Genomic DNA, 97,478 nt, shown 5'->3' on the forward strand with positions numbered 1-97,478 from the left:
GGTGCGGATGCCCGTGCGCCGGCCGGTCAGGATCTTGTGCGGGTAGGCCTGGTGGCCGACATCCCAGATGATGCGGTCGTCGGGCGTGTCGAACACCGCGTGCAGCGCCACGGTCAGTTCCACCACGCCCAGCGAGGCGCCCAGATGGCCGCCGGTGGTCGAGACCGCGTCAACCGTCTCGGCCCGCAATTCCTCGGCCAACTGGCGGAGCTGGTCCACCGACAGGTTGCGCAGGTCGCGCGGCGCGCTGACCCGGTCCAGCAGCGGAAAGCGGCCCTTCGTCGGTACCTGCCCCGCAGGCTCGGCACCCGTCTGGCCGGCGCCGGCGGTCCCGGCTGTGCCGGTGGAGGGGGGAGGCGGGGGTTGGTTCATGACGATGACGTCCGTTATGCTTGCCGGATCATGGGCCCGGGGCGGCCCTGTCCGGTCCATTCTGTGTTTGCGACGTGTCCGGGCGGGGCGATCGTAACGCCCCCCGGTCTGTTACAGTTCGGTTTCTACTCCCGTGGGGGAAGCAAATACAGACTCTTCCTCCCCACTGTGGTCATTTGGTCACAGTGCATGTGATGGGAATTGAGTATAAGAGTCGATCTGTCCTATACCCCCCGGAACGGGATCGTGGCGTCGCATGTCCGCAACCTCGCTATGTCTTTCATGCACGGCTATGGTCGTGCCGGGTTGTTATCTGCTGCGTGGACGTGTCCATAATACAAGTCACATGATTTGAGAGAGGCCGGCTCCATGCCGGCGCAGGAGCAGAGGGTTCATGGCCGTTCCTATTATGCAGGCTGTCCGGGTGGGCGCCTACGTCGTGAAGCAGCACGTAACGGGCCGGAAGCGTTATCCGCTCGTCCTGATGCTCGAGCCGCTGTTCAGGTGCAACCTGGCCTGCGCCGGGTGCGGCAAGATCGATTATCCCGCCGCGATCCTGAACCAGCGCATGAGCGTGCAGGAATGCCTGGACGCGGACACCGAGGCCGGTGCGCCCGTCATCGCCGTCGCGGGTGGCGAGCCGTTGCTGCACAAGGAAATGCCGGAGATCATCCGGGGCCTGATCGCGCGCAAGAAATACGTCTATCTCTGCACCAATGCGCTGCTGCTCGAAAAGAAGATGGACGATTACGAGCCGTCGCCCTTCTTCTCGTGGGATGTGCATCTGGATGGCGACCAGGCGATGCATGATGCCTCGGTCTGCCAGGACGGGGTGTACGAGCGCGCCGTGGCCGCGATCAAGAAGGCCAAGGCCCGTGGCTTCCGCCTGTCGATCAACTGCACCGTGTTCGACGGCACCGACCCCAAGCGTCTGGCCAATTTCTTCGACGAAGTGATGGCCATGGGTGTGGACGGCATCATGACCGCGCCGGGTTATGCCTACGAGCGGGCGCCGGATCAGGCGCACTTCCTGAACCGCCAGAAGACGAAACAGCTTTTCCGCGACGTTTTCCGCCTGGGCAAGGGCAAGAAGTGGCGCTTCACGCAGTCGCCGCTGTTCCTGAACTTCCTCGCCGGCAACGAGCAGTATCACTGCACGCCGTGGGGCAAGCCGCTGCGCAACGTCTTCGGCTGGCAGCGCCCGTGCTACCTGCTGGGCGAGGGCTATGCCAAGACGTTCCAGGAACTGATGGACGACACCAAGTGGGATGATTACGGCACCGGCAATTACGAGAAATGCGCCGACTGCATGGTCCATTCCGGCTATGAATCGACGGCGGTGATGGATGCGGTGCGTCGCCCCTGGCACATCGCCAAGGTCGCGCTGTTCGGACCCGAGACCGAGAAGCCGATGGCGCCGGAAATCTCGCTGGCCAACCAGCGCCCGGCCGAATACGTCTTTACCCAGCATGTGGATGCCCGCATGGCCGAAATCTCCGCCGCCAAGAAGCCGGCCAAGCCGCCGCGCGTGACGGTGGTGGATGCGCCTGCCTCCGCCCCGGTTGTCGCGGCCGATGCCGCCGACTGATCGCGGTATCCCTTTTCGGGCGATAATGAATGGCGGGGCCGGCTGGCCCCGCCATTGTCGTATTCAGGTTTTGCCGATGCCGCATTAAAGTGCGCGGCATCATGATCACGTCCATTGCCGTCATTCTTCTTCTCGTTCTCGTCAACGGCGTTTTCGCCATGGGGGAACTGGCCCTGATTTCGGCGCGCCGGGCGCGCCTGACCATCATGCAGCGTGCCGGCGTCAAGGGCAGCGAGCGGGCCTTGCGTCTGGCCGACGATCCGCAGAGCTTCCTGCCCACCGTGCAGGTCGGCATTACGCTCGTCTCGATTCTGGAGGGCACGTTCGGCGGCACGCAGATCGAGGGCGCGCTGACGCCGTGGCTGGCGCGCTTCGCGGTTCTGCGCCCCTTTGCCGGAGAGCTTTCGATCACCATCGTGGTGGTGGCGATCACCTCGCTGATGCTGGTGCTGGGCGAACTGGTGCCCAAGCAGATCGCGCTGCGCCATCCCGAGATCATTGCCGCCCGGCTGTCGCTACTGCTGGAGGGGCTGGCGCGGGTGACGCGCCCGGCCGTGTGGTTGCTGGGGTGGTCGTCGAACCTCGTGCTGCGGCTGATGGGGGTGGAGGCCGCGACGCGCGAGGCGCTGACCGAAGAAGAACTGAAAGCTTATATCGCCGAGGGCGCGCAGTCGGGCGTGCTGGAGCAGGAGGAGCGCGACATGATCGAGCGCCTGCTGCGTATGCCCGACCGCCCGGTGCGCGCGATCATGACCCCGCGCAATGAGCTGTTCTGGATCGAGCGGGGGGCCAGCCAGGAAGAACTGCGCCGCACCCTGCGCAATACCGTCTATTCGCGCATCGTGGTGTGCGAGGGCGGGGTGGACAATCCGGTGGGGGTGATCCTGGCCAAGGACATGCTGGACCGGATGCTGGACGGGCGCCCGGTCTCGATCGAATCGGTATTGCGCAAGCCGGTGGTGGTGCCGGACACGCTCTCGGCCTTCGACATGGTGGAGCGGATGCGCTCGATCCCGCTGGGGATCGCGGTGGTGCTGGACGAGTATGGGTCGTTCGAGGGCATCGTGACGGCTTCGGACCTGTTCGAGGCCATCGTGGGCGAGCATCATGAGCCCGGCAGCACGCCCAAGGAACGCTTCGCGCAGGACGATATCCTGATCCTGGACGGGTTCATGCCGGCCGACGAGGTGAAGGACCGGCTGAGCCTCGCCGACCTGCCGGACGAAGGCAGCTATCACACGCTGGCCGGGCTGATCCTGGCCCTGCTGCGCCGGGTGCCGGCGGTGGGGGACAAGATCGCGTTCTCCGGCTGGCTGTTCGAGGTGCTGGAGATGGACCAGCGCCGGGTGCTGAAGGTGCGCGCCAGCCGGCAGGTGCTGGCGGAGAATTAGGCTGTGTGCCGGGATGCGCGGACGGGTGCCTTCCCATGCCCGCCTCGGCAGGGCCGGGCGACGGTCCGGACAGTCATTCCGGTCGGCGCAGGAAGGCTGGCAGGGCGATATTCAGCAGCGCCTCCGTGAGCGAGGGCGAGATCTCTTCGCCGGACACCAGCGCGCGAAAATAAAATGGCGCGATCAGCATTTCGATCGCAAGACCAACATTCAGGTCCGGCGCCACCTCGCCACGCGACTGCCCCCGGCTTAACAGAACCGAGGCGGCCTCCAGGCGCTTGCGCCAGAATTCCCGGCGGGCATCCTCGGGAATCTGGACGCCCAGGCGCGTCACAAGCTTGCCGAAATCGGAGCGATGAAAGGCGATGCTGGCGGCGAGATAGATCTTGAGGTCCTCGTGGCACGATCCCGTGTCCGGCAAGGGAAGGGCCATGCGCGCGCGTGCGCCCACCGCCTCGAAGACCAGCGACTCGAGCGTGCCCCAGCGGCGATAGATCGACGTTTTCTGCACGCCCGCGCGGCGGGCGACTTCCTCGACCCTCGGGGTCTCCCCCGCCTCCATCATGGAAAGCGTCGCCTCGATCACGGCCGCATGAACGCGCGCGCTGCGCCCGCCCCGGCGACGCCGGATATCCGGGGGTGCCTGTTCGGTATCCCCGTTAACGCAACTTGGTTGCTTTATCCCGTTCATTGCGTCATGCTAACACTACACAGTAGCAATAGGAACGTGCATGACCGATACCGCCCTTCCCATGACGGCCCGGCCCGTCGCGTCCTTCGGGCGCACCGCGGCATTGTGCGCGATCGTCGCCGCACTCGCCCTTGCCGGGTTCCTGACGCGCCATCAGGGCACGGGCGCGGCGTCTCCCAGCCAGCATCCCCAGCAGCAGGTCGGGATTTTCGTGTCTCTGATCGGCGGCCAATATCTGATGTTCCAGTTCGTCCGTGCCACTCTGCGTGGCGTCGGGCTGTCGCTTGGCGCGCTTGTCAGCGTGCGGCCGCTCGATCGGCGCACGCTGCTGCGAGATCTGGTGCTGGGCGTGCTGCTTCTGGCCTTCTGGCAGGCGATCGCGTTCGGGCTGACGCGTCTTCTGGGGCCGGGCGATCTGGCGGCTGTCGGGCGACTGAGCCTCTCCGAAGCCTGGGAGGTGCCGGTCTGGCTGGTGGTGTCCGCCTGTGCGGGGGTGGTCGAGGAACTGGCCTTTCGGGGCCTCCTGCAACGTCAGATCGCGTATCTCTCCGGCGCGACCTGGATCGGCGTTGTGGCGCAGGCTGTCCTCTTCGGTGCTGCCCATCTCTATCAGGGGCCGGTACTGGCGGCCCAGATCGCCGTCTTTGGATTGCTGTTCGGAATCGTCGCTGCCCTGCGTGGCAGCCTCGTGCCGGGGATGGTGGCCCATGGGCTCGAGGACGCGCTGGCCGCCTTCGTCGACCTTGGCTAGGGGGCGGGCGGGACTATGAGGGGGACGCAGGCGGCGGGAGAGACCATTCGCCGCCGGTGTGCCCGTGCCTTAGTGGACTGCGTGGACGGGGTGGCTGGCGAGGTCGCGTTCGGCGGCGAAGGCGGGCCATTCGTTGCGGGCCAGGGTTTCCAGCGACGGGGTGGGCAGGCCCATCCGGTCGGCATAGAGCCATAGATAGGTCAGCGAGCGGCGGACATAGTCCCGGGTTTCGGTACTGGGCAGGCACTCGATGAACAGCAGCGGGTCGTCGTTATACTCGTCCGGGTCGTCCTGACGGGCGATGGCGGTGGGGCCGGCATTGTAGCTGGCCAGCATGCGCAGCAGGTCGCCGCCCGGCGTGCGGTGGCGTTCGTCATGCTGCTCGGACAGGTGGGCCAGATAGAGAATGTAGAGCTGGCCGATTTCCAGATTCACCGCCGGGTTGTGCAGCAGGGCGGGGGAGGCGACGAAGCGGCCGGTCTGGCCGGTCACGAAGCTGGCGGTGACCGGCATGAGCTGCATCAGCCCGTGGGCGCCGGCGCCCGAGACGGCTCCGCTGTCGAAATTCGATTCCAGCCGGGTCAGGGCATAGACCAGCGCCGGGTCGATGCGGAAGCCGTGGCCCGGTGTCAGGCGCGGCAGCGGCAGGCGGCCGGTCGGGCTGGCCTGCCCGCCGGCCTGGGTGGCCAGCAGCGAGGCGAGCTGGGTCGAGAGGGCCTTGAGGCCGGCGGCGTCGGCCACGAGCTGGACCGAGCGGCACAGGGCGGCGTCGCCCTGGATATCGGGCCAGAGTCGCCGCAGGGCGGCTTCGGCGCGGGCGGTCTCGCCGACCTGGAGCAGCGCGAAGGCGCGGCGGCCGGCCGGCGTTGCCGCCACGGCTTCCACGTCGATTTCGCCCATGACCAGCGCGCCGGCATGCAGCATCGCCCGGTCGTCGGCCAGGTGGGCGCCGCTGGGCTGGGAACTGTCGGGCTGGGAACCGTCGGTGGCTGCCGAGCCGGCGCCCCGTGTGGGGCGCAGGCCCAGGAGCTGGGCGGCGAGCAGGCCGTAGAACGTGTGCGGGGTGGCGGCGGCGCGGTGCAGCCAGGGCCGCCATGCCGCCAGGTCGCCGGTGTTGCGGTGCGCGCGGGCCGCCCAGAAGGCGGCGCCGGCGCGGACGCTGGCGGCGGTCAGCTCGGCGCGGGAAGCGCCTTCGAACAGCGGGGCGGCGATATCGGCGCGGCCGCGCCGCCACGCCGCCAGGCCGGCGACATAGCCGGCGAGGCCGATCCGGCCCGAGGATTCGAGAAAGGCATCCTGCCCCGTTTTCATGGCCAGGGCGGTATCGCCGGCGCTGAACAGGGCCATGGCGACCTCGGCACGCAGTTGCGCGCCGTAGAGGGGGCTGAGGCCGGGGGTGATGCGGATCAGGTGCAGGGCGCTGCGGGCGCCCTTGGCGCCCTGTTCCGACCGCTCGCGCACCGTGCGGTCGAGCAGCGGGTTGCGGGTGAAGGCCCGGCTGGCGGGGTCGTCTTCCTCCGGCAGGCGCACGGGGGCGGCGCCGGTGCCGGCCGCCAGCGCCGTGGACGCGGGGGCGGGCGGCAGGGCGGCGCCGCGCGGCGACAGGCCGGCCAGCAGCGCATGGATCGCCGGCGCGTCGGCCAGCGCGGAATAGGTGTGCAGCCACAGGCGCAACTGGCCGGCGGCGGCGTGATAGCCGGGGTTCAGGTAGCGGTCGGCCAGGATGTCGCCCAGCAGCGTGTCGTCGCGCAGATTGGCGGTTTCCTGGATCGCGGCGTCGAACGACCCGGCATGTTGCAGGCTGAAGATGCGGCGGACGCGCGCGGCGTCGTCGGGGGCGAGGGGACGGGCGAGCCCGACCGCGCCGCCGCCGGGGGGCGCGATCCGTGGCAGCGCCATGGCGGTTTCCTCGTTCCGCTCGTCGCTGCCCGACGGATGGCCGTCACCGGGCTGCACCGTGGCGCCGGACGCACGAAGCGGACCGAGCGCACCGGCCAGAAAAGCGGCTCCGGCCAGGAAGGCACGGACCGCACGCTGTGGGGGTGTATGGGTTATCCCTCGCATGGCCGACGGGCCTCTAAAGGCTATGGTGGCAGAAAGCAACCATATTCGAACGTGGGCCTATAGTAAGCGTTCCGCTCAGGTAGGTTAAACAGCCGTTAAAACGGCCTTTTATGGTGTGAATTCGTAGGTGAATAAAACGTGTATTGCGGTGCAGTCATCCGGCTGTCTGCCACAATCCGGACAAAGTTCCACCGGACTGGATTTACTTACTGTTTCAGTCTGTGACCTTGTCGTGGTCCAGCGTTGTGCGCAGCAACAAAAGGTCTTTCCAGGCATCGCGTCGGGCGGTGGGGCTGGCGCCGATCTGCGAGGGATGGCGCATCGGCAGCAGGGCGATCGGGGCCGCCTGGCCGGGGATCGTGATGTCGCGCCAGCGACCGCGCAGGCGGGCGATGCCGGTGGTATCGCCGGTCAGCAGCCGGGCGGGCATGTTGCCCATCGCGATGATTTTTCGGGGCGCGGCCAGCACGATCAGCCGGTGCAGGAACGGGGCGCAGATGCGCAGTTCGGTGGCGGAAGGCGGGCGCTCGCCCGGCGGCCGCCACGGAATGACCGGGGCCAGCAGCATGTCGGCGCGCGCGAGGCCGATGCTGGCCAGCATACGGTCCAGCAGGTCGCCCATCGGGCCGGCGAAGGGGGTGCCGCTGCGGTCCTCGGCGGCGTCGGGGGGCTCGCCGATCAGCAGCAGGCGGCCCGGCGCCTCGCCGAGCGTGGCGACGGTGTGGGTTGCGGTATCGCGCAGCGAGCAGGCGGTGAAACCGGCCATGGCCGCGTGCAGGGCCGCCAGCGTGTGCGCGGCGGCGGCGGCTTCGGTGGCCTGCTGCACCGCGCGGTCGATCAGGGGGACGCCGTCTTCGCCGGCAGCGGCGGGCCGGGGAGGGGCGCGGCGCGGTTCCGGCGTGGCGGGGGCGGGTGTGGCGGCCCCCGGCTGGGCGCGCGCGGCGGGGTGGCGCGGCGCGGCATCGTAGGGTCTGGACGGAGAGGGAGCGGCCGGTGGGGGCGCGGCGGGGGCGGGGCGCGCCAGCCAGTCGATGGGCGTGTCGTCCAGCGCCGTGTCGGCGCCCCATTCGGCATAAAGCCGCAGCAGGGCGAGTGCGTCCATCATGCTCTCCGGGCCTTCCGCGCGGTGGTCGATCCGCCGGAGAGAGGACCGGCGAACTGGGGTTTGGCAGTTTTACCCCACGCGCGGTAGGGTCCGCCATCATGCAGCGTTTCCGCTCCTTTTGCGCGTTTCTTCTGGCGCTGGCGGCGCCGGCCGGTCCCCTCCTTGCGCGGGAGGGGGTGGGCCAGCCCGTGTCGGCCGTGAAACCCGCGCCCGCGCCCTGGCCGGAGGGCATTGACGGGCCGTACCTGGTGGGCACCGTCGCGGCGCTGGAAGGCGACGATGACGTGGCGGCGCGCGCGTTTCGTCAGGCGGCGCAGCTTGCGCCCGGCGAACCGGCCCTGCTGCGGCGGGCCTTTCTGTATAGTGCCCTCGCGGGCGACGATTCGGCTGTCGCGCTGGCCGGGCGCCTGCCGGGCCAGGCGCTGGCCGAACTGGTGATGGGCAATGCGGCGGTGCGGACCGCGCACTGGGCCGATGCGCAGGCGCATTACGACCGGGTGCGCAAGGACCCGCTGCTGGCGACCATCCGCCCGCTGCTGACGGCCTGGACCCTGCTGGGAGCCGGCCAGGGCGAGCGCGCGCTGGCCGAACTCGACCCGCTGGTGGCCGACCGCGACCTTGGGGGGTATTACGCCGTTCATGCCGCGCTGATCGCCCAGGCCGCCGGCAGGCCCGAGCAGGCTGCCCGGTATGCGCGCGCGGCGCTGGCCACCCCGGCGGCGGGCCATGACCTGTTCACCGTGCTGGCGCTGGGGCACTGGCTGGTGGGCCAGGGGCAGCGCGCGCAGGCGGAGCGGCTGGTCGACGGGCTGCTCGCCGGGGCGCCCGGCCTGGCGCTGTCTCGGCAGGGGATCCTGACCGCGATGGACCGCGCCGCGCCGGCCGCGCCGTGCCAGGGGATCGCGCAGGCCTATGCCTTCCTCTCCGGGCTGGTGGGGCAGGAGGTGGCGCGGATGGCCGATCCGTCGGGGCGGCTGGCCCATGATGGCGGGTTGCGGGACATGCGCATGATGATGCTGCGTTTCGCGCTGGGGCTGGACCCGGCGGTGGGACAGGCGCGGCTGATGCTCTCGGCGCTGCAATACGAGGCCGGCCAGGCGGTGGCGGCGCGCGACACGCTGGCGGGCGCCGTGCCGGACGATCCGCTGGGTTCGGTCATCCAGCTTCAGCGCGCGCGGCTCGATGCCGCCACCGGGCGGTGGGACGAGGCGAACGCGGCGCTGCTTCGCCTGACGGCCGCCCAGCCCGGCCAGCCGCGGATCTGGCAGACGCTGGGCGACCTGCAATCGGACCGGCAGGACTGGCAGGGGGCCGAAGCGTCCTACAGCCGCGCGATCGCGGCGACGGGGCACCTGACAGGCGCGGACTGGCCGCTGCTGTTCGGCCGCGCCGCCGCCTATGACCGGCTGGACCGCTGGCCGCAGGCGCAGGCCGACCTGGAGCACGCGCTGACCCTGGCGCCCGATGAGGTGCTGCTGCTGAATTATCTGGGCTATTCGCTGGTGCAGCAGGGGCGGGACCTGCCCCGCGCCGAGTCTCTGCTGCGTCGGGCCGTGGCGCTGGAGCCGCAGAACGCCGCGATCCGCGACAGTCTGGGCTGGGCGCTGGTCCGGCGGGGGCATGTGGCCGAGGGCGTGGTGATGCTGGAACGCGCGGCGGAACAGACGCCCGAGGATCAGGCGGTCAATTACCATCTGGGCGTGGCCTATCAGGAGTCCGGCCGGCTGCGCGAGGCGATCAACCAGTGGCATTTCGCCCAGGGGCTGCCGGCCAGCGATCCGGCCGATGCCGGGCGGATCAGCGCCGCCCTTGCGGACGCTGCGCGTTCGGTCCATCAGGTCGAGCCGCCCGTTCAGGCACCGTCGGGCCAGAAGAAGGACTGAAATGCCCGTGACAGGGACCCTGTACGAATCCGCGCACGCGAAGATCAACCTCTACCTGCACGTAACGGGCCGTCGGCCGGACGGCTATCACCTGCTGGACAGTCTGGCCGTGTTTACCGGCGCGGGCGACAGGCTGGCCCTGCATCCCGGCCACGGCGGGGCCGGGGCGGTCTCGCTGGATATTGCCGGCCCGTTCGGGGCCGGACTGGTGGCCGATGCGGACAGCAACCTGATCCTGCGCGCGGCGCGGCTGCTGCGGGCGGAAATCGGCGGCACCGACGGGCTGGAGCCGGTGCGTGTGGTCCTGGACAAGATGCTGCCGGTCGCCTCGGGCATCGGTGGCGGATCGGCCGATGCGGCGGCGGCGCTGCGCCTGCTGCTGCGTGCCTGGCCCGGCAATGTGCCGCGCGAGCGGCTGATGGCGCTGGCGACCGAGCTGGGGGCGGACGTGCCTGTCTGCATCGACCAGCGCGCCGCCCGGATGGGGGGAATCGGCGAGCGGCTGGACCCCGCGCCCGCCCTGCCGGCCTGCGGGATCATGCTGGTGAATTGCGGCGAGGCGGTTTCCACGCCCGCCGTGTTCCGCGCGCGGGCGCCGGTCTTCACGCCGGCGGCAAGCCTGCCTTCCGCCTGGCCCGACGTGGCGGCGATGGTGCGGGATCTTTCAGGTTTGACCAACGATCTTCAGGACGCGGCCTGTGCCATCTGCCCGACGATCCGCACGGTGCTGGATGTGCTGGAGGCCGTGCCCGGCTGTCGGCTGGCGCGCATGAGCGGCTCGGGCGCGACCTGTTTTGCGTTGTTCGACTCGCCGCAGGCGGCCCAGGACGCGCAGGCGGCGGTGGAACGGCCCGGCTGGTGGGTGTGGGCGGGGCCGCTTCACGCCTGACTGTGTCCGGACAGGCGGGCGGGCCGGGTGGAATCGGTCGGTCTGCTTCGTCCGTGTGCCGGGATCGCCGCGCGATGTGGTATCCTGCCCGGTGACGAGGTGGGGAGGTCGAAATGAGCGCGCGCATGCAGGTCAGCTTGTCCGATGATCGCGGGACGGCCACGCTGGCGTTTCTCGATGGCAGCGGGGTGGAGGGCACGATTGCCTTTACGCTGGAGCAGTTGAGCGAACTGATCGCCTCTCTGGGCACGGTTCGCAGCGCGATGGTCGAGACCTTGCCGCCGCCGCCGATCGAGGGGGTGCCGGTGGTGCCGGTGTTGCGCACCAACTGGGCGGTGCAGCCCGAGGCGCTGAGCGAGGGATCGCTGATTGCTTTCCAGCATCCGGCCTATGGCCCGGTCGGGCTGGCGCTGGCGCCCGAGGATTCGCGGCGGGTGGCTCAGGCCCTGACGCGGCATCAGGCGATGATGCACCCCAGCACGGGTGGGACGGGGCGGCCGAGCTAGCGCGTATCCTGTTTGAATGCGTGCGTTCAAACGGGGGACGTGGCGCGTGCAAGCAGTAAACCAGGGTATTTCCATCGTGCCGGTTTTCGGTGAGCGTGCTCCTGGGTCGATGGTCTGGATCGTTCCCTTTCCCCGCGCGGGGCAGGCGGGATGCCGGCTGAAACAGCCGCGTCAACGGCAACTGCCCAGCACGCATCCTCTGGCAGCCTGACCGAAAATGCGCGGCTGGCGGCGTGTCCTCCGCGCGTTTTCTGGGCTTCGGTGCGCATGGCCAGCAAGGCCACGCCGTTCCGAGCCACTCCGTACCGATGCTCGGAAACACATGTCGGGCGCGGCCCGGAACGGGCTGCTCTCGCTTGCCAGCGCGCATTTTCGGTCAGGCTCTCGGGGATAAGAGCATTTCGACTATACCTTGCAATCGTTAGGAAAAGGTTAATTCTCTCCGGCACGTGATGTGCGAAAGGCTTATATATTTTCATCGCTTTTCCAGAATATATTGAGATGAAATAAATATAATGGTATCTGTATTTCAATTCATAAATAATACGTAATGAATGGGGGTGGGTCGGTACAGCCTGGATTTTATTATCACGCCTTACGAAAATAATAACGCATTAGGGATTTCCTTTCCATGCTGAGATTTGGACTTGTTGGCAAGAATATTGCCATGGTTTGCTTTTCCCTTATTATTTGTTCCGTTGCTATCGTCATGACCGTTACGCATCTTGTGCGTGATGAGATGCAGCAATCCGTGCAGGATTCACTCCATGCCAGTATGCGTGCGGCGGCCAGCCTCTTTGAACGCGATATGCCTGGGGTCCATGTTGCATGGGACGCCAGCGGAGCGGTTCAACGGATCACGGCTGAAAATCTGCCCTCGCACTATGACGATCATCGTATGACGGATGCCATGGTCCGTATTCTGGGGGGGCGGGCCGTCCTGTTCGTCGTCGACGACAATGGCCGTAGCTTCATCAGGCGCATGATCAGCGACGCAGACGACAAAAATGGAGAAAGTCAGCGCGTCCTCGGCACGCCCCTCGACCCCGACAGCGCGGTTTACAAAACTTTGGTGCAGGGGCAACCCGCGGAGGGTGAAATCCTCTTGGCGGGAGAGAGGTTGAGGGTTGTTTATTATCCGATCTTCTCGCCAACGGGGAAAATTCTCGGAAGCCTCGATGTCGCGCTCAGGCAAGAGAAGATCGCCGCCACGATCAACAGCTTTCTTCGGACGCTGATCGTGATGGCGGGTTTCGTCATTCTGATCTGCGTGATTGCGACCGGCGTCATCGTCAAACGGATGCTGCGACCGCTTCCTGTGATTGCCCAGTCCATGCGCGGTCTGGCCGGCGGCGATACGGCAACGCAGGTTCCGTATACGGGCAGACACGATGAAATCGGCGCCATGGCGGATGCCGTGGAGGTGTTCCGCCTGGCCGCGATCGACAAGACCCGATTGGAGAAGGAAGCCGACGCATTGCGCCGGCAACAGGAGGCCGAGCGGCAGGCCGCGCAGGAGCGCGCGGAGGAAGCCGCCCGCCAGTTGCAGACGGCAATCGACAGCCTTGCCGACGGGCTGCAAAAAGTGTCTCGCGGCGACCTTTCGGTGCAGATCGCGACCCGTTTCGCCGCGAGTCTGGAGCCGTTGCGCGAAAACTTCAACGAGTCCATCGCTCAACTGTCGGAGGCTTTCGGGTCTGTGTCAGGCTCGGCCTACAGCATCGGCAACAGCACGCATGAACTGTCCACGGCCGCCGATGACCTGTCGCGGCGCACCGAACAGCAGGCCGCCACTCTGGAGGAAACGTCGGCGGCACTGACGCAGATCACCCAGCGCGTCCAGAAGACGACGGAAGAGACCACGCACGCGCATACGGTTGTCAACACGTCGCGGAACGATGCCAAACAGGCTGGTATTGTCGTTGGTCAGGCGATTGACGCCATGTCTCGGATCGACGCGTCATCGCGCGAAATCTCGGGTATCGTCGAGATGATCAACGCGGTTGCCTTCCAGACCAATATTCTGGCGCTCAATGCCAGCGTGGAGGCGGCGCGGGCTGGGGATGCGGGGCGTGGCTTTGCGGTTGTTGCGACGGAAGTCCGTAATCTGGCACATCGCGCGGCCGAAGCGGTCAAGGAGATTTCGGCGCTGATCGCCAGTTCCGCGCTACAGGTCAAAGACGGGGTGGGCGCGGTGCGGGAAACCGGTGAAGCGTTGCACCGGATTGTCAGCCAGGTGGAGGAAATCAGCGGCCTGGTCTCCAACATCGCGACGGCGGCCCGGGATCAGGCAACAAGTATCAGCGAGTTGAATCTCGCGATGACCAGCATGGAGCAGACCACCCAGCAGAACGCCGCCGTGGCGGAACAGAGCGCCGCCGCCAGCCATAATCTGGCAATGATGAGCGGCGAACTTCAGAAGCTCGTCGGCCGTTTCGAATTGGGCCGTGCGCGTGAACGGCCCGGTCAGCCCGCGTCTCGCCCGAAGAGGGCACCTGCGCTTCAGGCTTTCTGACGCGCGCGCACGATCGGGACTGTGTTTTCCGGTATTGGGTTTTCCGGTATTGGGTCTTCCGGGTCTTCATTGAATGGCGGGCATGATCGTCCGCCATTCTTTGTGAAAACCTGCCGCATCCTGAGATGGGGTACTGTTCTTCCTGAATACACGGCCATATTGAGCTGGAATTTTCTACTTGAGCGGTATTGAGGCTAAGGTAGATGCACCGCACTCAGGTTTTTCTCTCCAGACATCCGCTGCCGACGCATTTCTGATCCGGTTGCGAACCATGCCGATTTGTGGCATCGACTTGAGAAGTAGTCGCAACTTTGAGCATCATCCGACCGGATGGACTCATCTGGTCGGATGAGGATGCTCGAAAAATCAATAATCTAGCGCCATATCCGTGAACCGGTGTGAACGGATATGGCTCTGGCATCGGACGGACGAGGATCTGAGCCTCTGGAGGGGGCCTTGCGTTGAACCGTGCGCGCACATCGCTGGAACTTTATCAGACCCATCGGGCCAGTCTTCTGTCCTATGCGACCCGGCTGTCGGGCGACCAGGCGGTCGCCGAGGATATCGTGCAGGACGTGTGGCTCCTGTTCAGCCGACAGCGGATCGAGACGATCGCCGCTCCGCTGAATTATCTCCGCACCATGGTGCGCAATCTGGTGATCACCCGTGGGCGCAGGCAGGTGCTGGAAGCCACCGCCGGCACGGATTTCGAGGCCGCGACGGCCGGACTGGCCGACGGGCAGGTTTCGCCGGAAGAAACCGCCGCGTCCCGAGAGACGATGCAACGCATTCTCGACACGATCGCCGCGTTGCCCGACGAACGCCAGAGGCAGGCAATCCACATGTATCATTTCAAGGGGATGAAGCTGCGGGAAATCGGCATCCGTCTGGGGCTTTCCCTGACACGTGTCCATGGCCTTATCGAGGAAGGCATGGTGATCTGCGACCGTGTCCGCAAGGAAGGACAATAACGTCGCGTGTGGTTTGGAATCCGACGGAAAAACATCTCTCGCCGCGCATCTGTTGGAGGAGACGGCTTTTCGATTCCTGCTTCGGGTGTGAGATCAGGATGGCTGTCGTCGTGCGTTCCGGGAGGCTTTGCTCGTCATGACTGAACGGAAGACGCCGGCGCAGGCTGCGGCAGGCTGGTATCTTTTTCTTCGAGAAGATCCGAATGACGAGGATTTGAAACGTCGGTTCACCGAATGGCTGGCGAGTGACCCGGCGCATGTCCGGGCGTGGGAAGACATGAATGTGACGGCCTCCGTCATGGCGGCGGTTCCACGCAGTCTTCACACGCCGGCTTCCACCTCCGTCACGCCTGTCCGGCGCAGGGACGCGCGACGCGTTGCCCGTCGGCTCCTGCCGGGTTGCGCGCTGGCTCTCGCGGCGGCGTGTGCTGCGTTCGCTTTCGTGCCCCCCGATATGCTCGTGCGACTGAGTGCCGACCATTATGCGCCGGTGGCCCAGACGCGCGATATCCGCCTGGCGGATGGCAGTGAGATCGTACTCGCCCCGCGTGCGGCCGTATCCCTTACGATCAACGGTTCGGAGCGGCGGGTCCGTCTGCTTCAGGGCGAGGCTCTGTTCGATGTTCGTCATGACCCCACGCGGCCGTTTCGCGTGACGGCCGGTACGGTCACAGCCACCGATGTCGGAACGGTATTCGATGTTCGGATGGACGGTGACGCGACGACGGTCGCCGTGCGGGAAGGCGAGGTGCATGTGGCCTCCACTCGGTCCGGCATCGTCGAACGGAATCTGCACGCGGGCGAATGGGAGCAGGTAGCGGGTGGGACTGCCACTGCGGGCACCGCACCTGCCGCGACCATCGGTGCCTGGCGCGACGGGACGCTGATCGCCCGTGATCAGACTGTTGCGGCTCTGATCGATGCCTTGCGTCCGTGGATGGCGACAAGGATCGTTCTTGCTGACAGGGAACTGGCGAAAAAGCGGGTTACCGGGACATACGATCTGCGGCAGCCGGAAGCGTCATTGCGCCTGATCGTCGAAGCTTATGGTGGTCATGTGTCTTCACTGTCGTCCTGGATCGATATCGTCAGGGCACGCTGAAGAACGCCCGCTCGCCTATGTGCTCGGTGTGATCAGACCACGGAGCGGTAAGGATGATCGTCTCCGGGAATTTATTGTCCTGACGCGGAGAGCGTTCGGTCTGATGTCATCCATGTCAAAAAAGAAAGAAAAAAATATAATAGTTCCATGGGGATGTCGCGATATTCCATCCCATGCGCAAAAAAAATCCGCCGTTGGAGGGAAAAATCGCACCGCCCCCGCATCTGTCTAGTCGAGAACCAAGAATGCGAATGAATTGCATTTTTGGGCAGCCTGACGATTGGACAAGACGGAGAGCGCAGCGACGATGGAGCCTTTTACAGATTTTTCGACCTCTTGCCGGGGGCGTCTGCTTCCGGACGCGGCTTCGCTGATTGTCGTGCGATGAGACAGACGCCGCCAGGGAAGGGGCATCAGTCTCAAAAAGAACGATCGGACGCGCATGTTCCGTCGCCATGTTCTTCTGGAAAACCGCTGCGGAGGGCGGCGGTATCGTTCCTTCTTCTGGCGGGAACGACAGCCTTCACGCCACTGTTCATGAAAAAAGCCAGTGCGCAGACTGCTAACTACCAGAATAGTACGTCTCGTCCCGGGTCCGGGGCACCATCGCCGTTTCATCCTGATGGTCCAGGCGTCAATTTCGACATCCCGGCCGGATCGCTCTCCGACGCGCTCGTGACCTTCAGTACCCAGGCCCATGCGCCGCTGACCTCGCAGGCACCGATGCTCGCGGGCAAAACGACCGCTGGCCTCCGGGGCACTTTTACGCCTCCTGCGGCTTTGTCGCGACTTTTGCAGGGAACGGGGCTGAGCTACCTTCCGACGGGATCGCACGCTTATAAGGTTGTTGTCGCGTCCTCGGCGATCACTCTCGGCCCCGTCCGTGTCTCGGGCCAGTTGCAGCAGTCTCTTGCCGGTCTGCTGGATTCCGCCGATACGCTTCATGATGGCCGCTATTCGGCCGATCGCGTGACGGTCGCGGGCAAGCTGCCGCTTTCGGTTCGTCAGATACCCAATTCGGTATCGGTCGTTACGCAGCAGCGTATTCTCGACCAGAACATGGTGTCGGTCGAAGATGTGCTGCGCTTCACGACAGGGGTTACGGCGTCGCCCTATGGTGATGGTACCGCTTATTTCATGTCGCGCGGCTATACTCTTGACGTGCAGTATGATGGGATGCCGGTTGTCTCCGGCATTCAGTATTTACCGCAATTTGATATGATGATGTATGATCGCGTTGAGGTGATGCGCGGTCCGACCGGGCTGTTGCAGGGAACGGGTTCCGGTGCGGGCTCCGTCAATTTGGTGCGCAAGCATACACAGGACGCATTTGCTACCCATGTTGGCGTCCAGGCCGGTTCGTGGAATAATGTGCGCCCCTATATCGACATCAATGCTCCGCTCAATGCAAGTCATACATTGCGTGCTCGAATTGTTGCGTCCGGTCAGAGCGCAGATTCATTCGTTCACGAAGTGCATCAGTCGGAAGCAATGCTCTATGCGATCGTCGATTATGATATCGACGCACAGACCAGGCTGACAGTCTCGGGTTCTTATCAATATTCCGATCGCGGGCCATTTGATTACGGTCAATCTCGATATACAAACAACAAATTTCTGAATTTTCCCAGGAGTGCATTTTTTGGCTCTTCCTGGAACGATAGTCCGAATTCCATGGGTGAAGGCTATGTCAATATCACGCATTCTTTCGGTAAAAATCTGATATGGTCAACAAGTGTCATTGATAGATATCTGGATTCATCCGGAATATATAGTTATATGGGTGGTGGCGTTAATTTCAATACAAAATTGTCAAAATATTTCGAACAAAGCAATCTGAACCGTCAAAATATGATTGGTGCGGACTCGAATCTCAACTATAGAATGAATATTATGGGTCGTCCGATCGATTTTCTGGTCGGGACGAATATGTACCAAGTTTATAAACGGAGCCTGTACGGATCTGGCCCCACATCCGCATTGAATATATTCGATGCCGTCCTGCCAAAGCCCAATTTTCCCTATTCCGGCGGTAACGATACGACCACAGAGCAATGGGGCGCTTATGCGCAGGCTCGGCTTCACCCGATCAAGAATCTGACCCTGGTTCTCGGTGGGCGTGTCAGTTCCTACTGGGCCGACAGCCGCACCATTCTCCCTGAGCGATTGACCCGTTCGGGCCAGCCGGGAGTGGAAGGCAAGCTGACGCCAAATGCGGGCATGCTGTACGATCTGACGCGCGAGTTGACGGCCTATTTCAGTTTCTCGTCGATTTTCACGCCACAGACGGAGTTGACAGCCTCTGGTGGGGGATTGAAACCTGCTACGGGACGTCAGTATGAGGCTGGATTGAAGGGAGCCTTTCTTTCTGGAAACCTCCTGGCGTCTTTGGCAGCTTTCCAACTGGAGACAAACAATCGGGCTGTCGGCGATCCCACGGATATACGCTATTACGTTTCATCCGGTCGTGCGCGAAGCCGGGGCGTCGAGGTTGAGATCAACGGACGTCCGTTGCCGGGGTGGAATATCTATGCTGGTTATACCTGGCTGGAGACACAGTATCTTTCCGACCCGGTATATGGCAATCTGAGCCTTCAGCCCGAAGAACCGAAGCATAATTTCAAACTGTGGTCCACTTACACGATTCAGCGGGGTATGTTGAAAGACCTGTCGTTCGGTACCGGTCTTCTGGTTTCCTCCCGGACCTCGCGTGACTACGTTGTCTGGCAGGGTGGCTATACTGTCCTGGATTTGCAGGTGGGGTACAAGGTCACGCCCCACCTTTCTACCACGCTGACGGTGAACAATGTCGCGGACAAAGTGTACTGGGCGCGTCTGCCTACAAGCTATTATGGAAGTTACGGTGCGCCACGGAGTGTTATGGCAGCTATACGATCCGAGTTCTGAAAGGCGAGAACGAGGCGGCGGAGTTCTTTACGGGTTTGGATCACAACGCACCGCTGGTCGGGCATGGGCTGAAATTCTATGCTCGCACGGGTGCCCTGCTTCGGGACGATGAAACAGTCTCGCAGGTTGGAGCATCATCCGACTAAATGGACTCATCTGGTCGGATGAAGATGCTCGAAAAATCAATAATCCAGAGCCCTGTCCGTGAACCGGTGTGAACGGACAGGGCATCTAGATGCGTCGGACCAGCCTGACCAGGGGTACCGAACAGACGAACATGTCCGAAGGGCTTGCGCGCCAGGGCAGGACCAGTCGCTCGTAACGGCACCAGAACCGGGTGCCGTCGGCGCTTGTCATGCGGGCCTCGATCAGGTCCAGGCGGGGTTCCTGGCTGGATGCCGCCGTGAAAAAGGCGCGGGTCGTCGGCAGCATGTAGGCGGCATCGGGGAGGTCCCGGATGTCGCGGCCGACCCGATCTTCGTGGGACTGGCCGCTATATGTCTCGTAGGTGCGTGGCCATGCCGCGATCTGGCAGCGGTCCCGGCCCGGCAGCCAGGCCAGGCCGCCGCCGCCGAATACGGGGCTGGTGGCGATTTCGGCCACGTTGCGTGTCGTCGTATGGCGACGGGCTTCGCGCCAGGCGGCCAGGGCCGTTTGCAGGCTGGCGCGCTTTGCATCGTCGAGGCGATCCAGGGACAGGGGAATGATGGTGGGCGCCGCCGGGATGTCATGGTCGTCCCGCGCTGCGCTCTGGAGGATGCGCAGGCGGGCAATGGCGTCGTTGCGGTTGTGCAGGACCTCCAGTGGCGCAGGGTATGATCCGGAACGCTCCAGGATGATGCGTGAATGCGGTTGTGTCAGGAGGATCTCGATGATCCGTTGCAGGCAGGCCGTTGCGAATGACGCGGGCTGGAAGCGGATGTGTGTATAGGTTGCAAATGTCTCTACGGTGGCAAAGCCGAGATTTTGGACGGAATGGGAGATGAAGTCGGTGTTTTTTTCAAAGAATCCGAAATATTGAAAAAAATCCCTGCTGTTCTGATTCCACGTTCTTCCGTTGGGCGCGACCAGTATTTTCATATGGTGCCGTTTTCCGGTGTCGCTGTTTTATGGGGTGAGCATAACTTATCTCATAGAGGGAACACCTTAAATTTCTATGAGTTTTGGGAGGGGATGGGGCCTGGTCGTCAGAGGGCCGGTGGCTCGATGGGCCAGTCGGCGCGGGCCAGGGCGCGGGGGGCCAGGCGGGCCATCACCAGTGCGAAGGCGATGGCCATGACGGGGAGTGCCCAGGCCAATGGCGGCACCGGGGACATGACGAACAGGAGTGTGGTGTAGATCTGGATGCCCGCCAGGCTGCCCAGCATCGACAGAACCAGGATGAACCCCGGACGATTGGTCAGGGGCGAGAATACCGCCAGGCTGGGCAGGTAGCTGCCGCCGACGATGACAGCGGCCAGCGCGAGACCTGCCGCCAGCGCGCGCAACGGTGGCATCGTGCCGAGGAGCGTGACGGTGATGGCGGCGAACAGGCCCAGGATCGTGCCGGCCATCACGGCGCGACCGGCATGGGCGCGATAGAGGGCGCGCGTGAAATCCGACCGCGCGCCGAACGGGCCGAGCGACAGCAGGAACGGCCAGTCGCGCCGCGACAGCATCCAGTTGGGGAGGGGCATGGCGCCGAGCATCGCGACCTGGCCCAGCGTGGCGGTGGCGGCGGTGCGCACCAGAAGAAGCGTGGGGGCGTGAAGGCTGCTGATCGCGTTGACCAGCACGACGAAGGTCGTGAACACGATCAGGGTGACGGCCGACTGCGCCAGCATTCCCAGTGGACTGCCCGAGGCCAGGCCGTTGGGCAGGGGAATCCGGCGCAGAGGGGGCGGTTGCCACATCAGCGCGTGCTTCAGGCTACGGAACACGGCATTCGGCGGCTTGTGGTCCGGTCGGGGGATGGCGGGTGCCGGGGTGTCGGGATGGGCGAAGGGGCTGTGATGGAGTTCGATCAGCGTTGCCGACAGGGTCGTGGCCAGCAGGCCCAGGGCCAGGAACCATGGCGCCCGCATCAGCGTATCCTGCATCGTGGGGCTCATGAACATGAAGAACAGACCGAACACGATGACGACGCGGATTTTGCGCAGGCGGGGGCGCAGGATTTTCGGTCCGGTCAGATCGCTGCCGGTGCTGATGGCGAGATTGACGGATTCCAGCGCCAGCACGTTGAGCAGGGGCAGGCCCAGGATGAGCGCGGGCACGGCCAGCAGCAGCAGGCCCAGCACGAGCATGACGTGGATCGCCCGGTATTCCGCCGCGATCAGGCGCGGATACATGGCCGCCAGCGGCGAACGTACCTGGCGCCAGTACTGGCAGGACAGGCCGGTGAACACCCCCTGCTGCGCCATCCACCAGAACAGGCCGATATCGTGGATGCCGGCGGGATGGGTGCGCGACGGATGGGCCAGGTTGAAGGCGGTGATGGCGAGATAGACCGCCGCCGAGATCAGGGTGGGGTTTTCCCGGAAGAAGACCGGCGAGGCGTAGAGCCGGAGCGCGCGCAGCGTGTCGTTCATCGGGCGGTTATCGGGTCAGGGCCAGGAACAGCCGTTCGACATCGCCCGGCAGCAGGATGTTGCCCGCGCCGGCCGCCGCGTCGTCCAGCGCCGGATGCCAGCCGCGCACCCACACACCGTCCGCGCCCTGGTCGGCGATGGTCTCGACGCCCCATTCCGTCTCGGGCGGTGTGGAGAGGCGGCGGACGGTGGCGGCGATCTCCGCTGCCGTCATGTCCAGCATGATCCGGCCGTGGCGCATCATGATGACGCGGTCGCTGATGTCCTGAAGGTCGGAGATGATGTGCGAGGAAATCAGCACGCTGGCACCCGTGCGCCGCGCATAGGCCGGCAGCAGGCGCATGAAATCGTAGCGGGCCTGCGGGTCGAGGCTGGCGACGGGCTCGTCCAGCACGATCAGGTCGGGGCGGAAGCGCAAGGCGAGCACGATCGCCAGCCGCTGACGCTCGCCGCCCGAGAGCGTCTTGATCCGCGCGGTGGGGTCGAGGGCGGCCCATTCCTCCCATGTCCGGTCTTCGGTGTCGGTGGGGCGGGCGCGGTAGTCGGCCAGATAGGCCATCAGTTCCCCGACCCGGAACCAGGTGAAACCGGTCATGGTCTGGGGAACGAAGCCGATGCGTGCCCTGGTTTCGGCACGCAGGGCGGAGGCGTCCTCGCCCCACAGCCGCACCGTGCCGGCATCGGCCGAGAGCAGGCCGAGCAGGCAGCCGATCAGGGTGGTCTTGCCGGCACCGTTGGGGCCGAGAAGGGCCGCGATCTCGCCGGGGCGCAGCGTCAGGCTGAGATCGTCGAGAACGGTTCGGCCGCCGAGCACCTTGCGCAGATGGGCGATCTGTACCGGGGGCTCCCGATCGGGGATGGCCTGTGGTGAGGTGTCCTGATCTGTCATCGCCCGCGCTTCGGAAAACATTGCAGGACGTTGGAGCGGCGGGGGATTTTCTGTCAAGCGGGCCGATGGCCGGGTGGCGGCGTGGTTTCGGGCGGGAGTGACCGGCGCTGGAGTGGCCGGCGCAGGAGTGACCAGGGCAGAAGTGATCGGGGCAGGAGAGATCGTCCTTGTGCCGGAATAACGCTTTGTGTCGTGGGCCGGTGGATGGTTGCAATTCCTGATTTCTGGTCCTGCGCTTTCCTGCCGCATGTTGCTCGGATGTTACAGCCTGGATGCCTGCCCATGCGCATGATTCTGCCCCTGCAGAGAGAGGGCCGGCCTGTCCGGTCGCTCCATGGCGTGGCGAAGGGAGAATGGCCGTTCTTTCGCATCGGGGTCGTCGTCGCGATGGCGTCGGCGGGGCGTCCTGCATCCGGTGCGCCGGCCGCATCCTATTTCATGCCGCCGACGCCGACAATGACGGCGCCGCAGCCTGCCGTGCCGCAGCCTGCCGCGCCCCAGCCTGCCGCGCCCCAGCCTGCCGTGCCTGGAGCTTTCGGGGCAGGGCATGCCGGAGCGGCGGCGGGGGGCGGAATGGGGGCCGGAGGATCGGGGTATTCTGTGACCGCCCCGACATATTCGCTGGCGCCGCCGGCATCGGGCAGGACAGGGCATGTGGGGCCGTTCGATATTGAGCAGAGCAATGCCAGCCCCGTGCCGATGGAGACGGGACGGACCGTGACCGCTGCCTATCCCGTCAAGGGCGTGCCCGGCATGGACCTGACGATCAACATGTTCGGCGGCCATCGGGAGACCAATACCGGTAGCGCGGTCGGGACCGCCGCGCTGACCGCCGGCATGCGGCTCAAATGGTGACGCAGGTCAGAGGGTGATGCGGGGGCGAGGCCGTTCCTGCGCCGATTTTTCAGAGGCAGTGCGATGAAGTTGGCTGCGTCGGCAGGGTGATTTTGCAAACGGCGCTTTCAGAACCTCAAGCGATCGCGCCAGAAGGTCTTGGCGATTTCCAGCACGACCAGCACGGTGGCCGCCGCGCCGATGCTCAGGCCCAGATCGTGCCAATGCAGGGGGGCGAAGCGGAAGAGGTTCCGGACGGCCGGCACCAGCACGCTGGATGCGAGGACGGTGGTCATCGTCCCGAGAATCCAGAGCAGGGTGGCGTTGGGCCGCCTTATGGCCGTGACCAGGGAGGTGCTGAACGACCGGTTCACCAGGATCAGGCTGACGATCGAGAGCACCAGCGAGACGAAGGTGAGGGCGCGCGCTTCTTCGGCCGGCATGGCGCGCTGGGTGGCGACCAGGAAGAGCCCGCCGACGAGGAGGAAGACCAGCAGGCCCTGGAGCAGGCTCCAGATGATCAGCGGCCGCGAGAACAGGGGTTCGGCGGGCGGGCGGGGGGGACGGCGCATGATGTCGTCTTCTTCGGTCTCGGCCTCGAAGGCCATGGTGCAGACCGGGTCGATGATCATCTCGAGGAAGGCGATGTGGATCGGCGAGAAGATGAGGGGATAGTCCAGGACCAGCGGCAGCAGCGCCAGGCCGGCGATGGGCACATGCACGGCGAAGACGAAGCCCATCGCCTTGCGCAGATTGTCGTAGATGCGCCGCCCCAGGCGGATGGCGGTGACGATGGAGCTGAAATCGTCATCCAGCAGGACGATCGCGGCGGCCTCGCGCGCCACGTCGGTGCCGCGTCCGCCCATGGCGATGCCGATATGCGCGGCTTTCAGCGCCGGCGCGTCGTTGACGCCGTCGCCCGTCATGGCGACGGTCTCGTCGCCGGCTTTCAGGGCCTGCACGATCCGCAGCTTCTGTTCCGGCATGATGCGGGCGCAGATGGTTGCGGTGCGGAGATGCTCCCGCAGGGCGGGTTCGGCCAGCGTTTCGATGGCGGCGCCGGTCAGGATGGTTGCGCCATTGTCGATCCCGGCCGCGCCTGCGATGGCACGGGCGGTTTCCGGGTAATCGCCGGTGATCATCATGACGCGGATGCCGGCCGACCGGCAGTCGCGCACCGCATCCGGCACGCTGGGCCGCAGGGGATCGGCAATGCCGACGAGGCCGAGGAACTGGAACGTGAAGCCGTGTGGGGTTTCGGGAAAATCCGTTCCTTCGAAGGAGGCTTTGGCGACGCCGAGGACGCGGAGACCTCTGGCCGCCATGGCGTCGAGGGTCTGGCCGATGGCGGCGCGGCGTGTGTCGTCCAGATGGCAGAGTGCGGCGATGGCTTCCGGCGCGCCTTTCGCGGCGACCACGCAGGAGGGCTGTGCGGCGTCGGGCCGCCAGACCTGTGTGACGGCCAGCAGGTCGGGGCGCAGGCCGTAGGTGCGTGCGAGGGTCCAGCCCGACTGTGTCGGGAGCGGGCGTTCGGGCAGGGCGGTGCGGGCGAAATCGTGGAAGGCGGTTTCCATCGGGTCGAACGGCTGGGGGGCGCTGGCCAGCAGGCCGTGGAAGGCCAGGGCCTGTGCCTGCGGAGAGAGGGCCGTCAGGGACGCGGGTGGGGCCATGGTTTCGCCGTCGCTGACCCGCAGTTCGGCAATTGACATGCGGTTCTCGGTCAGGGTTCCGGTCTTGTCGGTGCAGAGGACGGTGGCCGAGCCGAGGGTTTCGATGGCCGCCGCGCGGCGGGTCAGCACGCGGGCGCGCGAGATGCGCCATGCCCCCATCGCCATGAACACGGTGAGCACGACCGGAAATTCCTCCGGCAGCATGCTCATGCCGATCGTGATGGCGGCCAGTACCGCGTCGAGCCAGCCGCCGCGCAATGTGCCGTACAGCACCAGGGCGAGGGCGCTGACCAGGCCGCCGCCGATCGCGCAGAGGCGGGTCAGGCGGGCCGTCTGGGCGCGCAGGCGTGGTGGTTCGGTCTCCAGCATGCGGAGCGACTGGCCGATCCGGCCGATCTCGCTGCCCGAGCCGGTGGCGCGCACTTCGGCGATGCCGCTGCCGCGCACGATCAGCGAGCCGGAATAGACGAAGGGCTGGTCGTCGCCGCCCGGCCGGGCCGTGGGGGGCGTCGCGGTCGCGACGGATTTGCGCACGGCGACGGCTTCGCCCGTCAGCAGGGATTCGTCGGCGAGCAGATCCTGCGCGCGCATCAGCAGCGCATCGGCCGGGACCCGGTCGCCTTCGGCGAGCACGATGAGGTCGCCCCGGACCACTTCGCGGCCGGGAATGCGCTTTCGCGTGCCGTCACGGATGACCAGGGCGCGGGGGCTCGTCAGGTCGCGCAGGGCGTCCAGCACCCGTTCGGTCCGGGTTTCCTGAATCACGGTGATGGCGATGGAGACGCAGGCGAAGGCCAGCAGGATCAGCGCCTCGTGCAGGTCGCCCAGCAGGAGATAGATGCCGCCGCCGACCAGCAGCAGGGCGAGCATGGGCTCGCGCAGGACCTCGCGCATGATGGCCAGCGGGGTGCGGCGTTCCTGGCGCGGAAGTTCGTTGAAGCCGTCGGTCTGCAACCGGGCCTGGGCTTCGTGCCCGGTCAGGCCGGCAAGCGCGTCGGAGGGAGGAAGGGGAGCGTCTGCCGGCTGGTCCACGGAAGCGGTCTCCTGTCGACGGGACGCGACGCGGCGCCTGGGCCTGGCGGTCGTTCAGCCGCGATCGGCTGCACCCGCGAAGAGCCAAGCGCGCGATCCCGTGCCGGGGATGCCGTGGAGGGAAAAAAAACCGTCGCGGGGCAGCCCCATCGAGGAAATGGGGATCTCGCGGGTTGGAAGAGAAGAGGCGGAGGCTGTTTGAACGCGCGGTCTGGTCCTCAGCGCTTCCGACGCAGGGTGACGAGGAGTGCGCCCATGCCGGCGGCCAGCGCGGTGCCGGTGAGGATCGTGCGCAGGGTGGTGGTCAGCAGTACCGGCATGGTGCGACGGCTGAGATGGTCGAAGGGGCCGTGCGCCCCGTGGGCGCCGGAGACCGGGGTGAACAGATTGTCCGGTGTGTTGTCCGGGGCAGGGTATTTTTCCAGTTGCTGGTGGTAGGCGTGGTCGGCCTGGCGGCGGTCCAGCAGTGCGGGGGCTAGGAATGCCGCCATGCGATGGCCGATGCCCGACAGACCTACCCGGACGTCGCGGTGGCGGCCGAAGGCGGCGCGGCTGATCGCCTCGGCCGCGATTTCGGGCTCGAAGACCGGGCCGGCGGGGCGCAGGCGCTTGCCGGTATGGTTGCGCGTCCAGACGAAGCGCGGGGTGTTGATGGCCGGCAGCCTGACCAGCGAGAGCAGGATGCGGTCGCCGTCATGCAGGATTTCGGGGCGCAGGCTTTCGGTGAAGGCGCGGATCGCTGCCCGTGCGCCGCTTTCGATGCTGCGCAGCGGGCGCGGCAGGGAAATGGCGTCGAGATTGACGATGGTGCCGTAGCCGCGTCGCCGCATGCGGATCAGCGCCGTGCGGGTGCCGAAGACGGTGCCCAGGTAGGTGACCTCGGTCGCGCGGCGGATTTCCTCGGGTGGCAGTTCCACGAACTGGCCGCTGACGCCGGCGCCGGCGCAGTTTACCCACAGGGTGATCGGGCCGAGTGTCGCTTCGATCTGGTCGGCGGCGCGCTCCAGCGCCTCGGCGTCGGTGACATCGGCGGGGATGGTGAGGGTGCGGATGTGGAGTTCGGCCAGTTCCGCCGCCGCGTCTTCCAGGCGGGCCGCGTCGCGGCCGATCAGCGCGACGTCGCAGCCGGCGCGGGCCAGGGTCCGCGCGGTCGCGCGGCCGATTCCGGCACCGGCTCCGGTAATGACGGCGATCTGGTGAGGCATGGGGCGGGCTCCGCTGGGCAGGTCTGTCTGCCGCCCTGTTTGCTCTTGGATCGGGCGCGCCGCAAGTCGGGGCGGTTATGCCCGGTTATGCGTTCTACAGGTATTTGAGGGCCGCGAAGCCGCCGACCAGCACGACGCCGAACAGGGCGGCCACCAGGGTCAGGCGGCGTTCGATGAAGGACTGGATCGGCGCGCCATAGCGGCGGAGCAGGGCGGCGAGCAGGAAGAAGCGGGCGCCGCGCGTGGCGATGCAGGCCAGGACGAAGGGCAGCAGCGGAAAATGCGCGGCGCCGCTGGCGATGGTGACGATCTTGAAGGGGATCGGCGTGAGGCCCTTGAAGAGGATGATCGCCACGCCCCACTGGCGGAACTGCTCCTGCAACGCGATCAGCCGGGCTTCCGCATGGTAGAAATGGATGATCGGCATGGCGACGTGTTGCAGCAGGACGGCGCCGATATACCAGCCCAGGAGGCCGCCGCAGACGCTGGCCAGCGTGCACAGCGCCGCCAGCGCCCAGGCGCGGTCGCGGTGGGCCAGCACCATCGGCACCAGCAGGATGTCGGGCGGCAGGGGGAAGACGCTGGCCTCGGCGAACGCGATCACGGCCAGCCAGAGCGGGGCGTGGCGGCTGGCGGCCAGGGAAAGGGTGCGGGCGTAGAGGCGGTCGAGCATGATCGGTTCGCCATGTCGGATGTCAGGGGCGGGATGCCACGCGTTACAACGCCCGACAAGCGCCGCGTGAGCAAGCGGCGCAGGTTTAATGAAAGGGACGATCGTGCCGTTTGCCGACATGTCGGTTTCCGCCGTTTCCGGAGCGTCGTGACGTTTCATGGTCTGGCGTGGAAAGGTGCGGGGGCGTTGGCGTGGGCGAAAGACCGGATCGGGGTACGAAAATCCCGTTTTGGGGAAGAGGGCGCGCATTGGGCGCGGCTATGCATGTGGCCATGATGTCTTCTCATGCCGTTCACGTTATCTCCGGCCTCCCGCGTTCGGGATCGACGCTGCTTGCCGCGCTCTTGAACCAGCATCCCGGCGTTCATGCCGCGGGGCATAATACCCCCGTCGCCCCTATGCTGGTGCGTCTGATGTCGCTGATGAGCGAGGGGGAATATGAGACGGCGTTTCGCGACGGCCAATGGCAGCGGCTTCTGCGGGGAGTGGTCGAGGGATACCATGCCGGTGCGCACGGCAAACCGGTGCTTGTGGATATCGGCCGCGACTGGTGCGCGCATGTTCCATTGCTGGCCGCGCTGTATCCGGATGCGAAAATGATCTGCTGCGTCAGGGACCCGGTCTGGATCTTGAACTCGTTCGAGCGTCTCGTCGCCGGTGATCCGCTTCTGCGCTCGCGGCTGGTCCCCATCGCGCATCGCGCCACGCAACATGACCGGATCGACTACCTGATGTCTCGGGAGGGGGCATTCGGGTACGCATGGCGGCTTGTGAACGAGGCGTTTTTCGGCCCGCATGCGGATAGGCTGATGATCGTGGAGTACGATCGTCTGGTCCGCGACCCGCGTGGCGTGCTCGCTGAACTGGAAAAGAGCCTCGGGTTGCCCGCATTCTCCTACGATACGGAGAATGTGAAGGGGCCGGATGCCTCGATTTTCGACAGCGCGCTTGGTACGCCCGGTCTGCATGCGGTCCGGCCCCGTGTCGCGCCGGTGAATCGCGCCCTGACCCTTCCGCCGCATATGGTGGAACGGCTCGCGCACCAGATGTTCTGGCGCGAGCCCAAGCTCAACAGGGGGGCGGTCGTCATCGCCTGAATCGGGCCGTGCGCCGCAGTTCGGACGGGTTGAGTCCGAACTGCCTGCGAAAGGCGGCGGAGAAATGGCCGGGGTTGCTGTACCCTAACGCGGCCGCGACGCTGAGGATGGAGTCATCGTCGGCGAGCAACAGGCGACGTGCTTCATCCATCCGTTCTTTCTGGAACAATGCGTAAACGCTGCTGCCATACAGGAGCCGAAAGCTGCGTTGCAGGCGCGAGACGCTCATGCCCGCCTGCCGGGCAAGGCGGTCGAGACGCGGTGGCGCGGCAAGGTCGGCCAACAGACAATCGCGGACGGTCTGCATTTGCCGGACCTCGGCGCGGGAAAGGCGTGTCGGGGTTTCGTCCTGCCCGAAAACCTGTTCGACCAGGAGCCCCATGAAAGAGAGACTTCCGCCCAGCATCTGCAACTGGCTGCCCGGTACCGTGCGGTTTCGTGCCGCCCGCAGGCCGGTGGCCAGTCCCATAAGCTCACGGCCGCCCCGGATCTGGCTGAAACAATGCCCCGAGCGCAGCCGCCGATCCAGCACGGTCGCATCCTCGGCCGACAGTTCGGCCAGCACCGAGGGGCTGATGGCGATGGTGACGCCGGACCCTGCCCCGGCCGTCTTGGTGAAGTCGATCAGGCAGCCGGGGCGGTAGGCGACGTAGGCATCGTTGCAGCCGCCTTCGGTGTTGTAGGATGCGAGCCCGTCATGGCAGTGGGCTTCGAGCCGCGCGGCACCATCGGTATAAGCCCCGAAATAGATCAGATCGTCGTCGTGGCGGACAGAATAACGAAACGCCTTTTCGGTCGTGGACTGCCAATACAGAATCCGGATGCCGGTATTCAGGGCGATGAGCTGGGTGTAGGCGTTGAGCGTGACGATGGGGGGAAGCGCATCGGCCGCGCCAGGGCGGTTATAAACGCTCTCCGCCGAGATCGTGCCGGGGGAATCGTCCGGGCGCTTCGCCTCCGATGGGGTGGTTTTGGGGTTCTGTTCCGCCATTTTAGCGTGTTCCCGCTGTCAGGGCACATCGTCCGACATTGCTGTCGGTGCGCGTCCGCCGGTGGCCGGCGGGCATGGTGAGATCGGGACCGGGCAGCCTCTTTACGGGAGAGGCGGCGGGAAGGGTACGGCCTGGCTCCATCGGGATTGCGCTGGTGGCATTTTTTCTCGCCTGACCGGGCGTTGTCCGCGTCATGTGCCCGTTGCCGGCCTCTGGGGTCCGGACCACAATACGACGTGGTGGGATCTGGTCCGCGAGCGGTCGCGGGGGCGGCGACAGGGATGGAATGGCCCGTCAGGGAAGTCGCCCGGTATCCGGCATATCCCTGCGCGGGTGGTCATTCGTCTGGTATCGAACGCGGAGACAGTCATGAACTCGTCCTTGTGGCCGTCGCGCCACAAAGAAAGATAAATCACTGCCCGGCAAATCAAGAAAAATGACGGCTGGCGCTGCGTGGATACATTGCGTTACTTTTGGGTTTGTATCGAGCGCCTTGTCCGCTTTTGCTTCTTTGTGGCCATTTCTGCATGGCCAGACATCTTGATTGCGTCAGGCGCGGCGGCCATCAGGGCTCTAGCAGACCAGGGTCACTGTGGCGCGCAGGCCGTGCGGCATGCGGTTGCCCAGGCGGATGTCACCGCCGAGGCCCCAGATGATGTTGCGGGCGATGGCCAGGCCGAGGCCGGTGCCGCCGGTTTCGCGGTTGCGGCTGACCTCGGCGCGGACGAACGGCTCGAACATACGGTTCAGGTCTTCGGGCGGCAGGCCGGGACCGTCATCCTCGATCAGGACCGTGACCAGGCGTTCGCCCTCGTTGCCCGGTTGCGGGGCTTCCAGCGTGACCTGTGCGCCGCCACCGTAGAGGATGGCGTTCTGGACCAGGTTGTTGAGCGCGCGCTTCAGCGCCACCGGGCGGGCCGCGATCGTGACCGCCGGCGGCGGTTCGGCGAAGCCGATCGCCTCGGCGTGGTCGGGGTGGGTTTCGGCGGCTTCGTCCAGGATGGTCTGGAGCAGGGCCGTCAGGTCCAGCCGGCCCATCGGTTCGCGCCGCGACGTGTCGCGGCCGAAGGCGAGGGTGGCGGAGACCATGGCTTCCAGTTCGTCGAGATCGGCCAGGAATTTGTTGCGCAGTTCGTCGTCCTCGACGAATTCGGCGCGCAGTTTCAGCCGGGTGATCGGGGTGCGCAGGTCGTGGCCGATCGCCGTGAGCATCAAGGTGCGGTCGGTCAGGAAACGCCGGATGCGGCTGGCCATGGTGTTGAAGGCCTGCGCCGCGCGGGCGATTTCCAGCGGTCCGTCCTCGGACATTGGCGGGGCGTTGACATCGCGGCCGAGGGCCTCGGCCGCCGCCGCCAGGGTGCCGACGGGAGCGACCAGCCGCCGCACGCCCCAGACGATGAGTACGCTGCCGGCCACCGTCATCAGCGCGAAGGCGGTGGGGAAGGTGGGGGAGCGGAACGGGTTGGGTGAGGGCAGGGTGTAGCGGATGGTCAGCCATCGCGTTTCGTCGGGCAGCAGGAAGGACACCGCCCGGCCGCGCGCACCGTGGGGCAGCGTGCCGAACAGGATCTGCCGGGGCCGCATGTGGGCCGGCAGCGGCGGCAGTCCCTGGGCGCCCCGGGAGAAGGGGGGCTGCTCGAAGGGCTGGTGCCCGAAGGGGGGGCGGCCCATGTGCATGTGGGCCATCGGGTCGTCGGCCGTCTGGTCGACCATGGCGGGATCGGGGCCGGGGGTGAGGGTGATGTGGAACGTCGCGGGCGGGTGCAGCGCCGCCAGTTCGGCCGCGCGATTCTCCGGCTGGGTCTCGACGATCGAGCGGTAGATCATGCCGACATGATTCTGGCTTTCCTGCTGGATCATGCGGCGGTCGAAATCGATGCGGTCGAGCGCGTGGACGCCGAGGCCGATGGCCTCGATGATGCCCAGGCCCACGATCAGCAGCAGGCTGGTGCGGGCGGCCAGCGAGCGGGGCAGGAACCAGCGGAGCATGCGGCGGGGAAGGGCACGCGCTTCGGCGGCCGGCCCCGGATCGGCGGCGTTCATTCAGTTCGGGTCATGGGGTCGGGGCATGCGCGTGGGGCATAGAGCGCATTTAGCGGCGTTCAACGTCGGATGCCAGCACGTAGCCGCCGCCGCGGACGGTCTTGATCAACTGTGCGTTGCGGCCGTTATCTTCCAGCTTGCGGCGCAGGCGGCTGATGGCGACGTCGATCGCGCGGTCGAAGGGGCCGGCCTGGCGGCCGCGCAGCAGGTCGAACAGCATGTCGCGGGTCAGCACCCGGTTGGCACGGTCGAGCAGGGCAATCAGCAGGTCGTATTCGCCGCCGGTCAGCGCGACCTCGGTGCCGTCGGGGTTGAGCAGACGCCGGCGTGTGGCGTCCAGCATCCAGCCCGAGAAATGGAGGCATTGCGTGTGGCCGTCGGGGCCGCGCGTGATGGGGGCTTCGCTCGTGCGGCGCAGGATGGCGCGGATTCGCGCCAGCAATTCGCGCGGGTTGAAGGGTTTGGCCAGGTAATCGTCGGCGCCCATTTCCAGCCCGATGATGCGATCGGTCTCGTCGCCCATCGCCGTGAGCATGATGATGGGGACATTCGCCTGCTCGCGCAGCCAGCGGGCGAGCTCCAGCCCGGATTCGCCGGGCAGCATCAGGTCCAGCACCACGATCTGGTAATGGCCGGCCTGCCATGCCTTGCGGGTTTCACGCCCGTCACGCGCCGTGGTGACGCGGAACATGTTGCGTTCGAGGAAACGGGCGAGAAGATCGCGGATTTCGCGGTCGTCATCGACGACCAGAATGTGAGGCATGGGCTCCATGCCTCTACTTTACCGCTCTTTTTCGGCCCGTGCAGTCGATGTTTCATTCGGTTGCAATTGGAGGGGAGCGGGCCTGTGGAAAAAAAAACGGTCCGGACCCCCTCGAAGCCTGTGACAGGAGCGCCCGGTTCATGCACAGGATTGGGGATGGAACATTCCACCCTGTCCCCGGTCGCGCGTACGCCCGGCCGTTTCGTGCGTCCGGCGGTTCTGGTCGGTGCGCTGTCGGTTCTTCTCGTCCTGTCGTCCGGGGCCGTGCGCGCGGCGGAGCAGGTGGGGCCGATACCGGCTGGCGCGCCGGGGGGAGGCTTTGTCGGCAATCCCGCGCGGGACATGCCGACGGGTGACCTGCCCGAGTTGACGGCCCCGCCGCCGCCGGCCCTGCTGGTGCCGCCGTCGCCCCGACCGGAGCAGGCGCATGGCGCGGCGGCCACGGCCACGCACCGGCTGGGCAGCCTGATCGACCGTGACGTGGTGGCGCCGGATGGCAACCATGTGGGGCAGGTGATCGACGTGCTGCTGGACCAGGAAGGGCATCCGGCCGCCGCCGTGGTGGATGTCGGCGGCTTTCTGGGGGTGGGCAACCGGCGTGTGGCCATTGCCTGGGATGCGTTCGTGATGAGCGGGCTGACGGAAAAAAGCCCGGTCAAACTGCGCATCGATGCCGCCAGTGTGCGCTCGGCGCCGGCTTATGACGCGACGTCGATGGATGTGAAGGTGATTCAGGCGCCACCGCCCGCGCCCACGCCCGCAGGGCCGGCCGCGCCGGTGGCGGCCCCGGTAGCCCCGGTCGTGGCACCGGCGGAAGCCGAGCCGGGGCCGGTTTCGGTCGAGCCCCAGCCTGCGCCGCCGCCGCTGGTGCCCGGTGCCGTGGGGGGCGGTGGGGACGGACCGCCGGACGGGCATGCGTCTTCGGGACGGTCGGGGTTCATGGCGCGATGATCCTGCATGATGAACGGTGTGCGGCGATTCACCGCACCCTGAGGCGGCACGGGGACGGCCCTGCGTGAAACTGCCCAGGAACAGCCAGCGCGGGCTGGATTTGCTCAATTTCTTCGTCGGAAACCTACAGGCTTCTTTCGGCTCGTTCATCGCGGTGTATCTGACCGGTGCCCACTGGACGCAGGGGCAGATCGGCTATGTGCTCAGTATCGGGTCGGTCACCGCCATGGTCAGCCAGGTTCCGGCGGGCATGCTGGTCGACCGGCTGCGCGACAAGCATCGCGTTGCGGCGTTCTCGATCCTGGCCGTGATCTTCTGCTGCTTGCTGCTGGCCATCTTTCCGCAGCAATTGCCGGTGGCGCTGGCCGAGGTGCTGCACGGGCTGGCGAGCTGTACGCTGACGCCCGCGATCGGCGCGATCACGCTGGCGGTGGTGGCGGCGCAGGTGCTGCGTCTGCCCGATGACGGCAAGGGGCTGCTGGGCGCGCGGTTCGGCCGCAATGCCAGTTTTGCCTCGATCGGCAATGCCATCGGCTCCGGCCTGATGGGCGCAGTGGGATACTGGGTTTCGCCGCAGGCCACGTTCTTTCTCGGTGCCGCGCTGGCGATGCCCGGGTTGCTGGCGCTGATGATGATCGAGCCGGTCGAAGCCGCGGCCTCGATCAACACCTCCGCCGTGGCCGAGGGCGAGCGGCCGCCGCGCACCAAGGGCGCGATGTGGGAATTGCTGCGCGACCGGCGGTTGTTCGCCTTTGCGATCTGCGTTGCCTTCTTCCATCTGTCGGCGGCGGGCATCCTGTCGCTGGCGGCCGGGCAGGTGACCAAGGACGCGGGCAATATCGCCGAGATCGTGATCGCGGCCTGCATCCTGCTGCCGCAGCTTGTCGGCGCGGCGCTGTCGCCGATCATCGGCCGGCTGGCGGAAACGGTCGGGCGGCGCCCCGTGATGCTGGTGACGTTCGCCACCCTGCCGCTGCGTGCCGCCCTGCTGGCGACGACCTCCAACCCCTATCTGATCATCGCGATCCAGTTGCTGGACGGGGTCAGTTCGTCGTCGTTCGGGGTGATGATGCCGCTGGTGGCCGCCGACCTGACGCGCATCAGCGGCCGGTTTAACATGTGCATGGGGATTCTGGGGCTGGCCATGGGGGCTGGGGCCAGTTTCTCGACCTCGCTGGCCGGCACGGTGGCCGATCGCTCGGTCTCGCTGGCGTTCCTGATCCTGGCGGGGGCGGGGCTGGTCTGCGTGATTCTGGTCGCGCTGCTGATGGGCGATACGGCGCGCGGGAATACGGCGCCGGCCGTCGCCGGGAGGAAGGATACGGCCGAAAGGGTGTCGTAAGGGCGTCGCTCTTTCGGCCTCCGGGCTGAGGCTGTTTGATCGGGTCACCCTGCCGGATCGGCCGGCAGGGTGACCTTGCTGACGGCCTTTCAGGCGAGCCAGGACGGGACGGGCAGGTTCTTCTCGCGCAGGAAGGCGGGGTTGAACAGCTTGGACTGGTAGCGGCTGCCGCCGTCGCACAGGATGGTGACGATGGTGTGACCGGGGCCCATCTGGCGTGCCACGCGGATGGCCGCCGCGACGTTGATGCCCGATGAGCCGCCGATCGACAGGCCCTCGTGGATCAGCAGGTCGTAGATCAGGTCCAGCGCCTCGGCATCCGGGATGCGTTCGGCGTCGTCGATGGCGATGCCTTCCAGGTTGCCGGTGACGCGCGACTGGCCGATGCCCTCGGTGATCGAGCCGCCGCTGATGCTCATGTCGCCGGACTTCACCCAGCCATACAGGGCCGAGCCTTCCGGATCGGCCAGCACGATGCGGGGACGGGCGCGGCCCGCAGCGCGGGCGGAATCCTCCAGCCCCAGCGTGATGCCGGCCAGCGTGCCGCCGGTGCCGCAGGAGCAGGTGAAGGCGTCGATTTTCCCTTCGGTCTGGGTCCAGATCTCGGGGCCGGTGGTCGTGCGGTGACCCTCGCGGTTGGCGAGGTTGTCGAACTGATTGGCCCAGACCGCGCCCGTTTCTTCCGCCAGGCGGCGGGAGACGTGGACGTAGTTGCCCGGATCGCGGAACGGCTTGGCCGGCACCAGGCGCAGGTCGGCGCCGATCATGCGCAGGAAGTCGATCTTCTCCTGGCTCTGGGTCTCCGGCATGACGATCACCGAGCGGTAGCCGCGTGCGTTGGCGACCAGCGTGAGGCCGATTCCGGTATTGCCCGCCGTGCCCTCGACCACCGTGCCGCCGGGCTTGAGCACGCCCCGACGCTCGGCGTCGTCGATGATGGCCAGGGCGGCGCGGTCCTTGACCGAGCCGCCGGGATTCATGAATTCCGCCTTGCCCAGGATCTCGCAGCCCGTCAGTTCCGACGCGCGCCGCAGGCGGATCAGCGGCGTGTGGCCGATCGCGGCAGTCATGTCGGGGGACGAGGTCGTCCAGCCGATCGGGGCGGGATTTGCACTTTGGCCCATAACGCAGCACCTTCTCCGCAACGTGCGTGGCAACCTGTGGCTGCCGGAATGCGCCCGGCCAGGGCCGGGCGACCGTCATGCGCACAATGTGCATTCTTGCGATGGGACACAAGATGATCGAGGACGTAGCCCCCACCCGGACCTGGGACGAACTGGGCAGCCGCCCGCAGGCGCAACTGGTCGACGTGCGTACCGACGCGGAATGGATGTTCGTGGGCCTGCCCGACCTGTCGTCGGTCGGCAAGCAGGTGATCCCGGTTTCCTGGCAGGGTCTCAGCGGCCAGCCGAACCCGCGTTTCCTGGAGCAGCTTCAGGCGGCGGGACTGACGCCGGAGCATGAGATCCATTTCATCTGCCGTTCCGGTGCGCGCAGCCATTCCGCCGCGATGGCGGCACGGATGGCGGGGTTCGCGCATGTGTTCAACGTGGCTGGTGGATTCGAGGGGCCGCTGGATGCGGAGGGCCATCGGGGCGCCAAGGCCGGATGGAAGGCTGATGGCCTGCCCTGGCGCCAGAACTGAGTGCAGGGAGGGGAAGGCGCCGGCGTTCCTGACATCGTTCGCGACGGTGAGGGTGTGCGCCATGCCTCTGGCCTGTGTCGGCCTTTCATTGTGGCGCGCGATGCGGGCGGATGGGGGTGGCGGAGGGGCGGAGGCCGTTTTGCAGAAGGCGGAGCCGTTCGCGGGCGGTGCAGAGATCCTGGTCGGCGGCATAGCCGCTTCCATCGGGGCTGAAGTCAGAAGTCGCCTTGCAGCTTGCGGCGATTTTTTTGTCCCAGCGTCGGTACGCGTGGCCGTCGAGGAGGGCGTGGCCGCCGGTATCGAGGCGCTGGGCGATGACCTGTTCCAGGTATGAACTCAGGTTCAGGGCGCACATCGTCATGTTGCGCTGGTCGGCGCGGCAGGTGTGCAATGTGCTGTCGAGACAGCGGACGGTCGTTGCGTCGGAGACGTAGGGTTTCGTGATGCAGGCGTTCAGCAGCGTTCGGTCCGGCGTATGTTCGCAGCCCTGGTCGGGGAAATGCGGTTTTCCCGAGACGATCGAGGACGGGTAGAAAATGCAGTCTTCCAGGTGGTCGCGGCTGAGGACGAACCGGATGGAGACGGGCTGGCGATCGGACCCGTGATGCCAGGTTCCCTGCAATCCGGTCGCGGTATCGAAATCCAGGATCGCGGGGGCTGGGTGGGCCGACGAGACGAAATGCAGGTCGAAAACACCGCCATCGGGGGCGGACAACGTGACCGTCTGCCGCGCGATCGTGGCCGTGAGCGGAATCGTCCTGCCCTGCGACGCATAGGAATAGTGGATATCGACGACGCGGGTACCGTTTTCGAGGGTGGCGACCATCGCGATGGGGCGATCGCCGATCGTGCCGCTCATGCCGAATTGATGGATGTGGCGCGCGGTATCGGCGGCATAGGCGCCGATATGATGCCCCATGAGGGCCGCCGACGACAGGACGAGAATGGCGCGTCGCAGGAAACGGGCTGGATGCGACATGGTGTTTGTCTGCCGTGCGCGGGTGTGTAGCCGGAGCGTGCCGAGCGCACCTATCGGACTTTCGACCGTCGAGCAAGCGGTCGTCAGGGACTCTCGCAGGTTTTCGTCATCTGATCGAAGAACCGGCCGGTGGGACAGGCCGTGTCGGGTGATGGTGCCTGCGTGGGGGCTGCTGCTACAGGTGCCGGCGGGGGCGTTGGTGCCGGCTGGGTGGGGAGGGTTGGCTCGGGATAGGGCAGTACCGGGTATTGCTGCAAGGGCGGGTAGGCGTACGGATATTGGCCGGGAGGGAACGGCTTGCCCCGTTCGGTCGTCGGCGGCGCGTAGGCGGGAGCGGTGCCGCCGGGCGGGGCGTCATAGGGGCCATATGTCGTGACGCGGTTGCCGGTGTCGTCCTGCGCCTGGGCGGGGAGGAGCGTTGCGGCCTGCACGAGCAAGAGGGCGCCGATCATCGGATATCGCCGCATGTCCTGCATTCCTTCCATATCCTGTGACGGGGTGCATATCTGTGGTCGCTGCCATGGGATCAGGATCCCTGGCGGAGGGCGGCGCCGGCGGTGCGGTCGAGGCGCAGATAGCCTGGGATCGAGAGGATCAGGGGGATCGCGACGATCAGGAACGCCCAGTGGAAATCGGTGGGCGTGAAGGCGTCGGTGGAAGGGTGTTCGCCGCGCAGGGTCGCGATCAGCCGCAGGGTGAGGGCGGCGAAGGCGACGGCCATGCCGATGCACATCTGCTGGCTGACGCTGAGCAACGTGCTGGCGGGGCCTTTTTCCTGCGCGCCGATATCGGCATAGCCCAGGGTGGCCAGTAGCGTGTACTGCATCGAGCGCGTGACGCCGCAGCCCAGCAGCACCAGCAGCAGGAGCGTGACCGGGGTGGCCGGGACCATGGTGCCCGCCAGCAAGACGAACAGTGCCCCCAGGGCCGCGTTGACGGCGGCGGTGGTGCGGAAGCCGAAATGCTGGAGGAGGCGGGTGGTGAACATCTTCATGCCCAGATTGCCCAGCGCGAAGGCCAGCATCAGCGAACCGGCATGGAAGGCGGTGAGGCCGAAGCCGATCTGGAGCAGCAACGGCACCAGGTAGGGGATGGCGTCGATCGTCAGGCGCGAGAGCGTGCCCGCCAGCACCGTGATGGCGAAGGTGGGGTGGCGCATCAGCCGGAAATCGAGCAGCGGATGCGCGCGGCCGGCCGCGTGGCGCAGGGTGGCGGTGCCCAGCAGCAGGCCGGCGCCGAACAGCAGGGTGGCCAGCAGGGGGCTGGCCTGCGTGTTGCTGGCCAGTTCGGTGCCCAGCAGGAGGGCGGTGAGCGAGACGCCGCCCAGCACGAAGCCGCCCCAGTCCAGCGGGCGGCGTTCGCCGAACTGCTGCGGCACCACGGCGAAGATGACGCCCAGAACCGCCAGGCCCAGCGGCAGGTTGATGAAGAAGATCCAGTGCCAGCTTGCGAAGGTGACGATCATGCCGCCGACCGTGGGGCCGACCACAGGGGCTGCGACCGCCGGCCAGGTGATGGTGGAGATGGCCTGGATCATGCGGCTGGTTTCGGTATTGCGCACCACGATGAAGCGCCCGACCGGCACCATCATGGCGCCGCCCAGCCCCTGGAGCACCCGTGCCGCGACGAACATGGACACGCTGCCGGCGAAGCCGCAGAGCACCGAGGCGGCGGTGAAGACCGTGACCGCCGTGGCGAAGATGGTGCGCGAGCCGAAGCGGTCGGCCATCCAGCCGCTGATCGGGATGAAGACCGCCAGCGTGAGCATATACGCCGTCATGCCCAGGCTGAGTTCGTTGGGGCCGACATGGAAGCTGCGCGCCATCGCGGGCAGCGCCGTGGCGATGATGGTGGAGTCCAGATACTCCATGAAAAAGGTGGCGGCGACGATGTAGGGCAGGATCGGCATGGGCGGACCATACCGCGCCATGCGCCGGACTTCCATGCCGTCGGGGCCGATCGGGCGGGGTGGGTTGTCACGAGTTTATCACATTTCCCGCACGGGCGGCGTGTTATCGACGCGCCGTCCTTTTGCGACTGGATATGGTCCATTGCTTCCCGAAGAGCGAAATCATTGGCTGGCGACCCATGTTCTTCCGCATGAGGGGGATGTGCGGAGATGGTTGCGGCGTTTTTCGGGGATCGAAATCGACGACATCATCCAGCAGGCCTGGGTCGAGCTTGCCGAAGCGGATCCTGTTTCCATCAGATTTCCGCGTGCATGGTTTTTTGGTGTGGCGCGTCATCTGGTTCTTCAACACTATCGCAAGGCACGGATCGTTTCGTTCGATTCCCTGACGGATTTTTCCGGCGCGGAGATTCCCGACCTGGGGCAGGCGGTCGAACGGTCGGTGACTGCGCGACAGGAACTGCGTTTTCTCGATCAGGTCGCGCGCGACCTGCCGGATCGGTGCCGGGACGTGTTCGTGTTGCGTCGCTTTTATGGATATTCACAACGCGAATGTGCGCTTCACCTGAATGTTTCGGAGAATGTGGTCGAAAAGCAGCTTGCCAGGGCGCTCAGGATCATCGGCACGGCCTATGCCGGCAGAGACCTGCCCGCGCAGGGCGGCGGGTCGGCGCCCGGTGATCTCCGGAGTGGAAAATCCAACGCCTGACACGGTCGCCGCGGACTGGGTGACGCGGATGGATCGCGCCGCGCTGAGCGCGGGCGAGCAGGCCGAACTGGACCGGTGGCTGGGGGCCGATATCCGCCACCGTGGGGCGATGATCCGCGCGCAGGTGGTCTGGCAGGCGACGGAGCGCGCGGCGGCGCTGAAGCCCGGTGCGGGCGCGCCTGCCCCCGAAGCCTGCCGGCCGCCCGAGGCGTTCGCGTTCCGGCATGCCCGGCCGGCCCCGGTGCGACGGCTTTCGCGCCGGGCCATGGTGGCGGCTTCGGCGGCGCTGATGGTCGGCGCCCGGCCGGCGCCCTCGCGCGAGATGGGGCGCTTTTTCAGCGTGCGGGATGCGGCGCCGCGCTCGGTGGCGATTGCGGGGGGGACGGTTCGGCTGGACTGTTTCTCCGGCCTGCTGGTCGGCGGGGCGGATGCGCGGCTGCTGGACGGGCGGTGCGTGGTGTCGAGCCGGCGGGAGGCGCGGCTGGATGCCGGTGGCCTGATCTTTCGCTCCGTGGGGCGGATGCAGGTCTCGATCGCGGGGGAGAAGACGGTCGGCCTGCTGCTCTCCGGCAGTGCCGTGGCGATTCGGCGGGGAACCGGGGAGCGCTTTATGCTGCATGCCGGGGATTGCCTGACCATGGTGGCGGACGCCGCCCCCCGGCTGCACGCCCTGACGGCGGAGGAACTGGCGCGTGCCACCAACTGGGAGCGCGGCGTGGTGGAATTGCAGGGCGAGACGCTTGGCGATGCCGCCGCGATCTTCAACCGCTATAACAGCAGGAAACTGGTGGTGCATGGGCAGGCCGGCGGGCGCGTGCTGATGGGATCGTTCGCGCTTGACGACCCCGATGCATTCGCGCGGGTGGCGCGCAGCGTGCTGCATGTCGATTACGTGGGATCGCCGGGGCGGCTGGATATTTTCTGATCCCTGTCGGTCGTCATTCAGGCCGTTCGTCATTTAACTTTCACAAAAACGGGAGGCGGAAATCCGGGGCGCGGGGCAACTCACTGCTGTTCTCCACCCTATGAAAAGCCCGGATAGATCCTGTGAAAAGAAAGACCCTGCGTCGTCGCCTCTCGTTCTGTGCCGCTTTTCCGTCCGTTCATCTCTTTGGCCTGGCCATGGCATCGGTGAGCATGCTGCCGCTGGTGATGCCGCGTGCCGCCGTTGCACAGTCCGCCGCCGAGAAGGATTTTTCCATCCCGGCGCAACCGCTTTCCTCCGCCCTGACGCAGTTCAGCCGCCAGTCTGGCGTGCATGTGGCGGTGGATGGGCATGATGTGGAAAATGTCCGCTCCAGCACCGTGCAGGGGAAGAAGACGCCCGAGCAGGCGCTGGACGAGATGCTCAAGGATACCGGCGTTTCGGTGCAGTCGAAGGCCGATGGCGTGTGGCTGCTTCGGCGCGCCTCGCGGGCCGCGATGACGCCGGCCGTACTGCCGGAAGGCGAAGCCGTGATCGTGACCGGCCGTGCCTCCAGCAAGCAGCAGCGGAAGATCGACGCCAGCTATGCGATCACCACCATTTCGCAGGAGGATCTGCGGGTGCGTGGGACCTCTTCGGTGTCCGAGGCGCTGAAGAACACGCCGGGTTTCTGGGTCGAAGCCTCGGGGGGTGAAGTGGGGGCCAATATCCGGGCGCGCGGTATTCCGGTGGACGGGTATGGATCGGTCCAGCTTGAGGAAGACGGGCTGCCGGTGCAGTCGGACCCGGCGCTGGGATATCTGAACGCCGATGACTCGTTTCGGATCGACGAGACGATGAAGCAGATCCAGGTGGTGCGGGGCGGGCCGAGTTCCATCGTGGCGCAGAACGCGCCGGGCGGGCTGGTCAATTTCCTGTCGCGGCGGGGCACCAGGAAACTTTCGGGGCTGGCCAAGCAGACATTCGGCGATGACGGGCTGTACCGCACCGATGCGTGGCTGGGCGGGCCGGCCGGCGCGTGGCGCTGGAGCCTGGGCGGGTTCTACCGGGTGGAAAACGGTGTGCGCGACCCCGGCTTCCGCGCCAATTCGGGCGGGCAGATTCGGGCCAATGTCAGCCGCGATTTCAGCCATGGCGGCAGTATCTTCGTCGATTACAAGCATCTGGACGACCGGACGACGCTCTTTACCGATATTCCCGTAACCCGCGACACGTCGGGCAATATCGTGTCGCTGCCCGGCTTCAATGCCAATACCGGCGAGTATTCGTCTTCCGTGCTGGAGAATGCGTATCTGCCCGGCCCCGGTGGCAGCACGAAGCATATCGACCTGCAAAGCGGCATTCATATCAACCTGCATCAGGTGACGGCCGGATTCCGGCATGATCTGGCCGACGGGTGGCACCTGACCGACACGTTCCGCTATCGCGCGATGAACGCCACCTGGACCGTGCTGTCGCCAAGCGCCGTGACGGATGCCGGCAAGCGGCTGGCCGGCCTGGGGGATGCCGGGTCGATGTTCGCCGGGGCGAGTGCCTGGCAGTTGCGGTATGTGAACGATCCCGGTCAGCAATTCTCCCCGGCCATGACGGGCAACAATTACGTCACCGATGCCTCGCTGCGCGCGGTGTGGATGAACGAGCATGAGGTCATGAACGACTTCAAGCTGGAAAAATCCTTCTCGTTCCTTGGCCATCATGACGTGGCGATCGGGGCGTTCGTGACCTATTTCAAGGAGGATTTCACGCGCTATTCGGCCAACCTGCTGCTGGATACGATGCCGCACGCGCAGCTTCTGAACATCGACGCGGTGAATGCGGCGGGGCAGGTCGTGGGATCGACCACGCAGAACGGCTATACCCGCTATGGCACCGAATTCGCCAACGGGCGGGGCGACGACACCGATGTGGCCGGTTATGCGACCGACGAATGGGCCATTACGAAGAAGCTGCGCGTGGATGCCGGCGTGCGCTACGAGGCGCAGCGGACCGGCGGGCTGGTCGAGGGCAGCCACAGCGTGGTGGCGGGTGCCGCGCCCTATCTGTCGAACATGCTGTCGGGCAAAGGGATTTACACGCCTTATAACGCCAGCTTCTCCGGGTTTGGCGGCACGATCGGCGTGAATTACCAGCTTCAGCCCAATCTCGGCTTCTTCGCCCGGTTTACCCGTGCCTATCGCCTGCCCAGCCTGGCCTCGTTCATCACCAATCCGGTGGCGGCGCCGATTACGCAGAAGATCTTCATGTATGAAGGCGGCGTGAAATATCAGTCGCGCTATGCGGATCTTTTCCTGACCGGGTTCAATACCGACTATCCGAGCTACGGCATCAACAACCTGGTCTTCGACGTGAAGACGGGGTCGTACAACCAGCAGACGATCACGGCGACCACCCATACCTACGGGCTGGAATTCGAAGGGACGCTGCGCCCCAGCCAGTATTTCGACGTGGTGTTTTCCGGCACCGCGCAGAATGGGCGCTTCGGCAGGATGCGGTATCTGGTGCTGAGCAACGGGTCGCCCAATCTGCTCGATTATACCGGCAACCATCTGCTGCGCACGCCGCCGGTGATGTTTCGCGTGACGCCGCGCCTGCATCTGCTGGACGGCAGGCTGCTGTTGCAGGCCGATATCGAGCATTACGGCCTGCGCTATGCCGACGTGGCCAATACCCAGCGCCTGCCGGCCTATACGGTGATCAATTTCGGGGCGACCTATGCGATCACGCCTTATCTGACCTTCAACCTCTCGGGCCAGAACCTGAACAATTCGCTGGGGCTGACGGAGGGCAATCCGCGTTCGGGCGAGGTGCTGAGTTCGCAGGCCGGGCAGAATGTCTTCCTGGCGCGGCCGATCCTGGGGCGGAATTTCCGCCTGTCGCTGATGGGTCAGTTCTGATGCCGGTCGCGTTTCCCCGCCGCGCCGGTCGCGCGGCGGGGGCCTGCCTGGCGGCGTTGTGTCTGCTGCGGGCGTGCCCGCCCGCCGCGCGGGCGGCGGAGGGGCCGCGACTGGACCAGATCCAGGTGATCGGGTCGCATAACAGCTATCATGCCGGGCTGGCGCCTTCGATCGCGGCGCTGCTGGCGCGGCGCGACCCGGCCGCGGCGCAGGGGCTGGACTATGCCCATGCGGACCTGCCGACGCAGTTCGATCATGGGATCCGGCAGATCGAACTGGATGTTTATGCCGATACGGCGGGGGGGCGGTTTGCGCATCCGCGATCGGCGCGCTGGCTGGCGGAGGCGGGGTTGCCGCCTGCCGATACGGGCAACGCGGCCCTGATGCGCCGGCCCGGCTTCAAGGTGATGCATATCCCCGATATCGACCAGCGGGCCACCTGCGAGCCGTTGCTGGTCTGTCTGGGGCAGGTGCGGGCGTGGTCGCGGGCGCATCCGGGGCATCTGCCGCTGTTCGTGCTGCTGGAGGTCGAACAGGGCAGGCGCGCGCCGCTGACCGAGCCCGAGCCGTTTACCGGGCGGACCTTCGATGCGCTGGAGAGGGAGATCCGCTCGGTATTCGCGCCGGGTGAGGTGCTGACGCCGGATCAGGTGCGGGGCAATGCGCCGAGCCTGCGCGCGGCCGTTATGGCGCAGGGCTGGCCGGGCGTGGATGCGGCGCGGGGGAAGGTGGTCTTTCTGCTCGACCAGCGGTCGAACCGGGCGCTGTATCTGGAGGGGCATCCGGGCCTGCGGGGGCGGGTGGCGTTTACCAACGCGCCGCCGGAGGCTGACGATGCCGCCTTTACGGAGCTGAATGACGGGCCGCCCGAGGCGATTGCGGACCTGGTGCGGCGGCACATGCTGGTGCGCACGCGCGCCGACGCCAATACGGTGGAGGGGCGCAGCGGCGACCCGACGCGGCGGGATGCGGCGCTGGCCAGCGGTGCCCAACTGGTCAGCACCGACTATCCCGATTTCGAGCCTGCGCGCTGGACGGGATATCGCGTGGGGTTCGGGACCGGGCTGGCGGCGCGGTGCAACCCGGTGAGCGCGCCGGCCGCGTGCCGGGATGGGGCGATCGAGCCGCGTGCGCCCGAGGCGCTGCACCTGCGCAAGCTGATATTGGTGGTGCGGCATGGTCTGCGGTCGCCGCTGGCGGATCAGGTGCCCTCGCGCGCGGTGATCGACCATGTGTGGACGGTGTGGAGCGGAGTGCCGGGCGACCTGACGCCCGAGGGGGTGGCGCAGATGCGCGGGCTCGGGGTGTGGGAACGCGCGCTGATGGCCGGCAATGACATGGCAGGGCTGGCGGACGGCGGGTGCCCGGCGGCGGACAGGGTGCGGCTGCGGGCCAATTCCAGCCGGCGGACGGTTGCGAGCGCGGAGGCGTTTGCCGCCGGTTTTGCGCCCGGTTGCCCGGCTGCGATCGTGCATCAGCCGATCGGGGTGCCGGACAGGGTGTTCTCGCCGCTGGAGGCCGAGCGGCCTGTGGATCTGCGGGCGCTGCTGCCGGCCCTGCGGGCGGAGGCGGCGGCCGCCGGCCTGCTGGCGGGGCCGCCGCGCGAGGGGCTGTCGGTGCTGCGGCGCCTGGCCGGTTGTCCGGGGCGGGGGGCGCTGTGCGCCGATGACGGGATGCCGGCGGTGCTGGATGTCGATGCGTCCGGGCGGCATCTGACGCTTTCCGGATCGCTGTTGCCGGCATCGTCGGTGGCGGAGGCGATCATGCTGGGGGCGTTGTCCGGCCAGCCGGCGGCCCGGATGGCTTGGGGTGTGCTGGATGACGCCACGTTTGCCCGCCTGTCCGACCTGCATGCGGCGATGCTGCATGTGATGACCGGGTTGCCGACGCTGGCGCCGGTGCTCAGCCAGCCTCTGCGTGCGGCGATCGCGGCCGAACTGACCCGTGCCGACGGGCCGGCGCTGACGGTGTGGATGGGGCATGACGGCACCATCGTGCCGCTGCTGGCGCAGCTTGGCCTGCATGTGCATGCGCCGGGTTATGCGATGGATGACGTGCCCGTGGGCAGTGCGCTGGGCTTTGCCCTGCTGACGGATGCGCAGGGTGGGCACCCGGTGGTGCGGGTGCTGTTCCAGTCGCCGATGCCCGCGCGGCTGCGGGCTGGGGATGGGGCGTATCCGCCGGATATGGCGTATCTGGCGGTGCCCGGCTGTGGCGGGGAGGCGGTGTGCCCGCTGGCGACCTTTTCCCGGCTTCTGGACAGGGGCGCGGCACCGTGAGCCGATATGCCGTTTTTGCCGCTGTCGTTCTGGGGTTTGCCAGTGGGGCGTCCAGTGGGGTGGCCAGTGGGGTGGCGCGTGCGGAGGATCTGGTCGATCTGGTGCATCCGCTGATCGGGACCGGTGGCGGGGCGATCGGGTATGGCCGCACCATGCCGGTGGTGACGCCGCCTTTCGGCATGACGGGCTGGGTGGCGCAGACGCGGCAGAGCGGGCATCCGGGATTGTCGTATTATGACAGGGACCGTTCCATTTCCGGCTTTGTCGGCACCCATCAGGCGGCGTTGTGGATGGGGGATTATGGCGATGTCGTGATCATGCCCGAAAGCGGGGCGGCGCGGAGCGGGCTGGCCGAGCGGGCATTGCCGTTCAGTCACCGGGACGAGGAGGCGCGGCCGGATTATTACCGGGTGGTGATGGGGACGGGCGGGCAGGCGATCCGCGCCGAGATGACGGCGGCGGCGCATTCGGCGCTGTTCCGCTTCGTCTTTCCGGCCGGCGCGGCGCGGCGGGTGATGGTCGAGGCCAGCCGGCCGGGGGTTGCGGGCGGCGTGTCGGTGGATGAGGCGAAGGGGGAAATTGCCGGATATAATCCCCGTCGTTCGGATGCCGATCTGGGGCCGCTGACGCTGCCGCGCTTTCGTGGTTATTTCGTCGTGCAGTTCAGCCAGCCGGCGAAAATGGCCACCTATCCGGCCACGCCGGCGCCCGACCGGAGCACGGGGGCGTTCGCGACGTTCGATGCCGGAACGGATGCCGTGGAGGTGCGTGTGGGCACGTCCTTCATCAGTGTGGAACAGGCGCGGGAGAATCTGCGGCGGGAGATTCCGGGGTGGGATTTCGAGACCCTGCGCAGGACGTTGCACGACGCCTGGCGGGAGAAGCTGGACAGGATCGCGGTGGAGGGGTTGAGCGGGGAACAGCGGCATATCTTTTATACCGCGCTGTACCATGCGCTGCTCTATCCGCGCTCGCTTTCGGAATATGGGCGCTATTACAGCGCGTTTGACGACCAGGTGCATGCGGGGGAAAGCTATACCGATTTTGCGACCTGGGATGTGTTCCGTGCCGAGTTCAGCCTGCTGACGCTGGTGGCGCCCGAGCGGATCGGCGGGATGGTGCAGGCCCTGCTCCAGGATTACCAGCAGGGGGGCTGGATGCCGAAATGGCCCAATCCGTCCTATACCAACATCATGATCGGCACCCATGCGGATTCGCTGGTGGCTGAGGCGATCGGCAAGGGGTTTGCCGGGTTCGACCGGGCGCTGGCCTGGGAGGCCGTGCGCAAGGATGCGACGGTGCCGCCCGATGGCGATGCCACCAACGACTGGCGCGACCGCAAGCCGGGCACGCCCTACGAGGCGCGGGGCGGGCTGAGTTATGCGCTACGGCTGGGCTATGTGCCGGCCGACCGGACGGCGGAATCCGCGTCCAGCACGCTGGACGATGCGTATGACGATTGGTGCGTGGCCCAGGTGGCCAGGGCTGTGGGCAGGCAGGCGGATTATGAACAGTTCCTGCGTCGGTCGGAGGATTACCGGAAATTGTTCAATCCGGCCACGCGGTTCATGCAGGCGCGCAATCTTGACGGGTCGTGGGCCGACCCCGACACCGGATGGACCGAGGGTGGAAAGTGGGTCTACACCTTCGACGTGCTGCATGATGTCGGTGGCCTGAGCGGACTGATGGGCGGGCGCGCGGCGCTGGCCGGGCGGCTGGACCGCTATTTCGACGGCAATTACAACTGGCACAGCAACGAGCCGTCGCATCATGTGCCGTATCTTTACGATTTCGTCGGGCAACCTTGGAAAACGCAGGAGCGGGTGCGCGAGATCATGCGTACGGAATATGCCGACCGTGTGTCCGGGCTGGATGGCGACGACGATTGCGGACAGATGTCGGCCTGGTACGTATTTTCGGCTTTGGGGTTTTATCCGGTGAATCCGGCCTCGGGCACGTACATGATCGGGTCGCCGCTGGTTTCGCGCGCGCGGGTGCGGATGGCGGATGGGCGGGTGTTTACCGTCGTGGCGGACCATAATACGGCGGATAATCGGTATATCCGGTCGGCGACGCTGGATGGTGCGGCGCTGTCGGCGCCCATGGTGACTTATCGGGACATGATGGATGGCCGCACCCTGCATTTCGTCATGGGGGCGAAGCCGAGCCGGTGGGGGGCGTCGTGGGTGGCGCCGGGCGTGCGGTGATGAAGGCTGTTGTGACGGTGCTGGTCGTGTTCCTGCTCGGCCTGCCGGCGCAGGGGCGGGAGGCCGGGTTTTCCGGGACGTGGTGCCTGGATGAGGCGGAGAGCGATTATCGCGACCTCCAGCAGCCGGAGGCGCGGAGGGATACGATCGTCGATCATGGCGACCGGATCACGGATGTGATCGTGGCGACGGCACGGGGACGGGCGCAGCATGTGACGCTGGACCTGCCGACCGATGGACGTGTCGTGCGTTTTCCCGCGCGGACCGTGCTGGGGACCAGCACCCTGCGCACCGTTGCCGCGCGGCGGGATGGGGCGGCGCTGGTCGTGACGCAGGAGGTGCGGACCGGCGATACCCTGCGCGTTGCCGTGATGCGCTGGACGCTGTCGGCTGATCGGGCGCGGCTGGTCATGACCGTTGCCTCGGAGGACGGGCGGCATGTGGTGGGGACGCTTGTTTTCAGGCGTGGCGTACCGTCGCGATAAAATGCGGCCGTGTGTGCCGTACGAGAGGGGCGGCGTTCTGCTGTTGGCGGGGCAGTGGGTGCCTGGGGACAGGATGTTCTTTTTGTGCAACGGAGTGTGGTGAATTTGCCACATTCTGGATGGAAGAATGGGGGATGCGGATAGGATTAATTCACATTTCGTATGGTCGCTGATACGAAGGCGGGGCGTTGTTGTGATTTTTTCAAACAACGATTTTTTGTCGTTTAATGTGGAGCCGCTATCGTGTCATCCTTCCGCTCGCTCGCCCTGGATTTCGTGCCTGTCAGCAGAAGGAGAGTTGTCGTTGGTTGCCGTCTTCATGCCCGGCGGGCGCTGCTGGCCGCGTCGATCCTGACGGCCTTCCCGGCCGTGGAGGCGTGGGCGGCTGATCCGGCGGCGGATGCCACACCGCAGCATGGCACCCGGACCGGCCGGAGTGGCGCCCAGGTGTTGAATGCCCCGCATGGTGCCGCCGTGATTCAGCCCGCCCGGCCGGCCGATGCGGGGGAAGCCATTATCGTGACCGGTACCCGCGAGACCGGGAAGAAGGCGCGGGACAGCTTGGCGCCGATCGACATCGTCTCGGCCCGGCAGCTTGCGCAGACGGGGCAGCCGACGTTGCGCGAGGCGTTGGGGCAGTTGCTGCCTTCGCTGACGCTGCCGACCGGCGGCTTCGATACCGGCGCGCTGACCTCGGCCTTCAGCCTGCGCGGGTTGAGCCCGAACGAGACGCTGGTGCTGGTGGATGGCAAGCGGCGCCATACCACGGCGAATCTCTATGCCGATGGCGGGCCGCAGCAGGGGACCACGCCGGTCGATATCGACATGATTCCGATGGCGGCGATCGATCATGTGGAGATCCTGCGCGACGGGGCTTCGGCGCAATATGGGTCGGACGCCGTGGCGGGGGTGGTGAACATCATCCTCAAGACGCAGGACCATGGGTTCAACGCCCAGTCGATTACCGGCATCACGGCGGCGAAGGACGGGTTTCAGCAGGGCGTGTATCTGGATGGCGGGGCGAAGCTGGGGGCGCGCGGGTTCGTGCATGTCAGCGGCGATTTCGTGCATGAGGACCACACGTTCCGCAGCGCGCCGGACCTGCGGACGGGGACCAAGATCAACAAGCTGCAAGGCCGGCCGGAGCAGACGCGCGAAAGCGTGGCGGTGAAGGCGGGGTATGACCTGACGGACGATATCCATGCCTATGCGCTGGCGACCTATGCGCACCGGCATGGCGAGGCGTTCCAGAACTATCGTCTGCCCAGTTCGCTGGCGACGCATCCTGAATATGCCGCCATCTATCCGAACGGCTATTCGCCGTTGGAGACGATCGATGAAAACGACTGGGAAGTCACGGCCGGCGTAAAGGGCGTGCTGCTGGGGTGGAACTGGGACCTGTCCTCGGTCTACGGGCGTGACTATGACGCGATCGGGTTGAAGGATTCGGCGAATTTCGCGGTGGCGCGGGATACCGGGCGGACGCCGACGGCGATCGCGGCGCAGGGATTCAACAATGCGCAGTGGAGCAACAGCTTCGATCTGAGCCGGGCATTCCATCTCTCGGGCTGGCCGCACAGCATCAATGTGGCCGGGGGCGCGACCTATCGCTACGAGAGCTATTCGGTGGGCACCGGATCGCCGGATTCGACCTATGGCAGTGGGTCGGACGCGCTGGCGGGGACCAATGCGGGCAATGCCGGCAATTTCAACCGCGATGTCGTCGGCGGATATGTGGATATTGCCACGCATCTGCTGAAGAACTGGCAGTTCGATCTGGCCGGGCGGTTCGAGCATTATACCGATGTGGGGGATACCGAGACCGGGAAACTGTCTACCCGCTACGATGCGTTCAAATGGCTGGCGTTTCGCGCCACCATTTCCAACGGGTTCCATGCGCCCACGCTGGCGCAGGAGCATTACAGTTCTCTGACGCTGTCGCCGACGGCGGCGCGCGGGCTGATCGCCGCCAATTCGCCCGGTGCGCTGGCCAATGGCGCGGCGGCGCTGAAGCCGGAGCGCTCCACCAACGCGACGGGCGGGGTAATTGTCGAGCCGGTGAAGAACCTGCATGTGACGGTCGATGTCTATCAGATCAACCTGCGTGACCAGATCCTGCCCGGTGGCAACATCACCGGCGACGCGGCGCGCTCTGCCCTGAAGCTGAACGGCTTTACGCTGCCTGAGGGATCGGACCAGTGGACGGCGGCCTCGCTCTCGACCAACTGGTTTGCCAATGTGGCCAGCACGCGCACGCAGGGGCTGGACCTGACGGCGACCTATCCGACGCGACTGGGCGATGTGGGGCGGATCGACTGGGATGTGGCCATCAACCTGAACCGGACCCGTCTGAGCCATCAGGCGGATTCCGCGACCGGGAAGCCGCTGCTGTCGGCGCAGAGCATCGCGTACATCACCACGGCCTATCCGCGCAGCAAGATGATCTTTGGCGGACGTTTCACGCGCGGGGCCTGGACGGTGGGCGTGCATGAGATCCGCTATGGCCAGACCACGTCGCAACTGACCTACTATACGGGGGCCGCCAATACGGGGTCGCTGTCCAGCACGATGTTCCTGCCGTTTCGGAACACGCCGAAATTCATCACGAACCTGGACATTACCTTTCGTGCCAACCGGAACTGGTCGTTCACGCTGGGGGCGAACAATCTGTTCGATGCCCGCCCCAGCCGGGTGCCGGACGGGAACCGTTATCTGGGCGTGCCGCAATATTACATGAGCACGTCGCAGCTCGACATGAATGGCGGGTATTACTACCTGCGTGCCAACCTGACCCTGTAATGCCGAAGCGTGGAGCCGCCGCGATGCGGTTCCATCGTGTGGAAAGGCCATTCCCCGTCTGCCGGGGAATGGCGGCGTCCGGCGGCGGGGCCGCTGTCATAATAAATTCGCGTGTCTGACGGTTTGTCGTCACGATAGGTTCCCGACTTCGGGCCAGCAACATGGCCTTGGAGACATCTGGAACTTGACCGTTTGCCCGCCTCATATCGTTCGATGGGTCTCGTCGCACGTGATCCCGCAGGAGCAGAAGGTCAGGGGGGCGTTGCGCCGGCTCGGCATCGCGGAGAGCGATATCGACGACCTGATCCAGGATGCCTATTGCCGTCTGGCGACGCTGCGGTCGGTGGATCACATTGACCGGCCGGGCGCCTATTTCATGCAGATCGTCAAGAATGCCTGGCGTGACAGCCGCCGGCGGGCGCGGGTCGTCCGGCTTGAGGATTTTACGGAAAACGCGACGCTGACCGTCGAGGATGAGGCAACGGATATCGAGGCCGCCGTTTCGGCGCGCCAGCAGTTGGAACTGGTCGAGACATTGCTTGCCACGCTGCCCGAGCGATGCCGGACGATCTTTACCTGGAGGCGGATGGAGGGGATATCGCAGCGGGAAATTTCGAGACGCCTTGGCGTGAGCGAGAATGTAGTCGAAAATGACATTCAGAAGGCGTTGCGCCTGATCCAGCGGGCGCTGCGAGACCCTGTCGAAGAAGAGTGGAAGATTGACGATCAGTGGCGAAAAATCGGCTAGGGAGATAGAGGCCGAAGCGGCCGCCTGGGCCGCGAAGCTGGACGCCATGCCGGATCGGGATCATCCGGGCCTGAACGAATGGGTCTCGTGCAGCCCCCGGCATGTCGGCGCCCTGCTGCGCGCGCAGGCCGCGCTGGCGCTGTTCGAGCCGGTGTCCGCCCGCGCGGGGCGGACGGACGTGGGCACGCCGGGCGAGAGAAGGGCGGATGGCCGCGTGCCTGACGAGAGTGCGCCTGACGAGGGCGCGCCGGCCAGGGATGCGCGGGGCGGGGGCGCGCAGGCCGGGAGCGGGCATGCTCCGGCCTGGAAGCGACTGACCTTTATCGGCGGGGGGATGGCCGCGCTGGTGGCGTCGCTTGTCGCCGTCCTGCTTCTCGACCCGTCGGGAGAGCGGTATGTGACCCAGACCGGCGAGGTCCGGTCGGTGGCGCTCAGCGATGGGTCGTCGGTGCTGATCGACGCGGGAAGCCGGATCGACATCGCCTTCGACGCGGGGCACCGCGATGTGCGCATGCAAGCCGGCAAGGTGCTGTTTCGCGCGACGCACGATGCGCGGCGCCCTTTTCGCGTGACCGTGGCGCAGGTCGTCATCACCGATATCGGCACGGCGTTCCAGGTGACGGATGACGACCCTGTGGGCGATGTCGAAGTCCTGGTCACCGAAGGGGCGGTCAGGGTCGATTCTCCGGCGGGTCGGATCAGCCTGACGGCGGGCCAGCGCGCCCGGTTTCCGAAACACGCGATGGACGGACCCCGGCCGGAAGCGGTGCGCCTCGCCCCCACGGACATCGAGCGGATGCTGGCGTGGCAGGAAGGGCGGCTTGAACTGGACGGTGAAACGCTGGACAGCGCGGTGGCCGAGATCAACCGGCATAACCGGCTGCATCTGCGCGTCGGCAGCCCCGCGCTGGGTCGGGAAAGCCTCTACGGATCGTTTCACATGGATGACGTGACGGGCTTCGCGCGTGCCGCCGCGGCGAGCCTGGGGGCCGAGGCGCGCGTCGAACAGGACGATATCGTGATCGATCCGCGAAAAAATCACGAGAACCGATAAGGAAACCGTTTCCGGGGACGTCGAGAAGACAAAACATCCTTGGGAATGCTTCATGCACGCTCTGTTTCACCGGCTGGCCGTGGGTTCGACCGTGTCCGCCGTCCTGATCGCCGCCCCGGCGCTGGCGCAAGTCGCGACCTTCGACGTGCCCGCGCAGGATGTCGCCAGTGCCGTAAGGCAATTCGCCCAGCAGGCGAAGATTCAGATCGTGATTTCCGGCCGGGTCGCGGAAGGGCGCCATACGCGCGCCATCAGCGGGGCAATGACGGTTGGGCAGGCGCTTGAACGGATGCTTGCCGACACCGGCCTGGTCGTCCGGAAGACCGGCGCGGGGATTTATGTCGTCGTCACCAGCCAGGATGCGGCGGCGCAGGGGGCTCCCCTGACGCCCATCCGCGCGGACGCGGGTGCGTCCGAGATGATCACGACCGTCGGCAAGGGCCAGGCCCGTTCGGTTTCGACCCTGTTGCGGTCGAACCTGGACGTGCTGCCGCCTGGGGTGAGCGTGCAGAAGGCGCTGAACATCCTGCCGGGCGTCAGCGCGCAATCAATGGATGCGCTTGGCATCAACGAGCAGTCGATGACCCTGCAAGTGCGCGGCTACAGCACCACGCATCTGGGCTACACGCTCGACGGCATGCCGCTCGGCGACGGTGCGTACAACAATTATAACGGCCTCAGCATCAACCGCGCGCTGATCTCGGACAATCTCGGCCATGCCGATCTTGCGACGGGGATCGCCGGCCTGGGTATCGCCTCGACCAGCAATCTCGGCGGGGCGGTCACCTATATGACCAGCAAGCCCCGCAGGAAGATGGGGTTCACGGTCAATCAGAGCTTTGGCAGCGAGGACGGGAAGCGTACCTTCGCGCGCTTCGATACCGGCGAACATGCCGGATTCTCGGCCTATTTTTCAGGGCAGTATGGCGAGCAGAACCTGTTCGTGCATCAGCGCGCCGATAACGGGTCCACCGTCGGGCAGTTCAACGGCAAGGTGGTGTATCAGTTCCATAACGGTTCGATCACCGCCTACGGGGACGTTTCGCGCACCAATCAGGCCGACACGCCTTATCTGTCGCAGAACATGCTCTCGCGCCTTGGCTGGGACTGGGGCGGTTATGCGCCGGACTGGCAATCTTATCTGGATCGCGCCTATTGCTCGGTGACCAAGCCGAAGGCGCCGACCAAATGCGTGCCCTCGAAAGCGCCGGAGAAGCTGTCGGATGTCACCTATACCAACGGCCAGATCCTGCGTGACGACAATCTGTTCTATGTCGCCGGGGATTATAACATCACCAGAACCCTGAGCGCGCATCTTCAGGTTTATCATCATACCGACACGGGGGCCGGCAATAACTGGATCACCGGATGGTCCACGCAGGGCACGGCGACCACCGCCGACGACCTGCCGGTGCAGATCCGCGATACGCGCTATACCATCGACCGGACCGGCGTGCTGGGCAACCTGAATTGGGTCGTCGGTTTCAACCATCTTCAGGCCGGGTTCTGGGTGGAAGACAATACCAGCAGCGCCGCGCGCTATATCTGGACCAACGTCACCGGACCCTTCAGCCTGGCGCAATATCTGCAAGGCCAGCCCGACCTGGCCCAATGGGTGCAGAAAACCACCTGGCAGACGCGGCAATTCTATGTTCAGGACTCGGCCAAATTCTTCAATGACGCGCTGACGATCGATTTCGGTTTCAAGGGCAGCTATTCCAGATCGGATGCCCAGGCCGAGCGGGGGATTGCCAGGACGGCGCCGCCGGCGTCCAGCCAGTTTGCCAGCGGCACGCTGACGGCCAAGGATTACTTCCTGCCGCAGGTCGGGCTGCATTATCAGATCGCGCCGCGACATGAGATGTTCGCGAGTTATTCCGAAAACATGGCGATGTTCCAGGGGGGATTCAAGCTTGGCCCGCAATCGGTGTCGCAGGCCGTGTGGGATGCGCAGGGGAAGACGCTGAAGCCCGAGACGTCGCGCAGCGTCGAAGGCGGCTACCGCTATGTGAGCGGGTCGCTCCAGGCTTCGGTGACCGGGTACTGGACGAAATTCGATAATCGGCTGTTGCAGTACAATCCCTGCCCGACCAACCAGCAGCAGAATGCGGGTTGTGGCAATTCCTTCCACAATGCCGGCAGCGTCACGAGCCGGGGCGCGGAACTCGGGGTGCTGTGGCAGCCGCTGAAATGGCTGAGCTGGTACAATTCGGCGTCGTTCAACCGGACGACCTATGACAACGACCTGAACTGGTGCACGACGACCTGCATGCTCTATCGCACCGCCGGCAGGCAGCAGGTGGACACGCCGGAGAAAATGGCCGCGAGCATGCTGACCGCGCGGTGGAACGGTTTCTGGGCTTCGATCCAGGGCAAATATACCAGCCGGCGCTATTATACCTACACCAACGATGCCAGCTTCGGCGGGTATGGCACGGTCGATCTCGGGCTTGGCTACGATTTCAATTCCATCGGCTTCATGAGAGGCGCCAAGCTGGCGCTGAACATCACCAACCTGACCGACAAGCGCTATGCGTCGAACTTCGACAACAGCGTGTTCGCGCCGTCCGACAAATCGGGGACCATTCAGGTCTTTCACGCATCGGCGCCGCGGCAGGTTTTCGGGACGTTCGGTTTCAGCTTCTAGCGCGGGGTCTGTCTGAATGCGGGCATTCAGACAGGTGAAGGGGCTTGGACAAACAATAAGCCGGCGCATTTTCGCCGAACGGGTTTCGTGAAGACCGACCCGGTGTTTTTCAGGATAGCCTCGCGCGCCTGGCGGACGGACGGCCCGCCAGGCGTTGCCCTTGGGGCGATCAGGCGGCTGAGGCGCCTTTTTCCTTCAGGGCGCGCAGCACGTCCGCCGGGCGGATCGGCAGGTGGCGCATGCGCACGCCGACCGCGTTGAAGATCGCGTTGCCGATGGCCGGGGCGATCGGCGTGGTGCCGGGTTCGCCAAGGCCGGTCGGCTTTTCGGTGTTGGTGACGAATTCGATATCCATCTCCGGCACGTCGGCGATGCGCAGCGGGGTGTAGGTGTTGAGGTTGCGGTCGCGCGGCAGGCCGCCCACGATCTCCGAACCCTCGAACAGCGCCATGCTGAGGCCCCACAGGGCCGCGCCTTCGGTCTGGGCGCGGGCGCCGTCGGGGTCGACGATGGTGCCGGCATCGACCACCAGGGTGAGTTTCTGGCAGCGGACGATGCCGGTGGCGCGATCGACATGCACCAGGGCGGCGCAGGCGATCCAGGTCGGCATGCCGCGTTCCTGTCCGAAGGTGCTGGCAATGCCCAGCGCGGTGTCCTTGGGCAGGGGACGGCCCCAGCCGGCCTTTTCGGCCACCCGGCGGATCACGGCTGCCTGACGGAGCGCGCCGCCGGTGGAATCCGGTGCCTCGCCCTTGTTGCGACCGGCGCCGGTGAGGTGCTCCAGCCGGAACTGGACCGGGTCGCGGCCCTGGAGATGGGCGATTTCATCCCACGAGGATTCCAGGCCCCAACTGACCCAGCCGGGGCTGACCGAACGCAGCCAGCCCGGCCGGAAGGTGCGGTTGGCGAGGTCGTTGGACAGCGCGCGCACGCGCAGCGGCCCGACCTCGTACCAATGGTCGCCGCCGGCGATGGCGAACGGGTCGTACGGTTTGCCGTCCACGCCCTTGGGCATGAAGGCCGGGGCCATCACCTGCGTCGGCCAGCCCGCCGAGGCATGGTATTCCATGGCCGTTATGGCCTTGCTGCCGTCGAACGCCACGCGGATGCGCTGGATGGAGGGCGAGCGGAACGAGTCGAACTGCATGTCGTCCGAGCGGGTCAGGATCAGCTTGACCGGCTTGCCCAGCGCCTTCGATGCCAGGGCGGCCGGGATCATGTAATCGCCGTTCAGCCGGCGGCCGAAGCCGCCGCCCAGCAGGTAACTGCGCAGGACGATGCTCTTCTCCGGCCGGCCCAGCGCCTTGGCCAGCGTGGGCAGGATCAGCGACTGCCACTGGTTGCCGGCGTGGATCTCGAAGATGCCGTCCTTCTCGAACGCCAGCGCGTTGGTCGGTTCGAGCTGGTAGTGCATGACCGAGGCGCAGGTATAATCCTGCGAAAAAACCGAGGCGGCGGCGGCGAAGGTGCTGTCCACGCCTTTGTCGTCGAACACCATCACGCCGCCTTCCTTGCGGTCGATCTGGGTTCTGCCGTGGTCGATCACGTCCTTTTCGGACACGTTGATCGTTTCGCCGGGTATCCAGTCCACTTTCAGCAGGTCGGCGGCGCGGATGGCGGCGCTGTAGGTGCTGGCGATGGCGACGACCCAGCCCTGTACGACCTCGGACGGGTCCTCGATCACCAGATAGCGCTGGTAGCCTTTGACCGCGCGGGCGGCGCTGTCATCGACCGAGCGGACGCGCGCGCCGTAGCGGGTGGGCGGCATTTTGGGGCGGGCATAGACCATGCCCTCGACCTTGGCGTCGATGCCGTAGAGGGCGGTGCCGTTGGTCTTGGCCGGAATGTCGAGGGCCTTGAGGTCCTTGTTGCCGATCAGGTGGCGGTCGGCGGCCGGCTTGAGCGGCAGTTTGGCCAGTTCGTCGGGCGTGAAGCTGCGCGCGGGGTGGGCGCGGGCGACGATATCGCCGTAGCCGATGCTCCTGCCGCCGCCGATGACCATGCCGTTGCGGGTGGTACACTGGGCGGCGGGGATGCCCAGCAGGGTGGCGCCGGCCTCGGTCAGGGCGATGCGCGCGGCGGCGCCGGCCTGGCGGAAGACGTCCCACGTCATCCACACCGACCAGCTTCCGCCGGTGACCATCAGGCCCCATTTGGGGTCGCTGTCCACGTAGTTGATCGTGACGCGGCTCCAGTCCGCGTTCATCTCGTCGGCGATGATGCGGGCCAGGGCGGTGCCCACATGCTGGCCCATCTCGGCGCGGATGATGTTGACGGTGATGGCGCCGTCGGGCGCGATGGCGCACCAGATCGTGGGTTCGAACGCGCCGTCGCCGGGCAGGCCGGTGGCGGGGAACTGCTGGGCGGCGCGCGGGGCGGCGGGGAAGCCGAACATGACGCCGGCCCCCACGGCCGCCATCAGGAAGCCGCGCCGGGACAGGCCGGACCCGTCCGCGTGGCCGGCGCGCTGGCCGAGGGCGATGCGACCGAACTTACCCATTGGACGGTTCTCCCCCGGTGGCGGCCGCGGCCTTCTTGATGGCGTCGCGGATGCGGATATAGGTCATGCAGCGGCACAGAGAGCCGCCCATCACGGCGTCGATATCCTCGTCGGTCGGCTGCGGAAAATCCTTGAGCAAGCTGGCGGCCTGCATGATCTGGCCGGACTGGCAGTAGCCGCATTGCGGAACTTGCAGATCCTTCCAGGCTTCCTGCACCGGGTGGGTGCCCGCCGGGTCCAGCCCCTCGATGGTCGTGATGTCCGCGCCTTCGACCGCCGAGACCGGGGTGATGCAGGAGCGGGTGGCGCGGCCGCCCACATGCACGGTGCAGGCGCCGCACATGCCGATGCCGCAGCCGAACTTGGTGCCGGTGAGGCCGATTTCGTCACGGATCACCCACAGCAGGGGGGTGTCCTCGGGAACGTCGACCGAGATGTCGTGGCCATTGAGCCGAAAGCTGGTCATGTCGGGACTCCGTCTCTCAATGGGACGCGGCGACCGGTGGGGCCGGAAGCGTCGCGCGGACGGCGGCGGCTTTCTTCTCCAGGTCGGTCCAGGGCGGCAGGGTGGTGCGGGTGCGGCGCAGATAGGCGGCCAGGCGGGCCAGGTCGGCGTCGGTCAGCGCGTGGTAGAAGCTGGGCATGGTGATGCCGCTCTGCCCTTCCTCGGTGCCGATGCCGCGCAGGATCACCTGATAGAGGTTGGTCGGCTCGTCCAGCCACAGCGCGTTGTTCAGCGCCAGTTCGGGACGGCCCAGCACCGGATGCGTGCCGGTATTGGCATGGCAGGCCGCGCAGGCGCCCTGGTAGAGCCGGGCATCGGCGTCGGCCGTCTGCGGCGTGGTGAGGTCGCGCGTCGAGCTGGCCATGGCCGTGGCCAGATGCTGGGCGTCGCCGGGCTGGCGGGCGTCGGCATGGTCGATATTGGCCAGGTAGTGGGCGATGGCGCGGATGTCGGATTCCGGCATCTCGCTCAGGCCGCCATGGACCACTGGCGACATCGGGCCGGCGGCGCTGCCGTGCAGCGGGGCCACGCCATAGCGCAGATACTGGAAGAATTCGTTTTCCGTCCAGGTGACGGGGGTGGGGTTGGTGGCGTTGAGCGGCGGGGCGATCCAGTTATCGACCGGGGCGCCGTCATAGGGGGCGCTGGCCTTTTCGGCCCCCATCGCGTTGCGCGGGGTGTGGCAGGCGCTGCAATGGCTCAGGCCCTCGGCGAGGTAGGCGCCGCGATTCCACTCGGCGTCATGCGCCGGGTCGTTCTTGTATGCGCCCGGATGCAGGAACAGCAGCTTCCAGCCGGCCTGGAGGATGCGCATGCTGAACGGGAAGGGCAGCGTGTTCTCGCGCTTGACCGACGAAACCGGCTTCTGCGCCATCAGGAACGCATAGACGTCGGCGATGTCGCCGTCGGTCATGTGCGTGAAATGGTCGAACGGGAAGGCGGGGAACAGGTTGGCGCCGTCACGCGACACGCCGTAGCGCATGGCGCGGGTGAAGGCGGCCAGCGACCATGTGCCGATGCCGGTTTTGGCGTCGGGCGTGATGTTGCTGGAATAGATGGTGCCGAAGGGCGTGGCCATGGCGTAGTCGCCGGCCAGAGGGATGCCCGGCTGCCCGTCGCGGCGGGTGTGGCATTCCGCGCAATAGCCGCCGGCGGCGAGGACACGCCCGCGCTCGACACTTTCGGCGGAAAAGCTGGTGGCGGCGGGGGGCGCGATCGGCGCGATGGCGGGATGCAGCGCATAGGCCAGGAAGCCCGCGCCGGCGACGGCGCCGAGACCGACCGCGCCGGCTGCGAGGCGCAGGATGGCGGTGCGGCTGATCATGAATCTCTGGTGGACGGAAACCGCATGTCGTCACCCCTCTGTCATGCGCGGTGGCAGGTTGCCGTGCGTGCGAACTTTGGTGGGGTGGAAAATGGCGTTCCGTCCCTGTCCGTCTTGTGCCGGGCGGCCCCTCTTATGGAGCCGCCCGGCAGCCTGCAACCTTGAAGCAAGCTTTGTGACAAAATTTTAATCAATAAATCGTGAATTTTAAAAATCACAATTTGTTGAAATTTTTGTCACGGACAGAGGAAAGTGTCGTCGTCAGTGCCCTTCCGGCAAGGCATAGGCGACGACGTAGTCGCCCAGTTTGGTCCCGAACGAGCCGTGACCGCCATCGGCGGTGACGATGAACTGACGCCCGTTGACCGCATAGGTCATGGGGGTGGACTGGCCGCCCGCGGGCAGGCGGTCCTGCCAGAGCTGGCGGCCGGTGGTGACGTCATAGGCGCGGATGTAATAATCGGCCGTCGAGGTGAGGAAGGCAACGCCGCCGGCCGTGGTCAGCGGGCCGCCCAGGCTGGGGATGCCGACCTTGAAGGGCAGGGGGATGGGGGCGCTGTCGCGGGTCGTGCCGTTGCGGTGCATCCAGACGATCTTGTTCGTCCGCAGGTCGATGCCCGCCATGTAGCCCCAGCCCGGCTGCTTGCACGGCAGGCCCAGCGGCGACAGGAACGGGTTGAGCGTGACGCCGTAGGGCACGCCGAACTGCGGCTGGATGCCGGTTTCCGACCCGGAGGGCTTGGAATGGTCCGGCGTGGCCGGGTTGCCGGGGCCGCGCGGGATCAGGCGCGAGACGAAGGGGATGGCGATGGGGTTGGCGATGGCGATCTGCCGTTGCGGATCGACCGCCAGGCCGCCCCACTCGAACATGCCCAGATTGCCGGGGAACACCAGCGTGCCTTGCAGCGACGGCGGGGTGAACGGCCCCTCATAGCGCAACTGGTGGAACATGATGCGGCACATGAGCTGGTCGAACATGGTGCCGCCCCACATGTCGGCGTCCGTCAGGTTGTTCTTCGGGCGGAAGGTCAGCTCGGAGAACGGCTGGGTGGGGGAGAGGTGGTCGCCCGGCGCCGGGCCCTGCGGCACCCTGGTTTCGGGTGCGGGGACGATCAGCGCGCCGGTGCGGCGGTCGAGCACGAAGATGTTGCCGGTCTTGGCCGGGGCGTAGAGCGTCGGCACGATCTCGCCCGACGCGGTGCGGATATCGACCAGGCTGGGCTGGGCGGGGATGTCCATGTCCCACAGATCGTGATGCACGGTCTGGTAGGACCACGCCAGCTTGCCGGTATCGGCGTTCAGCGCCACGATCGCGCTGGCATAACGCTCGGCATCCGGGGTGCGGTTGCCGCCCCAGATGTCGGGGGTCTGCACGCCCATGGGGATGTAGATCAGGTTCAGTTTCGGGTCGTAGGACGACACGATCCAGGAATTGGGCGAGTTGGGAACGAAATGGTGCGTCTCGGACGGCATTTCGTTCGGGTCGGGGTTGCTGGGGTCGAAGGCCCAGATCAACTGGCCGGTATAGACGTCGAAGCCGCGCGTGACGCCCGAGGGCTCATGCGTCGAGTAATTGTCCATCACCGCGCCCGAGACGATGACCGCCTTGTCGGTGACCACCGGGGGGGACGTGGCCTCGTAGAAGCCCGGTGTCTTGACCGTCATGTGCTCCTGGAGGTCGATGACGCCGTTATCGCCGAAATGGGAGCAGCGTTCGCCGGTCTCGGCGTCCAGCGCGTAGAGGTGGCCGTCATTGGTCGGCAGGAAGATGCGGCGGGGGCAGTCGATCGGGGCCTGCGCGCCGTCGATCGTCTCGGCGCCCGGCTGGGTCTCGTGGTACGACACGCCGCGGCAGGTCATGTGCTGGAAGGTGGCGTTGTATTTGATCTGCGGATCGAACGTCCATTTCTGCTTGCCGGTCGCGGCGTCGAGCGCGAACAGGATCTGGTGCGGCGAGCAGAGATAGACGGTGTCGCGGATCTTGATCGGCGTGACTTCGTCGGTGAATTCGCCCGGATCGTCGGGGCGCTTCACGTCGCCGGTGCGGAAGGTCCAGGCCACTTTCAGGTCGCGCACGTTGGCCGTGGTGATCTGCTTCAGCGGGCTGAAGCGGTCGCCGAACTGGGTGCGGCCGTAAGCCTGCCAGTCTTCGTCGGGCATGGCGGTGGCGTCGCCCGGTGTCGGCGCGTTGCCGGCGATCTGGGGCAGGGAGCCGGCGCGGTCCTGCGGGTCGTTCATGAGAGCGGCGGCGATGACGGCGACCGCCGCCACCACCGAGGCGCGCAGCGGCAGGATGGTCGCGACGCTGACGGGGCCGAGATGGCGCGTGACCGGCGGCAGCAGCAGCCAGATGCCCAGCGGCACCAGCACGTCGCCGCGCGGCGCCAGGGCCCAGAAATCGAAACCGACCTCCTTGACCGCCCAGACCATGGTCCCGATCAGCAGGGCGGCGTAGACCCACAGCGCCTCGCGCTTTCTGCGGAACAGCAGCCCCGCGGTGACCAGCATCGCCACGCCGGCGATGAGGTAATAGGGCGACCCGCCGAGCGCGGTGAGCCAGACGCCCCCTGCCAGCAGATAGAGGCCGATCAGGGCGAAAACCCCGGCGGTGATGGTAAGCACGGGAGGTGTCCCGTTTCGATTTATCATGAAGTGCCCAATGATTGTTGGAAGACGGATCGCGGATGCACCACGGATTTATGCGTCGTGAACATGGCGGTCATGCGATTCGTAACAACGTTTCAGTGCGATGTGAAACATTATCAACTTTCCGTGGTCATGGCCTGCCATGTCCGGGATGTCAGAGTCCGGGGGCGGACTCCGGCGGGCTGACGAGTGCGCGAAGACAGGCGCGGGTGCCGCCGGTGCGCAGGAACGTGCGGGTCTGGGTGAACAGGTCCACGAAGGCCGGGTGGTCGCGAAGGCCCCAGCCGTCGAACACCGACATGTCCAGCGCCTTTGCCGGGTCCTCGTCGGCGGCCAGGGCGAGGTCTTCGGGGCTGAGATGGGGTTCTTGGAGTTCGTAGGTGGCGCCCGTATCGTCGTGGCCGCGCAGATATTCGGCGAAGCAGGACAGCAGGAAGGCGATGCGTGCGGCGTCCGCCCCGCGTGCCAGCGTGCCTTCGGCGGTGGGGCGGACGAAGACCGGCAGTTTCGACGCGCTGTCGGAGGCGATGCGGGGAAGCTGGTCGCTGATGGCCACGTTGCTGAAACGGCGCAGGAGCTGGGCCGCGTAGGCGCGCAGTTCCATGCCCGGCGGGGCCTGGAGCAGCGGTTCGGCATCCTGGGCCAGGTAATGTTCCAGCAGCGCCACCATTTCGGGATTGTGCATGATGTCGCTGACGACGCGGTAGCCCATCAGCATGCCGGGCAGGCCGAGCATGGAGTGCGAGGCGTTGAGCATGCGCAGCTTGACCTGCTCGTAGGGCGTGACATCGCCGGTGAACAGGACGCCGACCTCTTCCAGTGGCGGGCGGCCGGCGCAGAATTTATCCTCGATCACCCACTGGATGAAATCCTCGCAGAAGACGGGCACGCGGTCGTCCACGCCGCTGCCGGCGTCGAGGCGCGTGATGTCCAGCGGGCCGACGCCCGGCGTGATGCGGTCGACCATGGTGCTGGGGAAGGTGACGTGGGCTTCGATCCAGTCGGCCAGCTCGGCGTCGCGGGCGCGGGCCCATGTGAGGAAGGCGGTGCGGGCGACGTGGCCGTTATGGGGCAGGTTGTCGCAGGACAGGACCGTGAACGGGCCGGCGCCGGCATCGCGGCGCAGGCGCAGGGCCTCGGTCACCAGGCCGAAGACGGTGTGCGGCACCGGGCGGGCGAGGTCTTCGGCGATCGTGGGGTGGTCGAGCTGGAAGTGGCCGTCGGCGTCAATGTAATAGCCGCCTTCGGTGACGGTGAGGCTGACGATGCGGATCGCCGGGTCGGCCAGGCGGTGGATGGCGGCCGCGCGGTCGTCGGGCGCGTGCAGGTACTCCACGATCGCGCCGACGACGCGCACGCTGTCCGGTGCGTCGGCCGGGCATTCGGTCAGGGTGTAGAGCCCGTGCTGGGCCAGTAGCGATTCGGCCTTGGCGCGTTCGGGCGGGTCGTCCATCACGCCGATGCCCAGGATGCCCCATTGCGCGTTGCCCGGCCGCGCCAGCACGCGGTCGATATAGACCGCCTGGTGCGCGCGGTGGAAATTGCCCACGCTGAGATGGGCGATGCCGGGGCGCACGGCGGCCCGGTCGTATGACGGGACCAGCACGGCGGGCGGGACCGCGCCGAAGGGGGGAAGGATGGTCATCGGATGTTCCCTGGTTGATGGCCGGTTGGCCGGTCGGCCGCCTTGTGCCCGGCGGCTTCGAGGGAATTCCGTCATCGCGGCTGCAAAGGGGGAACGCAAGGCTTGATTGCGGGGTGGGGTTTGTTTATAGGCAGCGACCTGTTCGCGCGTCCGGGCCTGAAATGGGCATGCCCGGCCGTGACTGCTGTCTGACCGTTTGCGGTCGCAGCCCGCAGAATTGAAGGAGATGAAAATGCCCAAGATGAAGACCAAGTCGTCGGTCAAGAAGCGGTTCAAGATCACCGCGACCGGCAAGGTGCTGGCTGGGCCGGGCAACAAGCGCCACGGCCTGATCAACCGCTCGCAGAAGATGAAGCGCACCAACCGCGGCTCGCAGACCCTGACCGAAATGGACGGGAAGACTGTGAAGCAGTGGGCGCCCTACGGGCTGGCATAAGGAGCACCTGAAACATGGCACGTGTTAAGCGGGGCGTCACGACGCACGCCCGTCACAAGAAGGTCCTTGAGCAGTCCAAGGGCTTCCGCGGCCGGTCTTCGACCAACTACCGCATTGCCCTGGAGCGCCTGGAAAAGTCGCTTCAGTATGCCTACCGCGACCGCCGGAACAAGAAGCGCGATTTCCGCGCCCTGTGGATCCAGCGCATCAATGCCGCGGTGCGCGAGCATGGCCTGACCTACAGCAAGTTCATCTTCGCGCTGGACAAGGCCGGGATCGAGATCGACCGCAAGGTGCTGGCCGCCATCGCGTATGACGATGCCGCCTCCTTTGCCGAGATCGTGAAGAAGGCGCAGGCCGCTCTGGCGGCTTGATTGCTCCTTTACGGTGGTGATCTGGAACGGGCCGCCCCCACAAGGGGCGGCCCGTTCTGCTTTTGGGGGTTTATTCCCGCCGTCGGAGGCTGTATCCGCGCAGGTCTGCGGTTTAATACCCCATCTTATCTGTTCTATCGCGTGTCTGTTTCCAGCGAGGTGCCATGAGCGACGATCTCGAAACCCTGCGGCAGGAGACGCTGGCCGCGCTCGCCGCCGCCGGCGACCGGCGGGAATGGGATGCCGTGCGTGTGGGCACGCTGGGCAAGTCTGGCCGGCTGACCGGCCTGCTGAAGGAACTGGGCCGGATGTCGCCCGACGAGCGCAAGCTGCGCGGCGGGGCGCTGAACCGCCTGCGCGACGAGCTGTCGCGCGCCGTCGAGGCGCGGGGCGTGGAGATCGAGGCTGCGGCCCTGAATGCGCGCCTGGCTTCGGAACGGGTGGACGTGACGCTGCCCGCGCGGCCCGAATCGCAGGGGGCGATCCACCCGATCAGCCGCACCATGGAAGAGATGACCGCCATTTTCGGCGCCATGGGCTTCAAGGTGGCCGAGGGGCCGGATATCGAGACCGACTGGCATAATTTCTCGGCGCTCAATACGCCTGACCATCATCCGGCGCGCACCGACCAGGATACGTTCTATCTGCCGGCCGAGCAGGGCAGCCTGCGCGAGCGGGTGCTGCGCACCCAGACCTCTGGCGTGCAGATCCGCACCATGCTGGGCGAGGAGCCGCCGATCCGCATCATCGCGCCGGGGCGGACCTATCGTGCGGATCATGATGCCACCCACTCGCCGATGTTCCATCAATGCGAGGGGCTGGTGATCGACCGGGGGATCACGCTGGCGCATCTGAAGGGCTGCCTGATCGATTTCCTGCGCGCCTATTTCGGCCAGCCGAATCTGCCGGTGCGGTTCCGGGCCTCGTATTTCCCGTTCACCGAGCCGTCGATGGAGGTGGATATCGGCTGGTCGCGCAAGACCGGCGAGATCGGCGGCGGCGGCGACTGGCTGGAGGTTCTGGGCTCGGGCATGGTGCATCCGCGCGTGCTGGCCAATTGCGGGCTGGACCCGCGCGAATGGCAGGGCTTCGCCTTCGGAATGGGGATCGAGCGCCTGACCATGCTGCGCCACGGGATTCCGGACCTGCGTTCGTTCTATGAGAGCGACGTGCGCTGGTTGCGCCATTACGGCACCAGCCCGCTGTCGCCGGCCCTGCTGCATGAAGGTCTGTGATCGATGAAGTTCACCCTGTCCTGGCTGCGCGACCATCTGGATACCCATGCCACGGTCGATGAGATCTGCGCCAAGCTGAACACGATCGGGCTGGAGGTGGAGGGCGTCGACGACCCCGGCGCCCGGCTGGCCGGCTTCCGCACCGCCCGCATCGTCGAGGCGGTGCAGCACCCCAATGCCGACCGGCTGCGCGTGTGCCGCGTCGATGCCGGGCCGGGCTTCGAGGAGGTGCAGGTGGTCTGCGGCGCGCCGAATGCGCGCACCGGGCTGTCGGTGATCTTCGCGCCGCCGGGAACGTGGATTCCGGGCTCGGACATCACCATCAAGGCCGGGTCGATCCGGGGCGAGGCGAGCGGCGGCATGCTGTGCTCGCTGCGCGAACTGGGGCTGGGCGAGGAGCATGACGGCATTGCCGAACTGCCCGAGGGCACGGAGACCGGGCTGTCCTATGCCGCGTTCGCCGGGCTGAACGATCCGGTGATCGAGATTGCGGTGACGCCGAACCGGGGCGATGCGCTGGCGGTGCGCGGCATTGCCCGCGATCTGGCGGCGGCGGGGCTGGGGCATCTGCGCCCCTGGCTGGCCGAGACCGTGGAAGGCACGTTCGACTCGCCCGTGACGTGGGCCAATGACTTCCCCGAAGCCTGCCCGTGGGTGCTGGGGCGGACCGTGCGCGGCGTGCGCAATGGCCCCAGCCCGGACTGGTTGCAGAAGCGGCTGCGGGCGATCGGACTGCGGCCGATCTCGGCGCTGGTGGATATCACCAATTTCTTCGCCTTCGATCTGGGCCGGCCGCTGCATGTGTTCGATGCCGACCGCCTGACCGGCGGGCGGCTGACGATCTGCCGGGGCGCGGGCGAGAGCTTCCGCGCGCTGGACGGGCGCGACGTGGTGGTGTCGCCCGAGGATTGCGTGATCGCCGATGCGGCGGGGGTGCAGTCGCTGGCGGGCATCATGGGCGGCGAGGCGACCGGGGCCACTGACGAGACCACGAGCGTGTTCGTGGAATGCGCGCTGTTCGACCCGGTGCGGATCGCGCTGAGCGGGCGGCGGCTGGGGCTGCATTCCGATGCGCGGCACCGCTTCGAGCGCGGTGTGGACCAGGCGTTGCCGGTGGCGGCGCTGGAAGCGGCGACGCGGATGATCATCGACCTGTGCGGCGGTGAGGCCAGCGAGGTGGTTTCGGCCGGTGACGCGCCGGCGTGGCAGCGGGAGGCGCATCTGCGCTTCGCGCGGGTTGCCGGGCTGGGCGGGCTGGATGTGCCGGCGGACGAGGCCGTGGCGTCGCTGGAGGCACTGGGCTTTGAAGTGCGCGAGCGCGACGAGGCGCGGGTGGTGGTGGATGTGCCGTCGTGGCGCAACGACATCGCCATGAAGATGGTGCTGGACCAGGCGCCGGATCTTTCGGCCGAGCGGGCGTTCGCCGCCGCCGAGGGGGCCGTGGCGGTCGATTCCGAATGCGACCTGATCGAGGAGATCCTGCGTCTGCGCGGGCTGGATTCGATTGTGCCGGTGTCGCTGCCCGCGCTGTCCGCCGTGCCGCTGCCGGCGCTGACGCCGCGCCAGACGCGGGCGGCCACGGCGCGGCGCGTGCTGGCGGCGCGCGGGCTGTTGGAGACGGTGGCCTATTCCTTCGCGGCGCAGGAGGCGTGCGCGCGCTTCGGCGCGGCGCCGGAGAGTCTGCGTCTGCTGAACCCGATTGCCGCCGATCTGGACCAGATGCGGCCGACGCCGCTGGTCAATCTGCTGGCGGCCGTCGAGCGCAATACGGCACAGGGATATCCGGACCTGGGGCTGTTCGAGGTCGGGCCGGGCTTCTCGGAAACCGGGCAGAACCAGATTGCGGCGGCGCTGCGCAGCGGGCACGCGTCGCGCTTCCCCGGCCGGGCGGCCGAGCCGGTCGATCTGTGGGATGTCAAGGCCGATGCGCTGGCGGTGCTGGCGGCGCTGGGGGCGCCCGTCGAGGGCGTCAGCGTGACGGCGGATGCGCCGGGCCATTATCATCCCGGTCGTTCGGGCGTGCTCCGGCAGGGGCCGAAGATCGTGCTGGGCGTGTTCGGCCAGTTGCATCCGGCGCTGCTGGCCGGGCGGGGGCTGGACCGGCCGGTCGTGGGGTTCGAGCTGTTTCTCGACGCGATTGCCGAGCCCAAACGGCGGCGGCGGGCGGCGCCCGAACTGTCGGCGTTCCAGCCGGTGCATCGGGATTTCGCCTTTGTCGTCGGACGCGACGTGGCGGCGGAAACCGTGCTGCGTGCGGCGCGGGGGGCCGAGCGGACGCTGATCGCCGGTGTGCGGCTGTTCGACGTTTATGAGGGTGACAAGGTGCCCGAGGGCAGCAAGTCGCTGGGTGTCGAGGTGACGTTGCAGCCGGTCAAGGCCAGCCTGACCGATGCCGAGATCGAGGCCGTGTGCGGTGCCGTGGTGGCGGCGGTGCAGAAGGCGTGCGGGGCGACGCTGCGCGGGGAAGGCTGACCCGCATGGCGGAGGCCGCGCCCGGCCGGACGGTCTGGATTCTGGCTGGCGAGGCCAGCGGCGACGTGCTGGGCGCGCGGCTGATGGCGGCGTTGCGCCGGCGGGATCCGACGCTGCGGTTCGCCGGGGTCGGTGGCACGCGGATGGAGGGTGCCGGGCTGCGCAGCCTGTTTCCGCTGCGCGACCTGGCGGTGATGGGGCTGGTGGAAGTGCTGCCCCGGCTGCGGCATCTCTCGCGTCGGTTGGACCAGGCGGTGGCGGATATCGCCGCCACGCGGCCCGACCTGGTGGTGACGATCGACAGCCCCGGCTTTGCGCTGCGTCTGCTGCGGCGGATTGCGGAGCTGGGTATTCCGCGCGTGCATTATGTCGCGCCGCAGGTGTGGGCGTGGCGGGAGCATCGAGTGCGGGAGTTTCCCGGTCTGTGGGACCGGCTGCTGTGTCTGCTGCCGTTCGAGCCGGATTTTTTCGGCCGGCATGGGCTCGATGCGCTGTTTGTCGGGCATCCGGTGCTGCAATCGGGGGTCGATCGCGGGGACGGGGCGGCGTTTCGGGCGCGGCATGGAATTGCGGCCGATACGCCCGTGCTGATCCTGATGCCGGGGAGTCGCCGGTCGGAGGCGCCGCGTCTGTTGCCGGTGCTGGGGCGGACCCTGCGTATTTTGATGGCGACCTGCCCCGGTATCGTGCCGGTGGTGCCGGTTTCGCCCGTGGTGGCGGATGTGGTGCGGCGGGGGGTGGCCGACTGGCCGCTGCGGCCGATCGTGGTCACCGATCTGGCGGAAAAGCATGATGCCTTCGCGGCGGCGGGGGCGGCGTTGACCAAATCGGGGACCTCGACGCTGGAACTGGCGCTGGCCGGGGTGCCGATGGCGGTGACCTATCGCGTCAACCCGATCACGGCGGCGCTGGCGCGGCGGCTGATCCGCGTGCCTTATGTGGCGATGGTCAATCTGCTGGCCGGGCATCGGCTGGTGCCGGAACTGTTGCAGGAACGCTGCCGGCCCGGCCTGCTGGCGGACACCGTGCATCGGCTGCTGACCGACGGGCGCAGCGCCGCCCTGCAACGGGCGGGCTTTCGCGCCATCGCGGCTTCGCTGGCGGCGCCGGCGGGCGATCCGGACGATGCGGCGGCGGCCGAGTTGATGGCCGTGCTGGAACGCTGATTCTTTCTTCTTTCGACGGCCATTTTTTAAATGGTCCTTGATGATCGGCGCGGTTTCGGGCGCCGAGACGGGGCGGACATGGGGCCACGCGGGCTGTCCGTTGGTCGTTGCCGGCGACATGGAAGAAAATATGCCGTTCAGGGAACCGGAACAGGGCGTACCGGTACTCTGCCTGGAGGCGAGGGCGTTCGACGGGTGCTGTGACGATCCGCCAGTCCGCGAACCACGCGCCCTTCGTGCCCCCTGGTTGCGATCGGCCTGATGGCGGCGTCATGGAGATGGCGCATCACTGCCCAGTCCAGGCGTGTCCGGGCCTGGGAGATGCCGGCCTTGCTGGCGACCCTCAGTGTCGCGGATGGACCCTTCAACCACCGGATCCCTTCGAGCAGGCACCGCAGAACCGCGCGATCACGCCGAGGCTGATGTGATCCGTAATTCTGGACCCCGCAGGGAGGTCCGCGACCGTGCGTGTCATTCCGCCTCTCTCGATCAAGACGGCCAGAACGACATAACTCTTACGCTATGTGAACGGGATTGCCCCTAAAGGGCATTTCTCAATGCAAATCAACAATCGGGAGACAGAATGAGCGTTCCGGGTAGGGTCGGTCGAAGGGAAGTGCATTATTTTACCCGGATATAATTGACGTGTTCATTTTTGTCCGGGTATTAATCGGACAATCCATTGAGCGAGCACCACATGTCCGATCCTTCTCTCAAGACCTGCACGGCATTTATCGGGTACCGATTGCTGCTCACGGGCACCCTCCCTGACGTGGCCTTGGCAGTTCGGCAATCGACCGGCGTGGCGGACACGGTTCTCGTGTTCGACGACGTGACGGGTCGCATTGTCGATCTTGATCTGCGCGGCAGCGATGCCGAGATTCTTGATCGGATTTCCCAGCCCCCTGCGCCCTGTGAGGGGCGCTATCGCCCCAAAAACGATGCGGTGTCGGACCCGCGGGGATCGGACGAAGCTCAGGGCCTGAAAATTCGAGGCCGACCGAAATTGGGCGTTGTCGCCCGAGAGGTGACCTTGCTGCCCCGGCAGTGGGAATGGCTCACAAGTCAGCCCGGCGGGGCTTCTGCGACGCTCAGGCGCCTCGTGGATGAGGCGCGCAAAACGACGAGCCCACGCCAGCAGAGGCGCGCGGCCCAGGAGGCCGCGTATCATTTCATGCAGGCGATCGCGGGCGATCTGCCCGGCTACGAAGAAGCGACCCGCGCCCTCTTCGCAGACGACCGGCCAGCATTGGAGCAACGGATCGCTGCGTGGCCTGAAGATATCCGCACCTATGCGCTGCGTCTCGCATTCCGTGCGGGCGAGAACCAAAACGCTTGACCCGCCATTCGACGGAACACCGATGACCGGAGCCGACACCATTTCCTACCTGGAACCGACACAGGAGGCCGGCCGCACGTTCGTACAGCGCGATCTTGCTGGCCCCGTCGTCATGCTCAACCTGCTGCGCTTCAGGGATGTGGCTGATTATTCGGGCCATCCCGGTCTGACACCTTCCCGGCCGATCAGCGGTGCCGAGGCGTTTGATCGCTATATTGAGCATACGCTGCCCTTCTTGCGAGAAACCGGTGGCGATATCCTGTTTCTTGGCCGTGGCGGCCCCTTCTTGATCGGCCCCGCCGCTGAACATTGGGATCTGGCAATGCTGATCAGGCAGGCCAATGTTGCGTCTTTTCTCTCCTTCGCCAGCCATAAGGCGTATCGCGCCGGACTTGGTCACCGCACGGCAGCAGTAGAGGATTCTCGACTTCTCCCACTGTCCGAAATGGCGCTGCCCCTTGCAGGAGCGAGGCGATGAATATTGCAAAGGCCAATGGCATCGAACTCGCCTGGGACAGTTTCGGCCATGCCGATACGGAACCGGTCCTACTGATTTCGGGGCTTGGAACGCAGATGATCCGCTGGTCCGCGCCGCTCTGCAAGGCGCTGGCCGCGCGAGGCTATCGCGTGATCCGTTTCGACAACCGCGATGCGGGTCGCTCGACGCATTTCAGCGCTTCGGCCGCGCCGGATTTCGGCGCGCTCGCAACTGCTCTGATGGCCGGGCGCAGACCCGACGTGCCGTATAGGCTTGACGACATGGCGGCGGATGCGATCGGCCTCCTTGATGCGCTCGGGATCGCCAGGGCGCATGTCGTTGGGCGCTCGATGGGGGGCATGATCGCCCAGGTCCTCGCGAGCGATCATGCCGACCGGGTCCTTTCCCTCACGTCGATCATGTCGAGTACCGGCAATCCGGCCTTGCCGCAGGCGGAACCCGATGTCATGGCGATGATGATGCGCCCCGCGCCTGATCCTGTGATCGACCGCGAAGGCTTTCTGGCGGTGCGTCTCGCGTTCGCGCGCCGGATTGCGGGCATGGGTTATCCCTTCGATGAAGAGGCCCATCGCGCCATTCTCCTTGATGAAATACGGCGTTGCTACGATCCGGGGGGCACCCTGCGGCAGATAGCTGCCATGGCGGTGGCTGGAGACCGGCGCGCGCGACTTGCAAACGTCACGGTACCGACCCTCGTCATCCATGGCACTGATGATCCGTTGATACCGCCCCTCTGCGGTCAGGATACGGTGCGCTCCATACCGAACGCGGTTTACCTGCCAATCGACGGCATGGGCCATGATCTGCCGCGCGAATTCGAGGGACGGATCATCGACGCGATTTGCAGCGTAATGACAGGCCGGTCATGTCCTTAAGGAACCTGACTGCGTCGCAGGATATAAGGGGGCCGTCTCCCGCCCTTCAATCTCCCGCAGGGGCATGACCGGCACCGGGTTCATCACCTCGAACAGTCTGGCATCACGTCCCGCATAAAAATAACGTCGAACCGTCGAGACCGGTGGAAAGCATTTCGGCAGGTGACGCCACGCACACCCGCCTGACGCGATATGAAGCATGGCGTTGATGACTTCGCGCATGTCTGTCGTTCGAGGGCGTCCGCCACGTCTTGCCGCAGGCACGAATGGCAAGACCAAAGCCCACTCCGCATCCGTCATATCCGATGGATATCGCAGTCCCTCCCGGCTATGCCCGCGACGGGCAATACCAGCCCATGCCACCATTCACCCCATCTCTTCGCCAGGACGGATGAAGCACAACAGGCTGGTATTGTTCAAAAACTTTCGGATCGGTCTCTAAAGTTTAAGAAGGTGCGTTGCATTCAGGTGTGCGATCTTTTCTCGTTGCTCCGAAGTGATCGGTGCCGTTCGCAAGAACTCAAGGGCTTCAGCGGAGGATTAAAAGGGGTAATCGATGGAAAACATGACAGCATCCTCCCCAATGGCCATGATTGCACCGACCAGGGCAGCATGAGAAAAAACGCCGCTTGTTGTGATAAATATATTTCGCCCGAAATACGTTGAGGGCAGGTTTTGAAGATTCTGATTGGCAAGAGTTTTGTAACGGGAATCGAGCCGCCACAACTGGAATGGCAGATATTCGCCCATGTGTCCGAGGATGAGTTTCGCCTTGGGATGTCGATCAAATATTCCCGCGTAGATGATCCGCATGGCGTGTCCGGCGGCTTCGACGCCCCATGTCCAGGTCGGGCCGACGAGATTCGGGTGCCCATCAAGAACGCGCCAGTGATCGGTTCTGGGCGCGCCTGGATGAATATAGAGCGGCACATCCAGCTCCACCAGAGCGGCCCAGAAAGAGTCAAACTGCGGTTCATCCAGGTAGTGCCCGTTCGTATGATCATTGATCAAAGCACCGCAAAATCCAAAATCAAGCACGCAGCGACGTAGCTCCTCAATGGCTGCCGCCGGATCCTGCATAGGCAGCGCACCCACGCGATGATTTCGCCGGTTGCCGGATTCTCGACCGAAAATTTGTCCTTAGGATCATTGGAAGACCAGCGATAGGTTTTCAGCAACGTGTCCGAAGTCATTTCATAGCTCCTCCGAGATGGAGCGATATGCACTGCACTGGGCAGTGCACTTTGAAAACAAAAAAATGCGCGCCGGACCTTCCTTTAAGTTTTTGCGCCGTATCCAGCGAAAAAAAGACGTACTGCGCGATTCGCGATATCGGCACATCGCGCGGCATCCACGTTGCTGTCCGTATCGATCAGACGCATCCAAAGCAGGGGCTCATTGAGCATGCCGATGAACTGCTGGGTAGCAATCAATGTATCCTCAATATACAGGACATGATCCTGTACCATCCGCTCCAGATACGCTTGCACCGCGAGAACAATAGGCTCTTTTCCGTATTTATAAAAACTTCTTGGCAGCTCGGGAAAACGCTCGCCTTCCACGATTGCAAGACGTAGGAACGCAATAACCGTAGGACTCGCCCAATGACTGGCGAGCGCAAGTCCAATAGCCTGCAATCCTTCTTTCGGCCCCTTTCCCGCGGCGGCTTCTTCGATCAACTCCGCGGGATCTATACGGCCCCACATATCAGTAACGACAGCCCGGAATAAATTCTCCTTGCTGCCAAATTGGTTGTACAAAGTACGACGCGCAACTTTTGCTGCCGACGCAAGGTCGTCCATGCTGGTGCCGCCGAAACCGTCACGTAGAAATGCCTCGCGCGCGGCGGCAATAACCTTCCTGTTTGTATCAGCGCTTCGTAACGTGGAAAATTGTGTCTTTTCTATCATGTTTCCATAGTAGTGCATTGTATTATATCGTGCAAACGACCAAGCGCGCTACTGGACGCGGTTCCCGCGCGGTGCTGCTGGACAGGCAGGCGTTATCGACGCGCTGGCCGAATGTTGCGACCCTGCTCCGTCATGTGCCGGTCTTTCCCTGCAACATGGCTGAGATGGTTTCAAACGGTTCGAGCGAGAAAATGATTTCGACCGGCACGTCGAAGACCTGGGCGATCTTGAGCGCGAGTTCCAGGCTGGGCCTGTAATCGCCCCGTTCCAGAAACCCGATGGTCTGTGGATTGACGTCCACGAGATCCGCCAGCGCCTTGCGGGTGAGGCCGCGCTCTGCCCTGAAGAGTCCGATCCGGTTGAACATGGTCCTGCATACCGTTTTTTGTTGTAAAATCACAACGAAATCTTGAGATGAGGCAAGTTGTGGGGCGGGTTCGGTCGTGGCTGATGACCGGCGCGATTCGTTCCTCGTCGGGGAGCGGGCGGGTTTGGCAGCGAGGGGCCGAGGAGAGGGCATTGGCCGGTGCATGAACTGTCTCCTGTGGTTCGGAGACAGTTTACCGGAAAGGGGATGATTTATACTCCATTGTAAAAATTGATCTTTTTCGGGTCGAAAGAGGGTTCTGTCCGCGAACGGACGCCTTGTCCGGAAGCGGACAGGCGTGCGGGGACGTCAAGAGTGCGACGCGCCGGTTACTGTTTTGCGGAATCGTGGGGGGCGGGGTGCTGCGTGGTCGTGCCGTCCTGGACCGTGCTGTGCAGGGCCGTGAAGGCCGAGTGGATCGTATAGACGCCAAGCCCGATCGTCGCGGTGAGCAGGACGACGAGGAAGACGATCTTGCCGACGGGCGAGGGGGCAGGCTGGGACATCGGAGGCGCTTTCAGTGAAAAGGGGGCGGGCGCGGTGCGTCAGCCGCGCCCGTAGAGGGTGTCGGCGGCGATCAGCGGCGCGCTGGTCTCGACCAGTCCCGTGGGGCGCATGGCGCTGAAGAAGCAGCTTCGGCGGCCGGTATGACAGGCCACGCCGGTCTGGTCGACCAGCAGCAGCACCGCGTCGCGGTCGCAATCCAGGCGTGCATCGACCAGACGTTGCACCTGGCCGGAGGTCTCGCCCTTGCGCCACAGGCCGCCGCGGCTGCGCGAATAATAGCAGACGCGGCCGGCGCGCAGGGTTTCGTCCAGAGCTTCGCGATTCATCCACGCCAGCATCAGGATTTCGCCCGTGTCGTGCTGCTGGGCGATGGCGGCGATCAGGCCGGCGGCATCGAAGCGCGCCGTGTCGAGCATGGCGGCGCGGGTGGTGGCGTCGGGGGCCGTATAGGCGGGGGCGGTGTCGGTCATGGCGGGCACAACACTCCATGGTGGCGCGCCTGTCCAGCAGGCGTGGCGCGACAGGGTGGGTTCGGCTCAGTCTTTGGGCGTGTCGGCTTCCGGCAGGGTCAGCCAGTCGGGAATGTGGACCTGCACCGAATGGCCGCCTTCCGTCGTCAGTTCGTCGCTGCGGTGGGCCAGCCGCACCATGGCCAGTCCGCGTCCGTCACGCGAGGAGGCCATGTGTCCGGCTTCCTTTCCGGCCTGGAGCAGCGGCGTGCCGGGCGGGGGGAGGGCTGCGCCGGTGACGGGCAGCAGCTTGCGCTTGACCAGGCCGCGATAGCGGGTGCGGGCGGTCAGCTCCTGGCCCATATAGCAGCCCTTGGTCCAGGAGATGCCGTTCAGCGCCTCGAAATTGGCTTCCAGCAACAGGGTCTTGCCGTCCTCGCAGTCGCGCGAGCCGTCGGGAAGGCCCAGCGCCAGGCGGTGGGCGTCGTAGGCGGCGTGGTCGGCGGCGCCCTCTGCCGGGCGTGGCAGCAGCAGGCGCCAGCCGGCTTCGGCGAGGCGCGGGTCGGGGGCGCCGATGGCGGAATCGATCATCGGCGGCACCGCGCCCCACGCGGCATGGACGGCGAAACCGGTTTCGTCGATCGAGATGTCGGAACGCAGGCGGTAGCGCAGCAGGCGCTGGCGAATCATGTCGGCCTGCGCGGCCTCGCAATCCAGCAGCAAACGCGCGCCGTCGGGGTCGGCGAACAGGAAGAAATCGGCCACCCAGCGGCCCTGTGCCGTCAGCAGCGCCGCCCAGACCGCGTGGCCCGGTGTCGCTTCGGTGACGTCGTTGGACACCAGCCCCTGAAGGAAGCTGTGCCGGTCGAGGCCGGAGAGGGCCAGGACGGCGCGGTCGGGGAGGTGGGCGAGATGTGTCGTGTCAACCATGCCTGTGATCCTATGCCTCCTGGACCTGTCTGGAAATGGGGGCGGAGGACGGCCCCGCTGTGCGTTTCCGGGCAGGGGTTATCGTGTTCGATCGGCGTCGCCGCCTGTGCGGACTGGTTGTGATGTGTGGTCTGTCACCGGGTTGGAGAAGGGGCGATTTCGCCGGGCGGGGCAATGGGGTAGGCTCGCTGACCATGCGTATCCTGTTCATCACCTCTACACGTCTGGGGGACGCGGTGCTGTCCACCGGGTTGCTGGATGTTCTGCTGGCCCGCTATCCGCAGGCGCGCTTCACCATTGCCTGCGGGCCGGTCGCGGCGGGGCTGTTCGAGGCGATGCCCCGGCGTGAGCGCACCATCGTGGTGACCAAGCGGAAATATGATCTGCACTGGCTGGCGCTGTGGCGCGCGTGTGTCGGGACGCGGTGGGATCTGTGCGTGGATCTGCGCGGGTCGGCGGTGACGCTGTTTCTGGCGGCGCGGCGGCGGGCGATCATGCGCGGCGGGCGGCGGCAGGGCGCGCGGATCGCGCATCTGGGCCAGGTGCTGCGCCTGTCGCCGCCGCCCTTGCCGGTGATGTGGACCGGCGCGGGCGATCGGGCGCGGGCGGCGGCGATGCTGCCCGACGGGCCGGTATGGCTGGCGCTGGCGCCCACGGCGAACTGGGCGGGCAAGGTGTGGCCGGCCGACCACTTCATTGCGCTGGCCCGCGCCTTGCAGGATCGCTGGCCGGGGCTGCGGCCCGTTATCCTGTACGGGCCTGGCGAGACCGAGCGGCGGATGGCGGCCCCGGTGCTGGCGGCGCTGCCGGATGCCGTCGATGCCGGGGGCGGGTTGACGCTGGCGCAGGTGGCGGCGGTGCTGGGGCGGTGCGCGGGATTTGTCGGCAATGATTCGGGGCTGATGCATCTTTCGGCGGCGGTCGAGACGCCGACGCTGGGGCTGTTCGGGCCTAGTCGCATGTCGGAATACGGGCCGGTGGGGCGATGTGCGCGCGGTATTGCCGCGCCGGGGCCGGAAGGGAGCGCGCCGATCGCGGGGCTGGCGGTCGCGCCGGTGGTGGAGGCGGCGATCGGGCTGATGGAGCGGGCGCCCGTGATGGCCGATTTGACGGGTGCAGGCGGGTGAAGACCGTTCTCGTCTATCGGGACCGTCTGCTGCCGGCTTCGGAACATGCCTTCATGCGGCGGCAATATATCGGATTCCGGGATCTGCGGCCCTGCTGGGTAGGGTGCCGGTGGGAGGGGGCAGTGGGCGATCTGCCGGGTGAGGTGCGGTTTCTCGGCGGGGATGGGCCGTTGCGGCCGCTGCGTCAGGCCGCATTCAAGCAGTTTGGCTGGGGGGGAGTGCGGGAGGTCGCCGACCTGGCGCCGGTGCTGGTGCATGCGCAGTTCGGGCGCGGCGGGGCACTGGCGCTGCCGATGGCCCGCGCGCTGGGCGTGCCGCTGGCGGTGACGTTTCATGGCGGCGATGCCTTCAAGGACAAGCATTACCGGCGGGGGGGGATGCCTTCCATTTTCCGCAGGCGATGGCGGGCGTTGCAGGATTATGCGTCACTGTTCGTCTGTGTTTCGGAGGGCGTGCGGGACAGGTTGCTGGAGCGGGGGGTGCGGCCGGATCTGCTGGATGTGATCCCGATCGGGGTGGAGCCGGCGGCGCTTGCCGCCGGGCCGGCGGAGCAGTTCGTGTTCGCCGGGCGGTTCGTGGACAAGAAGGGGGTTGTGACCCTGATCGACGCGCTGCGGGTGCTGGCGGCGCGCGGGCTGATGCCCTCGGTGGTGCTGGCGGGGGATGGGCCGCTGTTGCCGGCGATGCGGGCGTATGCGGCGGGGCTGGAGACCGTGCGCTTTACCGGGTGGCTGGCGGCGGCGGACCTGGCGGCGCTGATGGAGCGGGCGATTGCGCTGGTGGTGCCCAGCGTGGTCTCGGCCGGTGGTGACCGCGAGGGGTTGCCCAGCGTGGCGGTGGAGGCGATGGCGCGCGGGGTGCCGGTGATCGGGTCCGACCAGTCGGGGCTGGCGGATGTGTTGCAGCCTTGCGGGGCGGGGATCGTGGTGCCGGCCGCCGATGCGGTGGCGCTGGCCGATGCCATGCAGGCGATGCTGGCCCCCGGTGTCCGTGACGGGATGGCGGAGGCCGCGTTGAAGGTGGTGCGGGAGACGCTGAGTGCGCCCGCGCAGTCCGCGCGGCTGGAGGCGCGGCTGCTGTCGCTGCTGTAGGGGACATGCCATTGCAGGCATGTTTGTAACTGCGCTTTGGTGCGCTTGGTCATCATGGCCGCTCTGCTGCGATGTGCTGCAATCACCGCCGCAGATATGGCGCGCGCCACGCTTCCGTTCATCATCGGGTCGTCAGAGACCTGATGTCGCCCTTCAGTCTGTCCGGTTTTTTGAATTGTCCGTCGGGGGCCGATTGCATCAGGCAGTGCGGCAGGTCAGTGTTGAGGATGCCGTCCGGCCGGGTGATGGGGCCTGACCTGACGGGTTGATGCGAAGGGAAGCAGGGCGCACATGAATACCGACCTGATTGCGGCGTTGCGTGCGCGGCTGGGGGAAGACCGGGTTTCGACCGCCGAGGCGGTGCGTGAGCAGCATAGTCATGGCGAGGGGCATCATGCCCCGAGCCTGCCGGGGGCCGTGGTGTTTGCGCAGAGCACCGATGACGTGGCGCAGACGCTGGCGCTGTGCAGCGCCCATGGCGTGCCGCTGACGGCGTTCGGGGCCGGAACGTCGCTGGAAGGGCACGTCAATCCGCCGGAAGGCGGGATCAGCCTCGATCTGTCGCGGATGACGGACCTGTTGTCGGTTCATCCGCAGGATATGGATTGCCGGGTGCAGGCGGGGATCACGCGGCAGGCGCTGAACCAGATCCTGCGCGATACCGGGTTGTTCTTCCCCGTCGATCCCGGTGGGGAGGCCACGATCGGCGGCATGTGCGCCACGCGCGCTTCCGGCACGGCGGCGGTGCGCTACGGCACGATCCGCGAGAATGTGCTGGGACTGACCGTGGTGCTGGCCGATGGGCGGGTAATGCGGACCGGCGGGCGGGTGCGGAAATCCTCGACCGGGTACGACCTGACGCATCTGCTGATCGGCTCGGAAGGCACGCTGGGGGTGATTACGGAAATCCAGTTGCGGCTGCACCCGATCCCCGAAACCATTGCCGCCGCCGTGGTGCAGTTCGAGACGCTTGCCGATGCGGTGGCGACGGCCATCGACATTCTGCAGTTCGGCGTGCCGATCGGGCGGGTCGAACTGCTGGACGATGTGCAGATGGATGCCAGCATCCGCTATTCCAGCCTGGCCGGGTTGCGGGCGCTGCCGACGCTGTTTCTGGAATTCGTCGGTGGCCCGGATTCGGTGCGCGAGCAGATTGCCGCGGTGGAGGCCATCGTGGCGGATCGCGGGGGGCTGGGTTTCGACTGGCATACCGATCCGGACCAGCGTGCCGCGCTCTGGCGGGCGCGGCATCATGCCTACTGGGCCTGTCTGGCCTATCGCCCCGGTTATCGCGCCATGACGACCGACGCGATCGTGCCGATCTCGGCGCTGACGGAACTGGTGACCGGGGTGAAGGCGGATATCGCGGAATCTGGCCTGACCGCGCCGATCGTGGGCCATGTCGGGGACGGCAATTTCCATACGATCATCCTTGCGCCACCGACGCCGGAAGGGCTGGAGCAAGCCTGGGCGCTGGATCGGAAGATCGTCCGGCGGGCATTGGCGCTCGGCGGGTCGTGCAGTGGCGAACATGGGGTGGGACTGGGCAAGCGCGCGTTCATGGCGGACGAGCATGATCCGGTGGCGCTGGACGTGATGCGGGCGCTGAAGCGCACGCTCGATCCGAACGATATTCTGAATCCGGGGAAGATGTTGCCGGGGAATGTCCGTTCAGACAGGTGAAGACGCTCGTGGAAAAATACATTAGAGGATATTATGTAATTTTTGCGTGATTTGTTTGGTAATGACGGGTCGTGCGAGTTCGGAAACTGTGTTCCTCTGACGTATTGAATGAAGAGTAGCTGTTTGTTGTCCCCTATCTTGTTCTAATGTGTGAAAAAATGGGACAGAGGCGCCGTAATTTACGCGAACTGTTCAACGGTCTGCGCTACGTGATCCGCTACGGGATCGCCTGGCGCGCCATGTCAAACGATCTGCCGCCCTGGTCGGCGGGCTATCAGCCGTCTCGTCGTTGGATGGAGGCAGGTTGTTTCGAGATGCTGGCATCCGACCAGCGGATTGTGCTGCGCAAGGCCGGACCTACGGGGCCATCTTCGGCAGCCGAACCTTGCGTTCGACACCGGAGAGCGCAGCGCGCGCCGGCTATGATGGGGCCAAACGCAAAAAGGGCTCGAAGCGGCATATGGCCGTGGAGATGTTTGGCCATCCGCTGGCACTGCGCGTCACGCCAGCCAACCGGGATGATCGCCCCGCAATCGGAGGCGAGAGGCCGGCCGAGGCAGCACGGGCTTATGGCAGCGCCCTCGAAATCGTCAAATTGACGGAAGACAAACTCGGCTTTGTGCTGCTGTTGCGCCGATAGGGCGTAGAACGATCTTTTGCATGGGCGGAACTGGCCAAGGTCCCACGGGCAACATTGATGGAATGCCGGTGGAGGCGACACGATACCGTAGACTCGTCGAAGATTACGAACGCTACGCTTCAACGCTCGCAAGTCTCCATGTCATCTCCTTCGCACGCTCCATGTTTAGGAAGAGCCACTCGTACTCCAAGCCTCTGCCAACGCCTGTTTCGACATGTGGGGGAGCAGGTGTCGGCGTGATGCCGTCTCCGATGGAGAAACGGCAGGACGCAGGGGTGAGCAGATTTCTCTCCAGCTAAAATTAATATCATTAGAAATCAATTTGTTGGCTTTTCCTGGCAAAAAAAATGCTGAAAAATTTCATTGCAAAACCGGATATTATCTCTTATCGGAATAACGACGCCTTAGTGATATTGGATAATCGAATAGTGGGGATGCATGGCCGGTCATGAAACTGCTCGCACAGTGCAAACGCGCAAACTGCACCTGATGGTGTCGGCCCTCGGCATCACGCTGACTGTTGGAGCTCCGCTATTCGGCGCGCATGCGCAGAGCACTCCCCGCGATGCTGGAAAGGGCAGCCACCGCCACGCGCCGCGTGCCATGCGGAGAGTGCCGCACGCGGTTTCTGGTGAGGACGGCAGTGATGCGGGGGAAGCGATTACCGTGAACTCTGCACGGCGAGCCTTCAGTTTTTCAAAAGCCCAGCATGAGGCCGATTCCGTCACGCATATTTCGGCCGACACGCTTGTCAACAGAGGGGTATTTGACGTCAAGGGGCTTCAGCGTGTTGCACCGAATGTCACCATCCAGAGCATGAATGGAACCGGTACCACCAACTTCTTCATCCGTGGCATCGGTTTCAACGATTTTACACAGAACAATATGTCTTCGGTGATGACCTATATCGATGATGTCGCGTTTCCGCTCAGCACCATGATGAGCGGACAGATGTTCGACCTCTCCAATGTCGATGTCACACCGGGGCCGGTCGGATTTACCCACGGCATGGCCGATACGGGCGGCGAGGTTTCCCTTCATACCAATGATCCCACGTCCGACTGGCATGGCGGCGTGACGGAGGATATCGCCAGTTACGCGCGATCGAGAACCGATCTGTTTATTTCCGGTCCCATTGCCCGCAACCTGTCCTTTCGTATTGCCGGCCAGACCGTTCATGGGGGCGGCTGGCAGTACGATCCGCAGAACCATACGCATCTGGGCAATGCCAATGACGGCGCGCTGCGCGCCAAGATCAAATGGACCCCGGACGCGCACACCACCATCAAACTTACCGGCCACTGGATGCAGGATGATGACCAGGTGGTGACGGGGCGCCCTGTGCTGGGTTTCGTTGCCTCCCAGCCCATTCCGCAACTTGGATATCAGCAGGCCGAATGGAGCCTGCGTCCGCAATTCGCCCAGAAGATCGGGCGATCGGCCAGCCTTATGCCCAGCGAACACAACACGCTCTGGGGTGCCGACCTTAATATGAGTCATGATTTCGGAAAGGTGACGCTTTCGGCCATCAGCGCCTATGAGACGGAGCGTGTCGGCGAGTTTACGGATCAGGATGCGACGGCGCTTTCGACCGGCGACACCTATCGTAATATCGTCGCCAACGTGTTCTCGCAGGAGGTGCGGCTTCATAATTCAAGCGCCAGTGACCGTCTGCAATGGGATGTCGGAGCGTTCTATAACCGTACGCGCATGTTGCAGAACTACTATTTCGATTTTACGGACTATCTGCCCCAGCGCGGTTATCTGAGCGAGACCGCATTCCGTTCCACTCAGCAGAGCATTTCGGAATACGGGCATATCAGCTACAGGCTGCCGTACAATGTCACGCTGTTCGGGGGGCTGCACCACACGCTGGATCAGCGCGCGCTGATTGGCCTCAGTACCGTGCATTTCGGTATCAACGACAAGCAGTTCAATAACGAATCGACTCTCTCTGCACAGGTATCGGGCGTTCTGGGCGTGCAGTGGCAGGCCACGAAGGGAACTCTGCTCTATTTCAAAGCCAGCAAGGGCTTCAAACCTGGTGGCTTTACGGCCAATAATACCGTATCGCAGGCGCAGCTCGCCCCGTTTGAACCTGAAACCGTTCTGGCGTTCGAAGCTGGATTCAAGAGCGACCTCATTCCCAACCGTCTGCGCCTGAATGCAGCCGCCTTCTATGACGATTATCATGGACAGCAGGTCGTCGGTACCTTCCTGGTGCCGAATTACGGGCCGCTGTCGCAGATCGTCAACGCGCCGAAATCGGAAATCTGGGGCTTTGAGACAACCATTGAGGCGCATCCGCTTCCGCATGTTTTCCTGACGCAGAATCTTGGATGGGAACGCGGTACCTATCAGGTCTTCAACAATATCGATCGTGGGAAGACCAATGCCTACTTCGCGAAGACAGGAATCTGGCAGGGTTTCTACGATAGTTTCGCTGGTGTCGATTCCGGCATTCCCAAACTGACCCTGAACGGGGAAGCCGATTATCGTAGCGATGTCTTTACCCGCTACAATGTCGAAGGCGGCGTGGACTGGATGTACCGTGACAGTCAGGCGATCACGCCTGGTGGTGTCGGGGTTTACCGTCTACCGACCTATTTTCTGCTCGGCGCGCATCTGACGTTCCGGCCCAAAAATGGTCCATGGTCCGTCACGGCCTATGCGAGCAATATCCTGAACCGGCATTATGCCGAAACGGCCGGGAATGCCTCCACCACGTATTTCTATATCCCTGGACCTCCCCGCTTCATTGGCGGCCGCATGTCTCTGGCATATTGAAGGTCGAACACATGAGCCCGACACCCGCATCGTCCCGAAGGAACATCGTTGGTGCCGCCGTCGGAAACGCGTTTGAATTGTTTGACTTTACGGCCTATGCCACGTTCGCGACCATTATTTCGCACACCTTCTTCCCCGCCGGGCACAGCGATACCGCGCTGCTGCTGACGCTTGCCACCTTTGGCATCGGCTTTTTTGTCCGCCCGCTCGGGGCATTTATCATTGGCGCCTACGCGGACCGGCACGGTCGCCGTGCGGCTATGACACTGACTGTCTGGGTCATGGCGGCGGGCAGTGCGATCATCGCCTTCCTGCCCGGTTATGCCACGATCGGCATTGTCGCGCCATTCGCCCTTGTCGTCGCGCGGCTGTTGCAGGGATTCGCTGCAGGCGGGGAACTCGGCGCGGCGACGTCCATCCTTGTGGAAAACGCCCCGGAAGAGCGGATGGGCCTTGCCGGAAGCTGGCAGACTACGGGGCAACATATAGGCGCGTTGATTTCCGGACTTCTGGGGTTGGTTCTTTTTCTATGTTTCGATGAGCATACGATTCGCGCGTGGGCGTGGCGGTTGCCGTTCGTCTTTGGAATGCTGATCGCTCCGGTCGGGATCTATCTCAGGAAAACACTGGAAGAGGCCGTTCCGTCCGATGACGAACGCTTGTCTTTTGCCGATTTCCTGCGGCGGTTTCACGGCCATGCGGTCAGGCGCCTGCCCATCGGAATCGTCTATGAGGCTGGAAGCACCATCCAGCAATATTTCTTTCAGTTCGTCGTTACATATGCGGTCCATACGTTGCATATGCCAATTCGCAAGGCATTGCTGATCAATATCAGCAATGGCGTCGTCGGGTTTGCGGGTTCGCTCGCCGGTGGTCTGCTGGCCGACAGGTATGGTGCGCGCCGGGTGATCGTCATTTCCAGACTGATCAATGCGGCGATTTATTTTCCCGTCTTCTGGCTCATGCTTCAGGCGCCCTCTCTGGGCAGTCTCACCCTTGCGTGTGCCATTCTCATGATCGGCAATGCCGTATCAGGCGGTGCGGGCATGGCGTTCCTGGCTTCGCTATTTCCGAAGGAGCAGCGGGCCTTCGGCATCGGTCTGTCCTACTCGATCGGTGTCACCCTGTTCGGGTCCACCGCGCAACTGGTCTTTGCGTGGATCATCGGCCTGACGGGCAGCCGACTGTCATGGATCGGATATGTGATAGCCGTCTGCGTCCTGTCCGCCATGATCCTCGTATCCGCACAGCGGACTGCGAACATGCATGTTGCAAGCAAGAAGAAAGAAAGAGCAGTATGACGTCTTTCCTGACACGCCCTGAACTCTCTGGCACCTTTGGTGCCGTTGCCAGCACGCACTGGCTCGCCAGCAGCGTCGGGCAGGCTGTGCTGGAACGAGGGGGGAATGCATTCGACGCTGCCGTCGCCGCCGGATTTGCCTTGTGGGTCGCGGAACCGCATCTGAACGGGCCGGCCGGAGATGCTCCTATCATCGTCAGTCATGCCGAAACCGGCCGGCAGCATGTGATCTGCGGGCAGGGCGTTGCTCCTGCTGGCGCGACCATCGACGCCTATCATGCTCTTGGTCTGGACGAGATTCCGGGAACCGGGCATCTGGCCGCCGTCGTTCCCGGCGCCTTCGATGCCTGGTGCCTGATGTTGCGTGAGTTCGGCTCCTGGGATTTCGTGGACGTTATTGAATATGCGATCTTCTACGCCGTGCGGGGGGTGCCCGTCATGCCGCAGATGGTTGCGACCATCGCCAGCGTGGAGAGTCTTTTTCGGGAACACTGGCCTGAGAATGCGAAGACGTTCATGCCTGACGGCGATGTTCCGGCCGTGGGTTCGCTTCTATGCCGTCCGGTGCTGGCGGAGACTTTCGAACGTCTGAAGAGTGCCGCAACCGGCGCGACGCGTGAGGATCGCATCGATGCCGTCCGGCATGCCTGGTATAATGGCTTCGTCGCGGAGGCTATCGACCGTTTCTGCCGGATTCCGATGATGGACAGCAGCGGAACGGCGCATGTGGGGTTTCTGACCTCGGCGGACCTCGCCTCGTGGCGGGCTACTGTTGAGGAACCGGTTTCATTGCGAGATGGTCGGTATACCGTTCTGAAATGCGGTGCATGGAGCCAGGGGCCGGTGTTTCTTCAGCAGCTTGCGCTGATGCAGGGCTTCGATGTCACGGGCATGGATCCTTGTGGCGCCGATTTTCTCCACACCGTTACCGAATGCGCCAAACTGGCCTATGCCGACCGCGAGGCCTTTTATGGCGACAGTCCCGATGTCCCGCTCGTAACGCTGCTTTCCGATGGCTACAATACTGTGAGACGGGGGCTGATCGGAGATCGGGCTTCGCTCGAACTGCGTCCGGGACACCCGGAAGGCAGGACGCCGGAGTTCGGATTCTGGCCTGTTACGCAGTTGGATGGTGGCAATGCAAGCGGTGTCGGTGAGCCGACCGTCTCCAATATGGGGGTCGCGAAGGGGGATACCTGTCATATCGATGTCGTGGATGCCCAGGGCAACATGGTGAGTGCCACGCCGTCGGGCGGGTGGCTCCAGTCCGCGCCCGTGATCCCGGAACTCGGTTTTGGCCTTGGCTCTCGTGCCCAGATGTTTTCGCTACGGTTGGGACATTCAAATGTCCTCATGCCGGGTAAACGCCCCCGGACCACCCTGACCCCCAGCTTCGTGCTCAAGGATGGAAAACCATGGATGGCTTTTGGCACGCCGGGTGGCGACCAGCAGGATCAGTGGTCGTTCATCTTTTACATGCGCATGACCCGTTTCGGCATGAACATTCAGGAGGCGATCGATGCCCCGAGCTTTCATAGCGAGCACTGGCCCGGCAGTTTCTGGCCGCATGTCGCGCATCCCGGACGGCTTGTTGTCGAAGGTCGCTTCGGTGCGAATGTCGTGGACGATCTTCGGGGCCGTGGACATGATGTCGTGGTCGGTGGCGACTGGAGCGAAGGTCGACTCTCCGCGGTTCGTCGTGAGGCGGATGGCAGGCTTTACGCAGGGGCCAATCCGCGCGGTATGCAGGGCTATGCGGTTGCCCGTTGAGGTGTCGCAAGCGCCGCAGGGATCTCGCCTCCTTGCGGCGCGACGCGTGAGACGTTTTCCATCAATGTGCGCATCAGGGCTCTGACCGCCCGTGTCGAGCGTCCCGGCACCAGAAGAAATTCCAGTTCTGGCAGCGGAGGCAGTTCGGAGGCTTCCACGGGGACGATGCTGTCGTCGATCAGCAGCGCGGACTGCATGAAGACCCCGTAGCCAGCCCGGACGCCCGCGATCAGCGCGCTCAGATGGTCACTGACGAATGAGAGTTGCCACGCGAGACCTGCCTGGTTCAGGGCCTCGATCGTCCGGCGGCGATTCAGGCTCTCTTTTTCATATGCCACCAGCGGTACGGGCATGCCCGCTTGCAGGTCGAACCCTCTGGCGCCGAGCCAGCGCAGCCGTTCGCGCCACAATACGCATTCGCCTTCGAATACTTCGCTCGACGGCAGGAAGCGTTTTGTGCAGGCGACATCCAGTTCCCCCGACTGCAGGCGGTTGTTGAGTTCCGAACTCAGCCCGACGACCAGGGAGACGTGCACGCTCGGGTACATGGTGCGGAATTCGCGTAGGACTTCGGGCAGGTGGGACAGGACAAGATCGTCCGAGACGCCGAAACGGATATGGCCCGAGAGGAAATCGGGTTCGAATTCGTCGAACGCGGCCTCGCATGCCGCAAGAATCTGCTTGGCATGCGGAACGAGCATCTGCCCGTCCTCCGTCAGCCGCGTGTCCTTTGTGTTGCGCTCCAGCAGGGAGCGGCCGAGTATCTTTTCCAATCTGTTGATATGCTGACTGATCGTCGACTGGCTGACCCCGCGCATATGCGCTGCCGTAGTGAAGTGAAGCGTGTCCGCTACGGCCAGAAAAGACCGGAGCAACTGAGGATCGAGGTCGTGGTCGCGGGACATGCGCAGTCGTCTTTCAGCGTATCCGGTGTATCGGTCGTCAGGGGGCAGTTCCCGTAGCACATTCGCCCCTGGACTTCATATTGCTGATCCGTCTGCGGAGCAGCCAGTATCGAGGAAGCGTCTGACACGTCGTGGCGGTGTTTTATTCGAGACCCTCATCCTCGCTGGTTTCGACCATTCGTACGCCGTCGATTTCGCTTAACCTCTCGACGAGATGCGTTATCGGGCGCTTGCCCCTCACGCGCATGAACAGGGTTACGGTTGGGGAGTGGAAAATGGGTACGACGGGGCTGCCGTCGCGCGTGAGTGGCTCTTCGTCGTTAGAAAGGTGACTGCTTACCCGCACCTGTTCGATCGTGAAGCGGCACTGGGTGCAACGCAGCAAAATCGTACGCAGGAGGCCGCGTCCATCTTCGTAGACCAGGCGCAGGATCGTGTCGTTCTTTCGGTTGATCCGGAGGCGGCTGATGATCTTCGGGAAGCCGAACATGATGACGAAATGGCCGATGGTGGTGGCGATTGCGAGGAGTGGCATGCCCGCGCCGCAGGCCATGCCTAGCGCGGCTGTGAGCCACACCGACGCCGCCGTGGTGAGGCCGCGCACGACATCGCGGCGCATGAAGATGACGCCGCCGCCGATGAAGCCGATGCCGGAGACGATCTGGGCCGCGATGCGCGACGGGTCGACGACGACGGCCTGCGGGCGCAGCACGTCGTCGAAGCCGTATTTGGACACCAGCATGAACAGCGCGGCGGCGACGCCGACCAGCGTGTAGGTGCGCACGCCGGCACTTTTCTGCCGGATTTCGCGCTCGATGCCGATCAGGGCCGACAGGATGAAGGCGAGGGCCAGTTCGCCGAGCTGGAGCCAGCCCTGGCCGTAGAGTGCATTCATGGGACCCTCCCTGCCTGCATTGCCGCTGGTGAGAACGCGGAGGATGGGCATGAAATTCCCCGGCGAGGCGATTTCGGGGAAATCCCGTGTCTGGTGCGGGGCGGGAGATCGTCGTGCGGTCTTGCCGGGGCAGGATGATGGGAGTACCTCGCGGGGAGGCGACTGGCTGCGAGGGACCGATGCATTACGATCTGATCATCCGCAATGGGATTTGCGTGCTGCCCTGGGGCGAGGCGCGGACCGATATCGGCGTGCGTGCGGGGCGGATCGCCAGCCTGTCGGTCAGCATGGCGGACGAGGCGGACGAGGTGATCGACGCCGCGGGGCTGCATGTGCTGCCGGGGCTGATCGACCCGCATGTGCATCTGCGCGATCCGGGCAATGCGGCGGTGGAGAGCATTCCGACCGGCACGCGGGCGGCGGCGCTGGGGGGCGTGACCACTGTGTTCGACATGCCCAATACCGCGCCCTCGATCATCGACGGGGATATGCTGCGCTGGAAGCAGGAATATGCTTCGCGCGAAAGCTGGGTCGATTTTGCGATGTATGTCGGCGCCACGCGCGGGAACACGCCGCGTCTGGGCGAGTATGAACAGTTTGACGGTGTGTGCGCGGTCAAGGTCTTCGCCGGGTCTTCGACCGGCGACCTGATGATCGAGGATGACGAGGGCATTCGCCAGGTGCTGGAGCACGGGCATCGGCGTGTGGCCTTTCATTCCGAGGATGAATATCGCCTTCAGGCGCGCAGGAAACTGCTGACCGAGGGGATGTCTTACGAGAGCCATCCGTTCTGGCGCGACGAGGAATGCGCCTTTCTGGGTACGCGGCGCATCGTGGGGCTGGCGCGGCGCGCGCGGCGGCCGGTGCATATCCTGCACACTTCGACCGCGGAGGAACTGGACTGGCTGGCGGAGCATCGGGATATCGCCACCGTCGAGGTGCTGGTGAACCATCTGACCCAGGTGGCGCCGGACTGTTACGAGACGCTGGGGGCGCTGGCGGTGATGAATCCGCCGATCCGCGACCGGCGGCATTACGAAGCCTCGTGGGAAGCGGTGCGGAGCGGCATGGTGGACACGATCGGCTCGGACCACGCGCCGCATTCCCTGGAAGCGAAGGCGAAGCCCTGGCCCGCCACCCCGGCCGGGCTGACGGGTGTGCAGACCCTGGTGCCGGTGATGCTGGACCATGTGAATGCCGGCCGGCTGTCGCTGGGCCGGATGGTGGACCTGATGGCGGCCGGGCCGGCGCGGGTTTACGGCCTGCAGGCCAAGGGGCGGATCGCCATGGGGTATGATGCCGATTTCACGCTGGTCGATATGGCGGCGAAGCGGCGGATCGCCAATGACTGGATCGCCACCCCGGCCGGCTGGACGCCGTTCGACGGCATGGCGGTGACGGGCTGGCCGATGGCGACGATCGTGCGCGGGCAGGCGGTGATGCGCGAGGATACGATCCTGGGCGCGCCTGTGGGCCGGCTGGCGTGCTTTGCGCCCTGATTTTGACATCTTGTCGGCATAGGCGGCACCGTCCGCGATTTCCGTCATCGTGACGGCGGGACCGTAGTCGAGAAGGATGTGTCTTGCGTGCTATGATATCGGCCCGGTTGTCGGGTTGTGCCGCTGCCCTGTGTCTGACCGTGGCCGTGGCGGGCGGCCCTTCCGTGGCGCGTGCGGCGGATGCCGCGTGGTCCGCGCCGGCCTGCGGGAAGGAGCCGGTGGCGCCTGCCGTCGATTCCAGTTCCGTGGCGAAATACAATGCCAGCGTGGATGCCGTGACGGCGTATGAAAAGGCCGCGCGGACCTATAACGCCTGCGTCAGTTCCGCCGCCGCGCGCGACGAGAGCGCGATCAGCGCCGAGGCCAAGGCGCGGATCGGGCAGGTCCATCAGACCAGCGTGGCCGTGCAGCAGCGGATCGCCGGGCATTTCGCGAAGCTGACGGCCGACCTGAAGGCCGGGGCCGCGCGCTTTTCGCACCCCTGAACGAGCGCGCCGGCCGCGCGCCTGAACCGGGGCGGCCCGTTGCACGCGGGTTTGTTGCCCGCGTGCGCCGGGACCGCTATGGTCCGCGCTTGGAATGACGGGCCATGGTCCGTTTGGGCTGGATGCGGAGAGCGGTTGAGACGTGGCTGACGACATCTTCAGGGAAGTCGACGACGACATGCGCATGGAGCGTCTGCGGCTGATGGCCCGGCGCTATGTCGGCGCGGCAGTGGCCGTGGCGGTGGTGGCTGCCGCCGGTGTGGGGGGCTGGCAGTACCATGCCTGGCGTGGCCGGCAGGATGCCCAGGCATGGGGTGCGACCTATTTCGCGGCGCTGCATCTGGCCGATACCAGCCATATCGCCCCTGGTGAGACCAGTGCGCTGACGCCCCAGCAGAAGGATGCGATGGCGCGTCTGGCGACGCTGGATAACGTGCCTTCCGGATTGCGCACGCTGTCGCGGCTGGAACGCGCGGCGCTGCTGGCCTCCAGCGGCGATACCAAGGGCGCGCTGGCGCTGTGGACGCAGGTGTCCGACGATCAGGCGGCCGACCCGTTGCTGCGCGGGCTGGCGAGCCTGCTGTGGGTGCAGCACCAGATCGACGACGGGGACCCGGCGGTGCTGCGCTCGCGCCTCGCCACGCTGGACGGTGCGGGCAAGCCCTGGCGCGGACTGGCGCAGGAAAGCGAGGCGATGCTGGACCTGCGGCAGGGGCGTGTGGCCGATGCGCGGCGGAAGCTGAGCCAGATCACGACGCAGATCGACGTGCCGGAGGGCCTGCGCAGCCGGGCCGGCGGCATGCTCCAGACGCTGAATGCCGCGCCCTCCTAGACCGTATCCGGCCGGGGTGGGGCGCGGGGATGCGTCTTCTCCGGTCGCTCTCTCTGCTGGCGGTCTCTCTACTGGCGGTGTCGCGCGGACAGTGTTTTCATGCCGTCGGGCGTACCGAGACCGAAATGGCCCCGTTTTCCTTTCGTAGCGCAGGATTTACATGAACAAAGTTCTGACCCGCCGGCATGCGCTTCTTGGTGGCGCGATGGTGCCGGTCCTGGCCGGATGCAGCCTGTTCGATGATGACGACAAGCCACTGATGGCGGGCAAGCGCGTCGATGTTCTGACGACGGGTGCCGGCCTGATGGTCGATCCTGAAGACAAGACGCCGATCGCGCTGCCTGCCCAGACCACGATCAGCGAATGGTTGCAGCCGGGGCGCGTGCCCTCGCATGACGGGGTGAACATGGCCTGGAGCGGCCAGATGCGGCGCGAGTGGTCGCACGGCATCGGGGCCGGGGTGTCGGAACCCGAACTGCTTTCGTACGCGGCGTTGGGCGATAGCGGGCGCGGCGTGTTGCCGGCGACGCCGGTCGTCTCGAACGGGCGGATCTTTGTCGCTGACGCGCAGGGGGTGATCCGGGCCTTCGAATGGCCGCGCATGCGCCAGATCTGGCAGTTTACGCCCAAGCCGAAGAAGATGCGCTCCAGCAATCTCGGCGGCGGGATCAGCATTGTCGGCGACACGCTCTATATCGTCGATGGCGTAGGGCAGGTGCTGGCGGTCGAGGCCGCGACCGGCACGGTGAAATGGCGGGTCGATATCGACACGCCGGGTCGCTCGGCGCCGACGGTGGTGGATGGCCGGCTGTTTTTCGGCACGATCGACGAGCGCCTGATGGCGCTGGACGCGGCGACGGGGAAGGTGCTGTGGACCTATACCGCCACCGAGGCCGTGACCGTGATCTTCGGCCAGCCCGCGCCCGCCGTGGTGGGGGATGTGGTGGTGGCCGGGTTCGGCTCGGGCGATCTGGTCGCGCTGCGGGTGGCGAGTGGCGAGGTGGTGTGGAGCGACACGCTGGGCAGCACCAATGGCCAGGAATCGACGGTCGATTTCTCCTGCGTGCGCGGGATGCCGGTGATTGTGGACAACACGGTCTATGCCATCAGCGCCGGGTCGGTGATGGTGGCGGTCGATCTGCGGTCGGGCCGCCGGCTGTGGGAACGCACCGTGGCCGGGCAGGACACGATGCTGGTGATCGATAACTGGGTCTATGTCATTTCCCTGGACCAGCAGCTTGCCTGCCTCGATCGGGTGAACGGCCATGTGCGCTGGATCACCCAGTTGCGGCGCTATCGTCGGGTCGAGGCGCAGAAGGATGGCGTGACCTGGACCGGGCCGATCATGGCCGGGGGCAAGCTGGTGTGCATCAGCACCATACCCGAGACCGGTTATGCGACGGTCGACCCCGCGACCGGGGCGCTGCTGACGATCGGCAAGCTGCCGGGGGTTGCCACGGTGGCACCGATCGTGGTGGATGGCCGGCTGCTGATCGTGACCGATGACGGCAAGCTGAACGCCTATAGCTGACGCTGTGGCCGACGCTGCAACGGAGTCTGATCGCCTTGGGTCGCTGCGATCCGAGGCGTGAATCGGGCTCTGAAACGATGTAAAGAGAGAGCGGGATGCGCCAGCATGGGCGAACGCATCGTTGCTCCAGGGACAGTTTCATATCTTGGCCAAGCTTCCTTCCGTTCCGACCGGGGATGACCTGCCGATCGTCGCGATCGCCGGGCGTCCGAATGTCGGCAAGTCCACCCTGTTCAACCGCCTCGTGGGGCGGCGGCAGGCGCTTGTCGCCGACACGCCGGGCGTGACCCGCGACCGCAAGGAAGCCGAGGCCACCGTGCGCGGGCGGCGGGTGCGGCTGATCGATACCGCCGGGCTGGAGGAGGCCGCGCCCGATACGCTGTACGGGCGGATGCGCGCTTCGTCGGAAGCGGCGGTGGCGCAGGCGGATCTGGTGCTGTTCTGCATCGATGCGCGCGCGGGCATTACGCCGGCGGACGAGCATTTCGCCGCCTGGATCCGCCGCCAGGGGCGGCCGGTGCTGCTGGTGGCGAACAAGGCCGAGGGGCGCCAGGGTGCGGCTGCCGCGATGGAGGCGTTCGCGCTGGGGCTGGGAACGCCGCTGGCGATTTCCGCCGAGCATGGCGAGGGCCTGTCGGAACTGATGGGCGAGATCGCGGACCGCATGCCGCCCGAGGTGCCGCCGGAGCCGGTGGAGCCCGTGGCCTATGGCGAGGACGGCGAGGAACTGGACGAGCGGCCGCCCGGCCCGCTGCGGCTGGCGATCGTCGGCCGGCCCAATGCCGGCAAATCGACCCTGCTGAACCGCCTGCTGGGCGAGGAACGGATGATCACCGGGCCGGAGCCCGGCCTGACCCGCGATTCCGTCACCGTGCTGCTGCATGACGAGCAGGGGCCGATCCAGCTTGTCGATACCGCCGGGCTGCGGCGCCGGGCGCGGGTGGAGGACGGGCTGGAGAAGATGTCCACCTCCGCCACCATCGAGGCGCTGAAGATGGCCGAAGTGGTGGTGCTGGCGCTGGATGCCACGCTGGGGGTGCATGAGCAGGACCTTCAGATCGCGCGCCTGATCGAGCGCGAAGGGCGCTGCTGCGTGCTGGCGCTGAACAAGTGGGATGCGGTGGAAGACCGGATTGCCACCAGGCAGGCGATTTCGGACCGGATCGAGACCTCGCTGGCGCAGATGCGCGGGATTCCGGTGGTGTCGTTCTCGGCGCTGACGGGGGCCAATGTGCACAAGTTGCTGCCGGTGGTGCGGCGGGCGCATGAGGTGTGGAACAAGCGCATTCCCACCGGCGCGCTGAACCGCTGGTTCGAGATGATGCTGGAGCGGCACAGCCCGCCGCTGGTGAGCGGGCGCCGGCTGAAGCTGCGCTACATGACGCAGGCGAAGGCCCGGCCGCCGACCTTCATCCTGTTCGGCACCCGTGCCGAACTGCTGCCCGAGGATTACCAGCGCTATCTGGTGAACGGCCTGCGTGAGGCATTCGACCTGCCCGGCACGCCGATCCGGCTGTTGCTGCGCGGGACGCGCAACCCGTACGCCGAAGGGGGCGCCTGACCGCGCGGGTTTCCCCCGCCCTGCTGAGCGGGGGCTTTGGCGTGACCTCGCCGCGCGGGTCAGGCGAGGGTGTCGATAATCTGCCTGACGGTGCCCACCATGTCGCGCAGTTGCTGCGGCGTGGAGATGAAGGGCGGCCCGAACGATACCGTGTCGCCGGTGCAGCGCAGCAGAAGTCCGTGTTTCAGGCCCTGTTCGAACAGGGCCGTGCCGCGGGCGCCGGGTGCGTCGGGTGCCGGTACGAGGTCGATCGCCGCCGTCAGGCCGATATTGCGCACGTCGGCGACGCCCGGCCGACCGTCGAGCGTGTGGATGGCGTCTTCCAGCACCGGCTCCAGGCTGCGGACCCTGGCGATGAGGGAATCCTGCTCCATCGCGTCCAGCACCGCGTGGCCGACCGCCGCCGCCAGCGGATGGCCGGAATAGGTATAGCCGTGAGCGAACTCGATGGCGTTTTCCGGGCCGGTCATGAAGGTTTCGTAGATCGCGTCGGTGACGATGACGCCGCCCATCGGGACCACGCCGTTGGTCACCGCCTTGGCGAAGGTGATCATGTCCGGTTTGACGTTGAAGCGCTGGGCGGCGAAATTCTCGCCCAGTCGCCCGAAGCCGGTGATGACTTCATCGAAGATCAGCAGGATGCCGTGACGGGTACAGATCTGCCGCAGGCGTTCCAGATAGCCCACCGGAGGAACCAGCACCCCGGTCGAGCCCTGGACGGGTTCGACGATTACGGCGGCGATGGTCGAGGCGTCGTGCAGGGCGACCAGGCGTTCGAGGTCCTCGGCGCGTTCCATGCCCCATGTCGGCTGGCCCTTCGAGAAGGCCATGTGCGCCGGATCGTGGGTGTGGCGCAGATGGTCGACGCCGTTGAGCATCGCGGTGGCGAACATCCTGCGGTTGGGTACGATGCCGCCGACCGACATGCCGCCGAACCCCACGCCATGATAGCCGCGTTCGCGCCCGATCATGCGGAAACGGCCGCCTGCGTCGCGCAGGCGGTGGTAGCCCAGTGCGATCTTGAGCGCGGTATCGACCGATTCCGAGCCTGAATTGGCGAAGAAGACGTGATTGAGCCCATCGGGGGCGAGGTTGGCAATGCGTTCGGCGAGCCGCACCGTGACCGGGTTGGTCATCTGGAAAGCCGTGCAGTAATCGAGCGTTTCGGCCTGCCGCTTCAGGGCTTCGACGATTCCGGGGTGGGCGTGGCCCAGCGGCGTGCACCACAGGCCCGACAGCGTGTCGAACAGGGCATGACCATCCTGGGTATGGTAATATGGCCCGGCCGCAGACGCGATGATGCGTCCGGCGGGGTTCGCGCGGACCCGCCTGTTCGCGGTGAAGGGCATCCAGTAGGTGCCGTTGGCGAGTGTCTGTTCGCAGTCGAATGTGTTTGTGCGGTCGTTCATCGTGAGGTTCTTCCGTCGGTCGGTCTGGCGGTCAGGATTGCGCGGCGTCCGGTTGCACGGCGAGTTGCAGGAGCAGGCCGGCGAGAAGTCTGGCGCGCGGCAGCAGGCTGCCGACCAGGAGATGCTCGTCGAGCGTGTGGATGCCGCTGCCGAGGACACCCAGCCCGTCGAGCGTGGGAATGCCCATCGCGCCCGTGAAATTGCCGTCCGATCCGCCGAATCCGCTCTCGGCGGCGGTTGCGAGGCCGAGCGCGTCGCAGATTGCCTGGGCGTGTGCGACCAGTTGGCGGCAGCCTTCTCCCGGCGTCCAGAGGGGGCGCATGACGGTGGGTGTGATGGTGAGCGCCACGTCCGGCGAGGACGGCTGGAGCGCCAGAAGGCGCGCGATGCCGGCCTGACGCTCTTCTTCCGTCCGGGCACCGCTCATCAATATCCGGGCGTCGCAGGTGGTGGCGACGCAGTTTGCCCACTCGCCGCCCTGGATGACGCCGACGGAATAGGTGCAGCTTTCCGAAGGCTCTGTTGTCGTTAGGTGTTGAGGCAGGCTGGCTGGGTGCAAGCGATAAGGATAGAAGGGGGAGCGAGGGCGTTTTGGAGCGCCTCGATCATGCGGCGCCATCCGAGATAGGTTGCGAGATATTTTGTAGCGACGCCTCTGAAGCGGCGCATCCAGTCCTTGAGCCTACTGTCATAGGCATTGACGTTCTGGAG

The 97,478-nt window shown here is 65.7% G+C and carries 76 protein-coding genes and 3 pseudogenes; 45 read left to right on the forward strand and 34 right to left on the reverse strand.

What is annotated here, in order from left to right:
• Positions 1–372, reverse strand: a 372-nt coding sequence (locus tag HLH25_RS14025; protein ID WP_281376858.1) for a 1-deoxy-D-xylulose-5-phosphate synthase N-terminal domain-containing protein, incomplete at its 3' end; no start/stop codon positions are given.
• Between the two features lie 394 nt (positions 373–766).
• Here HLH25_RS14025 and hpnH point away from each other — a divergent pair.
• Entirely contained in the window at positions 767–1,960 is a 1,194-nt protein-coding gene (hpnH, locus tag HLH25_RS14030; protein ID WP_182974663.1) for an adenosyl-hopene transferase HpnH, read from the forward strand.
• A gap of 101 nt (positions 1,961–2,061) precedes the next feature.
• Entirely contained in the window at positions 2,062–3,351 is a 1,290-nt protein-coding gene (locus HLH25_RS14035; protein ID WP_182974664.1) for a hemolysin family protein, read from the forward strand.
• 73 nt (positions 3,352–3,424) lie between these two features.
• On the opposite strand, the gene HLH25_RS14040 is transcribed toward HLH25_RS14035, so the two are convergent.
• Positions 3,425–4,042 carry a TetR/AcrR family transcriptional regulator gene (locus tag HLH25_RS14040; RefSeq protein WP_182974665.1) on the reverse strand — a complete coding sequence of 206 codons (618 nt, stop codon included), beginning with the start codon at positions 4,040–4,042 and terminating at the stop codon, positions 3,425–3,427.
• Between the two features lie 40 nt (positions 4,043–4,082).
• On the opposite strand from HLH25_RS14040, the gene HLH25_RS20345 reads away from it, so the two are divergent.
• Complete coding sequence (locus tag HLH25_RS20345) at positions 4,083–4,793, forward strand: CPBP family intramembrane glutamic endopeptidase (protein ID WP_246402384.1); 711 nt, start codon at positions 4,083–4,085, stop codon at positions 4,791–4,793.
• 69 nt (positions 4,794–4,862) lie between these two features.
• Here HLH25_RS20345 and HLH25_RS14050 read toward each other — a convergent pair whose 3' ends face one another.
• A complete protein-coding gene (locus HLH25_RS14050; RefSeq protein WP_182974666.1) occupies positions 4,863–6,857 on the reverse strand; it encodes a lytic transglycosylase domain-containing protein in 1,995 nt (664 codons plus the stop codon).
• Between the two features lie 214 nt (positions 6,858–7,071).
• Complete coding sequence (locus tag HLH25_RS14055) at positions 7,072–7,962, reverse strand: uracil-DNA glycosylase (RefSeq protein ID WP_182974667.1); 891 nt, start codon at positions 7,960–7,962, stop codon at positions 7,072–7,074.
• 98 nt (positions 7,963–8,060) lie between these two features.
• Here HLH25_RS14055 and HLH25_RS14060 point away from each other — a divergent pair, with 98 nt between their 5' ends.
• The 7 genes from HLH25_RS14060 (at position 8,061) to HLH25_RS14090 (ending at position 18,735) form a co-directional block, all read left to right on the forward strand.
• Positions 8,061–9,845, forward strand: a complete 1,785-nt coding sequence (locus tag HLH25_RS14060; protein ID WP_182974668.1) for a tetratricopeptide repeat protein — start codon at positions 8,061–8,063, stop codon at positions 9,843–9,845.
• A gap of 1 nt (position 9,846) precedes the next feature.
• Positions 9,847–10,734, forward strand: a complete 888-nt coding sequence (locus HLH25_RS14065; RefSeq protein WP_182974669.1) for a 4-(cytidine 5'-diphospho)-2-C-methyl-D-erythritol kinase — start codon at positions 9,847–9,849, stop codon at positions 10,732–10,734.
• A gap of 113 nt (positions 10,735–10,847) precedes the next feature.
• Positions 10,848–11,240 (forward strand): hypothetical protein, encoded by a 393-nt coding sequence (locus HLH25_RS14070; protein ID WP_182974670.1) that lies wholly within the window; start codon positions 10,848–10,850, stop codon positions 11,238–11,240.
• A gap of 631 nt (positions 11,241–11,871) precedes the next feature.
• A complete protein-coding gene (locus HLH25_RS14075; protein WP_182974671.1) occupies positions 11,872–13,755 on the forward strand; it encodes a methyl-accepting chemotaxis protein in 1,884 nt (627 codons plus the stop codon).
• 461 nt (positions 13,756–14,216) lie between these two features.
• Positions 14,217–14,726: an RNA polymerase sigma factor gene (locus HLH25_RS14080; protein WP_246402396.1), complete on the forward strand. Its 510-nt coding sequence runs from the start codon at positions 14,217–14,219 to the stop codon at positions 14,724–14,726.
• Between the two features lie 136 nt (positions 14,727–14,862).
• Positions 14,863–15,828, forward strand: a complete 966-nt coding sequence (locus HLH25_RS14085; RefSeq protein WP_182974672.1) for a FecR family protein — start codon at positions 14,863–14,865, stop codon at positions 15,826–15,828.
• Positions 15,829–16,092: 264 nt separating this feature from the next.
• A complete protein-coding gene (locus tag HLH25_RS14090; protein WP_182974673.1) occupies positions 16,093–18,735 on the forward strand; it encodes a TonB-dependent siderophore receptor in 2,643 nt (880 codons plus the stop codon).
• A gap of 231 nt (positions 18,736–18,966) precedes the next feature.
• On the opposite strand, the gene HLH25_RS14095 is transcribed toward HLH25_RS14090, so the two are convergent.
• The 3 genes from HLH25_RS14095 to HLH25_RS14105 form a co-directional block, all read right to left on the reverse strand.
• Positions 18,967–19,815 (reverse strand): hypothetical protein, encoded by an 849-nt coding sequence (locus HLH25_RS14095; RefSeq protein WP_182974674.1) that lies wholly within the window; start codon positions 19,813–19,815, stop codon positions 18,967–18,969.
• 107 nt (positions 19,816–19,922) lie between these two features.
• Positions 19,923–21,302: a hypothetical protein gene (locus HLH25_RS14100; protein ID WP_182974675.1), complete on the reverse strand. Its 1,380-nt coding sequence runs from the start codon at positions 21,300–21,302 to the stop codon at positions 19,923–19,925.
• 7 nt (positions 21,303–21,309) lie between these two features.
• The gene (locus tag HLH25_RS14105) at positions 21,310–22,191 is read right to left on the reverse strand and encodes an ABC transporter ATP-binding protein (protein WP_182974676.1); all 882 of its coding nucleotides are present in this window, start codon (positions 22,189–22,191) and stop codon (positions 21,310–21,312) included.
• A gap of 282 nt (positions 22,192–22,473) precedes the next feature.
• Between HLH25_RS14105 and HLH25_RS20350 the strand changes: the two genes are divergently transcribed.
• Positions 22,474–23,046 (forward strand): hypothetical protein, encoded by a 573-nt coding sequence (locus HLH25_RS20350; protein WP_182974734.1) that lies wholly within the window; start codon positions 22,474–22,476, stop codon positions 23,044–23,046.
• A 107-nt stretch (positions 23,047–23,153) separates the two neighbouring features.
• On the opposite strand, the gene HLH25_RS14115 is transcribed toward HLH25_RS20350, so the two are convergent.
• The 3 genes from HLH25_RS14115 to HLH25_RS14125 form a co-directional block, all read right to left on the reverse strand.
• Positions 23,154–25,727 carry a cation-translocating P-type ATPase gene (locus HLH25_RS14115; RefSeq protein WP_182974677.1) on the reverse strand — a complete coding sequence of 858 codons (2,574 nt, stop codon included), beginning with the start codon at positions 25,725–25,727 and terminating at the stop codon, positions 23,154–23,156.
• Between the two features lie 218 nt (positions 25,728–25,945).
• Positions 25,946–26,932 (reverse strand): SDR family oxidoreductase, encoded by a 987-nt coding sequence (locus HLH25_RS14120; RefSeq protein WP_182974678.1) that lies wholly within the window; start codon positions 26,930–26,932, stop codon positions 25,946–25,948.
• A 94-nt stretch (positions 26,933–27,026) separates the two neighbouring features.
• Positions 27,027–27,605 carry a YqaA family protein gene (locus HLH25_RS14125; protein ID WP_182974679.1) on the reverse strand — a complete coding sequence of 193 codons (579 nt, stop codon included), beginning with the start codon at positions 27,603–27,605 and terminating at the stop codon, positions 27,027–27,029.
• 272 nt (positions 27,606–27,877) lie between these two features.
• Here HLH25_RS14125 and HLH25_RS14130 point away from each other — a divergent pair, with 272 nt between their 5' ends.
• Positions 27,878–28,702, forward strand: coding sequence for a sulfotransferase family protein (locus tag HLH25_RS14130; RefSeq protein ID WP_246402398.1), 825 nt, complete (start codon positions 27,878–27,880; stop codon positions 28,700–28,702).
• Here the strand turns inward: HLH25_RS14130 and HLH25_RS14135 are convergent.
• The 3 genes from HLH25_RS14135 to HLH25_RS14145 form a co-directional block, all read right to left on the reverse strand.
• Positions 28,692–29,693: a helix-turn-helix transcriptional regulator gene (locus HLH25_RS14135; RefSeq protein WP_182974680.1), complete on the reverse strand. Its 1,002-nt coding sequence runs from the start codon at positions 29,691–29,693 to the stop codon at positions 28,692–28,694. The genes HLH25_RS14130 and HLH25_RS14135 overlap by 11 nt on opposite strands.
• Before the next feature lie 574 nt (positions 29,694–30,267).
• Complete coding sequence (locus HLH25_RS14140) at positions 30,268–31,737, reverse strand: ATP-binding protein (RefSeq protein WP_182974681.1); 1,470 nt, start codon at positions 31,735–31,737, stop codon at positions 30,268–30,270.
• A gap of 49 nt (positions 31,738–31,786) precedes the next feature.
• Entirely contained in the window at positions 31,787–32,509 is a 723-nt protein-coding gene (locus HLH25_RS14145) for a response regulator (RefSeq protein ID WP_182974682.1), read from the reverse strand.
• 147 nt (positions 32,510–32,656) lie between these two features.
• On the opposite strand from HLH25_RS14145, the gene HLH25_RS14150 reads away from it, so the two are divergent.
• Positions 32,657–33,451 carry a PRC-barrel domain-containing protein gene (locus tag HLH25_RS14150; RefSeq protein ID WP_182974683.1) on the forward strand — a complete coding sequence of 265 codons (795 nt, stop codon included), beginning with the start codon at positions 32,657–32,659 and terminating at the stop codon, positions 33,449–33,451.
• Positions 33,452–33,515: 64 nt separating this feature from the next.
• Entirely contained in the window at positions 33,516–34,793 is a 1,278-nt protein-coding gene (locus HLH25_RS14155; protein ID WP_310889116.1) for an MFS transporter, read from the forward strand.
• A gap of 89 nt (positions 34,794–34,882) precedes the next feature.
• On the opposite strand, the gene HLH25_RS14160 is transcribed toward HLH25_RS14155, so the two are convergent.
• A complete protein-coding gene (locus HLH25_RS14160; RefSeq protein ID WP_114729184.1) occupies positions 34,883–35,917 on the reverse strand; it encodes a cysteine synthase A in 1,035 nt (344 codons plus the stop codon).
• 113 nt (positions 35,918–36,030) lie between these two features.
• Between HLH25_RS14160 and HLH25_RS14165 the strand changes: the two genes are divergently transcribed.
• On the forward strand, positions 36,031–36,438 hold the full coding sequence (locus tag HLH25_RS14165) for a rhodanese-like domain-containing protein (RefSeq protein ID WP_182974727.1): 408 nt from the start codon (positions 36,031–36,033) through the stop codon (positions 36,436–36,438).
• A gap of 85 nt (positions 36,439–36,523) precedes the next feature.
• Here HLH25_RS14165 and HLH25_RS14170 read toward each other — a convergent pair whose 3' ends face one another.
• From HLH25_RS14170 to HLH25_RS14180, 3 genes are all read right to left on the reverse strand, one after another.
• Positions 36,524–37,417, reverse strand: a complete 894-nt coding sequence (locus HLH25_RS14170) for a hypothetical protein (RefSeq protein WP_182974684.1) — start codon at positions 37,415–37,417, stop codon at positions 36,524–36,526.
• A gap of 83 nt (positions 37,418–37,500) precedes the next feature.
• Positions 37,501–37,884: a hypothetical protein gene (locus HLH25_RS14175; protein WP_182974685.1), complete on the reverse strand. Its 384-nt coding sequence runs from the start codon at positions 37,882–37,884 to the stop codon at positions 37,501–37,503.
• Positions 37,885–37,943: 59 nt separating this feature from the next.
• Positions 37,944–39,347, reverse strand: coding sequence for an MFS transporter (locus tag HLH25_RS14180; protein WP_246402400.1), 1,404 nt, complete (start codon positions 39,345–39,347; stop codon positions 37,944–37,946).
• Positions 39,348–39,360: 13 nt separating this feature from the next.
• On the opposite strand from HLH25_RS14180, the gene HLH25_RS14185 reads away from it, so the two are divergent.
• From HLH25_RS14185 to HLH25_RS14230, 10 genes are all read left to right on the forward strand, one after another.
• Positions 39,361–40,035 carry an RNA polymerase sigma factor gene (locus tag HLH25_RS14185; RefSeq protein ID WP_259657250.1) on the forward strand — a complete coding sequence of 225 codons (675 nt, stop codon included), beginning with the start codon at positions 39,361–39,363 and terminating at the stop codon, positions 40,033–40,035.
• Positions 40,016–40,960 (forward strand): FecR/PupR family sigma factor regulator, encoded by a 945-nt coding sequence (locus HLH25_RS14190; RefSeq protein ID WP_182974687.1) that lies wholly within the window; start codon positions 40,016–40,018, stop codon positions 40,958–40,960. Before HLH25_RS14185 ends, HLH25_RS14190 begins: the two co-directional genes overlap by 20 nt.
• 122 nt (positions 40,961–41,082) lie before the next feature.
• Complete coding sequence (locus HLH25_RS14195) at positions 41,083–43,854, forward strand: TonB-dependent receptor domain-containing protein (RefSeq protein ID WP_182974688.1); 2,772 nt, start codon at positions 41,083–41,085, stop codon at positions 43,852–43,854.
• Positions 43,854–46,133, forward strand: a complete 2,280-nt coding sequence (locus HLH25_RS14200) for a Ca2+-dependent phosphoinositide-specific phospholipase C (RefSeq protein WP_182974689.1) — start codon at positions 43,854–43,856, stop codon at positions 46,131–46,133. The genes HLH25_RS14195 and HLH25_RS14200 overlap by 1 nt, the downstream gene beginning before the upstream one ends.
• On the forward strand, positions 46,130–48,340 hold the full coding sequence (locus HLH25_RS14205; RefSeq protein ID WP_220791822.1) for a GH92 family glycosyl hydrolase: 2,211 nt from the start codon (positions 46,130–46,132) through the stop codon (positions 48,338–48,340). The genes HLH25_RS14200 and HLH25_RS14205 overlap by 4 nt, the downstream gene beginning before the upstream one ends.
• Positions 48,340–48,825 carry a hypothetical protein gene (locus tag HLH25_RS14210; RefSeq protein WP_182974690.1) on the forward strand — a complete coding sequence of 162 codons (486 nt, stop codon included), beginning with the start codon at positions 48,340–48,342 and terminating at the stop codon, positions 48,823–48,825. The genes HLH25_RS14205 and HLH25_RS14210 overlap by 1 nt, the downstream gene beginning before the upstream one ends.
• A gap of 348 nt (positions 48,826–49,173) precedes the next feature.
• Positions 49,174–51,624 carry a TonB-dependent receptor plug domain-containing protein gene (locus HLH25_RS14215; RefSeq protein WP_375288983.1) on the forward strand — a complete coding sequence of 817 codons (2,451 nt, stop codon included), beginning with the start codon at positions 49,174–49,176 and terminating at the stop codon, positions 51,622–51,624.
• 229 nt (positions 51,625–51,853) lie between these two features.
• Positions 51,854–52,372, forward strand: a complete 519-nt coding sequence (locus HLH25_RS14220) for an RNA polymerase sigma factor (RefSeq protein ID WP_220791823.1) — start codon at positions 51,854–51,856, stop codon at positions 52,370–52,372.
• Complete coding sequence (locus HLH25_RS14225; RefSeq protein WP_182974692.1) at positions 52,344–53,426, forward strand: FecR family protein; 1,083 nt, start codon at positions 52,344–52,346, stop codon at positions 53,424–53,426. Before HLH25_RS14220 ends, HLH25_RS14225 begins: the two co-directional genes overlap by 29 nt.
• Positions 53,427–53,478: 52 nt before the next feature.
• Positions 53,479–56,073, forward strand: a complete 2,595-nt coding sequence (locus HLH25_RS14230) for a TonB-dependent receptor domain-containing protein (protein WP_182974693.1) — start codon at positions 53,479–53,481, stop codon at positions 56,071–56,073.
• 169 nt (positions 56,074–56,242) lie between these two features.
• Here the strand turns inward: HLH25_RS14230 and HLH25_RS14235 are convergent, their stop codons facing one another.
• The 5 genes from HLH25_RS14235 to HLH25_RS14255 all read right to left on the reverse strand — a co-directional run bounded on the left by HLH25_RS14235 (position 56,243) and on the right by HLH25_RS14255 (position 64,693).
• Positions 56,243–58,573 (reverse strand): xanthine dehydrogenase family protein molybdopterin-binding subunit, encoded by a 2,331-nt coding sequence (locus HLH25_RS14235; RefSeq protein ID WP_182974694.1) that lies wholly within the window; start codon positions 58,571–58,573, stop codon positions 56,243–56,245.
• The gene (locus HLH25_RS14240; RefSeq protein WP_182974695.1) at positions 58,566–59,039 is read right to left on the reverse strand and encodes a (2Fe-2S)-binding protein; all 474 of its coding nucleotides are present in this window, start codon (positions 59,037–59,039) and stop codon (positions 58,566–58,568) included. The genes HLH25_RS14235 and HLH25_RS14240 overlap by 8 nt, the downstream gene beginning before the upstream one ends.
• Positions 59,040–59,055: 16 nt before the next feature.
• On the reverse strand, positions 59,056–60,402 hold the full coding sequence (locus HLH25_RS14245; RefSeq protein WP_182974696.1) for a c-type cytochrome: 1,347 nt from the start codon (positions 60,400–60,402) through the stop codon (positions 59,056–59,058).
• Positions 60,403–60,663: 261 nt separating this feature from the next.
• Positions 60,664–63,051 carry a glucose/quinate/shikimate family membrane-bound PQQ-dependent dehydrogenase gene (locus HLH25_RS14250; protein ID WP_182974697.1) on the reverse strand — a complete coding sequence of 796 codons (2,388 nt, stop codon included), beginning with the start codon at positions 63,049–63,051 and terminating at the stop codon, positions 60,664–60,666.
• 151 nt (positions 63,052–63,202) lie between these two features.
• Entirely contained in the window at positions 63,203–64,693 is a 1,491-nt protein-coding gene (locus tag HLH25_RS14255) for a mannitol dehydrogenase family protein (RefSeq protein ID WP_182974698.1), read from the reverse strand.
• Between the two features lie 232 nt (positions 64,694–64,925).
• Here HLH25_RS14255 and rpmI point away from each other — a divergent pair, with 232 nt between their 5' ends.
• The 8 genes from rpmI to HLH25_RS14295 all read left to right on the forward strand — a co-directional run bounded on the left by rpmI (position 64,926) and on the right by HLH25_RS14295 (position 73,089).
• On the forward strand, positions 64,926–65,129 hold the full coding sequence (rpmI, locus tag HLH25_RS14260) for a 50S ribosomal protein L35 (protein WP_114729229.1): 204 nt from the start codon (positions 64,926–64,928) through the stop codon (positions 65,127–65,129).
• Between the two features lie 14 nt (positions 65,130–65,143).
• Positions 65,144–65,503, forward strand: coding sequence for a 50S ribosomal protein L20 (rplT, locus tag HLH25_RS14265; RefSeq protein ID WP_114729155.1), 360 nt, complete (start codon positions 65,144–65,146; stop codon positions 65,501–65,503).
• Positions 65,504–65,667: 164 nt separating this feature from the next.
• Positions 65,668–66,738 (forward strand): phenylalanine--tRNA ligase subunit alpha, encoded by a 1,071-nt coding sequence (gene pheS, locus HLH25_RS14270; RefSeq protein WP_182974699.1) that lies wholly within the window; start codon positions 65,668–65,670, stop codon positions 66,736–66,738.
• A 3-nt stretch (positions 66,739–66,741) separates the two neighbouring features.
• The gene (gene pheT / locus HLH25_RS14275; protein ID WP_182974700.1) at positions 66,742–69,210 is read left to right on the forward strand and encodes a phenylalanine--tRNA ligase subunit beta; all 2,469 of its coding nucleotides are present in this window, start codon (positions 66,742–66,744) and stop codon (positions 69,208–69,210) included.
• A gap of 5 nt (positions 69,211–69,215) precedes the next feature.
• Positions 69,216–70,376 carry a lipid-A-disaccharide synthase gene (gene lpxB / locus HLH25_RS14280; protein WP_182974701.1) on the forward strand — a complete coding sequence of 387 codons (1,161 nt, stop codon included), beginning with the start codon at positions 69,216–69,218 and terminating at the stop codon, positions 70,374–70,376.
• A 682-nt stretch (positions 70,377–71,058) separates the two neighbouring features.
• Positions 71,059–71,715: a DUF2239 family protein gene (locus HLH25_RS14285; protein WP_343065505.1), complete on the forward strand. Its 657-nt coding sequence runs from the start codon at positions 71,059–71,061 to the stop codon at positions 71,713–71,715.
• 22 nt (positions 71,716–71,737) lie between these two features.
• The gene (locus HLH25_RS14290; protein WP_182974703.1) at positions 71,738–72,193 is read left to right on the forward strand and encodes a DUF1330 domain-containing protein; all 456 of its coding nucleotides are present in this window, start codon (positions 71,738–71,740) and stop codon (positions 72,191–72,193) included.
• Positions 72,190–73,089, forward strand: coding sequence for an alpha/beta fold hydrolase (locus HLH25_RS14295; RefSeq protein WP_182974704.1), 900 nt, complete (start codon positions 72,190–72,192; stop codon positions 73,087–73,089). Before HLH25_RS14290 ends, HLH25_RS14295 begins: the two co-directional genes overlap by 4 nt.
• On the opposite strand, the pseudogene HLH25_RS14300 reads toward HLH25_RS14295, so the two are convergent.
• From HLH25_RS14300 to ygfZ, 7 genes and pseudogenes are all read right to left on the reverse strand, one after another.
• A pseudogene (locus HLH25_RS14300) lies at positions 73,081–73,455 on the reverse strand (transposase); the annotation flags it as partial. The gene HLH25_RS14295 and the pseudogene HLH25_RS14300 sit on opposite strands and share 9 nt — an antisense overlap.
• A 174-nt stretch (positions 73,456–73,629) precedes the next feature.
• Positions 73,630–74,184, reverse strand: a complete 555-nt coding sequence (locus tag HLH25_RS14305) for an amidohydrolase family protein (protein ID WP_182974705.1) — start codon at positions 74,182–74,184, stop codon at positions 73,630–73,632.
• 182 nt (positions 74,185–74,366) lie between these two features.
• Complete coding sequence (locus HLH25_RS14310; RefSeq protein WP_220791824.1) at positions 74,367–75,017, reverse strand: TetR/AcrR family transcriptional regulator; 651 nt, start codon at positions 75,015–75,017, stop codon at positions 74,367–74,369.
• Positions 75,018–75,129: 112 nt separating this feature from the next.
• On the reverse strand, positions 75,130–75,366 hold the full coding sequence (locus tag HLH25_RS14315) for a helix-turn-helix transcriptional regulator (RefSeq protein WP_182974707.1): 237 nt from the start codon (positions 75,364–75,366) through the stop codon (positions 75,130–75,132).
• 329 nt (positions 75,367–75,695) lie between these two features.
• Positions 75,696–75,872 (reverse strand): hypothetical protein, encoded by a 177-nt coding sequence (locus HLH25_RS14320; protein ID WP_182974708.1) that lies wholly within the window; start codon positions 75,870–75,872, stop codon positions 75,696–75,698.
• 39 nt (positions 75,873–75,911) lie between these two features.
• Positions 75,912–76,343, reverse strand: a complete 432-nt coding sequence (gene hisI / locus HLH25_RS14325; protein WP_182974709.1) for a phosphoribosyl-AMP cyclohydrolase — start codon at positions 76,341–76,343, stop codon at positions 75,912–75,914.
• 66 nt (positions 76,344–76,409) lie between these two features.
• On the reverse strand, positions 76,410–77,252 hold the full coding sequence (gene ygfZ, locus HLH25_RS14330) for a CAF17-like 4Fe-4S cluster assembly/insertion protein YgfZ (protein ID WP_182974710.1): 843 nt from the start codon (positions 77,250–77,252) through the stop codon (positions 76,410–76,412).
• A 194-nt stretch (positions 77,253–77,446) separates the two neighbouring features.
• Here ygfZ and HLH25_RS14335 point away from each other — a divergent pair, with 194 nt between their 5' ends.
• The 7 genes and pseudogenes from HLH25_RS14335 to HLH25_RS14365 all read left to right on the forward strand — a co-directional run bounded on the left by HLH25_RS14335 (position 77,447) and on the right by HLH25_RS14365 (position 87,650).
• The gene (locus HLH25_RS14335) at positions 77,447–78,379 is read left to right on the forward strand and encodes a glycosyltransferase family 9 protein (RefSeq protein ID WP_182974731.1); all 933 of its coding nucleotides are present in this window, start codon (positions 77,447–77,449) and stop codon (positions 78,377–78,379) included.
• Positions 78,376–79,470, forward strand: coding sequence for a glycosyltransferase (locus tag HLH25_RS14340; RefSeq protein ID WP_182974711.1), 1,095 nt, complete (start codon positions 78,376–78,378; stop codon positions 79,468–79,470). Before HLH25_RS14335 ends, HLH25_RS14340 begins: the two co-directional genes overlap by 4 nt.
• 291 nt (positions 79,471–79,761) lie before the next feature.
• Positions 79,762–81,153: an FAD-binding oxidoreductase gene (locus HLH25_RS14345; protein ID WP_182974712.1), complete on the forward strand. Its 1,392-nt coding sequence runs from the start codon at positions 79,762–79,764 to the stop codon at positions 81,151–81,153.
• A 119-nt stretch (positions 81,154–81,272) separates the two neighbouring features.
• Positions 81,273–81,969, forward strand: a pseudogene (locus HLH25_RS14350) (transposase); the annotation flags it as partial.
• 262 nt (positions 81,970–82,231) lie between these two features.
• Complete coding sequence (locus HLH25_RS14355; RefSeq protein ID WP_246402414.1) at positions 82,232–84,580, forward strand: TonB-dependent receptor; 2,349 nt, start codon at positions 82,232–82,234, stop codon at positions 84,578–84,580.
• 11 nt (positions 84,581–84,591) lie between these two features.
• Positions 84,592–85,881: an MFS transporter gene (locus tag HLH25_RS14360; protein ID WP_182974713.1), complete on the forward strand. Its 1,290-nt coding sequence runs from the start codon at positions 84,592–84,594 to the stop codon at positions 85,879–85,881.
• Positions 85,878–87,650, forward strand: coding sequence for a gamma-glutamyltransferase family protein (locus HLH25_RS14365; protein WP_182974714.1), 1,773 nt, complete (start codon positions 85,878–85,880; stop codon positions 87,648–87,650). Before HLH25_RS14360 ends, HLH25_RS14365 begins: the two co-directional genes overlap by 4 nt.
• Here HLH25_RS14365 and HLH25_RS14370 read toward each other — a convergent pair.
• Together HLH25_RS14370 and HLH25_RS14375 are read right to left on the reverse strand one after the other, a co-directional pair.
• Positions 87,632–88,555, reverse strand: coding sequence for a LysR family transcriptional regulator (locus HLH25_RS14370; protein WP_182974715.1), 924 nt, complete (start codon positions 88,553–88,555; stop codon positions 87,632–87,634). The genes HLH25_RS14365 and HLH25_RS14370 overlap by 19 nt on opposite strands.
• A 142-nt stretch (positions 88,556–88,697) precedes the next feature.
• Positions 88,698–89,450, reverse strand: a complete 753-nt coding sequence (locus HLH25_RS14375; RefSeq protein WP_246402424.1) for an MgtC/SapB family protein — start codon at positions 89,448–89,450, stop codon at positions 88,698–88,700.
• A gap of 179 nt (positions 89,451–89,629) precedes the next feature.
• Here HLH25_RS14375 and HLH25_RS14380 point away from each other — a divergent pair, with 179 nt between their 5' ends.
• From HLH25_RS14380 to der, 5 genes are all read left to right on the forward strand, one after another.
• Positions 89,630–90,949: a dihydroorotase gene (locus HLH25_RS14380; protein ID WP_182974717.1), complete on the forward strand. Its 1,320-nt coding sequence runs from the start codon at positions 89,630–89,632 to the stop codon at positions 90,947–90,949.
• A 92-nt stretch (positions 90,950–91,041) separates the two neighbouring features.
• Positions 91,042–91,434, forward strand: coding sequence for a hypothetical protein (locus HLH25_RS14385; protein WP_182974733.1), 393 nt, complete (start codon positions 91,042–91,044; stop codon positions 91,432–91,434).
• 142 nt (positions 91,435–91,576) lie between these two features.
• On the forward strand, positions 91,577–92,266 hold the full coding sequence (locus tag HLH25_RS14390) for a tetratricopeptide repeat protein (protein WP_182974718.1): 690 nt from the start codon (positions 91,577–91,579) through the stop codon (positions 92,264–92,266).
• Between the two features lie 160 nt (positions 92,267–92,426).
• Positions 92,427–93,797: an outer membrane protein assembly factor BamB family protein gene (locus HLH25_RS14395; RefSeq protein ID WP_182974719.1), complete on the forward strand. Its 1,371-nt coding sequence runs from the start codon at positions 92,427–92,429 to the stop codon at positions 93,795–93,797.
• 145 nt (positions 93,798–93,942) lie between these two features.
• Positions 93,943–95,358 carry a ribosome biogenesis GTPase Der gene (gene der / locus HLH25_RS14400; protein WP_182974720.1) on the forward strand — a complete coding sequence of 472 codons (1,416 nt, stop codon included), beginning with the start codon at positions 93,943–93,945 and terminating at the stop codon, positions 95,356–95,358.
• Between the two features lie 59 nt (positions 95,359–95,417).
• Here the strand turns inward: der and HLH25_RS14405 are convergent, their stop codons facing one another.
• The 3 genes and pseudogenes from HLH25_RS14405 to HLH25_RS14415 form a co-directional block, all read right to left on the reverse strand.
• A complete protein-coding gene (locus HLH25_RS14405) occupies positions 95,418–96,767 on the reverse strand; it encodes an aspartate aminotransferase family protein (protein WP_182974721.1) in 1,350 nt (449 codons plus the stop codon).
• A gap of 31 nt (positions 96,768–96,798) precedes the next feature.
• On the reverse strand, positions 96,799–97,194 hold the full coding sequence (locus HLH25_RS14410; RefSeq protein WP_182974722.1) for a M20/M25/M40 family metallo-hydrolase: 396 nt from the start codon (positions 97,192–97,194) through the stop codon (positions 96,799–96,801).
• Positions 97,195–97,295: 101 nt separating this feature from the next.
• Positions 97,296–97,478: pseudogene (locus HLH25_RS14415) on the reverse strand (hypothetical protein); the annotation flags it as partial.

The organism is Gluconacetobacter dulcium (assembly GCF_014174165.1).
GTDB lineage: Bacteria > Pseudomonadota > Alphaproteobacteria > Acetobacterales > Acetobacteraceae > Gluconacetobacter > Gluconacetobacter dulcium.

Coding starts and splice junctions, on each gene's coding strand:
- HLH25_RS14085 (WP_182974672.1), top strand. CDS start 14,863: ATGACTGAACGGAAGACGCCGGCGCAGGCTGCGGCAGGCTGGTATCTT.
- HLH25_RS14065 (WP_182974669.1), top strand. CDS start 9,847: ATGCCCGTGACAGGGACCCTGTACGAATCCGCGCACGCGAAGATCAAC.
- HLH25_RS14165 (WP_182974727.1), top strand. CDS start 36,031: ATGATCGAGGACGTAGCCCCCACCCGGACCTGGGACGAACTGGGCAGC.
- HLH25_RS14060 (WP_182974668.1), top strand. CDS start 8,061: ATGCAGCGTTTCCGCTCCTTTTGCGCGTTTCTTCTGGCGCTGGCGGCG.
- HLH25_RS14335 (WP_182974731.1), top strand. CDS start 77,447: ATGCGTATCCTGTTCATCACCTCTACACGTCTGGGGGACGCGGTGCTG.
- HLH25_RS14315 (WP_182974707.1), bottom strand. CDS start 75,366: ATGTTCAACCGGATCGGACTCTTCAGGGCAGAGCGCGGCCTCACCCGC.
- HLH25_RS14250 (WP_182974697.1), bottom strand. CDS start 63,051: ATGATAAATCGAAACGGGACACCTCCCGTGCTTACCATCACCGCCGGG.
- HLH25_RS14230 (WP_182974693.1), top strand. CDS start 53,479: ATGCACGCTCTGTTTCACCGGCTGGCCGTGGGTTCGACCGTGTCCGCC.
- HLH25_RS14410 (WP_182974722.1), bottom strand. CDS start 97,194: ATGAGCGGTGCCCGGACGGAAGAAGAGCGTCAGGCCGGCATCGCGCGC.
- HLH25_RS14135 (WP_182974680.1), bottom strand. CDS start 29,693: ATGGCGGAACAGAACCCCAAAACCACCCCATCGGAGGCGAAGCGCCCG.
- HLH25_RS14320 (WP_182974708.1), bottom strand. CDS start 75,872: ATGTCCCAGCCTGCCCCCTCGCCCGTCGGCAAGATCGTCTTCCTCGTC.
- HLH25_RS14175 (WP_182974685.1), bottom strand. CDS start 37,884: ATGCGGCGATATCCGATGATCGGCGCCCTCTTGCTCGTGCAGGCCGCA.
- HLH25_RS14120 (WP_182974678.1), bottom strand. CDS start 26,932: ATGCCTCACCAGATCGCCGTCATTACCGGAGCCGGTGCCGGAATCGGC.
- HLH25_RS14375 (WP_246402424.1), bottom strand. CDS start 89,450: ATGAATGCACTCTACGGCCAGGGCTGGCTCCAGCTCGGCGAACTGGCC.
- HLH25_RS14125 (WP_182974679.1), bottom strand. CDS start 27,605: ATGCTCGACCGCCTCTACGCCCGCACCCTTTCCCTGGCCGCCAGCCGC.
- HLH25_RS14040 (WP_182974665.1), bottom strand. CDS start 4,042: ATGAACGGGATAAAGCAACCAAGTTGCGTTAACGGGGATACCGAACAG.
- HLH25_RS14355 (WP_246402414.1), top strand. CDS start 82,232: ATGGCCGGTCATGAAACTGCTCGCACAGTGCAAACGCGCAAACTGCAC.
- HLH25_RS14235 (WP_182974694.1), bottom strand. CDS start 58,573: ATGGGTAAGTTCGGTCGCATCGCCCTCGGCCAGCGCGCCGGCCACGCG.
- HLH25_RS14210 (WP_182974690.1), top strand. CDS start 48,340: ATGAAGGCTGTTGTGACGGTGCTGGTCGTGTTCCTGCTCGGCCTGCCG.
- HLH25_RS14070 (WP_182974670.1), top strand. CDS start 10,848: ATGAGCGCGCGCATGCAGGTCAGCTTGTCCGATGATCGCGGGACGGCC.
- HLH25_RS14360 (WP_182974713.1), top strand. CDS start 84,592: ATGAGCCCGACACCCGCATCGTCCCGAAGGAACATCGTTGGTGCCGCC.
- ygfZ (WP_182974710.1), bottom strand. CDS start 77,252: ATGGTTGACACGACACATCTCGCCCACCTCCCCGACCGCGCCGTCCTG.
- hpnH (WP_182974663.1), top strand. CDS start 767: ATGGCCGTTCCTATTATGCAGGCTGTCCGGGTGGGCGCCTACGTCGTG.
- rplT (WP_114729155.1), top strand. CDS start 65,144: ATGGCACGTGTTAAGCGGGGCGTCACGACGCACGCCCGTCACAAGAAG.
- HLH25_RS14095 (WP_182974674.1), bottom strand. CDS start 19,815: ATGAAAATACTGGTCGCGCCCAACGGAAGAACGTGGAATCAGAACAGC.
- HLH25_RS14130 (WP_246402398.1), top strand. CDS start 27,878: ATGATGTCTTCTCATGCCGTTCACGTTATCTCCGGCCTCCCGCGTTCG.
- HLH25_RS14310 (WP_220791824.1), bottom strand. CDS start 75,017: ATGCACTACTATGGAAACATGATAGAAAAGACACAATTTTCCACGTTA.
- HLH25_RS14035 (WP_182974664.1), top strand. CDS start 2,062: ATGATCACGTCCATTGCCGTCATTCTTCTTCTCGTTCTCGTCAACGGC.
- HLH25_RS14395 (WP_182974719.1), top strand. CDS start 92,427: ATGAACAAAGTTCTGACCCGCCGGCATGCGCTTCTTGGTGGCGCGATG.
- HLH25_RS14290 (WP_182974703.1), top strand. CDS start 71,738: ATGACCGGAGCCGACACCATTTCCTACCTGGAACCGACACAGGAGGCC.
- HLH25_RS14380 (WP_182974717.1), top strand. CDS start 89,630: ATGCATTACGATCTGATCATCCGCAATGGGATTTGCGTGCTGCCCTGG.
- pheT (WP_182974700.1), top strand. CDS start 66,742: ATGAAGTTCACCCTGTCCTGGCTGCGCGACCATCTGGATACCCATGCC.
- HLH25_RS14345 (WP_182974712.1), top strand. CDS start 79,762: ATGAATACCGACCTGATTGCGGCGTTGCGTGCGCGGCTGGGGGAAGAC.
- HLH25_RS14160 (WP_114729184.1), bottom strand. CDS start 35,917: ATGGGCCAAAGTGCAAATCCCGCCCCGATCGGCTGGACGACCTCGTCC.
- HLH25_RS14100 (WP_182974675.1), bottom strand. CDS start 21,302: ATGAACGACACGCTGCGCGCGCTCCGGCTCTACGCCTCGCCGGTCTTC.
- HLH25_RS14200 (WP_182974689.1), top strand. CDS start 43,854: ATGCCGGTCGCGTTTCCCCGCCGCGCCGGTCGCGCGGCGGGGGCCTGC.
- HLH25_RS14185 (WP_259657250.1), top strand. CDS start 39,361: ATGCCGTCGGGGCCGATCGGGCGGGGTGGGTTGTCACGAGTTTATCAC.
- HLH25_RS14405 (WP_182974721.1), bottom strand. CDS start 96,767: ATGAACGACCGCACAAACACATTCGACTGCGAACAGACACTCGCCAAC.
- pheS (WP_182974699.1), top strand. CDS start 65,668: ATGAGCGACGATCTCGAAACCCTGCGGCAGGAGACGCTGGCCGCGCTC.
- HLH25_RS14385 (WP_182974733.1), top strand. CDS start 91,042: ATGATATCGGCCCGGTTGTCGGGTTGTGCCGCTGCCCTGTGTCTGACC.
- HLH25_RS14370 (WP_182974715.1), bottom strand. CDS start 88,555: ATGTCCCGCGACCACGACCTCGATCCTCAGTTGCTCCGGTCTTTTCTG.
- rpmI (WP_114729229.1), top strand. CDS start 64,926: ATGCCCAAGATGAAGACCAAGTCGTCGGTCAAGAAGCGGTTCAAGATC.
- HLH25_RS14295 (WP_182974704.1), top strand. CDS start 72,190: ATGAATATTGCAAAGGCCAATGGCATCGAACTCGCCTGGGACAGTTTC.
- HLH25_RS14365 (WP_182974714.1), top strand. CDS start 85,878: ATGACGTCTTTCCTGACACGCCCTGAACTCTCTGGCACCTTTGGTGCC.
- HLH25_RS14150 (WP_182974683.1), top strand. CDS start 32,657: ATGGAACATTCCACCCTGTCCCCGGTCGCGCGTACGCCCGGCCGTTTC.
- HLH25_RS14055 (WP_182974667.1), bottom strand. CDS start 7,962: ATGATGGACGCACTCGCCCTGCTGCGGCTTTATGCCGAATGGGGCGCC.
- HLH25_RS14245 (WP_182974696.1), bottom strand. CDS start 60,402: ATGATCAGCCGCACCGCCATCCTGCGCCTCGCAGCCGGCGCGGTCGGT.
- HLH25_RS14075 (WP_182974671.1), top strand. CDS start 11,872: ATGCTGAGATTTGGACTTGTTGGCAAGAATATTGCCATGGTTTGCTTT.
- HLH25_RS20345 (WP_246402384.1), top strand. CDS start 4,083: ATGACCGATACCGCCCTTCCCATGACGGCCCGGCCCGTCGCGTCCTTC.
- hisI (WP_182974709.1), bottom strand. CDS start 76,343: ATGACCGACACCGCCCCCGCCTATACGGCCCCCGACGCCACCACCCGC.
- HLH25_RS14240 (WP_182974695.1), bottom strand. CDS start 59,039: ATGACCAGCTTTCGGCTCAATGGCCACGACATCTCGGTCGACGTTCCC.
- HLH25_RS20350 (WP_182974734.1), top strand. CDS start 22,474: ATGCGCATGATTCTGCCCCTGCAGAGAGAGGGCCGGCCTGTCCGGTCG.
- lpxB (WP_182974701.1), top strand. CDS start 69,216: ATGGCGGAGGCCGCGCCCGGCCGGACGGTCTGGATTCTGGCTGGCGAG.
- HLH25_RS14050 (WP_182974666.1), bottom strand. CDS start 6,857: ATGCGAGGGATAACCCATACACCCCCACAGCGTGCGGTCCGTGCCTTC.
- HLH25_RS14145 (WP_182974682.1), bottom strand. CDS start 32,509: ATGGAGCCCATGCCTCACATTCTGGTCGTCGATGACGACCGCGAAATC.
- HLH25_RS14140 (WP_182974681.1), bottom strand. CDS start 31,737: ATGAACGCCGCCGATCCGGGGCCGGCCGCCGAAGCGCGTGCCCTTCCC.
- HLH25_RS14170 (WP_182974684.1), bottom strand. CDS start 37,417: ATGTCGCATCCAGCCCGTTTCCTGCGACGCGCCATTCTCGTCCTGTCG.
- HLH25_RS14105 (WP_182974676.1), bottom strand. CDS start 22,191: ATGACAGATCAGGACACCTCACCACAGGCCATCCCCGATCGGGAGCCC.
- HLH25_RS14180 (WP_246402400.1), bottom strand. CDS start 39,347: ATGGCGCGGTATGGTCCGCCCATGCCGATCCTGCCCTACATCGTCGCC.
- HLH25_RS14255 (WP_182974698.1), bottom strand. CDS start 64,693: ATGACCATCCTTCCCCCCTTCGGCGCGGTCCCGCCCGCCGTGCTGGTC.